General features: G+C 61.7%; 106 protein-coding genes and 1 other RNA gene (2 of these 107 cut by a window edge). 51 read left to right on the forward strand and 56 right to left on the reverse strand.

Annotated elements, in window-relative coordinates; genetic code table 11:
* On the reverse strand, positions 1 to 16 hold the start of the coding sequence (locus E4P32_RS19400; protein ID WP_116435920.1) for an HlyD family secretion protein. Its footprint begins 1,094 nt before the window's first position; 16 of the gene's 1,110 nt are visible here — the first part of the coding sequence; its start codon is at positions 14 to 16; the stop codon falls past the left edge of the window.
* 208 nt (positions 17 to 224) lie between these two features.
* On the opposite strand from E4P32_RS19400, the gene E4P32_RS19405 reads away from it, so the two are divergent.
* Positions 225 to 1,703, forward strand: coding sequence for an efflux transporter outer membrane subunit (locus E4P32_RS19405; protein ID WP_116436048.1), 1,479 nt, complete (start codon positions 225 to 227; stop codon positions 1,701 to 1,703).
* 54 nt (positions 1,704 to 1,757) lie between these two features.
* Here E4P32_RS19405 and panE read toward each other — a convergent pair whose 3' ends face one another.
* From panE to E4P32_RS19425, 4 genes are all read right to left on the reverse strand, one after another.
* The gene (gene panE / locus E4P32_RS19410) at positions 1,758 to 2,690 is read right to left on the reverse strand and encodes a 2-dehydropantoate 2-reductase (protein ID WP_116435921.1); all 933 of its coding nucleotides are present in this window, start codon (positions 2,688 to 2,690) and stop codon (positions 1,758 to 1,760) included.
* Positions 2,691 to 2,692: 2 nt separating this feature from the next.
* Positions 2,693 to 3,097: a helix-turn-helix domain-containing protein gene (locus E4P32_RS19415; RefSeq protein ID WP_116435922.1), complete on the reverse strand. Its 405-nt coding sequence runs from the start codon at positions 3,095 to 3,097 to the stop codon at positions 2,693 to 2,695.
* A gap of 12 nt (positions 3,098 to 3,109) precedes the next feature.
* The gene (locus E4P32_RS19420; protein WP_116435923.1) at positions 3,110 to 3,910 is read right to left on the reverse strand and encodes an SDR family oxidoreductase; all 801 of its coding nucleotides are present in this window, start codon (positions 3,908 to 3,910) and stop codon (positions 3,110 to 3,112) included.
* 202 nt (positions 3,911 to 4,112) lie between these two features.
* Positions 4,113 to 4,673, reverse strand: coding sequence for a TetR/AcrR family transcriptional regulator (locus E4P32_RS19425; protein ID WP_116435924.1), 561 nt, complete (start codon positions 4,671 to 4,673; stop codon positions 4,113 to 4,115).
* Between the two features lie 214 nt (positions 4,674 to 4,887).
* On the opposite strand from E4P32_RS19425, the gene E4P32_RS19430 reads away from it, so the two are divergent.
* Complete coding sequence (locus E4P32_RS19430) at positions 4,888 to 5,529, forward strand: glutathione S-transferase (RefSeq protein ID WP_116435925.1); 642 nt, start codon at positions 4,888 to 4,890, stop codon at positions 5,527 to 5,529.
* 86 nt (positions 5,530 to 5,615) lie between these two features.
* Here the strand turns inward: E4P32_RS19430 and E4P32_RS19435 are convergent, their stop codons facing one another.
* Complete coding sequence (locus tag E4P32_RS19435; protein ID WP_116435926.1) at positions 5,616 to 5,954, reverse strand: STAS domain-containing protein; 339 nt, start codon at positions 5,952 to 5,954, stop codon at positions 5,616 to 5,618.
* Between the two features lie 277 nt (positions 5,955 to 6,231).
* On the opposite strand from E4P32_RS19435, the gene E4P32_RS19440 reads away from it, so the two are divergent.
* Positions 6,232 to 7,971, forward strand: a complete 1,740-nt coding sequence (locus E4P32_RS19440) for a chloride channel protein (protein WP_116435927.1) — start codon at positions 6,232 to 6,234, stop codon at positions 7,969 to 7,971.
* A gap of 93 nt (positions 7,972 to 8,064) precedes the next feature.
* Here E4P32_RS19440 and E4P32_RS19445 read toward each other — a convergent pair whose 3' ends face one another.
* Positions 8,065 to 8,715 carry a CoA transferase subunit B gene (locus E4P32_RS19445; protein WP_116435928.1) on the reverse strand — a complete coding sequence of 217 codons (651 nt, stop codon included), beginning with the start codon at positions 8,713 to 8,715 and terminating at the stop codon, positions 8,065 to 8,067.
* Positions 8,716 to 8,729: 14 nt separating this feature from the next.
* On the reverse strand, positions 8,730 to 9,425 hold the full coding sequence (locus E4P32_RS19450; RefSeq protein ID WP_116435593.1) for a CoA transferase subunit A: 696 nt from the start codon (positions 9,423 to 9,425) through the stop codon (positions 8,730 to 8,732).
* Positions 9,426 to 9,584: 159 nt separating this feature from the next.
* Between E4P32_RS19450 and E4P32_RS19455 the strand changes: the two genes are divergently transcribed.
* A complete protein-coding gene (locus E4P32_RS19455; protein WP_116435929.1) occupies positions 9,585 to 10,145 on the forward strand; it encodes a PAS and helix-turn-helix domain-containing protein in 561 nt (186 codons plus the stop codon).
* A 22-nt stretch (positions 10,146 to 10,167) separates the two neighbouring features.
* On the opposite strand, the gene E4P32_RS19460 is transcribed toward E4P32_RS19455, so the two are convergent.
* Positions 10,168 to 11,067, reverse strand: coding sequence for a LysR family transcriptional regulator (locus E4P32_RS19460; RefSeq protein WP_116435930.1), 900 nt, complete (start codon positions 11,065 to 11,067; stop codon positions 10,168 to 10,170).
* A 143-nt stretch (positions 11,068 to 11,210) separates the two neighbouring features.
* Between E4P32_RS19460 and E4P32_RS19465 the strand changes: the two genes are divergently transcribed.
* Together E4P32_RS19465 and E4P32_RS19470 are read left to right on the forward strand one after the other, a co-directional pair.
* Entirely contained in the window at positions 11,211 to 12,134 is a 924-nt protein-coding gene (locus E4P32_RS19465) for an MBL fold metallo-hydrolase (protein WP_116435931.1), read from the forward strand.
* A 116-nt stretch (positions 12,135 to 12,250) separates the two neighbouring features.
* Positions 12,251 to 12,907 (forward strand): DsbA family protein, encoded by a 657-nt coding sequence (locus E4P32_RS19470; RefSeq protein WP_116435932.1) that lies wholly within the window; start codon positions 12,251 to 12,253, stop codon positions 12,905 to 12,907.
* A gap of 6 nt (positions 12,908 to 12,913) precedes the next feature.
* Here E4P32_RS19470 and E4P32_RS19475 read toward each other — a convergent pair whose 3' ends face one another.
* Positions 12,914 to 13,570, reverse strand: a complete 657-nt coding sequence (locus tag E4P32_RS19475; RefSeq protein ID WP_199525678.1) for an HAD family phosphatase — start codon at positions 13,568 to 13,570, stop codon at positions 12,914 to 12,916.
* Between the two features lie 41 nt (positions 13,571 to 13,611).
* The gene (locus E4P32_RS19480) at positions 13,612 to 15,054 is read right to left on the reverse strand and encodes a PLP-dependent aminotransferase family protein (protein WP_116435933.1); all 1,443 of its coding nucleotides are present in this window, start codon (positions 15,052 to 15,054) and stop codon (positions 13,612 to 13,614) included.
* Positions 15,055 to 15,235: 181 nt separating this feature from the next.
* Here E4P32_RS19480 and E4P32_RS19485 point away from each other — a divergent pair, with 181 nt between their 5' ends.
* The 10 genes from E4P32_RS19485 to E4P32_RS19530 all read left to right on the forward strand — a co-directional run bounded on the left by E4P32_RS19485 (position 15,236) and on the right by E4P32_RS19530 (position 27,090).
* Complete coding sequence (locus E4P32_RS19485; protein WP_116435934.1) at positions 15,236 to 16,558, forward strand: aspartate aminotransferase family protein; 1,323 nt, start codon at positions 15,236 to 15,238, stop codon at positions 16,556 to 16,558.
* A gap of 21 nt (positions 16,559 to 16,579) precedes the next feature.
* On the forward strand, positions 16,580 to 18,073 hold the full coding sequence (locus E4P32_RS19490; RefSeq protein WP_116435935.1) for a CoA-acylating methylmalonate-semialdehyde dehydrogenase: 1,494 nt from the start codon (positions 16,580 to 16,582) through the stop codon (positions 18,071 to 18,073).
* A gap of 596 nt (positions 18,074 to 18,669) precedes the next feature.
* Positions 18,670 to 19,863, forward strand: a complete 1,194-nt coding sequence (locus E4P32_RS19495) for an ABC transporter substrate-binding protein (RefSeq protein WP_116436050.1) — start codon at positions 18,670 to 18,672, stop codon at positions 19,861 to 19,863.
* A gap of 104 nt (positions 19,864 to 19,967) precedes the next feature.
* Positions 19,968 to 20,828, forward strand: coding sequence for a branched-chain amino acid ABC transporter permease (locus E4P32_RS19500; protein WP_016833812.1), 861 nt, complete (start codon positions 19,968 to 19,970; stop codon positions 20,826 to 20,828).
* Between the two features lie 10 nt (positions 20,829 to 20,838).
* Entirely contained in the window at positions 20,839 to 21,825 is a 987-nt protein-coding gene (locus E4P32_RS19505; protein ID WP_116436051.1) for a branched-chain amino acid ABC transporter permease, read from the forward strand.
* Complete coding sequence (locus E4P32_RS19510) at positions 21,825 to 22,604, forward strand: ABC transporter ATP-binding protein (protein WP_116435936.1); 780 nt, start codon at positions 21,825 to 21,827, stop codon at positions 22,602 to 22,604. The genes E4P32_RS19505 and E4P32_RS19510 overlap by 1 nt, the downstream gene beginning before the upstream one ends.
* On the forward strand, positions 22,601 to 23,305 hold the full coding sequence (locus E4P32_RS19515) for an ABC transporter ATP-binding protein (RefSeq protein ID WP_016833809.1): 705 nt from the start codon (positions 22,601 to 22,603) through the stop codon (positions 23,303 to 23,305). The genes E4P32_RS19510 and E4P32_RS19515 overlap by 4 nt, the downstream gene beginning before the upstream one ends.
* A gap of 60 nt (positions 23,306 to 23,365) precedes the next feature.
* A complete protein-coding gene (locus E4P32_RS19520; RefSeq protein WP_116435937.1) occupies positions 23,366 to 24,622 on the forward strand; it encodes a Zn-dependent hydrolase in 1,257 nt (418 codons plus the stop codon).
* Between the two features lie 25 nt (positions 24,623 to 24,647).
* The gene (locus E4P32_RS19525; protein WP_116435938.1) at positions 24,648 to 26,147 is read left to right on the forward strand and encodes a M81 family metallopeptidase; all 1,500 of its coding nucleotides are present in this window, start codon (positions 24,648 to 24,650) and stop codon (positions 26,145 to 26,147) included.
* Positions 26,148 to 26,166: 19 nt separating this feature from the next.
* Positions 26,167 to 27,090 carry an EamA family transporter gene (locus tag E4P32_RS19530; RefSeq protein WP_116435939.1) on the forward strand — a complete coding sequence of 308 codons (924 nt, stop codon included), beginning with the start codon at positions 26,167 to 26,169 and terminating at the stop codon, positions 27,088 to 27,090.
* On the opposite strand, the gene E4P32_RS19535 is transcribed toward E4P32_RS19530, so the two are convergent.
* Entirely contained in the window at positions 27,091 to 29,145 is a 2,055-nt protein-coding gene (locus tag E4P32_RS19535) for a GGDEF domain-containing protein (RefSeq protein WP_116435940.1), read from the reverse strand.
* A 299-nt stretch (positions 29,146 to 29,444) separates the two neighbouring features.
* Here E4P32_RS19535 and E4P32_RS19540 point away from each other — a divergent pair, with 299 nt between their 5' ends.
* Positions 29,445 to 31,151: a methyl-accepting chemotaxis protein gene (locus E4P32_RS19540; protein WP_116435941.1), complete on the forward strand. Its 1,707-nt coding sequence runs from the start codon at positions 29,445 to 29,447 to the stop codon at positions 31,149 to 31,151.
* A 93-nt stretch (positions 31,152 to 31,244) separates the two neighbouring features.
* Here E4P32_RS19540 and E4P32_RS19545 read toward each other — a convergent pair whose 3' ends face one another.
* The 5 genes from E4P32_RS19545 to E4P32_RS19565 form a co-directional block, all read right to left on the reverse strand.
* Positions 31,245 to 31,796, reverse strand: coding sequence for a TlpA disulfide reductase family protein (locus E4P32_RS19545; protein WP_199525679.1), 552 nt, complete (start codon positions 31,794 to 31,796; stop codon positions 31,245 to 31,247).
* A gap of 183 nt (positions 31,797 to 31,979) precedes the next feature.
* Positions 31,980 to 32,642 (reverse strand): BON domain-containing protein, encoded by a 663-nt coding sequence (locus E4P32_RS19550; protein WP_116435942.1) that lies wholly within the window; start codon positions 32,640 to 32,642, stop codon positions 31,980 to 31,982.
* Complete coding sequence (locus E4P32_RS19555; RefSeq protein ID WP_116435943.1) at positions 32,635 to 33,231, reverse strand: phosphoheptose isomerase; 597 nt, start codon at positions 33,229 to 33,231, stop codon at positions 32,635 to 32,637. The genes E4P32_RS19550 and E4P32_RS19555 overlap by 8 nt, the downstream gene beginning before the upstream one ends.
* Positions 33,232 to 33,394: 163 nt before the next feature.
* Positions 33,395 to 33,799 (reverse strand): YraN family protein, encoded by a 405-nt coding sequence (locus E4P32_RS19560; RefSeq protein ID WP_116435944.1) that lies wholly within the window; start codon positions 33,797 to 33,799, stop codon positions 33,395 to 33,397.
* A gap of 6 nt (positions 33,800 to 33,805) precedes the next feature.
* Positions 33,806 to 35,026 (reverse strand): penicillin-binding protein activator, encoded by a 1,221-nt coding sequence (locus E4P32_RS19565; protein WP_116435945.1) that lies wholly within the window; start codon positions 35,024 to 35,026, stop codon positions 33,806 to 33,808.
* 11 nt (positions 35,027 to 35,037) lie between these two features.
* On the opposite strand from E4P32_RS19565, the gene rsmI reads away from it, so the two are divergent.
* Positions 35,038 to 35,958: a 16S rRNA (cytidine(1402)-2'-O)-methyltransferase gene (rsmI, locus tag E4P32_RS19570; protein ID WP_116435946.1), complete on the forward strand. Its 921-nt coding sequence runs from the start codon at positions 35,038 to 35,040 to the stop codon at positions 35,956 to 35,958.
* A 31-nt stretch (positions 35,959 to 35,989) separates the two neighbouring features.
* Here the strand turns inward: rsmI and E4P32_RS19575 are convergent, their stop codons facing one another.
* The 7 genes from E4P32_RS19575 to E4P32_RS19605 all read right to left on the reverse strand — a co-directional run bounded on the left by E4P32_RS19575 (position 35,990) and on the right by E4P32_RS19605 (position 43,536).
* The gene (locus E4P32_RS19575) at positions 35,990 to 36,322 is read right to left on the reverse strand and encodes an SMR family transporter (RefSeq protein ID WP_016833797.1); all 333 of its coding nucleotides are present in this window, start codon (positions 36,320 to 36,322) and stop codon (positions 35,990 to 35,992) included.
* 30 nt (positions 36,323 to 36,352) lie between these two features.
* Positions 36,353 to 37,423 carry a septal ring lytic transglycosylase RlpA family protein gene (locus E4P32_RS19580; RefSeq protein WP_116435947.1) on the reverse strand — a complete coding sequence of 357 codons (1,071 nt, stop codon included), beginning with the start codon at positions 37,421 to 37,423 and terminating at the stop codon, positions 36,353 to 36,355.
* A gap of 128 nt (positions 37,424 to 37,551) precedes the next feature.
* Positions 37,552 to 38,661 carry a rod shape-determining protein RodA gene (rodA, locus tag E4P32_RS19585; RefSeq protein ID WP_116435948.1) on the reverse strand — a complete coding sequence of 370 codons (1,110 nt, stop codon included), beginning with the start codon at positions 38,659 to 38,661 and terminating at the stop codon, positions 37,552 to 37,554.
* An 8-nt stretch (positions 38,662 to 38,669) separates the two neighbouring features.
* A complete protein-coding gene (gene mrdA / locus E4P32_RS19590; RefSeq protein WP_116435949.1) occupies positions 38,670 to 40,610 on the reverse strand; it encodes a penicillin-binding protein 2 in 1,941 nt (646 codons plus the stop codon).
* Between the two features lie 23 nt (positions 40,611 to 40,633).
* Complete coding sequence (gene mreD / locus E4P32_RS19595) at positions 40,634 to 41,146, reverse strand: rod shape-determining protein MreD (RefSeq protein ID WP_016832004.1); 513 nt, start codon at positions 41,144 to 41,146, stop codon at positions 40,634 to 40,636.
* Positions 41,143 to 42,243, reverse strand: a complete 1,101-nt coding sequence (mreC, locus tag E4P32_RS19600) for a rod shape-determining protein MreC (protein ID WP_116435950.1) — start codon at positions 42,241 to 42,243, stop codon at positions 41,143 to 41,145. Before mreC ends, mreD begins: the two co-directional genes overlap by 4 nt.
* A 249-nt stretch (positions 42,244 to 42,492) precedes the next feature.
* Positions 42,493 to 43,536, reverse strand: coding sequence for a rod shape-determining protein (locus E4P32_RS19605; RefSeq protein ID WP_116435951.1), 1,044 nt, complete (start codon positions 43,534 to 43,536; stop codon positions 42,493 to 42,495).
* A gap of 272 nt (positions 43,537 to 43,808) precedes the next feature.
* Here E4P32_RS19605 and gatC point away from each other — a divergent pair, with 272 nt between their 5' ends.
* The 5 genes from gatC to E4P32_RS19630 all read left to right on the forward strand — a co-directional run bounded on the left by gatC (position 43,809) and on the right by E4P32_RS19630 (position 48,977).
* Complete coding sequence (gene gatC, locus E4P32_RS19610) at positions 43,809 to 44,111, forward strand: Asp-tRNA(Asn)/Glu-tRNA(Gln) amidotransferase subunit GatC (RefSeq protein ID WP_116435952.1); 303 nt, start codon at positions 43,809 to 43,811, stop codon at positions 44,109 to 44,111.
* A gap of 85 nt (positions 44,112 to 44,196) precedes the next feature.
* Positions 44,197 to 45,663, forward strand: a complete 1,467-nt coding sequence (gatA, locus tag E4P32_RS19615; protein ID WP_116435953.1) for an Asp-tRNA(Asn)/Glu-tRNA(Gln) amidotransferase subunit GatA — start codon at positions 44,197 to 44,199, stop codon at positions 45,661 to 45,663.
* Between the two features lie 50 nt (positions 45,664 to 45,713).
* Positions 45,714 to 47,174 carry an Asp-tRNA(Asn)/Glu-tRNA(Gln) amidotransferase subunit GatB gene (gene gatB / locus E4P32_RS19620; RefSeq protein ID WP_116435954.1) on the forward strand — a complete coding sequence of 487 codons (1,461 nt, stop codon included), beginning with the start codon at positions 45,714 to 45,716 and terminating at the stop codon, positions 47,172 to 47,174.
* 218 nt (positions 47,175 to 47,392) lie between these two features.
* Positions 47,393 to 48,289 (forward strand): TauD/TfdA family dioxygenase, encoded by an 897-nt coding sequence (locus E4P32_RS19625; RefSeq protein WP_116435955.1) that lies wholly within the window; start codon positions 47,393 to 47,395, stop codon positions 48,287 to 48,289.
* 175 nt (positions 48,290 to 48,464) lie between these two features.
* Positions 48,465 to 48,977 carry a LapA family protein gene (locus E4P32_RS19630; RefSeq protein ID WP_116435956.1) on the forward strand — a complete coding sequence of 171 codons (513 nt, stop codon included), beginning with the start codon at positions 48,465 to 48,467 and terminating at the stop codon, positions 48,975 to 48,977.
* Between the two features lie 96 nt (positions 48,978 to 49,073).
* Here E4P32_RS19630 and pyrE read toward each other — a convergent pair whose 3' ends face one another.
* The gene (gene pyrE, locus E4P32_RS19635; RefSeq protein WP_116435957.1) at positions 49,074 to 49,739 is read right to left on the reverse strand and encodes an orotate phosphoribosyltransferase; all 666 of its coding nucleotides are present in this window, start codon (positions 49,737 to 49,739) and stop codon (positions 49,074 to 49,076) included.
* 135 nt (positions 49,740 to 49,874) lie between these two features.
* Here pyrE and E4P32_RS19640 point away from each other — a divergent pair, with 135 nt between their 5' ends.
* A complete protein-coding gene (locus E4P32_RS19640; protein WP_116435958.1) occupies positions 49,875 to 50,648 on the forward strand; it encodes an exodeoxyribonuclease III in 774 nt (257 codons plus the stop codon).
* A 111-nt stretch (positions 50,649 to 50,759) separates the two neighbouring features.
* Here the strand turns inward: E4P32_RS19640 and E4P32_RS19645 are convergent, their stop codons facing one another.
* From E4P32_RS19645 to E4P32_RS19660, 4 genes are all read right to left on the reverse strand, one after another.
* Positions 50,760 to 53,414, reverse strand: a complete 2,655-nt coding sequence (locus E4P32_RS19645; protein WP_116435959.1) for a DNA topoisomerase III — start codon at positions 53,412 to 53,414, stop codon at positions 50,760 to 50,762.
* 379 nt (positions 53,415 to 53,793) lie between these two features.
* Positions 53,794 to 54,270, reverse strand: coding sequence for a DUF494 domain-containing protein (locus tag E4P32_RS19650; protein ID WP_053195505.1), 477 nt, complete (start codon positions 54,268 to 54,270; stop codon positions 53,794 to 53,796).
* A 159-nt stretch (positions 54,271 to 54,429) separates the two neighbouring features.
* The gene (gene dprA, locus E4P32_RS19655; protein ID WP_233526743.1) at positions 54,430 to 55,491 is read right to left on the reverse strand and encodes a DNA-processing protein DprA; all 1,062 of its coding nucleotides are present in this window, start codon (positions 55,489 to 55,491) and stop codon (positions 54,430 to 54,432) included.
* Positions 55,492 to 55,541: 50 nt separating this feature from the next.
* On the reverse strand, positions 55,542 to 56,477 hold the full coding sequence (locus E4P32_RS19660) for a hypothetical protein (RefSeq protein ID WP_135008770.1): 936 nt from the start codon (positions 56,475 to 56,477) through the stop codon (positions 55,542 to 55,544).
* A gap of 54 nt (positions 56,478 to 56,531) precedes the next feature.
* Here E4P32_RS19660 and def point away from each other — a divergent pair, with 54 nt between their 5' ends.
* Complete coding sequence (gene def / locus E4P32_RS19665) at positions 56,532 to 57,044, forward strand: peptide deformylase (RefSeq protein WP_116435962.1); 513 nt, start codon at positions 56,532 to 56,534, stop codon at positions 57,042 to 57,044.
* Positions 57,045 to 57,118: 74 nt separating this feature from the next.
* Here def and E4P32_RS19670 read toward each other — a convergent pair whose 3' ends face one another.
* Complete coding sequence (locus E4P32_RS19670) at positions 57,119 to 58,186, reverse strand: MBL fold metallo-hydrolase (protein ID WP_116435963.1); 1,068 nt, start codon at positions 58,184 to 58,186, stop codon at positions 57,119 to 57,121.
* 166 nt (positions 58,187 to 58,352) lie between these two features.
* Here E4P32_RS19670 and E4P32_RS19675 point away from each other — a divergent pair, with 166 nt between their 5' ends.
* The 11 genes from E4P32_RS19675 (at position 58,353) to E4P32_RS19725 (ending at position 70,279) form a co-directional block, all read left to right on the forward strand.
* Positions 58,353 to 58,793 (forward strand): MerR family DNA-binding transcriptional regulator, encoded by a 441-nt coding sequence (locus E4P32_RS19675; RefSeq protein ID WP_116435964.1) that lies wholly within the window; start codon positions 58,353 to 58,355, stop codon positions 58,791 to 58,793.
* 122 nt (positions 58,794 to 58,915) lie between these two features.
* A complete protein-coding gene (locus tag E4P32_RS19680; protein WP_116435965.1) occupies positions 58,916 to 60,100 on the forward strand; it encodes an isovaleryl-CoA dehydrogenase in 1,185 nt (394 codons plus the stop codon).
* Positions 60,101 to 60,137: 37 nt separating this feature from the next.
* Entirely contained in the window at positions 60,138 to 61,343 is a 1,206-nt protein-coding gene (locus tag E4P32_RS19685; protein ID WP_116435966.1) for an acetyl-CoA C-acetyltransferase, read from the forward strand.
* 18 nt (positions 61,344 to 61,361) lie between these two features.
* A complete protein-coding gene (locus tag E4P32_RS19690) occupies positions 61,362 to 61,973 on the forward strand; it encodes a 2-hydroxychromene-2-carboxylate isomerase (protein ID WP_116435967.1) in 612 nt (203 codons plus the stop codon).
* Entirely contained in the window at positions 61,973 to 62,389 is a 417-nt protein-coding gene (locus tag E4P32_RS19695; RefSeq protein WP_116435968.1) for a YchJ family metal-binding protein, read from the forward strand. The genes E4P32_RS19690 and E4P32_RS19695 overlap by 1 nt, the downstream gene beginning before the upstream one ends.
* Before the next feature lie 79 nt (positions 62,390 to 62,468).
* Positions 62,469 to 64,091, forward strand: a complete 1,623-nt coding sequence (locus E4P32_RS19700; protein WP_116435969.1) for a carboxyl transferase domain-containing protein — start codon at positions 62,469 to 62,471, stop codon at positions 64,089 to 64,091.
* A gap of 20 nt (positions 64,092 to 64,111) precedes the next feature.
* Positions 64,112 to 65,272: a CocE/NonD family hydrolase gene (locus E4P32_RS19705; RefSeq protein ID WP_116435970.1), complete on the forward strand. Its 1,161-nt coding sequence runs from the start codon at positions 64,112 to 64,114 to the stop codon at positions 65,270 to 65,272.
* A gap of 50 nt (positions 65,273 to 65,322) precedes the next feature.
* Positions 65,323 to 67,344 carry an acetyl/propionyl/methylcrotonyl-CoA carboxylase subunit alpha gene (locus E4P32_RS19710; protein ID WP_116435971.1) on the forward strand — a complete coding sequence of 674 codons (2,022 nt, stop codon included), beginning with the start codon at positions 65,323 to 65,325 and terminating at the stop codon, positions 67,342 to 67,344.
* A 17-nt stretch (positions 67,345 to 67,361) separates the two neighbouring features.
* Positions 67,362 to 68,297 carry an MBL fold metallo-hydrolase gene (locus tag E4P32_RS19715; RefSeq protein WP_116435972.1) on the forward strand — a complete coding sequence of 312 codons (936 nt, stop codon included), beginning with the start codon at positions 67,362 to 67,364 and terminating at the stop codon, positions 68,295 to 68,297.
* A 65-nt stretch (positions 68,298 to 68,362) separates the two neighbouring features.
* Entirely contained in the window at positions 68,363 to 69,292 is a 930-nt protein-coding gene (locus E4P32_RS19720; RefSeq protein WP_116435973.1) for a glyoxylate/hydroxypyruvate reductase A, read from the forward strand.
* A 78-nt stretch (positions 69,293 to 69,370) separates the two neighbouring features.
* Positions 69,371 to 70,279 (forward strand): hydroxymethylglutaryl-CoA lyase, encoded by a 909-nt coding sequence (locus tag E4P32_RS19725; protein WP_116435974.1) that lies wholly within the window; start codon positions 69,371 to 69,373, stop codon positions 70,277 to 70,279.
* A 92-nt stretch (positions 70,280 to 70,371) separates the two neighbouring features.
* Here the strand turns inward: E4P32_RS19725 and E4P32_RS24390 are convergent, their stop codons facing one another.
* Complete coding sequence (locus E4P32_RS24390) at positions 70,372 to 72,222, reverse strand: methyl-accepting chemotaxis protein (protein WP_116435975.1); 1,851 nt, start codon at positions 72,220 to 72,222, stop codon at positions 70,372 to 70,374.
* Between the two features lie 482 nt (positions 72,223 to 72,704).
* Between E4P32_RS24390 and E4P32_RS19735 the strand changes: the two genes are divergently transcribed.
* Entirely contained in the window at positions 72,705 to 73,676 is a 972-nt protein-coding gene (locus E4P32_RS19735; protein WP_116435976.1) for a nitronate monooxygenase family protein, read from the forward strand.
* Between the two features lie 152 nt (positions 73,677 to 73,828).
* Positions 73,829 to 74,095, forward strand: a complete 267-nt coding sequence (locus E4P32_RS19740; protein ID WP_116435977.1) for a hypothetical protein — start codon at positions 73,829 to 73,831, stop codon at positions 74,093 to 74,095.
* Positions 74,096 to 74,290: 195 nt separating this feature from the next.
* Here E4P32_RS19740 and E4P32_RS19745 read toward each other — a convergent pair whose 3' ends face one another.
* The 3 genes from E4P32_RS19745 to E4P32_RS19755 are packed head-to-tail and all read right to left on the reverse strand — an operon-like array spanning position 74,291 to position 76,667.
* Complete coding sequence (locus E4P32_RS19745; RefSeq protein ID WP_116435978.1) at positions 74,291 to 74,986, reverse strand: alpha/beta hydrolase; 696 nt, start codon at positions 74,984 to 74,986, stop codon at positions 74,291 to 74,293.
* A 27-nt stretch (positions 74,987 to 75,013) separates the two neighbouring features.
* Positions 75,014 to 75,466: an META domain-containing protein gene (locus tag E4P32_RS19750; RefSeq protein WP_233526732.1), complete on the reverse strand. Its 453-nt coding sequence runs from the start codon at positions 75,464 to 75,466 to the stop codon at positions 75,014 to 75,016.
* A 22-nt stretch (positions 75,467 to 75,488) separates the two neighbouring features.
* Positions 75,489 to 76,667, reverse strand: a complete 1,179-nt coding sequence (locus E4P32_RS19755) for an MFS transporter (RefSeq protein WP_116436053.1) — start codon at positions 76,665 to 76,667, stop codon at positions 75,489 to 75,491.
* 115 nt (positions 76,668 to 76,782) lie between these two features.
* On the opposite strand from E4P32_RS19755, the gene E4P32_RS19760 reads away from it, so the two are divergent.
* Positions 76,783 to 77,370, forward strand: a complete 588-nt coding sequence (locus E4P32_RS19760; protein ID WP_116435980.1) for an HD domain-containing phosphohydrolase — start codon at positions 76,783 to 76,785, stop codon at positions 77,368 to 77,370.
* Between the two features lie 106 nt (positions 77,371 to 77,476).
* Positions 77,477 to 78,697, forward strand: coding sequence for a YbfB/YjiJ family MFS transporter (locus tag E4P32_RS19765; protein WP_116435981.1), 1,221 nt, complete (start codon positions 77,477 to 77,479; stop codon positions 78,695 to 78,697).
* Here E4P32_RS19765 and E4P32_RS19770 read toward each other — a convergent pair.
* Positions 78,694 to 79,149, reverse strand: a complete 456-nt coding sequence (locus E4P32_RS19770) for a carboxymuconolactone decarboxylase family protein (RefSeq protein WP_116436054.1) — start codon at positions 79,147 to 79,149, stop codon at positions 78,694 to 78,696. The two genes, E4P32_RS19765 and E4P32_RS19770, sit on opposite strands and share 4 nt — an antisense overlap.
* A gap of 104 nt (positions 79,150 to 79,253) precedes the next feature.
* Here E4P32_RS19770 and E4P32_RS19775 point away from each other — a divergent pair, with 104 nt between their 5' ends.
* The 3 genes from E4P32_RS19775 (at position 79,254) to E4P32_RS19785 (ending at position 82,977) form a co-directional block, all read left to right on the forward strand.
* Positions 79,254 to 80,156, forward strand: coding sequence for a LysR family transcriptional regulator (locus E4P32_RS19775; RefSeq protein WP_116435982.1), 903 nt, complete (start codon positions 79,254 to 79,256; stop codon positions 80,154 to 80,156).
* Between the two features lie 117 nt (positions 80,157 to 80,273).
* Complete coding sequence (locus E4P32_RS19780) at positions 80,274 to 80,885, forward strand: glutathione S-transferase (protein ID WP_116435983.1); 612 nt, start codon at positions 80,274 to 80,276, stop codon at positions 80,883 to 80,885.
* Positions 80,886 to 80,910: 25 nt separating this feature from the next.
* Positions 80,911 to 82,977, forward strand: coding sequence for a pyridoxamine 5'-phosphate oxidase family protein (locus E4P32_RS19785; protein WP_116435984.1), 2,067 nt, complete (start codon positions 80,911 to 80,913; stop codon positions 82,975 to 82,977).
* Positions 82,978 to 83,026: 49 nt separating this feature from the next.
* Here the strand turns inward: E4P32_RS19785 and hisC are convergent, their stop codons facing one another.
* Positions 83,027 to 84,094, reverse strand: a complete 1,068-nt coding sequence (hisC, locus tag E4P32_RS19790) for a histidinol-phosphate transaminase (protein WP_116435985.1) — start codon at positions 84,092 to 84,094, stop codon at positions 83,027 to 83,029.
* Positions 84,095 to 84,317: 223 nt separating this feature from the next.
* Between hisC and E4P32_RS19795 the strand changes: the two genes are divergently transcribed.
* Entirely contained in the window at positions 84,318 to 84,896 is a 579-nt protein-coding gene (locus tag E4P32_RS19795) for a DUF4337 domain-containing protein (protein WP_116435986.1), read from the forward strand.
* Between the two features lie 21 nt (positions 84,897 to 84,917).
* Here the strand turns inward: E4P32_RS19795 and E4P32_RS19800 are convergent.
* A non-coding RNA gene (locus tag E4P32_RS19800) (sX9 sRNA) lies at positions 84,918 to 84,992 on the reverse strand.
* A 61-nt stretch (positions 84,993 to 85,053) separates the two neighbouring features.
* Positions 85,054 to 85,647, reverse strand: a complete 594-nt coding sequence (locus E4P32_RS19805; RefSeq protein ID WP_116435987.1) for a molybdopterin-dependent oxidoreductase — start codon at positions 85,645 to 85,647, stop codon at positions 85,054 to 85,056.
* Between the two features lie 36 nt (positions 85,648 to 85,683).
* Here E4P32_RS19805 and E4P32_RS19810 point away from each other — a divergent pair, with 36 nt between their 5' ends.
* Complete coding sequence (locus E4P32_RS19810; protein WP_135008771.1) at positions 85,684 to 86,319, forward strand: hypothetical protein; 636 nt, start codon at positions 85,684 to 85,686, stop codon at positions 86,317 to 86,319.
* A gap of 123 nt (positions 86,320 to 86,442) precedes the next feature.
* On the opposite strand, the gene E4P32_RS19815 is transcribed toward E4P32_RS19810, so the two are convergent.
* From E4P32_RS19815 to E4P32_RS19880, 14 genes are all read right to left on the reverse strand, one after another.
* Entirely contained in the window at positions 86,443 to 87,363 is a 921-nt protein-coding gene (locus E4P32_RS19815; protein WP_116435989.1) for a bile acid:sodium symporter family protein, read from the reverse strand.
* Between the two features lie 243 nt (positions 87,364 to 87,606).
* Positions 87,607 to 87,900: a hypothetical protein gene (locus tag E4P32_RS19820; protein WP_233526733.1), complete on the reverse strand. Its 294-nt coding sequence runs from the start codon at positions 87,898 to 87,900 to the stop codon at positions 87,607 to 87,609.
* Between the two features lie 133 nt (positions 87,901 to 88,033).
* Positions 88,034 to 89,191 (reverse strand): branched-chain amino acid ABC transporter substrate-binding protein, encoded by a 1,158-nt coding sequence (locus tag E4P32_RS19825; protein WP_116435990.1) that lies wholly within the window; start codon positions 89,189 to 89,191, stop codon positions 88,034 to 88,036.
* A gap of 233 nt (positions 89,192 to 89,424) precedes the next feature.
* Complete coding sequence (gene ettA, locus E4P32_RS19830) at positions 89,425 to 91,092, reverse strand: energy-dependent translational throttle protein EttA (protein ID WP_116435991.1); 1,668 nt, start codon at positions 91,090 to 91,092, stop codon at positions 89,425 to 89,427.
* Between the two features lie 59 nt (positions 91,093 to 91,151).
* Positions 91,152 to 92,030, reverse strand: a complete 879-nt coding sequence (gene rarD / locus E4P32_RS19835) for an EamA family transporter RarD (RefSeq protein WP_116435992.1) — start codon at positions 92,028 to 92,030, stop codon at positions 91,152 to 91,154.
* Between the two features lie 149 nt (positions 92,031 to 92,179).
* Positions 92,180 to 92,704 carry an ureidoglycolate lyase gene (locus E4P32_RS19840; protein WP_116435993.1) on the reverse strand — a complete coding sequence of 175 codons (525 nt, stop codon included), beginning with the start codon at positions 92,702 to 92,704 and terminating at the stop codon, positions 92,180 to 92,182.
* Positions 92,691 to 93,902 (reverse strand): amidase, encoded by a 1,212-nt coding sequence (locus E4P32_RS19845; RefSeq protein WP_116435994.1) that lies wholly within the window; start codon positions 93,900 to 93,902, stop codon positions 92,691 to 92,693. Before E4P32_RS19845 ends, E4P32_RS19840 begins: the two co-directional genes overlap by 14 nt.
* Before the next feature lie 61 nt (positions 93,903 to 93,963).
* A complete protein-coding gene (locus E4P32_RS19850; RefSeq protein ID WP_116435995.1) occupies positions 93,964 to 94,962 on the reverse strand; it encodes an ABC transporter ATP-binding protein in 999 nt (332 codons plus the stop codon).
* Positions 94,955 to 96,001, reverse strand: coding sequence for an ABC transporter ATP-binding protein (locus E4P32_RS19855; protein ID WP_116435996.1), 1,047 nt, complete (start codon positions 95,999 to 96,001; stop codon positions 94,955 to 94,957). Before E4P32_RS19855 ends, E4P32_RS19850 begins: the two co-directional genes overlap by 8 nt.
* Positions 95,998 to 96,903 carry an ABC transporter permease gene (locus tag E4P32_RS19860; protein ID WP_116436056.1) on the reverse strand — a complete coding sequence of 302 codons (906 nt, stop codon included), beginning with the start codon at positions 96,901 to 96,903 and terminating at the stop codon, positions 95,998 to 96,000. The genes E4P32_RS19855 and E4P32_RS19860 overlap by 4 nt, the downstream gene beginning before the upstream one ends.
* A gap of 2 nt (positions 96,904 to 96,905) precedes the next feature.
* Positions 96,906 to 97,859 (reverse strand): ABC transporter permease, encoded by a 954-nt coding sequence (locus tag E4P32_RS19865; protein ID WP_116435997.1) that lies wholly within the window; start codon positions 97,857 to 97,859, stop codon positions 96,906 to 96,908.
* 103 nt (positions 97,860 to 97,962) lie between these two features.
* Positions 97,963 to 99,615, reverse strand: a complete 1,653-nt coding sequence (locus E4P32_RS19870; RefSeq protein ID WP_116435998.1) for an ABC transporter substrate-binding protein — start codon at positions 99,613 to 99,615, stop codon at positions 97,963 to 97,965.
* An 84-nt stretch (positions 99,616 to 99,699) separates the two neighbouring features.
* Entirely contained in the window at positions 99,700 to 100,386 is a 687-nt protein-coding gene (locus E4P32_RS19875; protein WP_116435999.1) for an FCD domain-containing protein, read from the reverse strand.
* Positions 100,387 to 100,714: 328 nt separating this feature from the next.
* The gene (locus E4P32_RS19880) at positions 100,715 to 101,938 is read right to left on the reverse strand and encodes a Bcr/CflA family multidrug efflux MFS transporter (protein WP_116436000.1); all 1,224 of its coding nucleotides are present in this window, start codon (positions 101,936 to 101,938) and stop codon (positions 100,715 to 100,717) included.
* A 421-nt stretch (positions 101,939 to 102,359) separates the two neighbouring features.
* On the opposite strand from E4P32_RS19880, the gene E4P32_RS19885 reads away from it, so the two are divergent.
* The 3 genes from E4P32_RS19885 (at position 102,360) to E4P32_RS19895 (ending at position 107,432) form a co-directional block, all read left to right on the forward strand.
* A complete protein-coding gene (locus tag E4P32_RS19885; protein WP_116436001.1) occupies positions 102,360 to 103,685 on the forward strand; it encodes an extracellular solute-binding protein in 1,326 nt (441 codons plus the stop codon).
* A gap of 51 nt (positions 103,686 to 103,736) precedes the next feature.
* A complete protein-coding gene (locus E4P32_RS19890; RefSeq protein ID WP_116436002.1) occupies positions 103,737 to 105,473 on the forward strand; it encodes a sensor domain-containing diguanylate cyclase in 1,737 nt (578 codons plus the stop codon).
* Between the two features lie 234 nt (positions 105,474 to 105,707).
* Entirely contained in the window at positions 105,708 to 107,432 is a 1,725-nt protein-coding gene (locus E4P32_RS19895; RefSeq protein WP_116436003.1) for a methyl-accepting chemotaxis protein, read from the forward strand.
* 94 nt (positions 107,433 to 107,526) lie between these two features.
* Here the strand turns inward: E4P32_RS19895 and E4P32_RS19900 are convergent, their stop codons facing one another.
* From E4P32_RS19900 to E4P32_RS19915, 4 genes are all read right to left on the reverse strand, one after another.
* Positions 107,527 to 109,071: a methyl-accepting chemotaxis protein gene (locus E4P32_RS19900; protein ID WP_116436004.1), complete on the reverse strand. Its 1,545-nt coding sequence runs from the start codon at positions 109,069 to 109,071 to the stop codon at positions 107,527 to 107,529.
* Between the two features lie 156 nt (positions 109,072 to 109,227).
* Positions 109,228 to 109,773, reverse strand: a complete 546-nt coding sequence (locus E4P32_RS19905; RefSeq protein ID WP_116436005.1) for a chlorite dismutase family protein — start codon at positions 109,771 to 109,773, stop codon at positions 109,228 to 109,230.
* Positions 109,774 to 109,849: 76 nt separating this feature from the next.
* On the reverse strand, positions 109,850 to 110,905 hold the full coding sequence (locus E4P32_RS19910) for an oxidoreductase (protein ID WP_116436006.1): 1,056 nt from the start codon (positions 110,903 to 110,905) through the stop codon (positions 109,850 to 109,852).
* Positions 110,906 to 110,930: 25 nt separating this feature from the next.
* Positions 110,931 to 111,272, reverse strand: coding sequence for a zinc ribbon domain-containing protein YjdM (locus E4P32_RS19915; RefSeq protein ID WP_116436057.1), 342 nt, complete (start codon positions 111,270 to 111,272; stop codon positions 110,931 to 110,933).
* Between the two features lie 142 nt (positions 111,273 to 111,414).
* Here E4P32_RS19915 and E4P32_RS19920 point away from each other — a divergent pair, with 142 nt between their 5' ends.
* The 3 genes from E4P32_RS19920 to E4P32_RS19930 form a co-directional block, all read left to right on the forward strand.
* Complete coding sequence (locus E4P32_RS19920; protein WP_116436007.1) at positions 111,415 to 111,846, forward strand: hypothetical protein; 432 nt, start codon at positions 111,415 to 111,417, stop codon at positions 111,844 to 111,846.
* A 122-nt stretch (positions 111,847 to 111,968) separates the two neighbouring features.
* Complete coding sequence (locus tag E4P32_RS19925) at positions 111,969 to 112,952, forward strand: sulfonate ABC transporter substrate-binding protein (RefSeq protein ID WP_116436008.1); 984 nt, start codon at positions 111,969 to 111,971, stop codon at positions 112,950 to 112,952.
* Between the two features lie 9 nt (positions 112,953 to 112,961).
* Positions 112,962 to 113,812, forward strand: partial view of an LLM class flavin-dependent oxidoreductase gene (locus E4P32_RS19930; RefSeq protein ID WP_116436009.1) — the 5' portion only. The gene runs 454 nt beyond the window's last position; only the first 851 of its 1,305 coding nucleotides appear in the window; the start codon lies at positions 112,962 to 112,964; its stop codon lies beyond the right edge, outside the window.

Genomic DNA, 113,812 nt, shown 5'->3' on the forward strand with positions numbered 1-113,812 from the left:
TTGCTTGCGTTGTCATCTTGTTACCCCAGTCCTTCTCTAGTGTCTGTCTTGCGCCCGATGGATGTCGCCTTGCGGCATTTTTTTACTGCAAAAATTTTTGAAACTGCTAGTTGCTTTCATTTTGATAGTTAGATTAAACTAGACACTATCATTTTGCAAGTAACTTTTTAAAACACGACATCCGACACTTGTTTAGGGGAAGCGACATGGGCAACAGCACATATATGGATATCACTGCAGGCATCACCGCACTGCGCACGACACGCGTGACGGCGGTGGCGCTGGCGGCGGGAATCTTTCTGGCGGCCTGCGCCAGCGGCCCGGATTACCAGGCGCCGGCGGTGACGACCGGCGCCTTCCACAACGCGTCGTTGCTGGAACAACGCCCGGCAACATCGGCAACGTACGCACCTTCGGCATCAATGCCGCAACTCGAACAGTGGTGGACCGGCTTCAACGATCCGGTATTGAGCAGCATCGTGCAGCGCGCGATGGAGCAGAACCTCGACCTGGCCGCCTCGCTGGCGCGCGTGGAGCAGGCACAGGCAGTGGCGCGTCACGCCGGCGCCGAGCGGCTGCCGCAGGTCGGCCTGGATACGCAAGCGGGACGCCAGCGTCAATCGCTCAACAGTCCGCTGGGCAAGATCGCGTCCAGCTTCCCCGGCTATCAGCGCACCCAGACCTTGTATGACGTCGGCGTCGGCGCCAGTTGGGAAACCGACCTGGCCGGCTCGCTCAAGCGCGGCGTAGAAGCGGCCGATGCCGAGCGCGACGCCGCTGAGGCGGATCATCTCGGCGTGCGCATCTCGATCGCGGCCGAAGCTGCGGATGCCTACTTCCGCATTCGCAGCGCACAGTCACGCATCCGCATTGCCGAAGATCAGGTGCAGACCAGCGACAAGTTGCTGGAGCTGGTGAAGTTGCGTTTGCGCGACGGCTTATCCAACCAGCGTGAAGATGCTTTGGCGCAGGCGCAGTTGTCGCAGGCGCGCGCCGGCATCCCGCCGCTGCGCACCGAACTCGAACGCCAGCTCAATCGCCTCGACGTATTGATGGGCGCGGTGCCCGGCACCTATGCGCGCGAATTGGATGCAGGCGCGGACAACACTATTGCGGTGCCGGCCATCAGCGTTGCCGACGGCAGTGCAGGATTGCTGCGCCGCCGTCCCGATGTGCTGGCGGCAGAACGCAAGCTGGCGGCGTCAAATGCACGCATCGGCGTGGCCATGGCCGAGTACTACCCGAAACTGTCGCTGTCGGCCTTGCTCGGTTTTGAAAGCCTGGGGGCAGCCGGCCTGTTCAGCGCCGACAGCTTCCAGCCGCAGGCGGCGCTGGGATTGCGCTGGCGCCTGTTCGACTTCGGCCGCATCGACGCTGAAGTCGCGCGCGCCAAAGGCGTCAATCAGGAAGCGTTGGCGCGCTATCGCCAGTCCATCCTGCGCGCCACCGAGGACGTCGAGAACGCCATCGTCACACTGGTGCAACTGGAGAAGCAAAGCGCCGAACTGGCCGATGAAGTGGCAGCGCGGCAGCGTGCGCGCAGCGCGGCGCAGGATGCGTATCAGGGCGGCGTGCTCAGTCTTACGGAAGTACTGGAGGAAGACCGCCTGCTGCTGCATGCGCGCGACCAACTGGCGCAGGTGCGCGCCGACGATGCGCGTGCGGCGGTGTCGACGTTCCGTTCGTTGGGCGGGGGATGGTAGAAGAAATTGCATGCGCCTCATAAGAAGGCGCATGCATGTTGTGACGATGAAGGATCAGGCCGGCTGGTTCAGCAGGCGCGCTTCGTAGGTCTTGAGATGGGTGTAGACGACTTGCAGCAAGTCGATTTTGACTTTCGCTTCACGACCGCGACGCAGCAGGTCGCCTATGATGTGGTCGGCTTCGATGCGCGCGCCGTTACCGATGTCGCGGAACATGGACGCGGTCAACGTCGAGCCGGCTTCGGTCAGCATCTTGCGTGTGCGTTCGAAGAACGGCCCGCCCGGCGCATGGCCGTTGGCGGCTGCGACGCCGCTGGCTTCGTCAAGCAGGCCACTGACGAATTCCAGACCGCCGCTGGCCTGCATGATGTCGCCGATGTTGGAACGCATCAGGCTGGTGCTGCCGGCCAGCGACGCCAGCATGATCCATTTTTCCCACATCGATTGCAGGATTGTTGTGCTGACGTTGACGTCGAAGCCGGCGCCGGCGAGTTGTTGTTCGATCGCCTGCACACGTGACGATGCCGTACCGTCGCGCTCGCCGAAAGTCATGCCGTGGAAGGTATTCAGATGACGGATGGCGCCGTCGGCGTCGACGGTGCTGGCGATGACGCATTGCCCGCCGAGTATTTTCTCTGCACCGAAGCGTGTCGCCAGTACGTCGAGATGTTGCAGGCCGTTGAGCAGCGGCAGGACGGTGGTGTGCGGTCCGACTGCAGGGGCAAAGGATTCGATGGCGTCGGCCAGGTCATAGGCCTTGCAGCTCAGGATGACCAGGTCATAGGCTTGCTGCAGGTTTTGCTTTTGCACCGTGGGCGGATTGGCCAAGCTCAGGTCGCCGACCGGACTCTTGATTTGCAGGCCGTTCTGCGCCAACAGTTGGGCGCGTTTCTCGCGTACCAGGAAGGTCACGTCGCGTCCCGCCGCCAGCAAGCGGCCGCCAAAATATCCACCGACTGCGCCGGCTCCCACTACCAGAATTCGCATTGCTAGATCTCCTCGTTTTTTCCCTGCAAATAGCGTTCGGCATCCTCGCCCGGCAGCGATGAAGGTCGCGGCGAATCCGCCTGTCCTTCAATCGGCAGGTTGCGGCTGCCCCAGTCGTACATCGCCGCGATCACGATGCGAAAATCGCGACCGCGTTCGGTCAGGATGTATTCGTGGCGTGGCGGATGTTCGCAATATTGACGCCGCTCCAGCAGGCCGGCGTCGACCAGCGTCTGCAGACGGCGCGTCAGCATGTTGGGGGATATTGCCAGATTTTTCTGAAACTGGTCGAAGCGGGTCAATCCGCGCAGGCAATCGCGCAGAATCAGGATGCTCCACCACTCGCCCACCATCTGCAGTGTGCAAGCGACGGGGCATTCTTCATCAGCTATGCATTTGTGACGCATGCGCGGATCGGCTTATTTGAGGTAGCGTGCGGCGGGCTTGCTGAGCGACAGGTTCGGACCCATGGCGTGGCGTGCGGCGGTCAGCGTTTCCCATTGGCCGACGTCAGGCAGCGATGGAATCGTGACTTGTTCGCCCAGGTCGAGACCCGACAGCGCTGCATCAACCAGATCGTCCACTTCCATCAGCATTTCGGCCGGCAGGTTGGCGATGTCGGTGCCGGAACGTTCCCAGATTTCGGTGCGGGTAGCGCCCGGCAACACGGCCTGCACGCGCACGCCGTGGTTGCCCAGTTCCTTTTGCAGCGATTGGCTGAAGTTGAGGACGAAGGCCTTGGTGCCGCTGTAGGCGCCATTGAACAGTTCAGGCGCCAGCGCCAGCACCGAGGCGACGTTGATCAGCGTACCGCCCTTGCGCGCGACGAAGCCGGGCGCAACTGCTGCGGCCAGACGCAGTACGGCGGTGATGTTGAGCTGGATCATGGCGTCGTATTGCTCGATGTTGCCGTCGGCCAGTTCACCCGAGATCGACATGCCGGCGTTGTTGACCAGCATCGTCACCGAGGCGTCGCTGCGCAGGCGTTGTTCGACTTTCAGCAGGTCGGCCTTGTTGACCAGATCGGCGGGCAGGATGTCGACCTTGACGGAAGTTTCCTTGCGCAGGCGCTCGGCCAGGGTTTCCAGGCGCTTGACGTCGCGCGCCACCAGGATCAGGTCGTAACCGCGGCGCGCCAGGCGGTCTGCGTAAGTGGCGCCGATGCCGGTCGAGGCGCCGGTGATGAGGGCGGTGCCGGGCTTGTTGTTTGCGTTGCTCATGATGTTCTCCAGAAAGGGTGAGGGGTAATGCCCGACGATTCGGCCAGTTACTTTCATCATAATAGTTACTAGGCGAATGTCAAGCAAGTTCATCATTTCAATCGGAACGATAGGGAATGCCTAATGATGCCCGGCATCCGATATTCGATACCCGGCGGCCGCCTTCAGTGCCGCTAGGTAAGTTGAAGAGGGTGCGTGCGGATTACTGTCCGAGCAGGACCGCAGGGAAATTGCGCATGGTGCGCGTGAACGGCGCGGTGCTGCCCAACGCGCGCGAGACGACCAGCGCACCGTGTAGCGTGATCATGGCGTCTTCGGCGCGGCGGGTCGCCTCTTCCGCGCTGATGCCGGTTTCGGTGACGACGGCTGCCAGCGCCTTGATCAGATTGCCGAGGCGCTGCTTCAGGTATTGCTGATAGAGCTCGCCGGCTTCGCCGATGGTGAACAAGTCGGTAAGGCAGGGCCTGGAACCCTTGGCGTAGAACTCGCTGAGGCCGGCGCTGAATTTCTTCAGGCGCTTTTCCGGCGAGCCGGATTCGCTCAACGCCGGCAGGACGTTTTCACCAATCCACACGCCCACGGCTTGCAACGCTGCTTCGCCCATATCGGCCTTGCCGTTGGGGAAGTAGTGATAGAGACTGGACTTGCCCAGGCCGGTAGCTTCCGACAGGCTCGACAGGGTCGCGCCCTGATAACCCGAGCGACGGAATTCGGCGAGGATGCGTTGGACGACTTCGTCTCGGGACAGGGTGGGCGCGGGCATAGTGGTGTGGTTTCGGTAAGACGCCGTCGACGGCTTCGCAAAGCAGGTACCGGCGTCGTTTTGGCGTTGCAGGGATTATAAATTTATTTGACAGTTTTCTTTTGATTGCTTATTGTACCGAACGCTCGGTACACTTTATCACATAAAGAAAATCGTCCGTCTTTCCGATTTCATTGTTCATTTCCTTCAACGCCCTCGCCTTCAGGAGTTTCCCATGTCCGCCACACCAGCCAAGCAACCCGCCCAACCCATCCGCCTGTATGGCTTTCCGCTGTCGGGTCACAGCCATCGCGTCCAACTGTTCCTGACGCTGCTGGATCTGCCTCATGAATTCATCTACGTCGATCTGCCGAGCAAGGCGCAGAAGGATGCTGCCTTCCTGGCCAGAAATCCGCGCGGGCAGGTGCCGGTGATCGAGGACGGCGACATCACGCTGTACGATTCCACTGCCATTCTGGTGTATCTGGCGAAGCAATACGGCGAAGCCGGCTGGTTGCCGTCAGATCCCGCCGACGCAGCACGCGTGCAGCAGTTCCTGTCGCTGGCTTCTGGCGAAGTGCTGGAAGGTCCGGGCAAGGCGCGTATGGTGAAGTTGTTCGGTGCGCCGCACGACTACGCGCTGGCGGCGCAGAAGGCGGCGGCGCTGCTGAAGTTGCTGGATGCCCACCTGACCGGCCGCAGCTTCCTGGTCGGCACGCGTCCGACGATTGCCGACATTGCCTGCTACAGCTATGTTGCGCATGCGCCGGAAGGCGGCGTCAGTCTTGAGGCCTACGCCCATGTGCGCGGCTGGATCGCACGCGTCGAGAGCCTGCCGAAGTTCGTGCCGATGCCGGCGACGCCGCTGGCGGCATAAGTTTTTTTGCGCTGAAATTGTTTGGGGGCAAAAGCCTTGTCCCGATGTGAGAGACGCCGGACATCAGGAAGACAGGTGCCGGCGCCTTATGCGTGACTGGCGTGCAGACATTCTTCGACGGTATCGACAACTTTGTAGAGCGCGACAAAGCCGGTATCGTCAAAGACGTCGCGCACGCATGGGCGCATGCCGGCCACCAGCAGGCAATCGCGTGCGCCTTTGGTTTTTTTGCTAAGCAGATACAGCACGCGCAAGCCGGCCGATCCGAGTTCGGTCAGGCCGCTGAAATCGAGAATCAGCTTTTTCGCCGTGCCGTCACATTGCTCGCGCAACTGAACCACAAATTCGCCTGCGCCGTTGGCATCGAGACGGCCGCTGGCGCGTACGATCATCACGCCGTCATTTTGGCTGGTTTCCAGCTTCATGGTGTCTTCCATCGGTGGTGAGGGCTTTGTATTATGACCGTGCCCCATGTAACTGGATGCCGCGAATGGTTACCAATCGTTACGGATACACCGCCTCTTTCACCAACTCGATTTGATCGCGATTGAACGGCGAAAGATTTCCATGCGAAGCCGCGAAAATTATCGATAAAAGATCACACTTTTTTCTCTGACTCTATAAATACATCACATTGTGATATATTTATAGAGTCCGGTCTTTGCCGGGTATCGCCTCCTCCCATTTTTCCTGAATTCCGCCATGCGCCGCCACCAACGTGACTTCGGCCTCGACCGCCGCGTACTTTTCCTTGCCGGCATTGCCGTCGTGATCGGCGGCATCAGCACCGTCGCCGCCTTCGTGCTGCTGAACCTGATTCATTTTTTTACCAATCTTTTTTTCTTCCAGACGCTGTCGTTTGCGGATCGCTCGCCTGCCACCCACACATTGGGAATGGCGGTGGTGATCGTGCCGGTCATCGGCGGCCTGATCGTCGGATTGATGGCGCGCTTCGGCTCGGACAAGATCCGCGGCCACGGCATTCCGGAAGCGATCGAAGCCATCCTGTTCGGCAAGAGCAAAATGTCCGCCAAGGTCGCGGTGCTCAAACCGCTGGCGTCGGGCATCGTGATCGGCAGCGGCGGACCGTTCGGCGCCGAAGGACCGATCATCATGACCGGCGGCGCCATCGGCTCGTTGATCGCGCAGCACTTTCACGTTAGCGCGGCGGAGCGCAAAACCCTGCTGGTTGCGGGCGCTACTGCAGGCATGACGGCAGTATTCGGCACACCCGTTGCGGCAGTGCTGCTGGCGGTGGAACTGCTCCTGTTCGAATGGCGGCCGCGCAGTTTGCTGCCGGTGATCCTGGCGTGCGCGGTGGCTGGTTTCGCGCGGCCGCTGCTGCTGGAACCGGGACCGCTGTTTCCGCTGCACACCGATCCGGTCGGCCTGTCGGCGCTGCTGGTGTGCGTCGTCGCCGGCCTGCTGAGCGGCGCGCTGTCGGCGGCGATGTCGGTGGCCTTGTACTGGATCGAAGACCGCTTCCACGCCTTGCCGCTGCACTGGATGTGGTGGCCGGCCTTGGGGGGAGTGGCGGTCGGCATCGGCGGCTATTTCGAGCCGCGCGCGCTGGGTGTGGGCTACGACGTCATCGCCGACCTGCTCAACCATCACCTCGCGATGTCAGCGGTGCTGGCCTTGCTGGCGGTCAAGGCGATCATCTGGGTGATCGCGCTGGGTTCGGGCACCTCCGGCGGCGTGCTGGCGCCCTTGCTGATGCTGGGCGCCGGACTCGGCACCGCGATTGCCTACGTCGTGCCGGGCAGCGATCCGACCCTGTGGCCGCTGGTATGCATGGCGGCGGTGCTGGCGGGCGTACTGGGTGCGCCGCTGACGGCGGCAGTGTTTGCGCTGGGACTGACGGGCGACTTCAACGCTTTCCTGCCGCTGCTGCTGGCAACCGGGATTTCCTACGGCTTCACGGTGCTGGTCATGCGCCGCTCCATCATGACCGAGAAGATCGCGCGGCGCGGTCTGCACATTTATCGCGAGTACAGCGTCGATCCGCAAGAACGCATGTTCGTGGAAGAAGTGATGACGCGCGACGCGGTGACGATCCCCGCCTCGCTCAGCCTGGACGACATCGCTGCAGCCTACTTCGGTGCGACGCAACAGCACCGGGCGTTTCCGGTCTGCGACACCAATGGGAAATTGGTCGGCATGCTGGATCGCGGCGCCTTGCTCGCGCATCTCGATAGACATGAAGGCACGACGCCGATCGGCGAACTGCTGGCGCCGTCCACATCCCTGCTCGCCTTCTCCACCGAAACCTGCCAGTCGATTGCGCGGCGCATGGCGGCGCATCACGTAGAACGCCTGCCGGTCGTGGCCGACGCCTCGTCGCTCCAACTGATCGGCATCGTCAGCCGCAGCGACCTGGTCAAGCCGGCCCACACGGTGTTCCACGAAGAGCACGTGCGCGAGCGACTGGCGCGACGCTGAACATTACAAACTACACGCGCATAAAAAAACGGCACAGGCTTCGCCCCCTGTACCGTCCGCTCTCCGAAGAGAACGCAGAACAAACTCTGTGAATTACACCGCGCTGACGTCGAGCTCGGCCTCAGTATTGGCGATCACGTCTTCCTTGGTCACGCCCGTGGCCAGCTCGATCAGCTTCAGACCACTCGGCGTCACATCGATCACACCGAGATCGGTGATGATGCGATTGACCACGCCCACGCCGGTCAGCGGCAGGTTGCATTGCTTGAGGATTTTTTGCGAGATGCTGCCGTCCTTGCCCTTGGCCACGTGCTCCATGAGCACCACCACGCGGCCGACACCAGCCACCAGGTCCATCGCGCCGCCCATGCCCTTGACCATCTTGCCGGGGATCATCCAGTTGGCCAGGTCGCCCTGTTGCGACACCTGCATCGCACCCAGGATCGCGATGTTGATCTTGCCGCCGCGGATCATGCCGAAGGAATCGGCCGAGGCGAAGAAGGACGAGCCGGGAATGGTCGTCACGGTTTGCTTGCCGGCGTTGATCAGGTCGGCGTCGACCTTGTCTTCGGTCGGGAACGGGCCGATGCCGAGCAGGCCGTTTTCTGATTGCAGCCAGACTTCAATATCCTTGGGAACGTGATTCGCCACCAGGGTCGGCAAGCCGATGCCGAGGTTGACGTAAAAACCGTCCTGCAATTCCTTGGCTGCGCGCGCAGCCATTTCGTCTCTGGTCCATGCCATGTTCTAGTCTCCTCTTACTTCGACACAGTGCGTTGTTCGATACGCTTTTCCGGCGTGGCGTTGACCACGATGCGGTGCACGAAAATGCCGGCCGTATGAATCTGGTCCGGGTCGAGCTCGCCGACTTCGACCAGTTCTTCGACTTCGACGATGGTGATCTTGCCGGCCATGGCGACGTTGGGGTTGAAGTTACGCGCGGTCTTGTTGAAGACCAGGTTGCCGGCCTTGTCGGCCTTCTGCGCCTTGACCAGCGAAATGTCGGCCACCAGCGAGCGTTCCATGACGTACTTGGCGCCGTCGAACTCGCGGATTTCCTTGCCTTCGGCCACCAGCGTGCCGACACCGGTCTTGGTGAAGAACGCCGGAATGCCGGCGCCGCCTGCGCGCAGCTTTTCTGCCAGCGTGCCTTGCGGGGTGAATTCGAGCTCGAGTTCGCCGGCCAGGTATTGGCGTTCGAACTCTTTGTTTTCGCCGACGTAGGAGGCGATCATTTTCTTGATCTGGCGCGTGGTCAGCAGTTGGCCGAGGCCGAAACCGTCGACGCCGGCGTTGTTGGAGATGGCGGTCAGATTCTGTACGCCGGAGTCGCGCAACGCCGCGATCAACGCTTCAGGAATGCCGCACAGGCCGAAGCCGCCGACGGCAATCGTCTGGCCGTCCTTGACGATGCCGGATAACGCGCTGGACGCGTCGGGATAGACTTTATTCACGTGTCTCCTTTCGATTCTTATAGGTTCTAAATGTCAGCAGGCATCATAGGACGCGGGTATGGCGCGAACAATACGGTAAAAATACCTAGAACTCCCGCCAGGCCTTATTATTGAGGATTCCCAACAGTATTTTTACGATACAGCGCTTAGCAGCACATCATGAGCAACTCGCATTCCGTCGACTTCGAACAAGTATTCATGCATGCCCCGATCGGCATGTGTGTTTCGCACAATCGCGTGATCCAGCAAAGCAACCTGGCGCTGGCGAAAATGTTCGGCTATGCGCCGGGTGAACTATCGGGCAAGTCCTTCATGGTGCTGTATCCGACCGCGGACGAATTCGAGCGTACCGGCGTGCGCCTGGTGCCCATCCTCAACGAAAAGGGCTTCTACTCCGACGAGCGCATCATGAAGCGCGCCAGCGATGAGATGTTCTGGTGCCACGTGACCGGCGCCTCGCTGGTGCAGGGCGATCCGCATGCGGCCGGTATCTGGACCTTCGAGGACGTCAGCGCCAAGCGTCCGCTGGCGCCGGGACTGACGCCGCGCGAACGCGAGATCGCGGCACTGCTGGTGGAAGGAAAAACCAGCAAGCTGATCGCGCGCCAGGTCGAACTGAGCCCGCGCACGGTGGAAATGCATCGCGCCCGGCTGATGCGCAAATTCGGCGCGGCGACGTCTTCCGAACTCGTGCACAAGCTGCTCAGCATTACTCCCTGAAGCCCTGAATCCCTGAACCCGGCTAGCCCTCTCCCCACTCCGGCTCGTCGGTAAACCGCTCCGCCAAAAAATCCAGCATGGTGCGCAAGGTCGCAGGCATGTGTTTGCGCGACGCATACACGCCGTAGATGTCGAGCACGGTCGGCTCATGTTGCGGCAGCAGCGCCACCAGCTTGCCGGACGCCACATACGGCGCGGCCGCATAGGACGGCAGATGCGCGATGCCGGCGCCGGCCAGCGCCGCGGACAGCAGGACCATCGCCTCGTTGGCGCTGATGTTGCCGCTGACCGCGACCGAGCTGTGCTTGCCCTTGTGATCGAACTCCCACAAGCTCTTGCCGACGTAGGAATGCGTCAGGCAGTTGTGCAACGCCAGGTCCGCGACCTTTTTTGGCGTGCCGTGTTCGCGCAGATAGGCGGGCGACGCGCAAATCGTCGAACGACATACCGACAGCCTGCGTGCGATCAGGTTGGGATCGAGGCGCGTGGTCATGCGGATCGCCAGGTCGATGCGTTCTTCCACCAGGTTGACGGTGCGATCCAGCATCATCAGATCGACCGCCACAGCGGGATAGCGCTTGCAGTATTGCGCCACGGCGCGCACGAGCTGAGGACCGAATGAAGTCGTCGTGGTGATGCGCAATAAACCCTTGGGTGCTTGTTGCGGCTGATTGACGGCGTTCTGCAAATCGCTCGCAGCCGTCAGCATCTGGCGGCAACGCTCCAGGACATCGTTGCCTGCCGGCGTCAGGCTGAGGCGCCGCGTGGTCCGGTGCAACAAGCGCGCCCCCACCCATTCTTCCAGCTCCGCCAGATAGCGCGACACCACCGGACGCGACATGTCCAGCTGCAGCGCCGCCGCCGACTGGCTGCCGCTGTCGACGACACTCACAAATACCTGCATTGCGGTCAATCTATCCATGTTGCGCTCTTCGTCCTCGATCTCATATGCCCGATTTCAGAAACAAACTATGTTTCATTATGCTGTTTTTCCAAAACAAATAAATCATTAATCTTCGTTTGTCGCACTTTTCCCTGTGTTTAAACCGTTTTGGAGAGATCAACATGCATACGCGCTTCCACACCCGCTTCCACACCCGACTCCACGTCATTTCCCGCCCTCTGCTGGCGCTGGCTGCTGCCTTCGGCATCCTTGCCGGCAGCACCGCTATCGCCGCTCCCGCCGAGCCCCTCAAGCTTGAGGTCTATAACCCCGGCGACAAAGCGCTGTTCCCGGTCAGCTCGGTGCTGGTCACCGGCAAACAGGACGCGATCCTGGTCGACGCCCAATTCGGCCGCGCACAGGCGGAGCAGGTCGTGGAGAAAATCCGCGCCAGCGGCAAGAAGCTGGTCGCGGTCTACGTCAGCCACGGCGACCCGGACTACTACTTCGGCCTCGACACCATCAAGGCCGCCTACCCCGACGTAAAGATTTTGGCGACGCCGCAGACCGTGGCCCACATCAAGGAAACCGTCGCGCACAAGCTGGCCTTCTGGGGACCAAAGCTCGGCGCAGATGCGCCCAAGCAAACCATTGTTCCCGATGTCCTCGAAGGCAATTCGCTGACGCTGGAAGGCAAGAAGCTGCAAGTGATCGGCCTCGACGGCCCGCAACCTGAGCGCAGCTTCGTCTGGATTCCGTCGATCAAGGCAGTCGTCGGCGGCGTAGTGGTGGACGGCAACGAACACGTCTGGATGGCCGATACCCAAGGCGAAAAATCGCACAAGGATTGGCTCGGCACATTGGCCCGTATCGAAAAGCTGAAACCGAAAACCGTCATCCCCGGCCACTACGCCGCCGGTGCGCCGATGACCATCGCCTCGGTGAAATACACCCGCGACTACATCAAGGCCTTCGATGCGGAAACTGTCAAAGCTGCCGACTCCGCCGCTCTGATCGCAGCAATGAAAGCGCGCTATCCCGGCGCCACCAATCTTTCGGTGCTGGAACTCTGTGCCAAGGTCGCCAAGGGCGAGATGAAGTGGTAAGGCGGGTCAACACCCGGGTCAACACACATTGATCAACGAGGACCTGTCGTGAATCGCCGGCGCGCATGCGTCGGCGTTTCACGTTAGGCTACCGATCTCTCTTCAAGGAACGCATCATGAGCACTCACAACACCAGCAGCACTACTGCGCTGCATTACATCTACGACCCGCTGTGCGGCTGGTGCTACGGCGCCGCGCCGCTGGCTGCAGTTGCACGCGAGATCATGCCGGTGATCGGCCATGGCGGCGGCATGATGATGGGCGCCAACCGCCAGCAGGTCAGCCCGGCCCTGCGTGATTACGTCATGCCATACGATCATCGGATCGCGGAATTGACCGGCCAGCCATTCGGCGACGACTACTTCAACGGCTTGCTGCTGGATGAGACCGCCGTCTTCGATTCGGCGCCGCCGATCAAGGCGATTCTGGCGACGCAGAAGGTCGCCGAACGCGGCCTCGATATGCTGTCGCGTTTGCAAGTTGCGCATTACGTCGAAGGCAAGCGTGTTGCCGATACAGAGGTGCTGCAAACCTTGGCGATCGAACTGGGATTGGATGCCGACGAATTCGCGCAAGCATACGAATGCATCGGTGAAGAAGAATTGCAGCAGCATATCGCCGCCAGCCGCCGCTTGCTGGCGCAGGTCGGCGGTCACGGCTTTCCGACTTTTGTACTGGAGCAGGACGGGCGTCTCGAAATGTTTGATGCCGGTCGCTGGTTGGGCGAACCTGACGCGTGGCGCGAGCATCTTGCCGCGTACACGCGTCGCTGATTCGATTCAGACAGGCAAGCCAAGTTCGCGCAGCTGCTTCACCGTCTCGGCGCAATCGACATGATGAATTGCATGCCAGCCGAGGCGGCGCGCCGCTTCCACGTTCTTGGCCGAGTCGTCGAGGAAGACCAGTTCCGACGGCTTCAGGTTCGGTAGATGCTTGCCGTAGCGCGTCAGCGCGATCTGGTAAATCACATCGTCCGGCTTGATGCATTGCTCCGTTCCCGACACCACGATGTCACGGAATATCTGCAGGAAATCATAGTTCGCCAATGCGTACGGAAAGGTCTCCGAAGACCAGTTGGTCAAGCCGAATAGCGGCACATCCTTGTCGTGCAAGGTGCGCAGCAGTTCCACGCCGTCATGCAGCGGCCCGCGCAGCATTTCCGTCCAGCGATCGTAAAACGCGCGAATCATCGGCTCATGTTGCGGATGTTCGGCCAGCAGCAACTCGGTGCCGTCTTTCAGCGTGCGGCCGCCGTCCTGGCGTATGTTCCAGTCGGGCGAACAGACATTGTTGAGGAAATGTTCGCGCTCGGCGGCGTCTGGAATCAGTTCTTGATACAGGTGCAGCGGATTCCAGTCGAACAGCACGCCGCCGAAATCGAACACCACGGCGCGGATGCCGGCCGAACTTGCATAGTCAGGGTTGAATTTTTGCATCAGGCGACCATCAGTTGAATGTTGAAGGAATGTTCTAGACATCAAAGCGTGCGGAAAAATTCATACAACTCGGGCGCATCCGCATACGCCACGTTGAAACGGAACCACGGCTGATCCGGCGGCGTGAGGTGGAAGAATTCCCCCGGCGCCAGCCAGATGCCTTTTTGCCGCGCCCGGTCGGCGATCTCGCGTGCGCTCAGGTCGCAGCCGTCCAGCCGCGCCCAGGAGAACATGCCGCCGCGCGGCGTGGTAAACGGCGTCAGGCCGGTCTCGCTGAGCTTGCCGTTGACGCGCGATTGCGCATTGAGCAGCGACGCCGCCAGGTTTTCGACGTGGCGGCGATGGTGGCCTTCGGTCAGCACGCTGTGCACCAGGCGTTCGTTGATTTCGGAATTGGTCAGGCTCAGCACCATCTTGGTATGCACCAGCTGGCGCGCCAGATCGCGCTGGCAGGCGATGAAGCCGAGGCGCAGCGAGGGCGCGATGGTCTTCGAATAACTGCCGACGTAAATCACGCGCTGCAAACCGTCCAGCGCCGCCAGCATCGGATCGGTCGGCTGGCCCAGCTCGCGGAAGATGTCATCCTCCACCACCCAGAAACCATGACGCTCGGCCGCCTGCAAAACACGCATCGCGCAGGCCGGCGTGTATGACGTTCCGGTCGGGTTGTGCAGCACGCTGGTGGTGAAAAACAATTTCGGCTTGTGCGTGCGCGCCAGCGTCTCCAGCATTTCGGTGTCGACACCGGTGGGCGTGCGCGGAATGCCGATCACGTTGAGGTCGGCCATCCTGAGCATGGCGATCAGATTGCAATAACCGGGGTCGTCGACGAACACCGTATCGCCGCGCTTGACCATGGTGCGGATGATCAGATCCAGGCCCTGCGTGGCGCCATGCGAGGTGAGCACCTGGTCGAGCGAGACTTCCAGCGACCAATTGGCCAGGAACTGGCAGATGATCTGGCGCAGCGGCGCGTAGCCGTAAGGATGGCCGTAGCCGACCTGCTGCGCGCCGGGCGAGCGGATGATGCGGCGCTCGGCCTGGTGCAGTCCTTCGTCGTCCAGCCATTTGCCGGGCAGCCAGCCGCAGCCGGCCTTGATCGGCACGCGCTCGTCGGCGAACATCTCCGACAATAGCCAGGCTGAATCGATGACCGGATCGGGCGGCGTGAAGGCCATTGCCGGCGGCGGGTTGGCGCCCTTGGGCGCGATGAAGAAGCCGGCCCCGCGCCGCACGATCAGCAGGCCGCGCGCGACCAGTTGCTCATAGGCTTCCACCACAGTCGAGGCGCCGATGGCGTGCGACTCGGCGAACTGCCGCACCGACGGCAGGCGCTCGCCCGACCGCAGCGCGCCCTGTTCGATCAATTGCGCCAATCCGTTCACCACTTGCTCGACCAGGCGGTTGCTCCCACTTCTGGAGCCGCCCTTTGCACCGTTGCGCTCCAATGTCAGGTAAACCGCTTCACGCTGGGCTTTCGCCATCTTTTCCTCGCTGCCGCCCGCAGGCCGACGCGCTTCAGAGCTTGTCAGGCGGGCAAGTGTCATCAATACAGATTGTTGAAATAAACAATACAGTTCTTCGGTTAATTCCAAAGTGTATCTAACAATCCTGGCCGCGTCTCGCAATAATCGAGCATCGTCAACCGCCCGAGGTGCGCCTGAAATGAACAAACCACTGTCTTCTTCCGACCTGTCCGCCTATTGGATGCCCTATACCGCCAACCGCAACTTCAAAGCCAGCCCGCGCATGCTGGTCTCGGCGGAAGGCATGTATTACCGCGACGACGCCGGCAACGCCATCCTCGACGGCACTGCCGGCCTGTGGTGTGTACCGCTGGGCCACGCCCAGCCGAAGATCGTCTCGGCCGTGCAAAAGGCCGTGGCGACCCTGGACTACGCACCGTCGTTCCAGCTCGGCCATCCGATGGCGTTTGAACTGGCCGAGCGCCTCAAGCAATACACCGGCGGACGCTTCTCGCAAGTGTTCTATACCGGCTCCGGCTCGGAAGCAGTCGACACCGCCCTGAAAATCGCCCTGGCCTATCACCGCGTGCGCGGCGACGCCACCCGCACCCGCCTAATCGGCCGTGAGCGCGGCTACCACGGTGTCGGCTTCGGCGGCATGTCGGTCGGCGGCATCGGCGGCAATCGCAAGACCTTCAACTCGGCGCTGCTGCAAGGCGTCGATCACCTGCCGCACACCCATAACCTCGAAAAGAACGCCTTCACCAAGGGCGAGCCGGAATACGGCACCCACCTGGCTGATGAACTGGAGCGTCTGGTCACGCTGCACGACGCCTCCAACATCGCCGCCGTGATCGTCGAGCCGGTGGCCGGTTCGACCGGCGTGCTGATCCCGCCCAAGGGCTATCTCAAGCGTCTGCGCGAGCTGTGCACCAAGCACGGCATCCTGCTGATTTTCGATGAAGTGATCACCGGCTTCGGCCGCCTCGGCACGCCGTTCGCATCGGACTACTTTGGCGTTGAACCGGACATCTTCACCACCGCCAAGGGCCTCACCAACGGCGTGGTGCCGATGGGCGCCGTGTTCGTCAAGCCGCACATCCATGAAGCCTTCATGAACGGCCCCGACGGCATCGAACTGTTCCACGGCTATACCTATTCCGGCCATCCGCTGGCCTGCGCCGCCGGCCTGGCGTCGCTGGATATCTTCGAACAGGACGGCATCCTCGAACACGCCAACAGCGTCGCCGATTACTTCCAGGAAGCCGCGCATTCTCTGCGCGGACTGCCGAACGTGATCGATATCCGCACCATCGGCATGATCGTCGGCATCGAGCTGGCGTCGATCCCGGGCAAGGTCGGCGCACGCGCTTACGACGCCTTCCGCCGCGCCTTCAACGACGGCATCCTGATCCGCGTGACCGGCGACATCATCGCCTTGTCGCCGCCGCTGATCATCGAGAAGAAACACATCGACGAACTGTTCGGCAAGCTCGCCGCCATTTTGAAAACATTAGATTAAGAACCAAGGAAACAAGTCAGCATGGAAAAGATTACCCACTTCATCGGCGGCCGCCGCGTCGACACCAACAGCGACCGCTACGCCGATGTCTTCAACCCTGCCTTGGGCGTACCAGTCGCACGCGTTGCGCTGGGCACGGCGGAAGAAGTCAATGATGCCGTCACCGCAGCCGCAGCAGCTTTTCCGGCATGGTCCAACACGCCGCCGCTGACGCGTGCACGCGTGCTGTTCAAATTCCTCAACCTGATCCAGCAGCACGCCGACGATTTCGCCGCGATTCTCACCCGCGAACACGGCAAGACCTTCTCCGACGCACAAGGCGAAGTCGCGCGCGGCATCGAAGTGGTCGAGTACGCAGTCGGCATTCCGCAGATGCTCAAGGGCGAATACACCGACCAGATCGCCCGCGGCATCGACGCCTGGTCGATGCGCCAGGCGCTGGGCGTGGTGGCCGGCATCACGCCGTTCAACTTCCCGGCGATGGTGCCGATGTGGATGTTCCCGATCGCGCTGGCCTGTGGCAACTGCTTCATCCTCAAGCCTTCCGAACGCGACCCGTCGGCCTCGCTGCTGATCGCCGAATTGCTGCAGCAAGCCGGTTTGCCGGACGGCGTGTTCAGCGTCATCCAGGGCGACAAGGTCACCGTCGATGCATTGCTCGATCATCCGAAAGTCAAAGCCATCAGCTTCGTCGGCTCGACGCCGATCGCCGAATACATCTACGCGCGCGGCAGCGCCAAGGGCAAGCGCGTCCAAGCCTTGGGCGGCGCCAAGAATCACATGGTCGTCATGCCCGACGCCGACATGCAAGTTGCGGTCGATGCGCTGATCGGCGCAGCATACGGTTCGGCCGGTGAGCGCTGCATGGCGATCTCGGTCGCGGTCGCGGTCGGCGACGCCGGCGACAAGCTGGTCACGGCTTTGGCCGAACGCACCCGCAATCTGAAGATCAACGACGGCATGGAAAAAGATGCCGAGATGGGCCCGGTCGTCACCGCTGCAGCAAAAGCGCGTATCGAAGGCCTGATCGGCAAGGGCGTCGAAGAAGGCGCGACGCTGGTGGTCGACGGTCGCGGCTTCAAGGTGCCGGGTCGTGAAAACGGTTTCTTCGTCGGCGGCACGCTGTTCGATCACGTAACTCCTGAAATGACCATCTACAAGGAAGAAATTTTCGGACCCGTGCTGTGCGTGGTGCGCGCACCCGATGTCGCTACCGCGGTCGAGCTCATCAATAATCATGAATACGGCAACGGTGTCGCCGTCTTCACACGCGACGGTGGCGTGGCGCGCGAGTTCGTGCGTCAGATCGAAGTCGGCATGGTCGGCGTCAACGTGCCGCTGCCGGTGCCGATGGCGTTCAGCAGTTTCGGCGGATGGAAGCGCAGTCTGTTCGGCGACCATCATGTCTACGGTCCGGAAGGCGTGCGTTTTTACACCCGCGCGAAAGCCGTGATGCAGCGTTGGCCGAACACCGCCAGCGCCGGCGCCGAGTTCGCTTTCCCGCAGATGAAGTGAGCTTGAAAAAAAGATGAAACCGGCGATTTCTTCATAGACAAAAACGGCATGAGCGAACCTCATGCCGTCGCCGTTTTCAGAACCGGTTTTACCATGTGAAGTATTGGTGCGAAAGACGAATTTGGTGGTGCAGAACGATACTGAAAATGCACCGTCATCTGCTGAAAGGAATAATTAAATTCATCAAAAGAAAAATCCCTCCGGGAAGTAATTCACGTAGCATGCAGTAACGCGAAAAAACAAAATGCAGACGTGCAAAAAGGCACGATCATGCAAGCATTCGCGGCAGTAAAAATATAAAAACGAACAGAGACATTAATCCAGGAGGAGCAAACATGATCCATCGTCATCATGCATTGCGACGTTCGCACATTCGCGTGCGCACAAGGTCGCAAAACCGTCATCTTCACACTGCTTTTACCGAGGTAAACGCGGTGCATTTCCTCATATCCCTGCAATAGCTTTCCCCGTATTTTTGCCTCTGGCGACGCCATGATTTTTCATCGTCACGGGCATGGAACTTGCGTCACAATACCCCGACTCAATTGCTGATCAACCCTTTCAATGCGCAGTCATTTTTTGGAGATGTGAATATGATGAAACGTCGTGATTTTCTCAAGCTGTCCGCCCTCGCCGCACCTGGCGCGCTGTCCTATACCGATGTCTTCGCGCAAGCCGATGCGATCCAGTTCGGTTGCCCTGTTCCAATGTCGGGTCCGTTCGCCGCCAACGGCAAGTACGCCGACATGGGCATGAAGCTGGTGCTGCAAAAATACGGCAAGGTGCTCGGCAAGAACCTGACTTACACCACGCTCGACACCGAAGGAAAACCGGCGACCGCCGTGCGCAAGGTGCAGGAAACGATGGAAAAGGGCACGCGCTTTTTCGCCGGCGGCATCCTCTCCGGCGAAGCGCTGGCGATGGGCAAGGAAGCGGAAAAAGGCGGCAGCATCTTCATCACCACCGCAGGCGCTGATGAAATCACCGGCAGCGATTGCAACCGCGCTACCTTCCGCTGGTCGGTGCCGACCTTCGGCGCGATCGAACAAACCGTGCGTCCACTGCTGGAAAAGATGCCCAACGCCAAACGCTGGTACACCATCACGCCGCAATATGTGTTCGGCGACGGCTTGCTGAGCGCGGCCAAGGCGATCTTCAAGGAAAAAGGCATTGAGCACGTCGGCAACAGCTACCACTCGCTGGCCGAGAAGGAATTCAGTGGCTACCTCACCAACGCCATGGCTGCCAAGCCGGACGTCCTGCTGTTGCTGAATTTCGGCTCGCAATCGTCGGACACGCTGCGTCAAGCCGTGAGCTTCGGCATGAAGAACAACTGCACCATCCTGATGGCCTGGGCTTCGGGCCTGGAACAATTCGAAACCCTGGGCGCGGACATTTGCGACGGCGTGTACTTCGGCGCGCAATACTGGCACGCCATCGATGCGCCGTTCAACAAGGAGTTCGTCAAGATCGTCAACGACTCGCTGAAGATCGACCCGAACTACAGCCTGGCCGGTTCCTACATCTGTACCAAGATCGTGCTCGACGCCATCATCAAGGCCAACAGCACCGATCCGAAAGCGGTCATTGCGGCGATGGAAGGCATGAAGTATGAAGGCCTGACCGGCACCGAAGAAATCCGCAAGGGCGATCACCAGGTCATCAAGAACTACTACCTGCTCAAGGGCAAGGCGAAGTCGAAGATGCGCAACAAGAACGACTATGCGGACATCATCTCGTCCGGCAAGTCCTTCCTCGCGCTCGACAAAACCATGTGTAAATTGGGCTAAACCTGTTGGCGTAGTTTGTTTCTGCACGGCGCGGTACAGACATCCTGTATCGCGCCAACTCCGCACATTACTGCAAGCTGCTTGCACAAGCGTTTCGAGGTTTCATGAATATCTATCTGCTGCAAATTGCCAACGGCATCGGCATCGGCATGCTGTATTTCCTGCTCGCGGTGGGCCTTTCCATCGTGTTCGGGCTGCTGCGTTTCGTCAATTTTTCGCATGGCGCGTTTTTCCTGCTGGGTGCGTATTTCTGCTTCCAGCTTGGTGAAATGGGCGTCAATTTCTGGTGGTCCTTGTTGATCGCTCCCGTCGTGGTCGGCTTGTTTGCATTCCTGGTTGAGCGCTTCGTCCTGCGCCACATTTATGCATTGCCGCATCACTTCCATATTCTCTTCACGGTCGGCCTGGCGCTGGTGTTGCAGGAGGCCGTGATCTCTTATTGGGGTCCGTTGGGCAACAATATTTCACCGCCGGATATCTTGCAGGGCGTGGTCATGGCCGGTGGTTTCGTGTATCCGAAATACCGTCTGTTCGTGATCGCTTTCACCGCCGTGATGGCGCTGCTGTTGTGGTGGATCCTCGAAGGAACACGCCTCGGTTCCATCGTGCGCGCCGGCAGCGAATCGACTGAAATGGTGTCGCTGCTGGGCCTCAATATCGATCGCATTTTCAGCCTGGTGTTTGCACTGGGCGCGTTCACCGCCGGCCTGGCGGGCGCCCTGGCGGCGCCTATCCGCGGCGTCGAACCGTTCATGGGCGTCGAGGCCCTGGGCATCGCGTTCGTGGTGGTGGTGATCGGCGGCCTCGGCAGTTTCTCCGGCGCGCTGGTGGGCGGCATCCTGGTAGGCATCGTGCAAAGCGTGATGAGCACGGTGTGGTCGGAAGGCGCGCATCTGATGATTTATGTGGCGATGGCGGCGGTCATGCTGCTGCGTCCGAACGGCCTGCTCGGCCGCGCCAGCTGAGGAGATGATCATGAAACATATCGCTCATTTCCGCTTTACGCTGCTGGTCATCGCCGTGGTGTTGCTGCTGCCGCTGTGCGTCGGCTCCGGCACGCTGGCGACTGAAGTATTGATCTATGCGCTGGCCGCACTCGGTTGCAACCTGCTGCTCGGGTATACCGGGCTGATGTCGTTCGGCCAGGGGATTTTCTTCGGCATCGGCAGTTACGCCACTGGTCTGGCGTTGTTGCACCTGAAGGCGCCGCTGCTGATTTCGCTATTGATCGCCGCACTCATCGGCGGGCTGATTGCGCTGCTGGTCGGCTGGTTCTCGATTCGCCAGCGCGGCACTTATTTCGTCATGCTGACGCTGGCGTTTGCGCAGATGTTCTACTTCCTCGCCTACACGATGAAAGACATCACCGGCGGCGACAACGGCCTGCTCGACATCCCGCGTCCGAACCTGTCCGTGTTGGGCCACACGCTGTTGCCGACGACCACGTCGTGGCAGTACTACAGCTTCGTCGCGATCCTGTTCGTGGTGGTGTTCTGGCTGTTGCAGCGCGTGGTGGACTCTGTGCTGGGACGCACGCTGCTGGCGGTGCGCGACAACGAGGCGCGCGCGTCTGCTGTCGGCTATGACATCACCCTGCTGAAGCTGGCCGCGTTCGTCATCTCCGGTGCCGTGACCGGTCTCGCGGGTGGTTTGCACGCGATGATGACCGGCGTCGCGCCGCTGTCGAACATCGAATACCACACCAGCGAATCGATCCTGATCATGACCGTGATCGGCGGCACCGGCAACCTGTTCGCGTCGGTGCTGGGCGCGTCGTTCTACGTGATTGTCGGCAACTGGCTGTCGACGCTGTGGCCACGCTGGCTGATGCTGCTGGGCTTCCTGCTGATCGGCGTGAGCCTGTACATGCACAAGGGCTTGTACGGCCTGGCGCAATCGCTGTTGCAACGTTTCCGTCCCGGCGCAAAACCGAGCGCGGACGTCGCCAAGGAGATCCACTGATGAGCACGCCTATCCTCAAAGCGGTGAACGTCACCAAACGCTACGGCAAGTTCACCGCAGTCAACAACATCACGCTGGACATCCTGCCGGGCACCGTGCATTCGGTGATCGGTCCCAACGGCGCCGGCAAGACTACGCTGTTCCATACGCTGACCGGCACCACGCCGATCACCGAAGGCAGCATCCTGGTCGAGGGCGAAGAAGTCTCGCACCTGCCCGGCTACAAACGCGTGCGCAAAGGCCTGGCGCGTTCGTTCCAGGTGACCAGCCTGTTCCCCAACCTGAGCGTGCGCGAAAACCTGCGGCTGGCGGCGCAAGGCACGCGTCCGGCGCAGGCGCTCAATCCATGGAAGCGGCCCGAGTTGCTGCGCCAGGCCTGCGACCTCGCCGAACAATTGGTGGCGCGCCTGAACCTGCAAGGCGTCGCCGATCGCCTGTCGTCGGAACTCTCGCACGGCCAGCAACGCCGCCTCGAAGTCGGCATGGCGATGGCAGGTCAGCCGAAGGTGATCTTCCTCGATGAGCCGACTTCCGGCATGGGCATCGACGACATCGCCGAGATGAAAAAACTGATCCACAGCTTGCGCGACAATTACACCGTGGTGCTGATCGAACACAACATGGATATCGTGATGGACATCTCCGACAGCATCACCGTGATGCAACAGGGACAGATCCTGGCGCAAGGCAAGCCGAATGAAATCCGCAATGACGAACGCGTGCGCCGCGCTTATCTGGGCAGCATGATCACCGGTGGAAAGAACGGAGGAAAAGCATGATCCTCAACGTACAGGACATTCACGGCTATTACGGCAAGAGCCATGTGCTGCAAGGCGTGTCGCTGCAGGTCGCGGCCGGCGAAGTGGTAACGCTGCTGGGCCGCAACGGCGCCGGCAAGAGCACCACCTTGAAAAGTATCGTCGGCGTGGTGCAGCCGCGCCAGGGTAAGGTCATGTTCGAAGGCAACAACGTTGCCGGCCTGCCGGCTTACAAGATCGCTGCGCGCGGTGTGTGCCTGGTGCCGGAACATCGCGGCATCTTCAAGCTGCTGACGGTGGAAGAAAACCTGACCATGGCGGCGCGCAAGGATTCGGCCTGGGGTCTGGAAGACGTGTACAAGATATTCCCGCGCCTGAAGGAGCGCCGCAAGAACGGCGGCGGCCAGTTGTCGGGCGGCGAGCAGCAGATGCTGGCGATCGCACGCGCGCTGATGACGCATCCCAAGGTGCTGATGCTGGATGAGCCGGTCGAGGGACTGGCGCCGGTGATCGTCGACGAGATCGTCGCGCAGATCAAACTGATCAAGGCCACCGGCATGTCGATCATCCTGGTCGAGCAGAACCTGGAGGTCTGCACGCAACTGGCGGATCGCCATTACATTGTGGAACAGGGGCGCATCGCCTATACCGCGACCAACGCGGAATTCCTCGCCGACGACAGCGCGAAAGATCGCTATCTTGGCGTGAATTTAGCTGCATGAGTTGAAGCCTGATTTTCAGCCTGCCTGACTACGAACACCATTGAATCTGACGGAATCATCATGAACACAAAAACCAGCATCACCAATTTGCGCATCGACGGCAAACGCCTGTGGAACTCGCTGATGGATCTCGGCGCGATCGGTGCGACACAGAAGGGCGGCGTCTGCCGCCTCGCGCTGACCGATCTCGACAAGCAGGGCCGCGATCTCGTCAGCAGCTGGGCCAAACAGGAAGGCATGAGCGTCGTCGTCGACCAGATCGGCAACATCTTCATGCGCCGCGCCGGCCGCAATAACGACCTGCCGCCGGTAGTCACCGGCTCGCACATCGACACACAGCCGACCGGCGGCAAGTTCGACGGCAACTACGGCGTGCTGGCCGGCATGGAAGTGATCCGCACGCTCAACCAGCACAACATCCAGACCGAAGCGCCGATCGAAGTCGCGGTGTGGACCAACGAAGAAGGTTCGCGCTTCGTGCCGGTGATGATGGGTTCGGGCGTGTTCTGCGGCGCGTTCACGCTGGAGCATGCTTACAGCGCGACCGACACTGACGGCAAGAACGTCAAGGATGAACTGACGCGCATCGGCTACATCGGTGAACAGAAGTGCGGCGATCATCCGATCGGTGCGTACTACGAAGCGCACATCGAGCAAGGCCCGGTGCTGGAAAACGCCGACACCGTGATCGGCGTGGTGCCTGCCGTGCTGGGTCTGTCGTGGTACGACTGCACGGTCACCGGCTTCGAATCGCACGCCGGTCCGACGCCGATGGAAATCCGCAAGGACGCGCTGCAAGTGTCGACGTACATCATGCAGGAAGTCGTGGCCATCGCGAATCGTTATCCGCCCTACGGCCGCGGCACCGTCGGCCAGGTGCAGGTGATGCCGAACAGCCGCAACGTGATTCCGGGCCAGGTGAAATTCTCCATCGACCTGCGCAACGTCAGCGATGAAACGCTCAATCAGATGCACGAAGATCTGCTGGCGTATCTGGAACAAACCCGCCAGAAGACCGGACTGAAGATCGAGCTGGAACGCGTGTCCTACTTCCCGCCCTGCCCTTTCCATCCCGACTGCGTCGGCGAAGTGCGCAATGCATCGGCGATGCTTGGCTACGCCACCATGGATGTGGTTTCGGGTGCAGGTCACGATGCGATCTACGCCGCGCGCCTGGCCCCGGCCGGGATGATTTTCGTACCGTGCAAGGATGGTGTCAGCCATAACGAAATCGAGGACGCCAAACCCGAACATCTGGAAGCCGGCGCCAACGTGCTGTTGCATGCAATGCTGGCCAGCGCAAAAGTCGTCGCCTGAATAACGAACCCCGCAAGGAATAGTCATGCCGTTAAAGATAGTCGTCGCCCGTCTCAACCACGAGACCAACACCTTCTCGCCGATCCCGACGCCGCTGGAAGCGTTCCTGCCGCAATGGGACGCCGCTGCCTACAAGGATCAGAAAGGCGCACGCACTGCGATGGGTGCCTTCCTCGATATCGCTGACGGCCTGTCGGCCACCATCGTGACGCCGTTGTCCGCCACGGCCAATCCGAGTGCAACGGTGGCCGCCGATGCGTACACGCTGATGACCGACGCCATCGTGCGGGCAATCGAAGGCGGTTGCGACGCCATCATGCTCGACCTGCATGGCGCCATGGTGGCGGAGAACGCCGACGATGGCGAAGGCGCGCTGCTCGAACGCATCCGCAAGATCGCGCCGCATGTACCGCTGTGCGTGGCGCTCGATCTGCACGGTAACGTCACGCAAAAGATGGTCGACAACGCCGACATCATCGTCAGCTTCAAGACTTATCCGCACATCGACATGTATGAAACCGGCGAACACGCCGGACGCCTGCTGGTGGAGCTGCTTCAAGAGAAGTCGCGCCCGGTCACCGGTTGGCGCCAAGTACCGTTGCTGTCGGCGACGCTAACCAGCAATACCTCGGCCTCGGCAATGTTGCGCGCGGTTGAACAGGCCAAGCTGGCGGAGAAGCAGACCGGCGTATTGGCGGTGTCGGTGCTGGCCGGATTTCCGCTGTCCGACTTCCGCGATGCCGGCATGTCGGTGGTGGTAGTGACCGACAACGATGCGGCGCTCGCGCAAAACGTCGCCGACACGATTGCGAAACAGATCTGGGCCGAGCGTGACGATTTCGTCTACGACAGCCAGCCGCTGCGCGAGTCGCTGGCGCATGCGCGTGAAATGGCTGCGGGTTCGGGCAAGGGCCCGGTGCTGTTGCTGGACCATAGCGACAACGTCATGTCGGGCGGCACCTGCAACACCATGGACGTATTGGAAGCGGCGCTGGCCGGAGGCATGCGCGGCATCGCCGCCGGTCCGATCAGCGATCCGGAAGCGGTCGCGCAATTATTGAAAGCGGGCGTGGGCGGCACAGTCACGCTGGCGGTCGGCAACAAGGTGGCGCTGACGCAGCAGGGCATCGTCAAGACGCCACTGCAACTGACCGGCAAGGTGCTGGCGATCACCGACGGCGTGTTCCGCGTATCGGGTCCGATCTATACCGGCTCGACCATCAATATGGGCAACAGCGTGCTGTTCGACACCGGCGCAGCAAAAATCGTCATCACCGAGGAACGCGTCGAGCCGTATGACCTGGGCGTGTTCACCAGCCTCGGCCTGGACCCGGCGACGATGGATTACGTGATCCTGAAGTCGCGCATGTATTGCCGCCCGGTGTTCGTGCCGATCAGCAAAGGGCTGGTGGAATGCGACTCCGACAGCGGCGGCCCGACCAGTTCCAACTTCGACCTGTTCCCGATCCGCAAGGTGCGGCGTCCGGTCTATCCGCTCGACGCTGCAACACCCTCGCCCGTCTGACGATCTGAGTAATACGACCATGCCATCGACGAGCGCGCAGAGCCGCAAGGACAGCGGCAAGGCGAAGTTGCTGCTGCTCATCCTCGGTGTGCTCTGGGGACTCAACTGGCCTGCGGTGAAGATATCGTTGAGCGGGATCTCGCCGTGGACCTTGCGCAGCATCGGTCTCGGCGCTGCCGCGTGCACGCTGTTCGCGCTGGCGTTCGCACGCGGGCGCAGCCTGCATATCAGCCGGCGCGATCGTCCGCACATCGTCATGACGGGGCTGCTCAACATCGCGCTGTTCAACATCTTGCTGACCTTCGCCCAGCTCGGTGCGGCGACCTCGCGCGTGGCGATCATCACTTATTCGATGCCGCTGTGGGCGACGCTGTTTGCGCGCATCGCGCTCGGTGAAAAACTCGACCGCATGCGCGCCATTGGTCTGGCGTTCGGAGCCGGCGGCCTGGCGGTGCTGATTGCGCCGTTGATCGGCGGCGGCCTGCTGAACCTGCCGCATGGCATCCTCTACGCATTGGCGGCAGCGCTGACCTGGGCTGCCGGAACCGTCTACATGAAGTGGGCCAAAATCAACGCCGAACCGCTGGCGATCGCCGCCTGGCAATTGCTGATCGGCGCGCTGGTGGCGCTGGCCGGCTTGCTGTCGTTCGAGGGATGGCCACATCCGGGTGCGCTGCATCTGCCGGTCATGATCGCGCTGGCGTATCACATCTTTTTCGGCATGGCCGCGGCCTACATCTTGTGGTTCGAGATCATTGCCAGATTGCCGGCCGGCGTTGCCGCATTGGGCACCTTGCTGGTGCCGGTGGTCGGCGTCAGCAGTGCGATGTTGCTGCTCGGCGAACGTCCCAGCGTGCCCGACCTGCTGGGCTTCGCGCTGATTTTCGGCGCCGCCGTCTGTGTGCTGCTGCCGGCAGGATCCCTGCGCCTGAGCAGGGCCTGATCAGTTCTGCGCTGTCTGCAGTGAATTGACGAAAGCAGTCTTGAGCACGTGGTGCGGCACGTAGAGCAAGTCCGTCACCGTCTCCGGCGCCAGCGCGCGCGAAAAGAAAAATCCCTGCCCGAAATCGCAACCGATGTTGCGCAGGTGGTCGACCTGCATCTCGGTCTCGGTACCTTCCGCCACCACCTCGATACCCAGATTGCGCGCCAGCGTCATGATGGTCTGCACGATCTGCAAGCGCTCGTGATCCTCGTTCATGCGCATGACGAAGGAGCGGTCGATCTTCAACACGTCCAGCGGGAAACGGTGCAGGTAACTCAGCGATGAATAACCGGTGCCGAAATCGTCGACGCTGAAGCGCACGCCGATCTCGCGCAGCTGCGACAGGATGCGGATGGTGCGCTCGACATCGCCCATGGTCACGCTTTCGGTGATTTCCAGACGCAGGGTGTTGGGATCGATGCCGGTCTCGGCGACGATCTGCTTGATCTGATCCACCAGGTTGGGCTGCACGAACTGGCGCGGCGAAATGTTCACGCTGATGGTGAGCGGCTTGGCGCGCGGGAATTGCCGGTGCCACTGGTGCATCTGGCGGCAGGCTTCGCGCAGCACCCACATGCCGATGTGGAGGATCAGGCCGGTGTCTTCGGCGACGTCGATGAAGTCGCCCGGATAGACCAGCTCATCCGGTCCGCGCTGCCAGCGCACCAGCGCTTCGACGCCGACGATGGTGCCGGCCTGCAGTTCGATGATGGGCTGGTAGTGCAAGACGAATTCGTTGTTCTTCAGTGCGTGGCGCAACGCGGTCTCAACGGCGAGGCGACTGACCGCGCCCTTGCGCATGCTGCGGTCGAACACTTCGTAGCGGCTCTCGCCCATCGACTTGGCGCGGTACAGCGCCAGATCGGCGTCGCGCAGGACTTCGTCGGCGAGCGTATGGCCGACGTCGCCGAATACGATGCCGGTGCTGGCGCCGGCGTAAATCTCCTGGTCACGGATCAGGAACGGCAAGGCCATCGCCGCCTGGATGCGCTCGGCGATGCGTACCGCTTCGCCGACGTCATCGATATCGCTCAGCAGCACCGTGAATTCATCGCCGCCCATGCGCGCCAGCGTGTAGCTCGGGCTGACGCCGTCAACGCGCAAGGTGTCGGCGGAGGAAGGCGCGGCGGGGTGATCCGGACGCAGGGCATTCCTGAGACGCGCCGCCACCTGGATGATCATGCGGTCGCCGGCGAGGTGGCCGAGGCTGTCGTTGACGATCTTGAAGCGGTCGAGATCGATGAACAATACGGCAAAGTGCGCGTTCTCGTCATCCCATTGGCGTTGCAGCGCCAGGTCCAGTTGTTGCAGGAACAGGTTGCGATTGGGCAGGCCGGTCAGCGCATCGTGCGAGGCATCATGCGCCAGCCGTCGCAGCGCCTGCGCGCGCTCGGCAACGCGACCGAGACGCGTGCCGATCTGGCGCATCAGGCTCATCAGGCGCAGCAGGTGATCGTCGAGCGACAGGATGCGCACCGAGAAAAATTCCAGCACCGCCACCACATCGCCGCCGCTCATCACCGGGAACGCAATCGCTGCGCGGATGCCGACTGAACGTGCAATGTCGGCGCGCAATGCATCACGGTCGGCGCCGAGGTTGACGATCCAGACCGGCGCGGCTTCCTTGAGCACGCGGCCGGGCAAGTCTTGTTCCGCCAGGAATTGCGGATCGCCGGACATGCAGCGGAAGGCGGAAAATTCGGGCCGGTTGGCGCCGTGCCAGATGCCGCTGGACACCAGGACCGACGGCTTGGCGCCCTTGCGCACGTGGAAGCAGTGGCCGAGCGGCCAGCCGGTGTAGCGGCAGATCTCATCGATGGCGAATTGCAGGGCCTGGTCGAGCGTGTCGGCGTCGTTGGCGGCCGTAGTGACGGCTTCGAGCACTTGCAGCTGGCGCAGGCGGCCTTCGGTGGCGGCGTCGGACTGCAGGCGGGCGTCGCGTTCACGCACCAGCGACTGCGTCAGTTTTTCTAATTCCGCAGCCTGCGCAGCCGCGTCCGGTTTTATTGTCATGGGACCGTAGGTTTGATCGTGAAGTAATCGTGAGGTGGGCGGCCATGCGCATTGCCGTGGTGCACTTCCGAAGCAGAGGATTATAGCGGCACGTTGTCACTATTGCATGGGGGCATTTCGGCGATGCCGCCCCGGTTTCCTTCCAATCCTGACGCAGAGTTGACAAAAGACCCTACAAAGCGCCGCTCACCTTCGATTTGAAGCCATTTCGCTGTGATACGCTGGACCGATAACAATAATTCAACGCCCGCGCACACCGGCGCGGAAATGAAAATGCAGCACGGGAAAAGGAGACGGCCATGAAGAACTACAGGATAGGTGTGCGGCTCGGGATCGGTTTTTTGGCGATGCTGATGTTGATGGCGGTCATGGTAGGCATCGGCGTCTGGCGCCTGCAGGGTATCGGCGACGCCACCGACGACATGGTCAAGAATGCCTTGCAGAAAGAACGCGACGCCTCGCGATGGCATGCCGCCATCAAGGAAAACGGCGTGCGCACCTTTGCCGTGATGCGCAGCGATGATGCCGAATTCCAGAAATACTTCCAGACCCAGATCGATGCGGAATCGAAGAAGGTCAGCGATACCCAGAAACGGGTGGAAGCGGCGATTTCTTCACCGGAAGAGAAACAACTGTTTGACGAAGTCGGCAAGCTGCGCGCCGTCTACCGCACCGCGCGCGAAGATATTTTCAAGATGAAGGCGGCCGGCAATGCCGAGGAAGCCAAGCAGCTGACCAACACCAAACTGGTCAAGATGATGGACGACTACTCCGGCAGCGTGCTGAAGTACGCCAACTACCAGACCGAGATCATCAATCAGGCCGCACAGCATATCAACGACAGCTATCAATCGGGACGCACCTTGCTGCTGAGCCTGGGCGTGATTGAACTGATCCTCGGCGGCCTGCTCGGCTGGCTGCTGACGCTGAGCATCACGCGTCCGCTCAACCAGGCGGTGAGCATTGCAGAGACAGTCGCCTCGGGCGACCTGACCTCGCACATCGACGGCAGCGGCAAGGATGAAACCAGCAAGCTGCTGCAAGCGCTCAAGACCATGAACGACAACCTGCTCAATATCGTCGGCGAAGTGCGCAGCGGCACCGACACCATAGCCACCGCTTCAAGCGAAATCGCCAGCGGCAACCTCGACCTGTCGGCGCGCACCGAAAGCCAGGCCGGCGCGCTGGAAGAAACCGCATCGGCCATGGAAGAACTGACCTCGACCGTGAAGCAGAACGCCGACAACGCGCGCCAGGCCAATCAGCTCGCCGTCTCGGCATCCGCGGTCGCGGTGGAGGGCGGCAGTGTAGTCGGCCGTGTAGTCGACACCATGGGCGCAATCAATGAATCATCCAGGAAGATTGTCGACATCATCAGCGTGATCGACGGGATCGCCTTCCAGACCAACATCCTGGCGCTGAATGCCGCCGTGGAAGCCGCGCGGGCCGGTGAACAGGGCCGCGGCTTCGCGGTGGTTGCCTCCGAAGTACGCAGCCTGGCGCAACGCTCGGCGGCGGCGGCCAAGGAAATCAAGGCGCTGATTGACGATTCGGTGGAGAAAGTGGGCTCCGGCAGCAAGCTGGTCGAACAGGCCGGCGCCACCATGACCGAAGTGGTCGCCAGCGTCAAACGCGTAACCGACATCGTCGGCGAAATCAGTTCGGCCAGCCAGGAACAGAGCGACGGCATCGAGCAGGTCAATCGCGCCATCACCCAGATGGATGAGACCACGCAGCAGAACGCCGCGCTGGTGGAGCAGGCAGCCGCCGCCGCGCAATCGCTGCAGGATCAGGCAAGTACGCTGACCCAGGTGGTGAGCGTGTTCAAGCTGGACAACACGGCGGTGGCGGTCAAACCGGCGCTGCGCACGCTCGACATCACGCCGCAGCGCAAGCCGGCTGCAACGATGCGGGCGCGCGTGGCCAAAGCGGATGCGCCCAAGCTGAAGCAGGCGTCGACAACGGTTCCCGCCAAAGCATCCGAAGGGGACTGGGAACAGTTCTGATGGTGATGTTCAGCACGGGATCTTGATCAGGAAGTCCCATGAAAAACGCCGGCATGCAGCCGGCGTTTTTCATTGCTGAACCAGATACCTGCTTCAGGCGGCCAGCGCCTTTTCCAGCAGCTGATGCAGTTCGGCAAACTGCGGCTCGCCGACGTAGCGCTTGAGGATGCTCCCGTCCTTGCCGATGACGAAGGTGGTCGGGGTCAGCTTGACGTCGCCGAAGGCCTTGGCCAGCGTGTCTTGGGGATCAAGTGCAACCTTGAAGGGCAGCTTGCGGGTTTCGGTGTAGTTGAGGACGTAGTTCGGCGGATCGTAGCTCATCGCAACGGCGACGAAGTCCAGGCCCTGGTCCTTGTACTTGTTGTAGGTCGAGATCATCTGCGGCATTTCACCGACGCAGGTGGTGCAGCTGGTGGCCCAGAAGTTGACCATCACGACCTTGCCGCGCAAGTCCTTGAGCGCGACCTTCTCGCCGTCCAGCTTGACGAAGGTGACGTCCGGAGCGGTATTGCGCGCCGACAGCGAGCTGTAGCCGAACAAGGCGACGGCTGCGACGACGGCCAATCCGCCCAGCTTGAGGCCGAGGCGACGACGGGGCGCGGCAGCGGCTGCGGGCGTTGCTGAGGTGGCGTTTTTGGCTTCCATGATCTTTCCGTAGCAGTATTGCCGGATGACAAAGCGACAACATCGAACCGTGTCGGACCATCCGGAAACATCAGTCGATTGACGCATTATAGACGCGCCATGAAAAAGCCGCCGGGCCATGAACAATCATGAACGCGGCGGCTCCGCCCTGCTGCAGTGACTTCCTCTGCTGCAGGATTCAGCTTATTTTGCCGGATCCGGCGGCGCCTGGCGGGAATACTGCTTGAGTTCTTCTTCCGAAATATATTCGTACAGCGTCACAACCTTTTGCACGCCGCTCACGCCGGCGGCGATATCCGCCGCACGCTTGCCTTCGCGTTCCGTCACGCGTCCCATGATGTAGACGATGCCGCGTTCGGTGGTGACCTTGAACGCGCTGGAATACAGATCCTTGGCATCAACCAGGCTGGCCAGCACCTTGCTGGTCACGAGCGCGTCGCCGGAACGCGACGAGAAGTTGGACGAGCCGGAAATGGCCAGTTCATTGAACACGCCTTCGACGCCCGGCAGGCTCTTGATCTCGCGTTCGGCGGCAGCCTTGGATGCCTCGTCAGGCACTTCCCCGCTCAGCAGAACCTTGCGGTTGAAGCTGGTGACGTTGACGTGCGAACCCTGCGGCACCACGCCAGGGATGTTGGCTTCGCCCTTGACCACGATGGACTTGTCCTCGGTTTGCGCGCCCAGCGTGCGGCGATCGGTGGCAGCAAAAGTGCCGGCCAGCAAACCGCCGGCCAGTACGCCGAAGCAGCCCTGCAAGCCGATCGCCAGCATGCCGCATACGGCGGCAGCCGCCAGTGGACGGCGCAACTTCAACAACGTGGTCCAGCCAGCCTTGACATCATTCATACACATCACCTCCAAAGAGCGCGACATCGATACCGTCGCAAATACAATGTAAAGTCAGCAGATGCACTTCCTGGATGCGCGCGGTACGGTCATGCGGCACACAAATATGCACATCGGCATCGGTCAGTTTCTTGCCAATGGCGCCGCCGCCCTTGCCGGTCAGCGCCACCACACGCATGTCGCGTTCCTGGGCAATCTCGATGGCGGCCAGCACGTTGCCGGAATTTCCCGAGGTCGAGAATGCCAGCAACACGTCGCCGGCCTGGCCGAAGGCCTGGACCTGCTTCGAGAAAATTTCCAGGTAGCTGTAGTCGTTGCCGACTGCGGTCAGGATCGAGGTGTCCGTTGTCAACGCCAGCGCCGGCAGCGGCAGGCGCTCGCGTTCAAAACGACCGACCAGTTCAGCGGCAAAATGCTGGCAGTCCGCTGCCGAACCGCCATTGCCACAGGCAAGAATCTTGTTGCCATTCGACAGCGCCGTGAACATAAGTTCAATCGCCTGCTCGATCGGCTGCGCCAGCACGGCACCGGCGTGGATCTTGAGTTCGGCACTTTCCTGGAAATGCGAAAGGATACGTTGATTGGTCATGGTGCGAGTAAATTTAACGATGCATGAAGAACGACATTGTCTGGTGTGTCCGCCCGGGTTGCCGGCGTGGAACTGGCAAGCGGCGGCAGACAGTGCCAATAAGCCCGGCAATTATAGTGTAGTTGGCTGGCGGCTCCGCTTGTGCAAGCGGCAAAGAAGCGTATCAATATGCTTCAGGACTTGCTTCCACGGCATTCTTCAGCCAGTTCATGCGGTCGCCGTCATAGCCGATGACGTCAAAGCGGCAGGCCGGCGGCATGCGGTAGCGCTGCAGGAAAATCTGGGCCGCAACGATCAGGCGGCGCTGCTTGGCGCGTGTGACGCTGGCCAGTGCGCCGCCGTAGCTGTCCTTGCTGCGCTTGCGCACCTCGACGAACACCAGCGTGTCGCCGTCCTGCATGATGAGATCGATTTCGCCGCCCTTGCAGCGGAAGTTGCGCTCGACCGGGCGCAGTCCCTCGCCGCACAGGAAGGCCAGCGCCGCATCCTCGGCGGCGTCTCCACTGACTTGCTTGCTGGTGCGCGGACCGGTGTCGGCCTTGCCGCGCAGCCGGTCGAACAAGGCCATGCGCGCTCAGCGCTGGTTGGCCACCGGAACCGCGATGCCGTCCTGGTAGACGGCCTGGGTTTCCTTGCGCTGGAAATACGTGGCGCCGGCGCCCATGTTGGCGTTGATCTGGCCGGTCACGCCGTCGATGTCGAAGCCGGAACGCTGCGCGGCGATTTCACTGGCGACCCGGAAGGCGTCGATGCCGAGCGCGTACAGACGCTCAAGGTCGGCATTGGGCTTGCCGTCCGTATTGGCGACCGAGCGCGGATAAGCCGTCACGGCGGGGTGGTCGGCCTGCAATTGCCACGGCATGTCGACCAGGTGCACGCCGTCAAGTTCGGGCAAACGGCTGTCGTTGGCCGGCGGTGCGGTGTTGGTGGCGGCCGCTTTCGCTGCCGCATTGATTGCTGCCGTCGCCGTCGCCAGCGTCAGGGGATTGAGCTGGGAGGTGCCATAAAGTGGAATCTCGTTGCCGATGGCGCTGCGCAGCTGGATGGTCTGGGCGGCATCGAGCGCGACGAACAGCAGCGCCGGCCTTTCGGCCTGGATGCGCTGACTGAGTTGCGCCAGGCCGCTGGCGCTGAGTGCGTTGTTGGGCACGCTCAGTTCGAGATTGTCGACCGTCAGGCCGATCTGCCGGGCTTGCTGGGTGAAGGCCTTGGCGGCGCGACGCTGCCAGGCGACATTGGTGGCGACCGCAAAGATCTTGCCGGGGGTCTTGACGCGCTCGGCCCAGGCGGCTACCTGGCGCGCTTCGTCTTCGATCGACAAACCCACCAGCAAAAGTTGGCGCGGCAGGCGCTGTTCCGCGCCGTCGGGAAGGTCCGGCTGCGCCAGCGCGATGGTCGGCTTGACGATATTGTTGGATTGCGCCAGCGCGGTCACGGCGCTGCGCGCCAACGGGCCGACGATGATGTCGTATTTGGCGGCGGCGTCGTTGTACGCGCTCAGCACATCCTGCACGGAGTCGCCGGTTTCGATGATGGTGATGACGAGATTGTCGCGCGTGCGTTCGGAGGCCGTGAGGAAACCGGTACGCACCGCATCGGCAGCGGCGCCGAACACGCTGGAGCGCAGCGGCAGCAGCAGCGCAACGCGTTTGGGCGGCGGCGCGTTGTCGCTTTGCGCGAGCGGCGCCGGTTCAGCCGGGGCATTCTCCGCAACGGTTGTATTTGCCTGCACGGAAGCGCACAATCCGCTCAGCATGACAGTCTGCAAGATGACTTTCGCCCATTTTCCCAACATTATCTTCTCCAATGAGTCACCCCAACTCCAGCGCGGCAGCCGCGTCGTCAGTCCTGAGCGAGGCCGCGCAGCAGACGTATCCTGAGTCGGCATTATATGTGCTGGCCACGCCCATCGGAAATGTTTGCGACGTAACGTTGCGCGCTTTGCACGTCCTGACCATCGCCGACGCCGTCGCCTGCGAAGACACCCGCAACACCAGCCACCTGCTCACGCGCTACGGCATCAGCCAGACGCTGATCGCGGCGCATGAACATAACGAACGCGAAGCCGCAGACAAGATCATTGCGCGCCTGCAGCAGGGCCAGCGCATCGCCCTGGTGTCGGACGCCGGCACACCGGCGGTGTCGGATCCGGGCGCGCGCATCGTCGAGGCCGTGCGCGCCGCGGGACTGCGGGTGGTGCCGCTGCCGGGCGCATCGGCGGCGGTGACGGCGCTGTCGGCGAGCGGACTGGTCAACGATGCATTCCGCTTCATCGGCTTCCTGCCGAACAAGTCAAAACAGCGCGAACATGCTCTGCAAAAGCTGGCGGGCGATACCGCCACGCTGGTGTTCTACGAAGCGCCGCACCGCATCGTCGAAACGATCGACGCGCTGCTGCTGGCCTTCGGTCCCGAGCGCCATGTCGTGCTCGGGCGCGAACTGACCAAGCTGTTTGAAACCGTGCATCGTTGCCCGCTGGCCGAAGCGCCGGCCTGGCTGGCCGAAGACGCCAACCGCCAGCGCGGCGAGTTCGTGGTGCTGGTGGAAGGCGCCACGGCCGCCGGCGACGACAACGACGCCGAAGCCGAACGCGTGCTGCGCATCCTGCTGGAAGAATTGCCGCTCAAGCAGGCCGCGGGACTGGCCGCGCAAATCACCGGCCAAAAGAAAAACGCGCTCTATGAGCGCGCTTTGCAGATCAAGGATGCGAACGAAGCGTCGAACTGAAACGTCTGCGTGACGCCTCCGTGCACTGATATCAGTGCACGGTCGATTTTGAAAACAGGTTGAGCACGACGACGCCGACCAGGATCAATGCCATGCCGATGATGGCGGGCAGGTCCAGCGACTGGCCGTACAAGAAATACGCCACCACCGAAATCAGCACGATCCCCAGCCCCGACCAGATTGCGTACACGATGCCGACCGGGATCGATTTCAAGGTCAACGACAGACACAAAAAAGCCACCGCATAGCCGATCACCACCATGATCGACGGCAGCAGGCGCGTAAAGCCTTCAGCCGCGCGCAGGGCGGAGGTGGCAATGACTTCGGCCACGATGGCGATGCCCAGCAATAAATAGGGATGCATGTGTCTGTCCTGTAAAGTGAGTTGAGCGAATCAGCGTTCGACCACGAACGGCGTCACGCTGCTGCGTTGACGCACCACCTGGGCGGCGTCCATGGCCGCCGGGCGAGTGGCGTAAGGGCCGGCGTACAACCGATACAGACCGTTGACGACCACCGCTTCCATTTTTTCAACAGCGCCGCCGAGGCCTTGCATCAGCTTGTCGCGCGCGGCCAGGGCGTTGGCTTCCTGCGCATAGGCGCCGAACTGCAGGTAGAAACCGCTGGCCAGCGCTGTGCCTGCGGAAGCTGAGGCTGGTGAAGAGGAAGATGTCGCGACCGCCGGCGCAGTCGTCATCGCCACCGGCATGATCTGTCCGGGTGGCGTCACACTGCCGACCGACACAACTTCTGCCGCAGGCGCGGCGGTGGCAGTATCCGGAATGCCGTTGCGCTTGTTCTCGGCCATGCGCGCGATTTCATCAGGCAGCAGGCGCTCGACTTCCAGTTCGCTGCTGCCGGACGACAGGTAGCCGAGCTTGAGCGCTGCGGTATAGGACAAGTCGATGATGCGCGTGGAATGGAACGGTCCGCGGTCGTTGATGCGCACGATCACCTGCGCGCCGGTCTTCAGGTTGGTGACTCGCGCATAGGAAGGAATCGGCAATGTCGGATGCGCGGCCGACATCTTGTACATGTCGTAGAGCTCGCCCGATGACGTCTTCTGGCCGTGGAATTTCTTGCCGTACCAGCTGCCGATGCCGCGTTGCTTGAATGGACGGTTGTCGCTGATGGGCGTATAGGTCTTGCCGAAGACGGTATAAGGACGCAGCGCCGATTTCGAATACGGCTCGACGCGCGGTTCAGCGTCAGGCGTGTCGAGCAGGCCTTCCGGCGGCTGATCGCCCGGACCGTCGTCCTTGTAGTAGCCGCCGCGGCCGGAGCCCGCAGCAGGCAGCGCCGGCAAGGGCTTGCCGTTGGCGCTGCGCGCTACCGGCGTCGGCGCAGATGGCGCCGACGGCGATGGATTGAGCGGTGGCGCGCTGCTGCACGCCGCCAGCGCCAGCGGCGCCAATAAGGACAACCAGCGCATCACGCGCGGCGTCGAGACAAGAAAATCCCGCATTTGCAATGTTCCCTGAACTTGTATTGTTGTGTGACTTCGAGCGCAACGATACCAGAGTATCCACGATGCAACGCGGAAATGCCCGCTGCCCCGCCGGTCGTTACAAAATCAGGATGTCGCCCGCGTTGTCACGTTTGCACCAGTTTGCGATGGCGCTGGATACTCATCAGGATGCCAGCTCCAAGCCCCAGCGTCACCAGCGCGGTACCGCCGTAGCTCATGAACGGCAACGGCACGCCGACCACCGGCAGGATGCCGCTGACCATGCCCATGTTGACGAAGGCGTAGGTGAAGAAAATCATCGTGATGGAGCCACCCAGCAAACGCGTGAACAGCGTCGGCGCATTGGCGGTGATCATCAGGCCGCGGCCGATCAGCAGCAGATAGAGCACCACCAGGATGGTGTTGCCGATCAGGCCGAACTCTTCCGAGAAGACCGAGAAGATGAAGTCGGTGGTGCGCTCGGGGATGAATTCCAAATGGGTCTGCGTGCCCATCAGCCAGCCCTTGCCGGTGACGCCGCCGGAACCGATGGCGATGGTCGACTGGATGATGTGGAAGCCCTTGCCCAGAGGATCCGAGGTCGGATCGATCAGCATCATCACGCGCTGGCGCTGGTAGTCGTGCAGCACCGACCAGATCACCGGCAGGCTGGCGGCGCCGGCGATGGCCAGGCCGGTCAGCACTTTCCACGACAGGCCGGCGAAAAAGATCACGTAGAAGCCCGCCGCCAGCACCAGCACGCCGGTACCGAGATCGGGCTGACGAATGATCAGGCCGACCGGCACCGCCAGCAGCAAGCCTGCAATCAGGAACACCGGCCAGCGGATCATGCCTTCGCGCTTCTGGAAGTACCAGGCCAGCATCAGCGGCATGGCGATTTTCATGACTTCCGACGGCTGCACCACCATGCCGATGTTGAGCCAGCGCCGCGAGCCTTTCTTGACGATGCCGAACACCGCCACGGCAATCAGCAGCGCCACGCCGATGGTATAAATCGGCACCGCAAACCGCAACAGCGTCTGCGGCGAGACATTGGCCGCAATCCACATCACGATGAAGGCAACCAGGATGTTACGCAGCTGGTCTTCGACGCGTCCCGGGAAATTCATACCGGCCGAATACAGCGTGACGATGCCGACTGACATGATCAGGAAGATGATCAGCGACAGCGCGCCGTCGAACACCGCCAGATGCGGTTTGATGCGTTGCCACAAAGGTGGTCGATGGAGACTCATAGTATTGTTCAGTCCCTGAGATCGTTGCCGACCGCGTCCGTTGCGGGTTGTGAGGCGGCTTCGCTATCCTTGGCGGCCGCAGCCTTGGCCTTGTCGCCGGGACGTTTGCCGAGCAGGTAGAAGTCGATCGCCTTGCGCGCCAGCGGCGCCGCAGCTTCCGCGCCCCAGCCGCCGTTTTCGACGATGACCGACAACGCGATGCGCGGCTTGTCGGCCGGGGCAAACGCCGTGAACAAGGCATTGTCCAGCAGATGCGTGGCCAGGCGCTTGGCGTCGTACTTCTCGTTCTTCTTGATCGACACCACCTGCGCGGTGCCGCTCTTGCCGGCCGAGGTGTATTCGGCGCCGGCGAACACCCGTGCACCGGTGCCTTCCTTGTTGACGCCGACCATGGCCTGCTTGATGACGTCGATATTTTCCTGCTTCAGCGGAATGCGATAGCTTTCCTTCGGCACGGTGACGGTGCGGACATGCGTGACGCCGTCCTCGATCATCTTGACCAGATGCGGCTTCATCACGATGCCGTTGTTGGCCAGCGTCGCAGTCGCGTGCGCCATCTGGATCGGCGTGAAGGCGTTGTAGCCCTGGCCGATGCCCAGCGAAATGGTTTCGCCGGCGTACCACTTGCGCTGCTCCGGCTTGCGGTAGGCATTGCGCTTCCAGGTGGTGGACGGCAGCAGGCCCTTGCGCTCGTGTTCGAGATCGATGCCGGTGACCTGGCCGAAGCCGAACGGCTTCATGAAATCGTGGATGGCGTCGACGCCAAGGTCGTTGGCCAGCATGTAGTAATAGGTGTCGCAAGAGACCACGATCGAGCGATACATGTCGACCACGCCGTGCCCGCCTTCCTTGTCGTCGCGGAACTTGTGGTTGCCGAGCCAGAAGAACCCGGGGTCGCGGATGGTGTCGCTCGGCTTGCGCTTGCCCAGTTCCAACGCGGCCAGCGCCATGAACGGCTTGTAAGTCGAGCCGGGTGGATAGGTGCCCGACAGCGGACGATTGATGAGCGGACGATCAGGCGAATTGTTGAGCTCGTCCCAGGTTTGCTGGTCGATGCCTTCGACGAACACGTTGGGATCGAAGGACGGCTGCGAGACGTAGGCAAGAATGTCGCCGGTGGCCGGGTCGATCGCCACCAACGCGCCCTTGCGGTCGCCGAAGGCTTCTTCGATCACTTTTTGCAGCTCGATGTCGATCGACAGGATCAGGTTCTGGCCGGGACTCGCAGGCGTGCGCGAGAGCGTGCGCACGGCGCGGCCGCCGGCGGAGATCTCGACTTCTTCGTAACCGGTAGTGCCGTGCAGCTGGGTCTCGTAGCTCTTCTCGAGGCCTTCCTTGCCGATGTAGTCGGTGCCGTTGTAATTGGCTTCGTCGTCGGAGTCGGAGATGCGGTCGGCGTCACGCTGGCTGATGCGGCCGATGTAGCCGATCACGTGCGCGGCGGTTTTGCCGTACGGGTATTGACGGAACAGGCGCGCCTGGATGTCGACGCCGGGAAAGCGGTAACGCTGGGCGGTGAACTTGGCGACTTCCTCGTCGGTCAGGCGCGTGCGGATCGGCAGACTTTCGAAATTCTTGGATTCTTCCAGCAGCTTGCGGAAACGGCGCCGGTCTTTCGGCTGAATGTCGACCAGCAAGCTCAACTGATCGACCAGGTCATCAAGGCTGCCGGCGATTTTGGACGGCGTGATTTCCAGCGTATAGGCGGAGTAATTGCGCGCCAGCACGACGCCGTTGCGGTCCAGGATCAGGCCGCGGTTGGGCACGATGGGCACCACCGAGATGCGGTTTTCTTCGGCCTGCGCGGCGTAGGCATCATGGCGCACGATCTGCAGCCAGACAAAGCGCGCCATCAGCAGGCTGAAACACACCAGCACCAGCACCGCGACTGCGAACAGGCGCAGCCGGAAGAGCTTCAGTTCATGCTCGGTGTTTTTGAACTCTGTCATGTTGGAGCGTCTGGTGACCGGGTCTAGATCGGACGATTATCGTCACGATTGATCGCACGTCGTTGCGGCGCCAGCAGCAGCCATGCCACCACCGGCCACAGCAGGGCGCAGACGAAACTTTCGCTGAAGTAGTACCAATGCGGGAATTTGCCGCTGACGATCAGGCGCACAAGCAGTTGCACCGCCTGCGTCAACAACAGCAGCGGCAGGATGTGCAGCGCCTGGGTGCCGACCGGGAACCACAGCACGCGGCGGTGGATCATGATCGAGAAGTAGGACAGCAGCGTGTAGGCCAGCGCATTTTCGCCGAGCAGCGTGGCTTCGTTGACGTCCATCAGCAGGCCCATCATGAAGGCGATGCTGATGCCGATCTTGCGCGGTTCGTGGATGGCCCAGAACACCAGCACCAGCGCTACGAAATCGGGCACCCCGACCCATTGCCCCCACGGCAGCAGGTTGAGCAGGAAGGCCGCCACCAGGCTCAGCGCGATGAACAGCGGATTGGCCGGCAGCAGGATGTAGTGCGGATCGTTCATCGGGCGCTCTTGGCGGGTTGCGCCGGCGTTGCCGCCGACGGTGTGGCTGGTTTGGCCGGTGTAGCCGTTTTGGCGGCCGGCGCTGCAGCGGCGGAGGCAGCCGGAGTTGCCGCAGCGGCCCCGGCTGCAGGCGCGACGCCCTTGCGTTCTTCGTTAGGCGCATCCTTCGGCGCCACGGCGTCGCTTTCCTTGGCGCTGTCGCGCAGGCGGCGCTTGAGCAGCTTGTCGACCTTCTCGCCGGCGCCTTCAGGATCCGGACGCGGCGCGATAGTTTGTTCAACCAGCAGGATCAGCAATTGCTTGTGGCGGTCGACGCCGGCAGCCGGCAGGCAGACGATGTGGGCGAAGGCGTCGGTCGACTTGGTTTCGACCTGTTGCACCGTCGCCACCGACAAGCCCGGCGGATAGATGCCGTCGATGCCCGAAGTGACCAGCGCGTCGCCCTTCTGGATGTCGGCGTTGGCCGCCATGAAGCGCAGGTCCAGCACGCCCGACTGGCCGCGACCGTAGGCCACGCTGCGCAGGCCGTTGCGCAGGACCTGCACCGGGATCGCCTGGTCCTTGTCGGTCAGCAGCGTGACTTCGGCCGTGAACGGAAATACGCGTGTGACCTGGCCGACGATGCCGACGTCGTCAATCACCGGCTGGCCGGGCGCGACGCCCTGCTGCGAACCGCGATTGAGGATGATCTTGCGGGTGAACGGATCGCGCGCATCGTAGAGAATTTCACCGACCACCGATTTGTTGGTCATGCGTTGCTGCATGCTCAGCAGCTTGCGCAGCTGGCTGTTTTCGGCGGCCATCTGGCGCTCCTGCTGCATCAGCTGGGCGTTCAGGGCCTGCTGGCGGCGCAGCCCGTCGTTTTCCTTTTGCAGCGCCGTCAGGGAATTGAAGTAGTCATCGACCTTGTAGGCGGCATCGCGCGGCACCATCGCGACCACCTGGAACGGATACAGCACCGTGCCGACCGCCTGGCGCACCATCGACAGCGCATGCATGCGCGAATCGACCACCAGCATGATGATCGCAATCAGCGCGAAAAAGCCGGCGCGGGCGCGGGCCGAGGCGCCTTGCTTGAAGAGTGGTGGGATATCCATGTGTCGTCAGGCCGAGACCGATGCCGGGTAAGCCGAAAACCGCAACAGCCCGCACACGGCGGGCTGAAGGGAGAACAGCGAGCGGATACCGGGAAGATTCCGGCCAATGTCAGGAAGGCAACGCGCTGCAGCAGTCGAGATTTGGCCGTTGTGCGAACGTTTGGTTCGCAGCACCGACCCAATCTGCTTGTGCTCAGTCATAGGCGCGTTTCGGTTCCTCGAGGTTGGCCGGACTCCTGTGGCGGAGAATTATTCGTTGGAGAAGATCGAACCCAGTTTGTCCATGCGATCGAGCGCCATGCCGGAACCGCGCACCACGCAAGTCAGCGGGTCTTCCGCCACGATCACCGGCAGGCCGGTTTCTTCCATCAGCAAACGGTCCAGATCGCGCAGCAGCGCACCGCCACCGGTCAGCATCATGCCCTTTTCGGCGATGTCGGCGCCCAGTTCCGGCGGCGTCTGTTCCAGCGCGTTCTTGACGGCGGACACGATGTTGTTGAGCGGATCGGTCAGCGCTTCCAGGATTTCGTTGCTGGAGATGGTGAACGAGCGTGGAATGCCTTCGGACAGGTTGCGGCCCTTGACTTCCATTTCCTTGACTTCGGAGCCCGGGAAAGCGGAGCCGATGGCCTTCTTGATCGCTTCGGCGGTTTGCTCGCCGATCAGCATGCCGTAGTTGCGGCGGATGTAGTTGACGATGGCTTCATCGAATTTGTCGCCGCCGACACGCACCGAACCCTTGTACACCATGCCGCCCAGCGAAATGATGCCGACTTCCGTGGTGCCGCCGCCGATGTCGACCACCATCGAGCCGGTGGCGTCCGAGACCGGCAGGCCGGAGCCGATTGCCGCAGCCATCGGTTCTTCGATCAGGTAGACCTGCGAAGCGCCGGCGCCCAGCGCCGATTCGCGGATCGCACGACGTTCGACCTGGGTCGAGCCGCACGGCACGCAGATGATGATGCGCGGGGACGGACGGAACAGCTTGGAGTCATGCACCATGCGGATGAATTGCTTGAGCATCTGCTCGGTGACGGTGAAATCGGCAATCACGCCGTCTTTCATCGGGCGGATCGCCTCGATGTTGCCGGGAACCTTGCCCAGCATCTGTTTCGCTTCTCTGCCGACCGCCTGGATGGTCTTCTTGCCGTTGGGACCGCCTTGCTGACGGATGGCGACCACGGACGGTTCGTCGAGGACGATGCCCTGACCGCGTACGTAAATCAGTGTGTTTGCCGTTCCAAGGTCAATTGCGAGGTCGTTAGAGAAATAACTGCGTAAAAATCCAAACATGAATTGTCCTGATGCGCCAGAGTCGCGCGCGTTGCATTTGGTAAGTGGGGGTGTCTTTTTAAGCCGCGGCGACACAAATACGGCGCCCGCAAGGCATTAGTCCTACATTCTACCTTATAATTTGGCAGAAACCAGCAGGCAAAATAGCCAGCCATCCTTGCCTGATAAGAGATTTTTCTGCGTTTTTGCAGGCTTTTACCTGCGCATTTGCCATCATGGCGATCCGATTTTTCAACACATTAGTTTTTGCGCCCGGCGCGCACCTTCCTATCATGACTCTTGCCCTTTCCGATGTGAAACGCATTGCCAACCTGTCCCGTCTCGAGTTGACGGATGAACAAGCCGGCCAAACCCTGGAAAAACTCAACAGCATCTTTTCGCTGGTGGAACAGATGCGCGCCGTGGATACGACCGGCATCGAGCCGCTGAGCCATCCGATTGCGGCGCTGACCGCCGACCTGTCGCTGCGCCTGCGCGACGACAAGGTGACCGAAACCAACCAGCGCGAGGCCTACCAGCAACCGGCGCCGGCGACCCAGGACGGCCTGTACCTGGTGCCCAAGGTCATCGAATAAATCACGCCGCTGCGCAGAAAAACTGCGCACAAAAAAAAGACGCTTCGGCGCCTCAGCCTCACCGAACCTGAAACGACATTTTTTCATGCATACCAAGACCATCAAAGAGCTGTCGACGCTCTTGCAGACCAAGAAAATTTCCGCGGCCGAACTGGCCACGCTGTTCCTCGACCGCATCGGACAGAGCGACCTCAACGCCTTCCTGCACGTCGACCGTGAACTGACTTTGCAGCAGGCCGCGCAAGCTGATCAGCGCATCGCCGCAGGCGACGTCACGCCGTTGACCGGCATCCCGATCGCGCACAAGGACTTGTTCGTGACGCGCGGATGGCGCACCACGGCCGGTTCGAAGATGCTGGAAAATTATGTAAGCCCGTTTGATGCAACCGTGGTGGAACAGTTCAACGCTGCCGGCACTGTTACATTGGGCAAACTCAACTGCGATGAATTCGCTATGGGTTCGGGTAACGAAAATTCTTATTTCGGCGCCGTGAAAAACCCGTGGGACAAGCGCGCCGTGCCCGGCGGTTCGTCCGGCGGTTCGGCCGCCGCGATTGCCGCGCGCCTGGCGCCGGCCGCCACCGGTACCGACACCGGCGGCTCGATCCGCCAGCCGTCGTCGCTGTGCGGCGTGACCGGCATCAAGCCGACTTACGGCAGCGTCTCGCGCTACGGCATGATCGCGTTTGCGTCGTCGCTCGACCAGGGTGGCCCGATCGCCAAGACCGCCGAAGACTGCGGCCTGCTGCTCAACGCCATGAGCGGTTTCGATCAGCGCGATTCGACCAGCATCGAACGCCCGAAGGAAGATTTCACTCGTTCACTGAACGACAGCGTCAAGGGTCTGCGCATCGGCGTGCCGAAGGAATTCTTCGGCGCCGGCCTGGCCGCCGATGTCGAACAGGCGGTACGCGCCGCACTCGCGGAATACGAAAAACTCGGCGCCACACTGGTCGATATTTCGCTGCCGAAAACCGAACTGTCGATCCCGGTGTATTACGTGATTGCACCGGCTGAAGCATCGTCGAACCTGTCGCGTTTCGACGGCGTGCGCTACGGCCATCGCGCCGCCGATTACAAGGACCTCGCCGACATGTACAAGAAGTCGCGCGCGGAAGGTTTCGGCGATGAAGTGAAGCGCCGCATCCTGGTCGGCGCCTATGTGCTGTCGCACGGCTACTACGATGCCTACTACCTGCAGGCGCAAAAAATCCGCCGCCTGATCGCGCAGGATTTCCAGAACGCGCTGACCGGCCCGGACCGCAAGTGCGACGTCATCATGGGACCGGTCTCGCCGACCGTGGCATGGGACCTGGGCGACAAGACCGACGATCCTGTGGCCAATTACCTGGCCGACATCTTCACGCTGTCGACCAGCCTGGCGGGTCTGCCGGGCATGTCGATCCCCTGCGGATTTGGTCAGGGCGAAAAGAACGGCAAGCGTCCGGTCGGCCTGCAAATCATCGGCAGCTACTACGATGAAGCGCGCTTGCTCAACGTCGCCCACCAATATCAGCAAGTCACCGACTGGCATCTGCGTGCACCGGCTTGATCGCCCGTCCGCAACGCCACGAAACGAATACAGAATCAGCGAGGAATACTATGCAGTGGGAAGTCGTCATCGGTCTGGAAACGCACACGCAGCTTTCGACCGAATCCAAAATTTTCAGCGGCTCGTCGACACAGTTCGGCTCCGCCCCCAACACCCAGGCCAGCCCGGTCGACCTGGCCTTGCCGGGCGTCTTGCCGGTGCTGAACAAGGGCGCGGTCGAACGCGCCATCCAGTTCGGCCTGGCGATCGGCGCGACGATTGCGCCGCGCTCGGTGTTCGCGCGCAAAAACTATTTTTATCCCGATCTGCCCAAGGGTTACCAGATCAGCCAGTTTGAAATCCCGGTGGTCCAGGGCGGCAAGATTTCCTTCGTGCTCGAGAAGGACGGCAAGGCCGAGATCAAGACGCTGCAGCTGACTCGCGCGCATCTGGAAGAAGACGCCGGCAAGTCGCTGCATGAAGACTACCAGGGCATGACCGGCATCGACCTCAACCGCGCCGGCACGCCGCTGCTGGAAATCGTCACCGAACCCGACATGCGCAGCGCCGCCGAAGCCGTGGCCTACGCCAAGGCGCTGCACTCGCTGGTGATGTGGCTCGGCATCTGCGACGGCAACATGCAGGAAGGCTCGTTCCGCTGCGACGCCAACGTCTCGGTGCGCCCGGTCGGCCAGAAGGAATACGGCACCCGCTGCGAGATCAAGAACCTCAACTCGTTCCGCTTCATGGAAGACGCGATCAACTACGAAGTGCGGCGCCAGGTCGAACTGATCGAAGACGGCGGCACCGTGGTGCAGGAAACCCGCCTGTACGATCCGGACAAGAAGGAAACGCGCTCGATGCGCAGCAAGGAAGACGCGCAGGATTACCGTTACTTCCCCGACCCTGATCTGCCGCCGCTGGTCATCGCGCAAGAATGGATAGAGCGCGTCAAAGCCACCATGCCGGAATTGCCGGGCGCGATGCGCGAGCGTTTCGTCGGCGATTACGCGCTGACCGAATACGACGCCGCCGTACTGACGCAATCGAAGGCAATGGCGTCCTACTTCGAAGCGGTGGTCACCGCCGCCGGCAAGGAACAGGCCAAACCCGCCGCCAACTGGCTCATGGGCGACGTCGCCTCGACGCTCAACCGCGAAGACACCGACATCGCCGCCGCGCCGGTCAGCGCCGTGCAGTTTGCGCTGCTGTTGAAGCGCATCGCCGACGGCACCATCTCCAACAAGATCGCCAAGGAAGTCTTCGCCGGCATGTGGGAAGCCAAGTCCGACAAGGACACGCTGGCCGACGACATCATCGACGCCAAGGGCCTGAAGCAGATTTCCGACAGCGGCGCGCTGGAAGCCATCGTCGACCAAGTGCTGGCGGCCAATGAAAAATCGGTCGCGGAGTTCCGCTCCGGCAAGGAACAGGCCATCAATGCACTGATCGGCCAAGCCATGAAAGCCACCAAGGGCAAGGCCAATCCGGCGCAACTGACCGAGTTGCTGCGCAAAAAACTGGCCGGCTGACCACTGTTTTTGTCGGTCATGACGATCAAAGCCGCTGCTGTTGCAGCGGCTTTTTCGTTTCTACGCGACACAATGCGCAAAAAACGCATATGGTTATGAAAACTTATTACTTGCTGGCCCGGCTGGCGAGGCGTGTAATCCTTGTTTTACCCATATTCGGAGCGAGGTCGCCAGCCCCAAGCTGAGCGGCATCGTCCGGCAACGGAGCCAGACTCATCATGTCCAGCGCAAGCGCACTGCAAACCCGGACCGCCGCGGCGGAACAAGACTTCACCATCCGCGCCTTCGGCGGCCCGCTGGGCGCCGAAATCACCGGTCTCGACCTCAACCTGCCGGTGTCCGACCGCGAACTGGCCGAGATTCGTGCAGCACTGGTCAAACACAACGTGGTGGTGTTCCGCGACCAGCGCATCACACCGGACCAGCACGTCGCCTTCAGCCGCCGCTTCGGCCCGCTACAGGTGCATGTGCTGAACCGCTTCCACCTGAAGAATTATCCGGAAATCCTGATCGTCTCGAACGTGCTCGAAGACGGCAAACCGATCGGCCTGGTCGACGCCGGCGCCGACTGGCATTCTGATCTCTCGTACATGCCCAAGCCCAGCCTGGGCGCGCTGCTGCATTCGCAGGAGCTGCCTGCCGAACAGGGCGACACGCTGTTCGCCAACACCGCCGACGCCTACGACACGCTGCCGGCCGAGATCAAGAAGCTGCTGGAAGGCAAGCGCGCCGTGCACTCCTACGTCTACCGCTACGAACGGCTGCGCAAGCTGTCGCCGTGGCGTCAGGAGCTGACGCAAAAGCAGATCGACGACGTGCCGCCGGTGGAGCATCCGGTCATCACCACGCATCCGGAAAGCGGCCGCAAGATCCTGTTCGTCAGCGAGGGCTTCACCTCGCACATCATCGGCATCCCGCGCGATGAAAGCGATGAACTGCTCAAGACCCTGCATGCGCACATCACGCGTCCGGAGAACGTCTACCGCCATCAATGGCAACCGCACGACATCGTATTCTGGGACAACCGCAGCACCCAGCATTACGCCGCCATCACGCCACAGCACCTGCGCCGTACGCTGTACCGTACTACGGTGGAAGGCGACGTACCGGTCTGAAGCTTGCCTATCCGACAAGTCTCAACGGAAAAAGCCCTCGCAAGAGGGCTTTTTTATTGCCTGCAAGGCATTGTTTCCGATCGCTAAGGAACGGCGGTGCACGCCGCTGGTCCAAAGTTCGGATGGCCCTGCCTTGCGCCTGCGGCCTTATTCGAACAACAACAGGAGAATGCACATGAAATTCCGTACAACTTTTATGATCGTGGTGCTGGCGCTGGTCGCCATCTTCGCCGCCGTCAACTGGGAAGCCTTCCTCGCACCGACGCCGTTGACGCTGGTGTTCACCGACTTCCAGGCGCCGCTGGGACTGGTGATGCTGGGCGTGGTGGTGATTCTCACAGCGGTTTTCCTGATGTACGTGATGGCGCTGCAAACCAGCGCGCTGTTCGAAGCGCGCCGGCTGACCAAGCAGCTCGATACGCAGCGCGAGCTGGCAGACCAGGCCGAGAAATCACGCTTCATCGAATTGCGCGGTTACCTGCAAAGCGAATTGCAGCAGCTGCAGCAACGCCAGAACGCGCACCTGAGCGCGCTGACCAACAAGATCGAATCGGTGCAGCAGGACATCCAGCAACGCGGCCAGCTGACGGAGAACGCGGTCGCTGCGCAGATCGGCGAGCTGGATGATCGCCTGCAACGCCTCGGCGTCGGTACGACCGGAGTAGCAGGCGTCAGAGCCACCGTCTGAAGCTTGCTGTAAAAGCACAAGAAGCAGCAGGTCAAAAAAAGCCCCGGGTCGCGATGACCAGGGGCTTTTTTAATGCCTGCAGATGACGGATTTGCCTTATTGCACGCCGTAACGCGTGCGGTAAGCCGCCACGGCATCCTTGTACTGCGACAGTTGCGCATCGGCGCCGGCCTGCGCCAGATATTGCAGCAGGTCGTTGAGGTTGCCGATCGAGATCACCGGCATGTCGTAGGCCTTGCCCACTTCCTGCACCGCGGACAGCGCCGACAAGGCGTCATCCTTACCCGAGCGCTCCATGCGGTCCAGCGCGATCAGGACCGCGCATGGGGTAGCGCCCGCAGCACGGATCATGTCCACCGATTCGCGCACCGAGGTGCCGGCCGAAATCACGTCGTCGATGATCACCACGCGACCCTGCAGCTTGGCGCCGACGATGGTGCCGCCTTCGCCGTGGTCCTTGGCTTCCTTGCGGTTGTAGGCGAACGGCACGTTGCGGCCCTGGCCGGCCAGCGCGACGGCGGTGGCCGAGGCCAGCGTGATGCCCTTGTAGGCGGGGCCGAACAGCATGTCGTATTGCAGGCCGGACTCCTGCAAGGTCTGGGCGTAGAACTGCGCCACCTTGGCCAGCGCCGCACCTTCGTTGAACAGCCCGGCGTTGAAGAAGTAAGGAGAAGTGCGGCCGGCCTTAGTGACGAACTCGCCGAAGCGCAACACGCCTGCGGACACGGCAAACTCAATGAATTCTTGTCGTAAGTTGCTCAAAATACATTCCTGGAAAATGACATGCAGACCGGCACTGCGATGAAGAAGCGCTGCGAATACATACAGCGGCCTGCAAAACCCACATTTTAAATGAATCAGGTATGCTACGCGCCTGACTTTTACGTGAGTTTCCCCATGCCAAAAATCGTCTCCGCCAATCTCAACGGCATCCGCTCCGCCGCCAAAAAGGGTTTCTTCGAATGGATGGCCAAGGAATCCGCCGACTTCATCTGCGTGCAGGAACTGAAGGCCCAGGAAGCCGACATGTCGCCGGAGTTCCTCGCGCCGGAAGGCTATGTCGGTCATTTCCACTACGCCCAGAAGAAGGGCTATTCGGGCGTCGGCGTCTACAGCAAGCGCACCCCGGACGCGGTGCGCATCGGCTTCGGTACGCAGGAGTTTGACGACGAAGGCCGCTACGTCGAATGCGACTTTGGCGACCTCACCGTGATCTCGCTGTACTGCCCGTCGGGCTCGTCAAGCGAAGAGCGCCAGCAAGCCAAGTTCCGCTTCATGGAAGTGTTCCTGCCGCACTTGCAGGAATTGAAGAACAGCGGTCGCGAGATCGTCATCTGCGGCGACTGGAACATCGCGCACAAGGAAATCGATCTGAAGAACTGGAAGAGCAACCAGAAGAATTCCGGCTTCCTGCCTGAAGAACGCGCCTGGCTGACGCGCGTGTTCGACGAACTGGGCCTGGTCGACGTCTACCGCACCATCCATCCGGAAACCACCGGCGATGCCTACACCTGGTGGAGCAACCGCGGCCAGGCCTGGGCCAACAATGTCGGCTGGCGCATCGATTATCACATCGCGACTGCCGGCATCGCCAAGAAGGCCAAGACGGCGGCGATCTACAAGACCGCACGCTTCTCGGATCATTCGCCGCTGACGATCGATTACAAGTAAATCCACCCGATGCCTGGCGCCTCAGCGTCGACATCGGCATCTGTGCCAACATCTGCACCGGCCATGAAAAAGCCCTCGCTAGCGAGGGCTTTTTTGTGCGCCGATGATTACTTAAGCAGCGGCGGCTTTCTTCGGTGCAGCCTTTTTCGCAGCCGGCTTTTTAGCCGCAGGTTTCTTGGCGGCCGGCTTCTTGGCTGCTGCTGCAGCCGGCTTGGCCTTCGCCTTGGTCGCGGTTGCAGTGGCTGCTTCGTCGCCCTCTGCAGCGGCTGCTGCAGCCTTGCCCTTGGCCGGCGCCTTGGCCTTGCGTTCCTCGAACTCGAAGCTGATCTTGCCGTCCTTGCCGCGTGACAGGAAAGCCTTGAACGGACGGCGCGTGCGTTGCGAGATGAAGCCCGGCAGCAAATCGGTCTTGCCCTCATTGAGCAGCTTGACCATCTGTTCCGGCAGGATTTCCTGCTGCAGGATGATGCGGCCGCTGCGGAAGTCGCAGGCCTTCGGCTTCGCGACCTGCTTTTCGCAGACGTAGGCCAGACCCATTTCGTAGACGCCGCTGCCGCATTTCGGGCAAGGGCCGAGTGGGGTCTGCTCGCTGAAATCGACCGGTTCACCGCTGTCGTCGTCGTTCTGGCCGAAGTCGAATTCCAGCTTGAAGTTCTTGATTTCTTCGTCGCGTGAAATCTTCAGGATCGCCGCAAACGGACGGCCCATCTTGGAGCGGAAACCTTGCAGCGGACCGATGGTGCGATTGGCCAGCAATTCTTCCACTTCCGGGATTTCAAACTGGCGGCCGGCCGGCGTCTTGCTCATCGAGAATTCGCACTTGGTGCAGGCGAAACGGCGATAGTTTTCCTTCACCACGCTGCCGCAATTCGGGCACGGCGTCTTCAGCGTCGCGTAGTCGCCGGGAATCGTGTCGTTGTTGTATTCCTTGGCGCGCTTGACGATGATTTGCGTCATCTGCGCGATCTCGCGCATGAACTCTTCACGGCTGATCTTGCCGCGTTCCATCTGCGCCAGCTTCTGCTCCCACTCGCCGGTCAATTCAGGTTCGGTCAGTTCATCCACGCCGAGGCCGTGCAGCAGCGTCATGAGCTGGAACGCCTTGGCGGTCGGCATCATTTCGCGGCCTTCGCGCAGCAGGTATTTTTCGTTGATCAGGCCTTCGATGATGGCCGCACGCGTCGCCGGCGTGCCGAGGCCCTTGCCGGCCATCGCTTCTCGCAGCTCGTCGGAGTCGATCAGCTTGCCGGCGCCTTCCATGGCCGACAGCAGCGTCGCTTCGGTGTAACGCGCAGGCGGTTTGGTGACCAGGCCGTTGGCAGTAATCTTGTCGGTCTGGACCTTTTCGTCCTTGGCGACGGCGACCAGCGTGCCGCTGTTTTCGTCTTTCTCGTCGACCACGTCCTTGCCGTAGATCGCCAGCCAGCCCGGGTTGGTCATGACCTTGCCCTCAGTCTTGAACTGATGGCCGGAGACTTCGGTGAAGCGCGTGGTGACCTGGAATTCCGCGGCCGGGAAGAACACCGCCATGAAGCGGCGCGTCACCAGGTCGTACAGCTTCTGTTCCGGTTCGGACAGATTCTTCGGTGCTTGCGTGGTCGGGATGATCGCAAAGTGATCACTGATCTTGGTGTTGTCGAAGATGCGCTTGTTCGGCTTGACCCAGCCCTGCTTGAGGATCTGCTTCGAGAACTGATGGTAATTGTTGCTCTCGGACAGGGTGTCCAGCGTGTCCTTGACGGTCTGCACGTAATCTTCCGGCAGATGACGCGAGTCGGTACGCGGATAGGTCAGCACCTTGTGCTTTTCATACAGCGCCTGGGCCAGGCCGAGCGTGTTCTTGGCGGAGAAACCGAAGCGCGAGTTGGCTTCGCGTTGCAGGCTGGTCAGGTCGAACAGGCCGGGCGCCATTTGCGTGGTCGGCTTGGATTCTTCGGTGACGTTGCCGATCTTGCCGCGGCAGGCGGCCACGATCGATTCGGCGGCGGCCTTGCTCCACAGGCGCTCAGGGCGCTTCTCGGGATCGTTCTCGTCCTTCTTGTGCTGCTTGTCGAGCCAGCGGCCTTCATAGATGCCGGCGGCGCAGACGAAGTCGGCGCGTACTTCCCAGAAATCGCGGGAGACGAACTTCTTGATCTTCTCTTCGCGCTCGACCACGATCGACAGGGTCGGCGTCTGCACGCGACCGACGGTGGTCAGGTAGAAGCCGCCTTCCTTCGAATTGAACGCGGTCATGGCGCGCGTGCCGTTGATGCCGATCAGCCAGTCCGCTTCGCTGCGGCAGCGGGCGGCGTCGGCCAGCGGCAGCATGTCTTCGTCCTTGCGCAGGTTGGCGAAACCGTCACGGATCGCGCCCGGCGTCATCGATTGCAGCCAGAGGCGCTGCACCGGCTGCTTGGCCTTGGTGTATTGCGCGATCAGGCGGAAAATCAGTTCACCTTCCCGCCCGGCGTCACATGCGTTGATCAGGCCGGTGACGTCCTTGCGCTTGATCAGCTTGTTGAGCGCCTTGAGGCGCGACTCGGTCTTGGCGATCGGGTTGAGCGCAAAGTGCGGCGGAATCATCGGCAAATGGGTGAAGGTCCACTTGCCGCGCTTGACGTCGTATTCCTCGGGCACCGCGATTTCCAGCAGATGGCCCACGGCCGAGGACAGGACGTATTCGTCGGATTCGAAATACTCATCGTGCTTGGTAAAGCCGCCGAGCGTCTTCGCGATGTCGTTCGCGACAGAGGGCTTCTCGGCAATGATGAGGGTCTTGCTCATAAATGTGTTCTCAAAAGAGGATGCAAAGGGGTCGTAGGCTGATGCCCGGCCGCGCCAAAATGTGGCGCTGAGGCGCAATTTCTATTGCGTATTGGCAATATGCTTTTTATATAGTAGCTAATATTTGAGCAGTGCGGGGGAATGATAAGCGCGTTGCAGAACAAACGGCAAGCACCGCGGTGCGGCCGTGGCTCCCCGGTGACTTGGCCGTTTTGGACAATCTGCAGGCGAATCAGGATAAAACAAGCGCTGATCGCAGCGCCCTCCCCGTGGTCGTGCAAAGCGCCGGCCACATGAAAAACGGCGTCGCAATGGACGCCGTCTTTTCGTTGCACTCGATGCAAGTTCGATGCAAGTTCAGTGCAGATTCAGTGCAAATTCAGTGCAACAACCGCGGTTCGGCGTCGTCTTCGTCGAGGAACAGTTCGTCGAACATCAGGCCGTCCGGTTCCTTGCCCTGGCTCCACAAGACCATCAGCACGATGACCTTGAGCTTTTCCAGCGATACCGGCGCGTCACCGACAGCAAGGGCGCGTTCGATGACGATTTCGCGCTGCACGGCGTTGAGCATCTTGGCGGATTCGAGGAACTGGATGAAGCCGACGGCTTCGGTGCCGAGCACATCCATCTCTTGCTGGGCGTAAATGCGGATACCGAAGGAGAAGGCGGTTTGCTGGGGATACTGATCAGCGAACTCGTGATTGGCTTCTTCCAGATCGGTGAGCCAACCGAGCGCCCTGGTGATTTCCTCGTCCTCAAAACCAATGGCGGTCAATTTCTTGACCAAGGCCGCTGGTTCAGGGCAGGCATCGGGGCGGTAATAGGTTTCGTACAGATAAACAAGGACGTCAAACATGGCTCTACTCTATCGCGAAGGTTGACACAACACAAGTCTACGAATCCAGTATGGCAGGATTTTGAGATTTGCGCAGAATATCTTGCGAGTTGTTGTCTGACCATTATCTGATTATTCACGTCTTGTTTGACGTCCGTTTTTCAACGCAATTCGTCTGCGTCAATTCACGCGCCGATAGCGTCCTCCGGGCAGACATTCCACTGCGCCGTCGAGCTCCAGCGCGAGCAGACGTTCGCTCAACGCGGCGGCGCCGAGACCGCTGCGCATGCTGAGCGCATCGGCATCGACCGGATCGAAACCCATCGCGCCGAGCAGCGCGTCGGCGGCACTATCTGCAGGCGCAATGACGGGCATTTGCTCACGCCGCGCCGGCAATGGCAGCTTGCCGAGTTCTTCAAGAATGTCCTGTTCCGACTCGACCAGTTTGGCGCCCTGCTTGATCAGTTGATGACAGCCCTTCGACAACGGCGAATGAATCGAACCGGGAATCGCGAAAACATCGCGGCCCTGCTCGGCCGCGGTACGCGCCGTGATCAGCGAGCCCGATTGCGCCGCCGCTTCGACGACCAGCACCGCGCGCGCCAGGCCGGAAATGATGCGATTGCGGCGGGGAAAATTGGCGGCCACCGGCGGCATGCCGAGCGGGTATTCGCTGACGATGCAGCCCTCTTCCTCCAGGCGTTGCGCCAACCCCCGATTGCGCATCGGGTAGACGATGTCGATGCCGGTGCCGATCACGGCGACGCTGGAGCCGCTGCCGCGCAGGCCGCCGTGATGCGCCGCCGCGTCGATGCCCAGCGCCAGCCCCGACACGATGGTCAGCGCCGAGCGGCTGGCGGCTTCGGAAAATCGCTCGGCGTTCTGTATCCCCTGCACCGTCGCGTTGCGACTGCCGACGACCGCCAGCGAGGTGGCCGACAGCAATGCACTGCGTCCTTTTATATAGAGCAGGATCGGCGGATCGGCAATGTTGAGCAGCGCTTGCGGATAATCGGCATCAGCCAGCGTGAGGATGCGATGGCCGGGTTGTGCCGCCCAGTCCAGCGTCAGCCCGAGCCGGTTCTGCATCATCGCGGTCGGCGGTTGCAGCAAGGCGCGCGCAATGCGTTCCGGCGCAACGGCGCGCAGGTCGTCGAAGGCGGCGCTGAAGATGTCGCCCGGCAGACCGAAGGTTGACAGCAATCTGCGCGCCATTTCGACGCCGACACCATCGGTTTGCATGAAACGGATCCAGTCACGCAGCTCGGCTGCGTCGTTGAGGTTGGCAATGGTCAATGTGGTGTGTATTCCATGAATGGCGCGAACGCCTTGTCCCCCACCTGCAGCGCTTCGACTGACTCCGTGATGAGCCCGTACGACACGCTGTCGTAGACGCGAAATATCAACAGGCGACCGCTCTCGCTTACCGGCGATCTTGTTGCCTGCTGCTGCGTATTTTTTGCGATCAGCCCCAGCGACATGCCTGCGGCAATGTGGTCGCGAGCGCCTTTGTTGATGCCGACCGCTTGGTGCTGCGCCGCATGTGCGGCCCCGCCGACGATGGAGATGATCTGTGCGTCCACGGCTGCGCCGGGTCGGGTGGCGGTGGAATCTTTGGTCGGCGCGACATCGGGAATCAGCAAGTCGCCCTGCATGATTTCCTGTGTCGACGACGTGACGAAGAAACTGTGCGCACTGTCGGCGCCCTCACGCTGCAGCACTGCTTTGCCAAGCACAACAGCTTCGTCGCCGAGATGTTCTCCGCTCAATGGATCGTGCAGTTTCAACGATGGCCGCACAACACGGAATTCAGCCACGCCGTGCAAATTGCCTTCCCCCACGATGCGATCACCCTTGCCCGCCAACGTGCGCCGGTCGGGCATTGCGACGATGCGCAGGGCCTGCGCCAGTTGCGCGGCGTTGATCAGCAGCGGCGCGATCGCAATCGCCTGTCGCGTCCGTTGCACGTGCTGCGGCAACACGCCCGGACGCATCGCCGGCGCCAGCCGTACGCCTGCGTCATCGTCCTCCGAAACCGCGACCTGGACCGCACAGGACAGGCCTGACAAGAGGAGAAGCACGGCGGCTATGATAAAATTTTTCAAAAATCTCGCCCAAAAAGCGACAAATCGCGGCAATTGACCGAATCGGCATGTTGAAACATGCTTAATTTTGTTGACATAAAGACAACAAACGTCGATTCTGCCGACAATTCCTTGAACTGGCAAGAACAACCCTCAGCTATCGCTGTAGAGCGCAGATAGCGCAGTGAGCAAAAAAGCATGTCCTTATTGAATATCCTCCGTTACCCGGACCCCCGCCTGCACAAGGTCGCCAAGCCCGTCACCGTGTTCGACGAGCGCCTGAAGAAACTCGTCGCCGACATGGCTGAAACCATGTACGACGCGCCTGGCGTCGGCCTGGCGGCAACCCAGATCGATGTGCACGAGCAGGTGCTTGTCATTGACGTGTCCGACACCAACAACGAACTGCGCGTGTTCATCAATCCGGAAATCACCTGGTCCAGCGACGAGAAGCAGGTCTACGACGAAGGCTGCCTGTCGGTGCCGGGCATTTACGACGGCGTCGAACGTCCGGCACGCGTGAAGGCCCGCGCCTTCGATGCCGACGGCAAGCAGTTCGAAGTGGAAGCCGACGGCCTGCTGGCGGTCTGCATCCAGCATGAGATGGACCACCTCAAGGGCAAGGTCTTCGTGGAATATCTGTCGCCGCTCAAGCGCAATCGCATCAAGACCAAGATGCTCAAGGAAGAACGCGAACTGAAGCGCGGATAAGTAGTCAGGTATTCACCTGAGCTTCAACGCATAAGGAAAAACGGCCTGCAATCTGCAGGCCGTTTTTCATTGCATCAGGAGGCGACCGTGAAGCGGAAAATCCCGTCCTCGCCGAGCCGCCTTTGCAGCACGCCGTCGAACCACAGCTTGTGCAAATGCGCCACCGCTTCGCCCAGCGCGAAGCTCAGCTGATGCGTGTCGAGCGGACGCTTGAACATCACCGGCAAGATCTCCACCGCCGTCTTCGGCGTCGCGCAAGCCTCCAATACTTCCGCCAGGCGCGCGCGATGATGATCGTTGAGTTGCGTAATGCGCGTATGCAAGCCGCGGAACGGCTTGCCGTGCGACGGCAGCACCAGCGTGTCGTCGGACAGCCCGGTATATTTTTTCAGCGAGTCGAGATATTGCTGCACCGGATTGGCTTCCGGTTCGATGGCGAACACCGACACATTGGTCGAGATGCGCGGCAACACCATGTCGCCGGAAATCAGCAGGCGCGCCTCGTCGGCATACAAGGAAACGTGTTCCGGTGAATGGCCGAAGCCGGTGATCACGCGCCAGTCGCGCGCGCCGATGCGCACCGTGTGCTGGTCCTGCATGCGCGTGTACGCCAGCGGCACGCTCGGCACCAGATCCTTGTAATAGTTGTTGCGCCCGGACAGCTTGGTGATCAGCTCTTCATCGACCAGTCCATGGCGGCGGAAATGCGGCGCCGCCGACGTGCCGTCCGCACCCGGCAGACCGGCCGACATCAGCCGCGCAAAACCATATTCACCGGTGCTCATCCACAGCGGCGCATTCCAGCGCCCGCACAGCCAGTCTGCCAGCCCGATGTGGTCGGGATGGCAATGCGTGACCAGCACGCGGATGATCGGCCGGCCGCGCAGTTGCGTGACGAAAATACTTTCCCAGCTCTCCTTCGTGGCGTCGGTGGCGATGCCGCAATCGACCGCAGTCCAGCCGCGCACGCGTCCGGTCGGCGTCTCGATCTCGTCTTCCAGCAGCCACAGGTTGATGTGGTCCAGCGCGAACGGCAGGCCCATGCGCAGCCACAATATGCCGGGAGCGACTTCCAAGGTGGTGCCCACGGCGGGCAAGGTGTCGCCGAAGGCGTATTCGAGCTGGGATTCAAGAGCGTTCATGAGTACCTGACTGGCCGACGCATTCCGGCGCATTGGAAAATTGACAAACTGGCAAAATCAAAGAAGGGGTTTTCATTTTTTTGCAGACAAGCCTACAATATACTTTACGTTAACGTAAAGTGCCACGACCACTCCAGAAACCGCAGCGCGTCATCCCGAAGAGATCATGCCGACCTACACCATTACCGAGCTGGCCAAGGAATTCGACATCACGCCGCGCGCGATCCGGTTCTATGAAGACCAGGGCTTGCTGAGCCCGAAGCGCGAAGGCAGCGGTGGCCGCAACCGGGTCTATGCCGCTCGTGAACGCACCCGCCTCAAGCTCACCCTGCGCGGCAAGCGCCTCGGCCTGACCCTCTCTGAAATCAAGAACCTGGTTGACATGTACGAGTCGCCCAAGGATACCGAATCGCAGTTGCAGCGCTTCCTCGGCGTACTTGCAGAGCATCGCGAAAAGCTCGAACGCCAGCGCGAAGATCTCGAAGTGACGCTGGAGGAAATCGCCGCGCACGAAGCCGAATGCCTGCACTTGCTGGAAACCGACCTGCCGCTCAAAGCGCCCGCAAAACGCAACGCCCGCCCTGCCGCCGCAAGAAAATCCGCCTGACCCCATGAATACGCGCTGCCCATTATTTAGGCATAATTCGCAATTGAATTGACGTTAACGTAAAGCACCACGCCAACACATAAACCAAGACCAATTACATTATCCAAACGAGGAGACACAACATGATCCATCTGCCAGGTTTGACCTTCGATCACGGCGAAGACATCGCCGCACTGCGCGAGAGCGTGGCCGCATTCGCCCAGGCTGAAATCGCGCCGCGTGCGGCGGAAATCGACCGCAGCGACCAGTTCCCGATGGACTTGTGGAAAAAGATGGGCGACCTCGGCGTACTCGGCATCACCGCCGACGAAGAATACGGCGGCGCCGCCATGGGCTATCTCGCGCACATCGTCGCGCTGGAAGAAATCTCGCGCGCCTCGGCCTCTGTCGGCCTGTCCTACGGCGCCCACTCCAACCTGTGCGTGAACCAGATCAAGCGCAACGGCACTACCGAACAAAAGAACAAGTACCTGCCCAAGCTGATCTCGGGCGACTTCATCGGCGCGCTCGCCATGTCCGAACCCAACGCCGGCTCCGACGTCGTCAGCATGAAACTGCGCGCCGACAAGAAGGGCGACCGCTACGTCTTGAACGGCAGCAAGATGTGGATTACCAACGGCCCCGACGCCGACGTGCTGGTGGTGTACGCCAAGACTGACCTGGAAGCCGGCGCGCGCGGCATGACGGCCTTCCTCGTGGAGAAAGGTTTCAAGGGATTCTCGGTCGCGCAAAAACTCGACAAGCTCGGCATGCGCGGTTCGCACACCGGCGAGCTGGTGTTCCAGGATTGCGAAGTGCCGGAAGAGAACGTGCTCGGCGGCATCGGTCGCGGCGTCAACGTGCTGATGTCCGGCCTCGACTTCGAACGCGCGGTGCTGTCCGGCGGCCCGCTCGGCATCATGCAGGCCTGTATGGATGTCGTCGTCCCCTACGTGCATGACCGCAAACAGTTCGGCCAGTCGATTGGCGAATTCCAGCTGATGCAGGGCAAGATCGCCGACATGTATTCGACCATGATGGCCTGCAAGGCCTACGTCTATGCCGTCGGCCAGGCCTGCGACCGCGCGAAGACGCCGGACGCGGCGCGCGCGCTGCGCAAGGACGCCGCCGGCGCTATCCTCTACTCTGCAGAAAAAGCCACCTGGATGGCCGGCGAGGCGATCCAGACGCTGGGCGGCAACGGCTACATCAACGAATATCCGGTCGGCCGCCTGTGGCGCGACGCCAAGCTCTACGAAATCGGCGCCGGCACCAGTGAAATCCGCCGCATGCTGATCGGCCGCGAACTGTTTGCCGAGACCATGTAAGCATTTTTTGAATCATTCATCCGAGCAGGAGAAGAACATGCAAGACCGTATTGAAGACCGCGTTGAAGACCCTATCGTTATCGTCGGCGCCGCGCGCACTCCGATGGGCGCCTTCCAGGGCGAATTGTCGGCGCTGACCGCCAGCGATCTCGGCGCCGCCGCCATCAAGGCCGCGTTGGAGCGCGCCGGCGTCGCGCCCGAGCAAGTGCAGGACGTCTTGTTCGGCAACTGTCTGATGGCGGGCCAAGGCCAGGCGCCCGCGCGCCAGGCGGCGATCAAGGCCGGCATCCCGGTCTCGGCCGGCGCCGTCACCTTGTCGAAGATGTGCGGATCGGCCATGCAGGCCGCCATGTTCGGCTACGATTCCATCCTCGCCGGTACCAATGAAATCGTCGTTGCCGGCGGCATGGAGTCGATGACCAATGCGCCTTACCTGATTCCGAAAGCGCGCGGCGGCTATCGCATCGGCCATGGCATGATCTACGACCACATGATGCTCGACGGCCTCGAAGACGCTTACGACAAGGGCCGCGCGATGGGTACCTTCGGCGAAGACTGCGCGGCGAAATACCACTTCACGCGCGAAGACCAGGACGCCTTCGCAATCGCCTCGGTCAAGCGCGCACAACAAGCCACCGCCGACGGTTCCTTCAAATGGGAAATTGCACCGGTCACCGTGGCCACCCGCGCCGGCGACGTCGTGGTCGACACCGACGAAGGTCCGCGCAAGGCCAAGGTCGAAAAGATCCCGACGCTCAAAGCCGCCTTCAAGAAAGACGGCACCATCACCGCCGCCTCGTCTTCTTCCATCAATGACGGCGCCGCCGCACTGGTGCTGATGCGCGAATCGACCGCGAAGAAACTCGGCAGCACGCCGATCGCCCGCATCGTCGGCCATGCGCGCCACTCGCAGGAACCGAACTGGTTCACCACAGCCCCGATCGGCGCCATCAACAACCTGTACAAGAAGATCGGCTGGAGCACCGCCGACGTCGACCTGTTTGAAATCAACGAAGCCTTTGCCGCCGTGCCGATGGCCGCGATGAAGGAACTCGGCATCACCCACGACAAGGTCAACATCCACGGCGGCGCCTGTGCGCTGGGCCATCCTATCGGCGCATCCGGCGCGCGCATCATCGTCACGCTGATCGGCGCACTGAAAAAGACCGGTGGCAAACGCGGTGTGGCTTCCCTGTGCATCGGCGGCGGCGAAGGCACGGCGCTGGCGATTGAATTGCTGTAACTCACTCCGGGACCAACCATGAGCGACCAAAAAACACCTGTCGATTTCTACTTCGATTTCAGTTCGCCGTACGGTTACTTCGCCTCCCTGGAGATCGAGAAACTGGCGGCAAAATACGGCCGCACGGTCAACTGGCGCGCCATCCTCCTCGGCCCGGTGTTCAAGACCATGAACATTGCGCCGATTGCCAACGTACCGTTGAAAGGCGACTATGCCCGCCACGACATGGAACGCAGCGCGCGCTTCCACAACATCCTGTTCAGCCATCCCGACGTCATGCCGATCGCCACGCAACATGCGGCGCGCGCGGTGTTGTGGGTGCAACAGAACGAGGCGGCCAAAGCGATCAATCTGATCCATGCCTTCTACAGCGCCTACTTCACCGAAAACATCGACATCAGCAAACTCGAGACGGTGGTGCGCATCGCCGGCGATAACGGCATCGACGTCGGTAAGCTGACGGCGGCGCTCAACGACGACGCCGTCAAGGACGCGCTGAAAACGGAGGTCGCCGCCTCCATCGAACGCGGTGTGTTCGGCTCGCCGTTCGTGATCGTCGACGGCGAATCGTTCTGGGGCTTCGACCGCTTCGACCAGCTTGAAGCTTTCCTGAAGAACGGAAAGATCTGATGGCAGGCAAGGCAGACAAACAGGCCTGTCCCTGCGGCAAAGGCGTCTACGGCGCCTGCTGCGGCCGCTTCATTGCAGGTGAAGCCGTGCCGGCGACGGCGGAACAATTGATGCGCTCGCGCTATACGGCGTTCTCGTTGCGCGAGGAAGAATATTTGCGCGCGACCTGGCATCCCGACACGCTGCCGGACGAGCCGATCACCGCCGAGAGCGACGTCAAATGGATCGCACTCGACGTGATCAAGCACAAGCATGTGAAGGATGCCGATGAAGCCACGGTGGAATTCGTCGCCCGCTTCAAGGTCGGCGGCCGCGGACATCGCCTGCATGAAGTCAGCAGCTTCGTACGCCAGCCGGACGCCGCCGGCGTGGCGCGCTGGTACTACGTCGACGGCGCTTTTCCGGACGACGAGTAAGCGGACAAACAGCAATGAACGAACAGCAGCAGCGAACACGCCGCACTTAATAAGAACCGAAATCCGGAGACAATGAATCATGCCGCAACTCGACAGCAAACTGAACACGCGCAGCGACGACTTCCAGGGCAACACGGCGGCGATGCAAATCATCGTCGACGATCTGAAGGAAAAGATCGCGGTCATCGCGCAAGGCGGCGGCGAAGCCGCGCGCAACAAGCATCTGGCGCGCGGCAAACTGCTGCCGCGCGATCGTGTGCAGATGCTGCTCGATCCGGGCACGCCTTTCCTCGAGTTCTCGCAACTGGCCGCGTACGCCATGTACCAGGAAAAGGAAGGCAAGGATGCAGCGCCCTCCGCCGGCATCATCACCGGCATCGGCCGCGTCGCGGGGCAGGAATGCGTGATCGTCTGCAACGACGCGACGGTCAAGGGCGGCACCTACTATCCGATGACCGCCAAGAAGCATCTACGCGCGCAGGAGATCGCCGAGTTCAACCACCTGCCCTGCATCTATCTGGTCGACAGCGGCGGTGCCAACCTGCCGAATCAGGATGAAGTGTTCCCCGACCGCGATCACTTCGGCCGCATCTTCTTCAACCAGGCCAACCTGTCGGCCAAGGGCATCCCGCAAATCGCGGTGGTGATGGGTTCCTGCACAGCCGGCGGCGCGTATGTGCCGGCCATGAGCGACGAGTCCATCATCGTCAAGGACCAGGGCACCATCTTCCTGGCCGGGCCGCCGCTGGTGAAGGCCGCCACCGGCGAAGTCGTCACGGCCGAAGAGCTGGGCGGCGGCGACGTCCATACGCGCCTGTCGGGCGTGGTCGACCATCTGGCGCAAAACGATCTGCACGCGCTGTCGATTGCGCGCAGCATCGTCGGCAACCTCAACCGCACCAAGCCGCAGCAGCTGGCCATGCGCGAAGTGCGCGAGCCGAAGTATCCGGCGCGCGAACTGTACGGCATCATCCCGGCCGACACGCGCAAACCTTTCGACGTGCGCGAAGTAATCGCACGCGTGGTCGACGGCAGCGAGTTCGACGAATTCAAGGCGCGTTACGGCACCACGCTGGTATGCGGCTTCGCGCACCTGTACGGCATGCCGGTCGGCATCATCGCCAACAACGGCATCCTGTTCTCGGAGTCGGCGCTCAAGGGCGCGCACTTCATCGAACTGTGCTGCCAGCGCAAGATCCCGCTGATCTTCTTGCAGAACATCACCGGCTTCATGGTCGGCAAGAAATACGAGAACGAAGGCATCGCGCGCAACGGCGCCAAGATGGTGACCGCCGTGTCGACCGCCGCCGTACCGAAACTGACGATGATCATCGGCGGCAGTTTCGGTGCCGGCAACTACGGCATGTGCGGCCGCGCATTTTCGCCGCGCTTCCTGTGGATGTGGCCGAACGCGCGCATCTCGGTGATGGGCGGCGAACAAGCTGCGAGCGTGCTGGCCACCGTCAAGCGCGACGGCATCGAGTCCAAGGGCGGCAGCTGGACGGCGGAAGAAGAAGCCGCCTTCAAGACGCCGATCCGCGAGCAATACGAACATCAGGGCCATCCCTACTACGCCTCGGCGCGCCTGTGGGATGACGGCGTGATCGATCCTGCCGATACCCGCACCGTGCTTGGACTGGGACTGAGCGCGGCGTTGAATGCGCCGATTGAAGAGACGAAGTTCGGCGTATTCCGCATGTAAATCTTTCGTACGCGATAAAAATGAAAAAGAAAATCTCCATCGCCTTGTTGGTTGCGTTCTGTATGTGCCAGGTTCCGGCTTTTAGCGCCGAACTGCCGTGGAACAAAGGATTGCGCGAGGAAGTCGTCATGATTCCCTCCGGCACGGGCATGTTTTCCGTGAAACTGGAAACCACAATCTACAAGCCTCCCGGCGATGGACCTTTTCCACTACTCATCATGAATCACGGGAAAGCTCCCGGGATACCGGCGTTCCAACTCCGCTATCGCGGAATATCCATCAGCAATGAATTTGTGCGGCGCGGTTATGCGGTCATCATTCCCATGCGCAAAGGTTTCTCCAAATCCGGCGGGCTCTATGTCGATGGCGGCTGCAATATCGGCGGCAACGGAGATGCACAGGCGGACGATGTGCAAGCTGCGCTGGACTATGCAATCCGGCAACCCTGGGTCGACAAGGAGAATGTCATCATCATGGGGCAATCGCATGGAGGTCTGACGACCATGGCTTTCGGCGCGCGCAATCCGCCGCACGTCAAGGCATTGCTCAATTTTGCCGGCGGGCTGCGCTATGACATGCTGGGCTGCGGCTGGAAACCGGCGTTGATTGATGCTTTCGAACGCTACGGCAAGGCCACGCATATCCCCAGTCTCTGGTTCTATGGCGAAAACGACAGTTACTTCAATCCGGAGTTGGCCCGCAAGATGCATGAGGCTTACATCCGATCCGGCGCCGATGCCAGGCTGATTGCCTACGGCCCGTTCAAGAATGATTCGCACGGCATGAGTGGCAGCCGCGATGGCGTTGCCATCTGGTGGCCGGAGACCGAAGCGCTGCTCAAGCGTCTGGGATTGCCGACCGAGAAGACGGTTGTGCTGGCGGATGAATTGCCGAAGACCGATTTTGCCAAATTGGAAGACAGCGCTGCAGTTCCTTATCTGGATCAAAAAAAACGAGAGCACTACGAAGGCTTTCTCAAACTCGCCTTGCCTCGGGCATTTGCCATTTCATCGTCCGGCGCAACCGGCTGGTCCTCGACCGGAGAAAATACAACTGAGCGGGCCCTGCTGCAATGCCAGAAATATTCCAAGGACGCTTGCCGTCTCTACGCCATCGACCAGAACGTGGTCTGGATCGACGACAAACAAAATAACAGTGACAAGAGCGCCGCCTTGCACTGACGTATCTACATATCGGCACACAACAAACCGGTCACATTGAAGGAGACAAGATGTTCAGCAAAATTCTGATCGCCAATCGCGGCGAGATCGCCTGTCGGGTAGCCGAGACCGCGCGCAAGCTCGGCATCAAGACGGTTGCCGTGTATTCCGAAGCCGATACGCATGCCAAACATGTCGCCGCCTGCGACGAGGCGGTGTTGATCGGCCCGGCGCCGGCCAAGGAGAGCTACCTGCTCGGCGACAAGATCATCGCCGTGGCGCTGGCGACCGGCGCGCAGGCGATCCATCCCGGTTATGGCTTCCTGTCCGAGAACGCCGGTTTCGCCGAGGCCTGCGCCAAGGCCGGCCTGGTCTTCATCGGCCCGCCGGCGTCGGCGATCCATGCGATGGGTTCGAAGTCAGCGGCCAAGGCCCTGATGGAAAAAGCCAATGTGCCGCTGGTGCCCGGCTATCACGGCGACAACCAGGATGCCGATTTCCTGCAGAAGGAAGCCGACCGCATCAGCTATCCGGTGCTACTCAAGGCCAGTGCCGGCGGCGGCGGCAAGGGCATGCGCATCGTCGAGAAATCGGAAGACTTCAAGGCCGCGCTGGCGTCCTGCAAGCGCGAAGCCATCAACAGCTTCGGCGACGACAAGGTGCTGGTGGAACGCTACCTGACGCGTCCGCGCCATATCGAAATCCAGGTCTTCGCCGACGGTCACGGTGAATGCGTTTATCTGTTCGAACGGGATTGCTCGGTGCAGCGCCGTCACCAGAAAGTACTGGAAGAAGCGCCGGCGCCAGGCATGAGCGAAGAACGCCGTCGCGCCATGGGCGACGCGGCCGTGGCGGCGGCGAAGGCGGTTGGTTACGTCGGTGCGGGTACGGTGGAATTCATCGCAAACCAAGATGGCTCGTTCTACTTCATGGAGATGAACACCCGCTTGCAGGTCGAGCATCCGGTCACCGAAATGATCACCGGCCTCGATCTGGTCGAGTGGCAATTGCGCGTGGCCTTCGGTGAACACCTGCCGTTGCGCCAGGAACAATTGCAGCTCAACGGCCATGCCCTCGAGGCGCGCATTTACGCGGAAAATCCGGAGAAGGGTTTCCTGCCGTCCATCGGCACGCTGCGCTATCTGCATACGCCGCCGGCAGTCCACTTCCGCGTTGATAGCCTTGGCAGTCACGTGCAGACACCGGCTGCCGTGCGCATTGATTCCGGCGTGCGCGAAGGCGATGCGATTTCGCCGTTCTACGATCCGATGATCGCCAAGCTCATCGTCTGGGGCAAAGATCGCGACGCTGCGCTGGCGAACATGGCAGCGGCGCTGGCGCAGTATCGCATCGTCGGACTCGCCACCAACATCGGGTTCCTGCAACGACTGATTGCAGGGAAAGCATTTTCCACTGCCGATCTGGACACCGGCCTGATCGAGCGCAATCACGATGCACTCTTCCCTGCACCACAACCCGCGTCGACCGCAGCGCTGGCGTTGGCCACGTCCTTGTTGCTGTCGCAAGAAGCCGGTCGCGTCGATGATGTAAGCGACTTGTGGGCACAGACCAGCGGCTGGCGCATGAATGGCAATTTGCTACGCGCATTGCAGTTTGCCGACGAAGCGGGAGACTATCGCATCGAACTCGAATATCGTGGCGAGCAGAAATGGATCCTGCATCGCGACGGCGTCCAGCATCGCTTGCATTTTGAACGCCAGGGCGACACCGAACTGCGCGTCACACTGGACGACCAGGTCATCGCCGGCAACGTGGTGCGCGATGGCGATATTTTCCATGCCTTCCATCAGGGTCGGCATGCGGTGTTGACCTGGGACGATCCGCTCGCGCATGCCGGCCACGTCGAAAGCGAAGGCGGCCGCCTCACCGCGCCGATGCCGGGCAAGATCGTTGCAGTACTCGTCGAAAAAGGTCATAGCGTGACCAAGGGCGCGCCGCTGCTGATCATGGAAGCGATGAAGATGGAACACACCATTGCCGCACCGGCCGACGGCGTGATTGACGAACTGCTGTACGCAGTCGGCGACCAGGTGACGGAAGGCGCGCAACTGCTGGCGTTCACGCCGGGCTGAACGGTCACTGATTACTGATGAGAGCCCATCCTTACGGCTTGCCGTCCAGCGTGTACGTGCTGGAACGCGGCTGGCTGTCGTCCAACAACGTGCTGTTTCTGGGTACGCACGAGACCGCGCTGGTCGACACCGGCTACGTCACTCACGCCGCGCAAACCCTGGCGCTGGTCGATCATGTTCTCAACGAACAAGGCCGCGCACCGCGACTCGACCGCATCATCAACACGCATCTGCATTCAGATCATTGCGGCGGCAATGCCGCCTTGCAGGCGCGCCATGCCTGCCGCACCAGCATTCCGCACGCCGAGGCAGACAAGGTCAGGCGCTGGGATGAGGAGGCGCTGAGCTATCGCGCCACCGGCCAGCAATGTCCGCGCTTCGGGTTCGACGACACCTTGCAGGACGGCGACAGGCTGGTGCTGGGCGATCTGGAGTGGACCGCACTCGCCGCTCCGGGACACGATCCGCATTCGCTGATCCTGCATTGTGCGCAGGAGGGCATCCTGATTTCGGCCGATGCGCTCTGGCAGAACGGCTTCGGCGTGATCTTCCCGGAACTGGAGGGCGAATCCGGATTTGCCGAGGAACGCGCCACGCTGGATCTGATCGCGGGACTTGATGTGCGCGTCGTGATTCCCGGGCATGGAGCACCGTTCACGGACGTGAAGCAGGCGCTGGCGACGGCGTATTCGCGCCTCGATTATCTGCAGGCCGAGCCGATGCGCAATGCGCAGAACTGCGTCAAGGTGATGCTCAAGTTCCTGCTGCTGGAACGGCAGGCGATCCCCCTGCCCGAGGTGGCGGCGCTGATGGCTGCGGTTCCTTTGCTGGCGCTGTGCAACCGTCGTTATTTCCACCTGTCGGACCAGGCCCTGGCCGACTGGGCGAGCGCGCAACTGATCAAGGCCGGCGCCGCGAGCAGCGACGGCGTCTCCCTGCTGAACGCCGGCTGACGACGACCGCCATGCGTTGCAGGTAAAATCACCGGCTTACTCCACTCACTCCTCAGCCCGCTCCGATGCGCATCCTTTTCCAGACCGCCGATCCCGTCAACCAGGACGCCTGGCTGCACGACCTTCGCTCCGCCCTGCCGCATGCCGAGATTCGCGTCTGGCAATCCGGCGACACCGCGCCGGCCGATTATGCCATCGTGTGGAAACCGCCGTTCGAGATGCTGCAAGGCCGTCCGGATCTGAAGGCGGTGTTCAACCTCGGCGCCGGCGTCGATGCGATCCTGAAACTGAACGTGGTGCCGGACCATCTGCCCCTGGTCCGCATCGACGACGGCGGCATGGCGGTGCAGATGGCGGAGTTCGCCACGCATGCGGTGCTGCGCTATTACCGTCGCCTGGATCAATACGAGCGGCAGGCGCGCCTTGGGCAGTGGAAGCCGCTGCCGCCGTTCGAGCGCGCCGATTTCGGCATCGGCGTACTGGGTCTGGGCGTGCTTGGACAATGCATCTGCGAGAGCCTGCAGCATTTCGGGTTTCAAGTCAGCGGCTGGAGCCGCAGTCCGAAAGCGCTGCCCGGTGTGGAGGCCTACGCCGGCAGTGAGCAGCTCGACGAATTCCTGCGCGGCGCGCGTGTGCTGATCTGCATGTTGCCGCTGACACCGGACACCGCCGGCATCCTCAATCGCGAAACGTTGTCGCTCCTGCCGCATGGCGCGTATCTGGTCAACCTCGCGCGCGGCGGCCATCTGGTGGAGGCGGACCTGCCGCCCTTGCTGGACAGCGGCCAGATCGCCGGCGCCACGCTGGACGTGTTCCAGGAAGAGCCGTTGCCGCCACAGCATCCGTTCTGGAAAGATCCGCGCATCGCCATCACGCCGCATATTTCGGCATTGACCGTGCGCAGCGAAGCCGCGCGCCAGATCGCCGAAAAGATCGTCGCCCTGCAGCGCGGCGAGCCGGTGGTGGGATTGGTCGATCGTAGCAAAGGGTATTGAACGGCGCCGCCCGACGCGAAAAACTCAAACTGATATCATCAAAAAAACTGCCAGGCAGATAAGTCGAGGAGACAACCCATGAGCTTGCCCAAGAAAGTCAAAATCGTTGAAGTCGGTCCGCGCGACGGCTTGCAGAATGAGAAGGAAACCATCTCCGCCGAGGTAAAGATCGAGCTGGTCAATCGCCTGACCTCGGCCGGCTTCGTCAACGTTGAAGCCGCTTCATTCGTATCGCCGAAATGGGTGCCGCAGATGGCCACCTCGGGCGAAGTCATGCGCGGCATCGCGCGCAAACCCGGAGTCATCTATTCGGCGCTGACGCCCAACATGAAGGGTTTCGAGGCGGCGCTGGAAGCGGGCGCGGACGAGGTGGTTATTTTCGGTGCGGCGTCCGAAGCGTTTTCGCAAAAGAACATCAACTGCTCCATCGCCGAATCGATCGAACGTTTCCGTGAAGTCGCATTGGCGGCCAAGCAGCACAAGATTCGTCTGCGCGCGGCAGTCAGCTGCGCCTTCGGCTGTCCTTACCAGGGTGAGGTGCCGCTGGCGTCTGTGTCGGACGTGGTGGGCCGCTTCCGCGATCTGGGCTGTGACGAGATCGACATCGCCGACACCATCGGCGTAGCCACGCCGAACAAGGTGGCGCCGGTGATGCAGGCGGCGATCCGCGAATTCAACATCGACGGCCTGTCGGGACATTTCCATGACACCTACGGCCAGGCGCTGGCGAACATTTACGCCAGCCTGGAAGTCGGCATCACGATTTACCACTCGTCCGTGGCCGGCCTGGGCGGCTGCCCTTACGCCAAGGGTGCGACCGGCAACGTCGCCTCCGAAGACGTGCTGTACATGATGCAGGGCCTCGGCATCGAGACCGGGGTCGACCTCGACGTCGTGGTGGATGCCGGCCAGTTCATTTCGCAGCATCTCGGCCGCAAGGCGGTCAGCCGCGCCGGCAACGCCATTGCGGCGAAGCGCCTGGGGTAGCCGGCGCGACCGAGAGCCCATCGTTGCTGGTCGTAAAAAAAAGCGGCATGGTCGACAGACGACCATGCCGCTTTTTCATGTCGTTGCGGAAGTCAGAATTCTTCCCACGAATTGCCATCGTCAGCGCCTGCCAGGGCCGGCTTGAGCTTGCCTGACGACGCCGGCGCCGCTGCAGACACCGCTGTCTTGTTTTGCGTCAGTTTCGGCACAGCTTTGGGCGTTGTGGCCGCTGCAGCCGGCGTGAATTTTCGCGCGGCAGGCGAAGCTGCTGCCGTTACTGGCGCAACATGTCTTACCGGCTGCGGATGCGCGTGCGGTTGTACGCGCGCATGATCGCTGCCTGACAATTTGAAGACGCTGACGGCCTGCGCCAGCAGGTCGGCCTGCTCCTGCAGACTCTCGGCAGCCGCCGCGGCCTGTTCGACCAGCGCGGCATTCTGCTGCGTGATTTCATCCATCTGCGTGATGGCGCGATTGACTTCTTCGATGCCGGTGCTTTGCTCCTGACTGGCGGCGGTGATCTCGCCCATGATGTCGGCAACATGTTTGACCGAGGTGACGATTTCACCCATGGTGGCGCCCGCTTCGTCGACCAGCTTGCCACCCGCTTCGACCTTGCCGACCGAGTCGCTGATCAATTGCTTGATCTCTTTCGCCGCCGATGCCGACCGCTGCGCCAGGCTGCGCACTTCCGATGCGACCACGGCGAATCCGCGACCCTGTTCGCCGGCGCGCGCTGCTTCGACTGCGGCGTTCAAGGCGAGGATATTGGTCTGGAAGGCGATGCCGTCGATCACGCTGATGATGTCGACGATCTTGCTTGAACTCTCTTTTATGGAGCCCATGGTGTGCACCACGTCGCCGACCACCTTGCCGCCCTTGACGGCCAATTCCGAGGCCGAGGTCACCAGTGAGTTGGCCTGACGCGCATTGTCTGCGTTCTGGCGCACGGTGGAGGTGAGCTCTTCCATTGAGCTGGCAGTTTCCTCCAGGCTGGAAGCTTGCGACTCGGTCCGGTTGGACAGGTCGGCGTTGCCGACGGCGATTTCGCGCGAGGCGACGTTAATGGTTTCAGTGCCGGTGCGCACGTTGCCAACCACGCCGGCGAGTCCCTGACCGATGCCGTTGATGGCGCCCATGAGTCGGCCGAGCTCGTCGTCACGCTCGACCACCAGCTCAGCGGTGAGGTCGCCGGTGGCGAGTCGCTCGGCGACCGCGAGGCTCTGGTCGAGCTGCTTCTTGATCAATACATACAGCGCGTACAACACCGTGACCGAGACCACCACCGTCAGGCACAGCATCGCCAGTCCAACCATGTAGGCAATACCGCCGTCCCTGCGTGCCTTGTCCAGTTCGCCGGTGGTGCGCAGGTCCATCAGTTTTTCAAATTCGTTGATGGGACGCATGATGGCAGCAGCGTTCTTTTCATAGACGTCGTCGTGCACCAGCTTGCGTGCCTTCTCCAGATCGGGGGTGTCCTTTTTGCTGAACTTTCCCGAGCCGTCGTCGTATTCCCCTTTGACGGCGTGCATGGCGACTTCCTCGGTCTTGATCAGCGCAGTAGAGAGCGACTGCGCTTCAGTGAGCTTGGCGAATTCCTGGTCGGTGAAGCCGGCTTGTTTCATCAGATCGGTCATCGACACGGTGCGGCCGTCGGCACGCGCTTTCTTGCCGCTGCTGATGGCGACGATGTCCCAGTAGATCGCTTCGTAACGCGCATCGCCGGTGACGACGTAACTGCGCACGGCTTGGGTCAGGTGTTCGGAATTGCTGCGCACTTCGTTGGCCAGTTTGTAGGATTCATAGCGCGAGTCACCGGCTCTTTCGATTTCGTGTTGCGCTCGCAAGATCATTTGCAGTGCACCGAACATCAGCAACGACAGCGTCGCCAAGATGATGAAGAAGAAGAAAAAACTCCGCTTGAGCGTGAACAATTTACGCATTGCCGTTCCCCTATTTCCGTGAGAAATCGCGTCCTCATCGACGGATAGGGACGTGTGAAGACACCGCGGCACCGTGCGAAACGGTGCTGCGTGTCAGATGGCGATCAGATGTAAAACGTCAGTGTATGTAGCGACTGCGCGTACGCACGTGTCGGAGGCGTGCGTGCAGGTGGCGACTGTGGATGGTCGCAGCAAGAATGAGTCCGCCGGCAACGGCGGCCACGATCAGAAAGGCATCCATATATCCCCCTCGGAAAGATTACCTTTTATAGGCCAGAACGGCACTGCTACGCACCTGTGGATAGGTGTGGCATACGGATGCGTAGAACTGTCTTCGACTGGCTTGTAGAAAACATAACATGTTTACAAAACAATATGTCTTGGCGAAAGCAAAAAATATTCTAAGCAACAACATAAAAAGCACGGTCGTAATATTTTATGTCCTATAATCTTTCGATTACCGACAACAATGAGACGCCGCCATGCCTACTTCCGCCCTTCCAGCCGTGCTGCAGAACCTGCGCCTGCCCGTGATCGCTTCGCCGATGTTCATCGCCAGCAGTCCGGCGCTGGTGGCGGCGCAGTGCAAGGCGGGGATTGTCGGCTCTTTCCCGGCCCTCAACGCGCGCCCGGCCGAGCAGCTCGACGTCTGGCTGGCCCAGTTGCAGACCGAACTGGCGGCGTACAAGACGGCCCATCCCGAGGCCATCATCGGCCCGATTGCGGTCAATCAGATCGTGCATCAGTCCAACGACCGCCTTGCCCACGATGTGGAAGTCTGCGTGAAGCATCGCGTGCCGATCATCATTTCCAGCCTGCGCGCGCCACCGAAGGAAATGCTCGACGCCATCCACAGCTACGGCGGCATCGTGCTGCATGACGTGATCTCGATCCGTCATGCGCAGAAGGCGCTGGAAGCCGGCGTCGACGGTCTGATCCTGGTGGCGGCCGGGGCCGGCGGCCATGCCGGCGCCCTGTCGCCGTTCGCGCTGGTGGGTGAAGTACGCAAGTTCTTCAAGGGTCCGCTGATCCTGTCGGGCGCCATCGCCACCGGCGATGCCATCCTGTCGGCACAGGCCATGGGCGCCGACCTGGCCTACATCGGCTCGCGCTGGCTGGCGACCCAGGAAGCCAACGTCACCGACGAATACCGCCAGGCCATCGTCGACTCCAGTGCCGCCGATGTGGTCTACACCAACCTGTTCACCGGCGTGCACGGCAACTACCTGAAGAAGTCCATCGTCAACGCCGGGCTCGATCCGGACAACCTGCCGGAAGCGGACAAGACCAAGATGAATTTCGGCACCGGCGGCGACACCAAGGCCAAGGCCTGGCGCGACATCTGGGGCGCCGGACAGGCAGTCGGCCTGATGGATGACGTGCCGACCGTGGCGCAGATGGTCGATCGTCTGGAAGCGGAGTATGCAGCGGCGCGACAACGCCTGGCGCTGTAGTTCAACCGTAGTTCAACGACGGTTTCGAAGCCGCTCCGACAGACAGGTTCTGTCGGACAACGCCGCTATTTGCAAATGACTTTGTAACTAACGGCACTTCTCGCGCACTTGTATGTCGTACGGTCTCAGACACCATACAACGTGAGGACTTTATGACCAGCTTTCTGCGCACCAGAAAAGATCGCCATCCAAAACCGGAAAACAAGGCGCGTCTGCCCCATGAGCACGACCAGTCCGGTGACAGCCAGCGCAGCGATGTCGACCAGAAGGAAATGCGACGCGCCTATCAAGACATCCGCGAAGGCCAGGTGGACACCGATCTGCGCGGCAGCGGCGGTCTCGACGAGATGAACAAGGGACCCGGCAAACGCGCCAGCGAAGCACCGCGCAAGGATGACCCGTTCGACAAGTCACATTGAACCTTGCGTATGCAACGGACGTACTCAGCAGCGCGGAACAGCAAGCATTGACAGAAAATCAAGAGACGAAATTTGCCGGCAAATTGGCCTGAACAGGCTGCCATGCCGCCAAACGATACGCCGCTGATCAGCGGCGTATTGCATTTGGGCGATCCGCTTTGTGCCCCACCCGGCGCGGTAACGCTGCGGCCTCGGTCAAAGCCCGGAAGCGGCAATCCAGTCGCGGATGATGGTGAATAATTCCTGCGGCTTTTCCATTGGCGTCATGTGGCCGCAATCGCGGACGATTTCAAAATGCGCGGCCGGAATGCGCTGCGCCATTTCTTCCGACTCTTCCACCGTACGCAAACGGTCGGCATCGCTGGCCACGATCAGCGCCGGGCAATCGATGCGGTGCAGGTCGGCATAGCTGCCGTCGCGCAGCGTCGACAACTGGCGCAGGAACACTTCCTTGCCGTTGTTCAGCGCCATCGCTTGCAGGCGTTGCAACAGCGCAGCGTCGCCGGCACGGTCGGGATGCAGCGACGACGCCAGCGCGCGCGAAGTCAGCCCCTTGAACGGCGCCTTTTCCGCCAACGCGATCTGCGCCAGCGTAGCGGCCGATTCCTGCTCGCTTTGCGGACGCGACGAAGTATTCAGCAAGCCCAGGCCGAGCACGCGCTCCGGTGCTTTCAGTGCAATCGCCTGGGCCACGAAGCCGCCCATGGAAAAACCGAACAGCACGAACTTGTCCGGCGCATTGGCCAGCACCCGATCGGCCATGGCGTCCAGTGAATTGTCCTGGCCGAGGTCGCCGAAATGCAGCGTGCCGAGCGTGGCCAGATCGCTGCGCATGTCGTCCCACAAGGATGCGTTGAGCATGAAGCCCGGTAAAAAAACCAGATCGCGCATGTTGTTGTTCTCTTCCCAATCAGCTGATTATTTTGGCGTCGCCGGTTTCTCGCGCGCCTGCAAGGTCATGACGTCTCCATCCGCGGCAAACAGCTCCAGCGTACGGCCGGTGATGCGGTAACGTTCCAGCGCTTGCAGCCAGTCGAGGAAAACCGCTTCGAACTCCATGGCCTTGCCCGGGCAGGCCATGCGTGTTGCTGCAGCATGCCCGATGGTCAGACGGCCGCCGTCGCGCAGCACATACGGCGCGTTGAATGGATTGCACCAGGCGCGGCCGCTGACGCTGGCCTGGGCGCCGTCGTCCTGGAAGCTCAGGATCACCGGCGCGCTGCCCTCGCCGCCGCGCGGGATCTCATGCCCCGGCCAGCTGGTCAGTTCCCAGCGCACGCTGGTCAGCGCGGCGCCGTCGGCACCGCTCGGTTGCGAAGCGCAGCCTGCCAGTCCAAGCAGCGCCGCCAGCATTGCAATATATCGTTTCATGATGCCCTCTCCATGGTGAAAATCATTCCAGCCATTTGGCCCGGCTGGCCGCCAGCGCCACCGCGATGCACAGCGTGCCGATGAATGCCAGGCCCGCCTGCAGGCCGAAGCCATGCGCCAGGAAACCGACTACCGGCGGCCCGATCAGGCCGCCGCTGTAACTGAGCGTGGCGACGCCGGCCAGCGCGATCGCGCCATGCCGCCCGGCCGCGCTGAACACGAACGGAAACACCATCGCCACGCCGGTGCCGGCGATCGCGAAACCGATGATGACCAACGGAATATTGATCGCCGCGACCGCAATGAACACGCCCACCGCTGCCAGCAGCGAACCGAAGCCGACCACCTTGCGCGCGCCCCAGCGCTCCTTGAGGCGGTCGCCCACCAAGCGCGCCAGCAGCATCATGCCGGCAAACCCGGCATAAGCCAGCGGCGCACCGCCGTCGCCGGCGTGCATGTGGTCCTTCATGTACAGACCGCTCCAGTCGGCAATCGATCCCTCGACAATCGCGCCGCAGAATCCGATCAGACCGAGCGCCACCAGATGGCCGTGCGGAATGGCGAAGATCTTCTTGTCGGCGCTGGGTTCCGGCCGGTCGTTCGGCATCGCCTTGTACCCCAATCGCAGCGGCAGCAGGAACACCACGGCAAGCGCCGCGAAATGCCAGAACGGCGTGACCTCAAGCGCCGCCACCGCGCTACCCAGCAAGGCGCCGCTGAAGGTGCCGACGCAGAACCACGCATGCAGCAGCGACATGATGGAGCGCCCGGCCTGTTTTTCCGCCACTGCGCCCAGCGCATTGATGGCGACGTCGAAGCAGCTCGAGGCGGCGCCGTAGATCGCGCTGAACAACATCAGCAGCGCCAGGTTGGGGGCAATGCCCAGCGCCGGCAAGGTCAGCAGCAGCACCAATCCGGCATACCAGGTGGTACGACGCGGACCGTAGTGCGCGTTGAGCCACGCCGCCAGCGGAAACGAGCCGACCGCACCGATGCCGCCGCACAGCAGCACCATGCTCAGCGTGGCGGCATCGAGCTGCAGGTTGTCGCGGATCGACGGAATGCGCGCCGCCCAGCTGGCGTACAGCAGGCCCAGCATGAAAAAGAAAAACGGAATCGCGCTGCGGCGCCAGCGGGCGCGCCATGTGGTCGCGTCGGTCGGCGCATCCGCAGTCGAATTCAAAGTCAGGTCGGTTGTCATGCAATCCAGAGAGGAATAAACTTCGTCGGCTGCCATTATCCCGCATCCTGCCTGCGCCGATGATGTTCCTTCCATTCACCGCTGTACCCGTTTCATTTTCCGTTTCATTTTTTGCATGTCCGATCTCTCCGACCCGCTACACCAACTTCAGACCCAGGCCCTCGACGCACTGCTCGCACTGCAAGACCTGATCGACAACTACACGCCATTGCACGAAGACCGCGTCGCCACGCTGGCGCTGCAGATCGGTCGCCGCATGAAACTTGATGCGCCACGCCTGCAAGCGCTGCACATGGCCGCACGCGTGCACGACATCGGCAAGGTCGACATCCCGCTGGACATCCTCAACAAACCCGGCAAGCTCAACGATGCTGAATTTGCCTTGATCAAGACGCATGCGCAGACCAGCTACGATGTGCTCAAGCGCATTTCCTTCACGCTGCCGGTGGCCGACATCGTCCACGCACATCACGAATACCTGGACGGTTCCGGCTATCCGCGCGGCCTGCGCGGCGACGACATCCTGCCGGAGGCACGCATCCTCACCGTCGCCGACATCGTCGAATCGATGTCCGAAGACCGGCCCTATCGCAAGAGCCTCGGCATGCCCGCTGCGCTGGAAGAAATCAGCCGCCTGCGCGGCATCCGGCTCGACCCGGACGCGGTCGACGCCTGCCTGCAGGTCTGCGGCAACGCGCCCTGACAAGTTCCGCTACACTCTTGGCATTGCCGCGTTAGTACGGACGCGCGGCGCCATAACAATCAGGCAGCGCCTCACCGGTAGCCGCCGATATCCAAGAGACAATCTCATGCCAGAACCGATCGCCGCCACGCAGCGGGATTTCATCGTGCGCCATCCGTTGCTGACCGCCCTCGCCCTGTCGCTGGGCACCGCGATTGCGCTCGGCGTGGCGCGCTTTTCGTATGCGCTGCTGCTGTCGCCGATGCGCACCGACCTCGGCTGGCCCTACCTGATCGCCGGCGGCATGAACACCGGCAACGCACTCGGCTACCTGCTCGGCGCGCTCGTCTCACCGCCGCTGATGCGCCGCTTCGGTACACACAAGTTGCTGATCGGCGGCGCGCTGGCGACCGCTTTCCTGATCATCCTCTCGGGATTGTTCACCGATACCGCGACGCTGCTGGCGCTGCGCATCGTGACCGGTACAGTGAGCGCCTTCATCTTCATCTCCGGCGGCATCCTGATCAGCCGTCTGGCGGCGCTGCATCCGCAACGCGCGGGATTTTTGCTGGGCCTGTTCTACGGCGGCAGCGGCATCGGCATTGTCGCCTCGGCCTGGCTGGTGCCGGCGACCATGGCCGCCGCTACGGCCCACGGCGTCGCCCATAGCTGGCAATGGGCATGGATCGCGATGGGCTTGCTGAGCCTGGTGGCGACCGCCTTCATGGCGCCGCCGGCGCTGCGCATCCCGGCCTTGCCGCCGCAGGCGCAGGGCGCCGGACGATTCCGCATGCGCACGCTGAGCTTCGGGCTGAGCGGTTATTTCATGTTCGGACTCGGCTATATCGGCTACATGACCTTCGTGATTGCGCTGCTCAAGGAGCAAGGCATGTCGGCGTCGATGATCACGCTGTTCTACACGCTGCTGGGTCTCGCCGTGATGGCGTCGTCGCGGCTGTGGGCCGGCATGCTGGACAAGTTCAAGGGCGGCGAATCGCTGGCCATCCTCAACGCGCTGCTGAGCGTGGCGACGCTGTTGCCGGCGGTGACGGCGGCGCCGGTGGCGGTGTTCATCTCGGGATTATTGTTCGGCGGCGTGTTCCTGTCGGCGGTGGCCTCGACCACCGCACTGGTGCGCCACAACCTGCCGCCGGCCAGCTGGTCGCTCGGCATCAGCGCCTTCACGATCGTGTTCGCGGCGGGCCAGATCGTCGGTCCGAGCATCGTCGGCTGGATCGCCGACCGCAGCGGCGGCCTGCAGCAGGGCCTGCTGTTTTCAGCGCTGTCGCTGCTGGTCGGCGCGCTGCTGGCATGGCGTCAGCGACCGCTGCAGTTGCTTAAGAACTAAGCACCGAGTTTCACACTAAGATCAGGGAAAACAATCTCCACCTGACTTGCCTTGCCGAGCATGTCGGTGAGGAAGTTCAGACCGACGTGGGTGATTATTTCCACAATCTCGGCGTCACTGTAGCCGGCGCTGCGCACCTCAACCAGATCGAGCGCGCCAATCTTGCCGTTCTTCTCCAGCAGGCTGCGTGCGAACTTCACGGCGGCCGCGACTTGCGGATCTTCGCGCGCAATTGTTCTTTGCGCCGACGCAATGCGTGCCCGCACCGGCACAGCCAGCGTGCCGCCGTCGGCGATGCCGTGCAAGCCGAGGTAGGCGCGCAAGGCCGCCGGAGAATTGGCGAAGACCTTCAGGAAATCCGGCACCAGGCCGAGCTGCTCCTGAATGGCGGCGAACAAGGCGGCCTGTTCCGGAGTGGCGTCAGTAGTGTCGACGAGTTTGATGCGTGCCATGAAGACGGCCCTGACGATGGTGGAGATGCAGGGAGTGTCACCGATCTCGGGCATAATCCAAATACCCTGAAATCACAATTAGTCATTACAAAAACAGGAACAATATGGACCGACTCGAGTCGATGGCGATTTTCCTGGCGGTGGTCGATGAAGGCGGATTCGCCGCCGCCGCGCGCAAGATGAAGATCTCGCCGCCCGTCGTCACGCGCGCCGTGAGCGACCTGGAAGCGGCCATCGGCGTGCGCCTGCTGACGCGTACCACGCGCATCGTGCGCGTCACCGACGTCGGCGCACGCTACGCCGAGGATTGCCGCCGCGTGCTGGCCGACGTCACCGAAATGGAAGACCTGGCCGCCGGCGCCCACGGCGCGGTGCGCGGCCGCCTGGTGGTGACGGCGTCGGCCACGTTCGGCCGCATGTATGTCACGCCGATCGTGATGGAATACCTGCGGCGCTATCCCGAAGCCGAAGTCGAATGCCGTTTCGCCGACCGCATCATCAACCTGATGGACGAAGGCATCGACGTGGCGATCCGCATCGGCCAGCTGGCCGATTCCAGCTATCAGGCAATCCCCGTGGGCACGGTGCGGCGCGTGGTGTGCGCCTCGCCTTCCTATCTCGCCGAACACGGCGCGCCGCAGACCCCGGACGATCTGAGGCAACACGTGATCGTGTCCTCCAACGGCGTCTCGACCTCGCCGGACTGGCGCTTCACCAAGGGCGATGCGACCACCATCGTGCGCGTGCAGCCGCGCATGACGGTGATGTCGAACGATGAAGCCATCATCGCCGCGCTGGACGGCTTCGGCATCACGCGCGTGCTGTCCTACATGGTGGCGGCGCCGCTCTCGGACGGCCGGCTGGTGGAAGTCTTGCGCGGCCATGAGACGCCGACGCTGCCGGTACACGTGGTGCATCACGAAGGCCGCCATGCTGCGCGCAAGGTGCGCGCCTTCCTCGACCTTGCTGTCGGGGAACTGCGCGGCGGGCAGCCGGGCGTGGAGTAGGACCGTCCACCGGATTATTCTCGAACCGGGAATAGTCCATTGTCCGTGGCGGCGATTCTCATCATCCGCGTTATCAGCAACACTGGCGACTCCTACAACACACCACCTGGAGCTGCCATGAAACTCTACTACCACCCTCTGTCCGGCCATTCGCACCGTGCCCGCCTGTTCCTCTCGCTGCTGGGCGCACAACATGAACTGGTCCTGGTCGATCTGAAAAAGGGCGAGCAAAAATCCCCTGAAATCCTGAAGCTCAACCGCTTCGGCCAAGTCCCCGTATTGCAAGACGGCGACACCGTCGTCAGCGATTCCAACGCCATCCTGATTTACCTCGCCAAGTCGCTGGGCCGCACAGACTGGCTGCCGGAAAATCCGGCTACCGCCGCCGCCGTGCAACGCTGGTTGTCGGTCGCCGCCGGCGAAATCGCCCGCGGTCCGGCTGCCGCCCGCCTGGTCACCGTATTCGGTGCGCCCATTGATGCCGACGACGCGATCCGCCGCGCCCACGCCATCCTGACATTGGTCGAACAGGAACTGGCTACCCGCACCTGGCTGGCGGCTGAGCAAGCCACCATCGCCGACATCGCGTTGTACTCGTATATCTCCAGCGCACCCGAAGGCAACGTCGACCTGAGCGCCTATCCGCACACCCGCCAATGGCTGGCGCGGATCGAAGCGCTGCCCGGCTTCGTCGCATTCCAGAAAACTGCTGTCGGCCTGGCCGCTTAACCCATAAGGCATAAGGAGCGCCATCATGACTTCGACACAGCCGACACCGCCGCCAGCAAACTCCGTGACCTCTTCCGCCTCTCCCTGGCATGAAGGCGAGCTGACCATGCAGCGCAGCGTCGGCGTCGGCGTCGTCGAACGCATGGCCGGCCCCGGCCGCAGCCAGATGGGACGCACCTGGATGCCTGACCAGCATCGCCAGTTTTACGCCCAGTTGCCGTTCGTGATCCTGGGCGCCGTCGATACCGAGGGTGAAGTGTGGGCCACGCTGCGTGCCGGCCGGCCCGGTTTCATGCACGCCGACGTTGCCGAGAAACTCACGCTCGAACTGGCGCGCGATCCGCTCGATCCCGCCGACGCCGGCATGGAAGATGGCGACGGCATCGGCATGCTCGGCATCGAGCTGCACACACGCCGCCGCAATCGCATGAACGGCCTGGTCAGCCGGCAGTCGGACCAACGTTTCCACATCGACGTGACGCAGGCCTACGGCAACTGCCCGCAATACATCCAGTTGCGCCAATATGAATTCACCGATGCACCGGCCGGTCCCGTGAGCAAACTATCGGTGCTGGATGCCGACGCCGCCGCCATGATTCGCGCGTCCGATTCGTTCTACGTCGCCTCGTATGTGGTGCGCGACGGCAAGAAGCAGGTCGATGCCTCGCATCGTGGCGGCAAGCCAGGCTTCGTGCGCATCGACGACGACGGCGTGCTGACGATTCCGGATTTCTCCGGCAATCTGTTCTTCAACACGCTGGGGAATTTCTTGCTGAATCCGCGCGCCGGTCTGGTGTTTGTCGATTTTCGCAACGGCGATTTGCTGCAACTGAGCGGACGCGCCGAAGTCATCCTCAACGCCCCCGAAGTGGCCGCCTTCATGGGTGCGGAACGCATGTGGCGCTTCACGCCGCAACAGATCGTGCGCCGCCCCGCCGCGCTGCCGCTGCGTTGGATCGACGTTGCTGCCGGAGCGTCGCCTAACGCACTGATCACCGGGAGCTGGGAAGACGCCGCCGCACGATTGAAGGCAGCCGAACTCGCCACGCAATGGCGGCCGTTCCGCGTCAGCAAGATCGTCGACGAGACTGCGGCCATCCGCTCGTTTCATCTGCAGCCAAACGACGGCGCCGGCATGCCGGGCGTCCTGGCGGGACAGCATGTCTCAGTGCGGCTACCACTTCCGGAAGGCGGTACCCAGATCCGTCAATACACCTTGTCGAGCGCGCCTTCGGATGCCTTCCTGCGCATCAGTGTCAAGCGCCAGGGATTGTTTTCCGATCATCTGCACACCACGATCAAGGTCGGCGACATCATCGAGGCCCGGGCACCGGCCGGCAATTTCGTCATCGATGCGTCGGTGCGCCGTCCCGCTGTATTGCTGGCGGCAGGCGTCGGCGTCACGCCGATGCTGGCGATGCTGCGCCATCTGATCCACGAAGGCATGCGCAAGCGTTACCAGCGGCCGGTATGGCTGTTCCAGTCGGCGCGCAGCAAGGCCGAACTGGCTTTCGGTGAAGAGATCGCGGCGCTGGTCAATGCCGGCAAGGGCGGCGCGCGTCACGTGCGTGTGGTGAGTCAGGCCGATGATGGGATCGAGGCCTCGGGGCGTATCGATATCGCCTTGCTCAAGCAGACGCTGCCTTTTGACGACTACGATTTTTATCTGTGCGGACCCGCGTCATTCATGCAGCAAATGTATGACGGCTTGCGCACCATGAACGTGACCGATGCGCGCATCCATGCGGAAGCCTTCGGTCCTTCCGGCCTGCAACGTCAGGTCGACGAACAAGCAATACAAGTCCCGTTGAAACCAGCTGCGACCGACGCGGTGCCGGTGCTGTTCATGCGTTCCGCCAAGGAGGCGCGTTGGACCACCGAGAGCGGTTCGCTGCTGGAGCTGGCCGAGCAACGCGGCCTGAATCCTGAATCAAGCTGCCGCGACGGCCGTTGCGGCACCTGCCGTACTCGCGTGCTGCAAGGGGAAGTGACTTATGCGAAAACGCCGGAGTTCGCAGTCGCGGAAGATGAAGCGTTGATCTGCTGCGCCATGCCGGCGCAGGGTTGCACGACGCTGCATCTGGAGCTGTAATCAGCCCTCGTTGCAGCCTCGATGCCTGGTCAATGCCTGGGTCAGTGCATCAGGCCAGATGCTTGCGCAGCGAAGCGGTCAGCGCACCGCAGGATTCATCGGTGCCGACCGTGATGCGCAGGAACTGATTGATGCGCGCGCTGGTGAAGTGGCGCACGATGATGCCGTCGCCGCGCAGCTTGGCGGCGAGGCCGGCGGCGTCATGTTGCGGATGGCGCGCGAAGACGAAGTTGGCGGCCGACGGCAGCACCTCGAAACCGAGCGCCGTCAGTTCACCGACCAGCTTGCCGCGGCTGGCGATGACGGCGTTGCGGGTGCTGTCGAAATGCGCGTCGTCTTCCATCGCGGCAGTCGCGCCGGCGATGGCGATGCGATCCAGCGGATAGGAGTTGAAGCTGTTCTTGACGCGTTCCAGCGCACTGATCAGATCTGCATGGCCGACCGCAAAACCGACCCGCAAGCCGGCCAGCGAACGCGACTTCGACAGTGTCTGCACCACCAGCAGATTCGGATGCTGCGCCACCAGGTCGATGGCGCTGTCGCCGCCGAAATCGATATACGCCTCATCGACAATCACCACGCGATCCGGATTGCCGGCCAGCAGGCGTGCGACTTCGTCCAGCGCCAGCAGGCAACCGGTCGGCGCGTTCGGATTCGGGAAGATGATGCCGCCGATAGCCTCGCCCTGGCCGAGATAGTCGTCGACGCGGATGCTGAAATCCTCAGCCAGCGGCACCGCACGGTATTCCACCTCGTACAAACTGGCGTAGGTCGGATAAAAACTGTAGGTGATGTCCGGGAACAGGATCGGCGCGCCATGCTTGAGCAGCGCCTGGAAGGCATGCGCCAGCACTTCGTCGGAACCGTTGCCGACGAACACCTGCGCCGGCGACAGGCCGTGGCGTTTTGAGATCGCCAGCTTGAGCGGCTCGGCGTCCGGGTTCGGATACAGGCGCAGGTTGTCGCCGATTTCCTCGGCCATGGCGGCGATCGCCTTGGGCGACGGACCGTAGGGATTTTCGTTGGTATTGAGCTTGACCAGCTTGCTGATCTTGGGCTGCTCGCCGGGGGTGTAAGGCGTCAGGCGGCTGACGATGGGGCTCCAGAATTTGCTCATGGGAATGGTTTTCGCGCTGGCTCTGCAATAAAACAGCAATGGTAACAAACCCGGACGCGGCGCGCGTCAACTGGGGAGGCTGCTGGCGCATTAAGGGCATGCGCAAGGAGGGTTGCGCGACGTGCCCGCAAGCAACTTCGAGCAACTGCAAGAAACAAAAGCGATGCCGGGCACGCCATGACAATTCGAACAATTCGATAACGACAACGAAGGAAGCATCCGCATGGCCACAGAATACGAAGTCCCAAGCCCGCACGAACATCACCTGGAACACGTCGCCGAACACAATCACGGCAGCGGCGACAATTTCGCCGGCAAGATCGCCGTCATGACGGCGATCATGGCGACTGTCGGCGCCCTGTTCAGCTTCCAGGCCGGCTCCACCGAAAGCGCGGCGGCGATGAACAAGAACAACGCCGCCATCAAGAAGACCGAGGCCGCCAACCAGTGGAATTATTACCAGGCAAAATCCAGCCGCCAGAACCTGGCCGAGCTGGCGGCAACGATTCCCGGCGTCGATTCGGCCAAGTACAACGCCGCAGCGGAACGCTACAAGTCGGAGAAGGAAGACATCCGCAAGGCCGCCGAAAAGCTGGAGGCGGAATCAAAGGCATGGGACGAATTGTCCGAAGTCAAACTGCACCAGCATCACCGCTGGGCGCAGGCCATGACGGCGATCCAGATCGCCATCTCGCTGGCAGCGATCACACTGCTCACGCGCAAGGACTGGCTCAAGAAGATTTCCTACACCGCAGCAGGCGCCAGCGTGATCCTGGGCTCGCTGGCGGCGATGCATATCTGAGCTGAATCAACAGAGCAAACCTGTTCTCGCTCCGTAGCGAGAGGCCATCAGCCGGTGGCGGCCGGAACGGAGGAACCGGAATGTACTTAAGTACATGAGGATTCCGAGTACCGCCCGACGCCGGATCATGGCCTCGCAGTAGGAGCGAGAGCAGGTTTCAGGCTTTTGCTTCGATGTGATACATGCCCCACGGGCACAGCGCGAAGCGCGCGCTGATCGGCTTGTCCATGATCTCCGGAAAACTGTCGGCGTCATACACCGCCCACAAGGGGCCGAGGCCGCCCAAGGGGATGGCCTTGCCGTCCAGATGCGTGGCGACGATGAAGCGATATTTGCGGATGTCGGCGGTCGCCACCTGCACGGCGTAACCATCAACGGCGCGCAGCAGCACATCGCTTGCCGCACCGGCGCCGGCGGCTGCCAACACCTCGCTCAACAAGGGGCCGCTCAACACATGCTGCTTGTTGTCGTATTCCAGCGTCGGCTTGATGGAGGTTTGCGGCAAAGCGTTCAAGGCTGCAAAGTCGAAGGTATGGGCGCGGTTGAACTGCAGCTTCTGCTTGGCCATCATCTGATCCAGCGCGGGATCGAGCGCGCCGCGATTGCCTGCGCCGATGGCGCCGGTCAGTGTCAGCAGCACCGGCCCGGTGTCTTTGGGAGCGATGCAGGCGGCGGGGTTCTTCTTGCTGGCCGCCATCGCGGCAGTGCTCATGCTCAATAGACCGGCGGCGAGGAATTGTCTTTTCTTCATTGTTGATTCTCCTTTTTTGCACAGGCGATACGCAGCATGATGCCCTATAAAGGGCGGCGCATCCAATGCGACCGGACACGAAGATTTCGCAGCAGATCTTCGCTGCATAGAGCGACTTCCCTTTCCTGCATCGACATTCATCTTTTGGTCTCCGCGCTTCGCCGGAATCCATCGCAATATTTTCAATCTATGTACAAAACATTCCGTGAGAGATGGCGCTTATTGCTTGGCCACCGTCTGGTGCGGCCTGCTTTGAACCTAAAATCAACTGCCCCAATTTTTGAGAAAGTGAAAATGAAAAAAGCGTTTGTGATTCTGCTTCTTCCGGCATTGCTGTCGGCGTGTGCAATGGATGAGTTTGATCAGATGCCCAGCGAGGCTGATGCCCGCGAAGGAAAAGCCATCATGGCAGATCCCGCCCGAGCGCTCATTGTCAAACCCGGTACAACAAAAAAAGAGATACAGGCAATGCTGGGAAATCCACTCAATCAGGTAAGCACTCTGAGTGGCAGCGGTGTATGCAATAACTACAAAAGACGGCTGGACAACAAGGACATACCGCTGTTTGTCAGCTTCAGAAACAGTGATGACCGTGTTGTCGGATTTCAATACAACACGACCTGCGAAGCTGCCAAGCGTGCAGGACTGTTGAACAATACCAAGCCCCATTGATACCGATAAAAATTCCCGCCGGTACACGGCAATAAAAAACGCTGCGCGAAGCAATTCGGCGCAGCGTTTTTCTTGGGTGAACAGCGATTCAACGCTCTCCCTGCTTTGCTGGAGAAAGACCGGTCAGGCCGTGTCTTTAGGTGGACGACCACGCCAGAAACCGGCCAGCATCGAACCCGACAGGTTGTGCCAGACCGAGAACAGCGCGCCCGGTAAGGCCGCCAGCGGCGTGAAGTACAACTTGCCCAGCGCAGCCGCAAGGCCGGAGTTCTGCATGCCGACTTCGATGGCCAGCGTGCGGCAGATCGATTCGTCGAAGCCGAGCAGACGACCACCCCAGTAACCGCCCAGCAGGCCGATGGCGTTGTGCAGGATCACGCCCACCAGCACCACCAGGCCGACCGAAGCAATGCTGGCCTGGCTGCCGCCGACCACTGCCGCGATGATAAGCAGAATCGCCACCATCGACACCAGCGACAGGTACGGTTCGACGCGACGGATCAGTTTGCCCGCGAACAGGTTCAGCACCAGGCCGACCACGATCGGCACCACCACGATTTGCACAATGCTCATCAGCATCGCGTGCGCGTCGAAATGAATCGACGCATCGACATACAACTCGGTCAGCAGCGGCGTGGCAAACACGCTCACCAGCGCCGACAGCGTCGAGATCGTCACCGACAGCGCGACGTCGCCGCGCGACAGATAGATCATCACGTTCGACGCCGTGCCGCTGGCGACGCTACCGACCAGCACCATGCCCGCGGTCAGGTCAGGCGGCATGCGCAACAGCTTGGCGATGACCCAGGCTGCCAGCGGCATGACCAGGTAGTGCAGGATGATGCCGGCGGCGACCGGCGCCGGGCGTTTGACGATGCGTTTGAAATCGTCCAGCGTCAGCGTGACGCCCATGGTCAGCATGATCAGCGTCAGCAACAGCGTGACATGCGGTCCGATCGGCGTGAACGTGGCGGGGGAAAAATAGGCGGCGGCGGACAGCAGCAGCGCCCAGAGAGGAAACAGGCGGGTAAGACTGGCAAGCATGATTGAGATCGATTCGGCGGAGTAAGAGATTGTTATTGGAAGTAGCTCCGCGGATGGCGCGCGAGGGAAATGGGAGGCGGCGATGAATGCGCGGAGGAATAATCCGATGATGCGTTCGCGCCGACCCGGCCGTGCGTCTTGTGGAAACACGAGGACGTCATTTTACCCGTGCCCGCAAATCCTTGCCGGCAGCGGCTTTGCAGCATGCAACACTGACATTTCTCTGACACCGCCACGACGATCTCAGGCCACGCACTTGAACATCACGACGCTCTTCGACGGCCATACGCCGATGACGCCGTCGGAGGTGTCGGCGCCGGTCATCTGCATGCGCTTGCCGCGCTCCTTGCAATAGGCGTCGGCCTGGCGCACGCCTGCGGCGGCGCCCGCAGAGTTTCCCAGACGGGATTGCGCGGTGACCATGTAGGTGTCGCGATCGAGTTGCGTAATCTCGCCGCTGCCGGCGCAGGCGCTCAGCAATGCGCACAGCATTGGCGCCGGCAGCAGACGATGGATTCGATTCGGAAGATTGAACATCGGGACGCTCTCCGTGGCGAATGAGGTTCGCCAGACTAGCGTGGAAACTCGCGTCGCGCGCAGACGTAAAGACCGAATTTACCTTCCTTGGCACTTCCTTTACAAGACCTGAAGCAAAGCTTCGGCAATCGTCTCAACGCATCGTGCTGGTCTTCATCGCCGTCCATTTCTGATTCTGCGCTTCATAGATGGTATAGGACGGCGAACGCGGATTGCCGACGGCGTCAAAGGCGATGACGCCGGTGAGGCCCTTGAAACTGATCTCGTGCAGGGCGTTGGTAACCTTGCGCGGATTGAGCGAATTGGCCTGGCGCACCGCGGCCATCAACACATGCGCGGCATCGTAGGCGTACGGCGTCATGCTGGAAATCTGGAAATCGAAACGCTGATTGAAATCGGCTTCGAACTTCTTCCAGCCCGGCATCTTGGTGAACGGGATGCCAGTCTCCTGGGCCACCGTACCGTTGGCGGCGATGCCGCTGGCGATCAGGAATGAAGAGCCCACGATGCCGTTCATCGAGGTCACCAGGCGCGCCTTGACCTCCTGGCGCAACATGCTTTGCGCCAGCATGCTGGTCTGCTCCGAATAGCCGCCGAAGAAAACCGCATCGATTTCCTGCGCCTTGACGCGTCGCAGGATTTCGCCGAAGTTCATCAGCACATCGCTGATCGAATCACGGCTGACAATGGCGGCGCCATGTTCCCGCACCACTTCGCCGAAGCGTGTGCCGACGTTGACGCCGAAGGCGGTGCCGTTGTCGATGATCGCGATGCGCTGGGCATGCAATTCCTTGACGACATATTCGCCCAGATAGATGCAGGCATCGTCGTCGATGCCGAGCATGCGGAAAGTGGTGCGATAGCCCTGTTCGGTATATCTGCGCAGACTGGACGTCGGTGAGATCTGCGGCACCCCGGCGTCGGAAAATATCTTCGAGGCGGCGATGCTGGTGTTGCTGTTGGTGCCGCCGATGACGCCGATCACCTCGGCCTGCACCAGCGCCGTCGCCACACGTTGCGTGCGTTCGGCATCGTTGCGGTCATCCATGCGCAGCAGCCGGAATTGCACGCGCTTGCCGTCGATCTTGAAGGGATTGCGGTTGACTTCAGAGATCGCCAGCTCGGCAGCATTGGCCAGACTCTTGCCGAAACTTTCCGACACCCCACTCAATGCACCGACGAAACCTATCGTCACGGTCTGGATGTCATCACCGGCCATCGCCCCCGAGGTATGCAGCGCCAGCGACACTACGCAGAGCATCAGCGCGCGTCGATATTTGAGGAATTGCATGTCACCTCCGTATGAACTTCGTCTTAGCAAACGCTTGTTCTTATACCTCACGCAGAGTTAGGACACGATCAAAAAAATACGAAAAAAGGCCAGCATTTCATTGTGACTCCACAAAACGAAATGCCCCGCAGAGCGGGGCATTATCGTGCAGAGCGAATGTGCAAGCCGGAAGCGGCGAGATCAGCGAGACAAATGCGGCATCTCGCCATTTCCGGACAGCAAGAGTTACTGCATCAACGCGTGACCGGCTTGTAGCGGATACGCTTGGGCTTGGCGCCTTCTTCGCCGAGACGCTTCTTCTTGTCAGCCTCATATTCCTGATAGTTGCCGTCGAAGAAGCTGACCTGCGAATCGCCTTCGAACGAAATGATGTGCGTGGCGATACGATCCAGGAACCAGCGATCATGGCTGATCACCAGCACGGTGCCGGCGAACTCCAGCAAGGCGTCTTCCAGCGCGCGCAGGGTTTCCACGTCGAGGTCATTGGACGGTTCATCGAGCAGCAGGACGTTGCCGCCTTGCAGCAGCGTCTTGGCCAGATGCAAACGACCGCGTTCACCGCCGGACAGGTTGCCGACGATCTTCTGCTGGTCGCCGCCCTTGAAGTTGAAGCGGCCCAGATAGGCGCGCGACGGCATTTCGAAACGGCCGACCGTCAGGATGTCGGCGCCGGCGGCGACGTCTTCGAACACGGTCTTCTTGTTTTCCAGGTCTTCGCGCGACTGATCGACCAGCGAGATGCGCACGGTAGGTCCGAGCACCAGTTCGCCGCTGTCCGGCTGTTCGCGGCCTGCCAGCATGCGGAACAAGGTCGACTTACCGGCGCCGTTGGGGCCGATGATGCCGACGATGGCGCCGGCCGGAATCTTGAAGTTGAGGTTGTCGATCAGCAGACGATCGCCGTAGCCCTTGCTGACGCCCTTGAACTCGATGACTTCATTGCCCAGGCGCTCGGCCACGGGGATGAAGATTTCCGAGGTCTCGTTGCGCTTCTGGTATTCGTGTTCGCTCAGCTCATTGAAGCGTGACAGACGCGCCTTGCTCTTGGCCTGACGGCCCTTCGGATTCTGGCGCACCCATTCCAGTTCCTTGGCGATGGTTTTTTGGCGCGCAGATTCAGTCGCTTCTTCCTGCTTCAGACGGGCTTCTTTTTGCTCCAGCCAGGAAGAGTAATTACCCTTCCATGGAATGCCGTGGCCGCGGTCCAGTTCGAGGATCCATTCGGCGGCGTTGTCGAGGAAGTAGCGATCATGGGTGATAGCCACGACGGTGCCCGGGAAGCGCAGCAGGAACTGTTCCAGCCAGTCCACCGATTCGGCGTCCAAGTGATTGGTCGGTTCGTCGAGCAGCAGCATGTCGGGCTTGGACAGCAGCAGCTTGCACAAGGCGACGCGGCGCTTTTCACCACCGGACAGCACGGCGATCTTGGCGTCCCACGGCGGCAGGCGCAGCGCATCGGCGGCCATTTCCAACTGCTGGTTCAGGCTGTTGCCGTCGGAGGCGGAGATGATCGCTTCCAGGCGCGCCTGCTCGGTGGCGAGTGCGTCGAAGTCGGCGTCTTCCTCGGCATAGGCGGCGTAGACGGCGTCGAGCTTGCCTTGCGCTTCGAACACTTCACCGAGGGCGCTTTCGACTTCCTGGCGCACGTTCTTTTCCGGATCGAGCTGCGGCTCCTGCGGCAGGTAGCCGATGTTCAGGTTCGGCGCCGGCGTTGCTTCGCCTTCGATTTCCTTGTCGATGCCGGCCATGATTTTCAGCAGCGTCGATTTGCCGGAACCGTTCAGGCCGAGCACGCCGATCTTGGCGCCGGGGAAGAAGGACAGCGAAATGTCTTTCAGGATCTGACGCTTCGGCGGCACGATCTTGCCGACGCGGTTCATAGTGAATACGTATTGAGCCATGTTTGGATGCCAATAATGAAGGTAAAAATGAGGGTAAAACTACTAGCTGGATTCCTTGATCAGGCGCTGAGCGCGCGGCCCTTGGCGGACCACAGGCGCCACAATCCTTCCACGGAGTATACAGCCAGCGCGGTCCAAATCACCACGAAACCTGTCAGGCGCGGCCCGTCGAACGGTTCGTCATAGATGAAAACCCCGGTCAGCAGCTGCATCGTGGGCGAAATGTATTGCAGCAATCCCAACAAGGACAAGGGAATCCGCCGTGCCGCACGGGCGAACAGCAGCAGCGGAATCGCCGTCACCGGCCCTGACAGCGCCATCAGGATCTGCGAGGTCGGCGAGGCTTGCAGGAAGCCGTTGTTGCCGTGCGCCGCAGTAACCGCCAGGATCGTCAGCACCAGCGGCGCCAGCAGGATGGTTTCCAGCGCCAGGCCCTCCAGCGCGCCGAGGTGGGCGATCTTGCGCAGCAGGCCGTAGATGCCGAAGGTGGCGGCGATGACCAGCCCGATCCACGGCAGCGCGCCGTTGACCCAGGTCAGCCACAACACCGCGCCGAGCGCCATGAAGACCGACAACCATTGCAAGGGACGCAATCTTTCCTTGAGGATCACATAGCCCAGCAGCACGCTGATCAGCGGACTCATGAAATAACCGAGACTGGAATCGACGATGCGGCCGCTGTTGACCGCCCACACATACAGCACCCAGTTGCCCGACAACAGCAGCGCGCTGACCAGGAAGCCGAGCAACACGCGCGGCTTGCGCACCACGTCGCCGAGCCAGGCCCATTGCCGCTTCCAGGTCAGCACCACGATCAGGAACAACAGCGACCAGAAGATGCGCTGCACCACGATGTCGAACGACGAGACGTCCTGCAGCAGCTTAAAGTAGAGCGGGAACAAACCCCACAGGAGGAAACAGCTTATCGCGTAAAACATGGCGACCTAAAGGATGGAAAAGTGGAATCGCAAAAATGGAAGCGCCGCGAAAACTCTGGAAAGTTTCGCGGCAGCAGGGGCATTATTGCAGGATTTTTCTTTTCCGGCTGGCGACGCCGGCGTTGCGAAGTTGGCGCACTGCAGGTGGATTACAGCGTAACGACGAAGCGGCCGCTGATCCGCGCAATCTCGCAATCGACTTCCGCCGCGCGACGTTCGATCACGAACACGTCGGCGCCGCCGATGGTGATCATCGGGTGATGCCAGACGCCGCGCCGCAGCGTGACGCCCTGGCCCGGTTCGACGATGAAGGCCTGGATGGCCTCTTCATCGGGCGCGTCGCCGCCCTGCGTCACCACCACCAGCACGCGTCCCTGCGCCATTGGTACGAAGCTCTGGCTGCCAAGGAGATGCCGTTCGAACATGGTCAGCGCATACGGTGCCGCATGCGTGCCGTCCTGCGTGCGGAAGATCGCCACGCAGGCTTCGCCGCCCTGCTCGTTCACATCCAGCTGCGTCAGGTCGTCGAAGCGTTGTGCGGTGCCTTCGTTGATCGGCGAGCTGTTTCCGTTCCGCGCGGGCACGATGACGTCGCCGAAAGGCGCGAACGCCACCGGCGTCAACGCCTGTGCAACCAGGACCCGGCTGGGCGATGACGACTCAGGCGAGTTCATCGATGAGCTTTCTCGACAGGCGGATCAGCGCCTGGTCGCTGCCCTGCGGACCGATGATGGAGAAGCCGAAGGGCGCGCCATCGAGCGTCATCAACGGCAGCGAAATCTGCGGGCAGCCCGACAGGCCTGCCAGGCACAACATGCGTACGGCCTGGTTGCGATAATTTTCCAGCACCTCTTCCGAGTCGTTCAGCAGCGGCGCGATATCCGGCATGCTCGGCAGCACGATCACGCGGTCGTTGCCGAGCAGGCGCAGGAAATCTTCGGTGAAGCGCTGGCGCACGTTGCTGTGTTCTTCCATCTGCTGCGGCGTGATCTTGCTCGACCAGGCAAAGCGATCAGCGACGCCGGGACCGAGTTGCAGGCCATGCCGGGTAATGGTCTCGCCGTGGTTCTGCCAGGCTTCATATCCCTGGATGTGGCGGAACGCCCAGTACAAGGCATCGAACGACGGCGTCGCGGTCTTGACCGGCAACGGCGTGCCGATGAGACCGGACAGACGCTCCAGCGTCTGCATGAACACATCCTGCACACGCGGCTCGAGCAAGGCCAGCACGTCGGCGGCCACCAGCACTTGCGGCATTGCCGGCATGCCGTCGGGCAGCAAACAAGTGTCTTCCCGCAGCAGCACTTCTCCCACGCGCGCGAAGCTGTCGATGTCGCGCGCGAACCAGCCGCAGGTGTCGAACGACGGCGCCAGGTCCATGCAGCCCTTGAGGCTGACGCGCGCATGCGTGGGACGCAGGCCGATCAGCCCGCAGTGGCTGGCGGGAGCACGTACGGAACCGCCGGTATCGGTGCCGAGTGCAACATCCGCCAGCCCGTTGGACACCGCAGAGGCCGACCCCGAACTGGAGCCGCCTGGAATCCGGTCGGGCGCGCCGCCGTTGCGCGGCGTGCCGAAGTGAGCGTTCTTGCCGTTCATCGAAAACGCCAATTCGTCGGTATAGGTCTTGCCGACGAAGGTGGCGCCTGCCTGCGCCAGCGCCACCACCGACGGCGCCGATGCGGTCTTGATGCCCGACAGCGCCAGCATGTGAGGATTGCCGCAGCCGGTCGGATAGCCGGCGACGTCGAAGATGTCTTTCACCGCAAGGCGCAGGCCCGACAACGGGCCCGACGAAATCGCCGTCAACGTCGGCGCGGGATAAGGAACGAAACAATGTGCTGCAGAGCTTGCTGACGCATCGACTGGCATGGATGATTCTTTCGGATGGGAAGAAGAGATAGGGATCTGATTGCGCATGACGCCGAACGGTTCAATTCGCTGCCGCAGCGACGATATCGTTGATCTGATGCACGCGCAGGCAACTGACGACATGCCCCGGCGAAAGCGTCTCGTCACGCGGCTGCACGCTGCTGCATTCGGCAACGGCGTATTTGCAGCGCTCGGCAAAGGCGCAGCCGGCCGGCAGGTTGCTCAGGTCCGGCGGCGCGCCGCCGATGGTTTCCAGGCGCTGGCCTTTTTGCATGGCGCCATGGCTGCGGCTCTTGAGCAGCGACAAGGTGTAGGGATGGCGCGGACGTGTCAGCAATTCGGCCGCCGGGCCTTGCTCGATGATCTTGCCAGCGTACATGACGGCGATGCGATCGGCCACTTCCGCCGCCGCGCCGATGTCGTGCGTGACGAAGACGATGGACAGGCCGAATTCCTTTTGCAGATCGCGCAGCAACAACAGGATCTGAATTTGTACGGTAGCGTCGAGCGCGGTGGTCGGCTCGTCGGCCAGCAAGACCTTCGGCGAGCACGACAAGGCCAGCGCAATCATGGCGCGCTGGCGCATGCCGCCGGACATCTCGTGCGGATAAGCATCGAGACGACGCTCCGGGCTCGGGATGCGGACTTTCTCGAACAGGCTCAGCGCCTGCTTGTGCGCCTCGGCTTTCGAAACCTTCTTGTGACGGCGGATCGCTTCGATGATCTGCGCGCCGACGGTGTAAACCGGATCGAGCGCCAGCAGCGGCTCCTGGAAAATCATCGCGACCGTGTCGCCGCGCAGCGCCGCCAGTTCGCGCTGCGACATCTTCAGGACGTCCTTGCCGTCGACTTCGAGGCCGCCACTGATGCGTGTCGATCGTTCCGAATGCAGTCGCATGATGGAACGCAAGGTGACGCTCTTGCCCGAGCCGGACTCGCCGATCAGGGCCACCACTTCACCCTGGCCGACGGTGAGGTTGACGCCGTTGACGGCGCGGATCAGTTTCTTCGGCGCGAAGAATTGCACCTGCAAATCGCGCAACGTAATCATGTCATGCATGGCTCACCTCGCCGGCAGTGGAAAACAGGGATGCCGTGTCGGCTTCATAGCGCAGGCAGGCGACGCCGTGGCCGCTGTCGTCGCTGGCGAACGTTGGCGCGCGCTGGCTGCACACCGGCTGGGCATAGGCGCAGCGCGTATGGAAACGGCAACCGCTCGGCGGGTTGATCGGATTGGGCGGATCGCCGGCCAGCGGCGCTTCCATCGTGCGTTGCAGCGGATCCATGCTCGGCATCGACTTCAGCAAGGCACGCGTGTAAGGATGCTTGGGCTGGTCGAACACCTGGTCCGATGAGCCGATTTCCACCACCTGTCCGAGATACATCACCAGCACGCGGTCGGAGATGAAGCGCACCACATTGAGGTCGTGGCTGATGAACAAATACGTCAAGCCGAACTCCTGCTTGAGATCGAGCAGCAGATTGAGCACCTGCGCCTCGACCGATTTGTCGAGCGCCGACACCGCCTCATCGAGAATCACCAGGCGCGGCTCCAATGCCAGTGCGCGCGCGATATTGACGCGCTGGCGCTGGCCGCCGGACAGCTCGTGCGGATAACGGCCGGCGAAACGTTCGGGCTGCAAACCCACACGCGCCAGCAAGTCGCGTGCACGGGTGATCGCCTCACGTGACGGCAAGCCGTGCACAGTGGGAGCAAAAGCGATGGAATCCTCGATGGTCATGCGCGGGTTGAGCGAGGAGTAACTGTCCTGGAACACCATCTGCGTCTGCCGGCGGAACTGCCGCAGCGGCAAGGCGCGCGAACCGACGGTTTCACCATCGAACACCAGCTCGCCGCTGTCCTGGTTGATCAGCTGCATCAGCACGCGCGCGGTGGTCGACTTGCCGCAGCCGGATTCACCAACCACGCCCAGCGTCTCGCCCTTGAGGATGTCGAAGTTGACGCCATCCACTGCACGCACCGCGCTGCGCGGCGAAGTAAATGGCAAGCCCTTGCCCTTCAATGGAAAATGCTTGAGCAGATCGCGCACCTGCAGCAGGGGCTGGCGCGGTCCGCCGATATCGCGTTCGTCTGTCATTGCTTGACCTCCATCGCCGAACGCAAACCGTCGGACAACATGTTGAACGAAATCGATGTGATGAAAATGAAGGCGCCCGGCAACGCCGCCACCCACGGCTGCGTGTAGATCGCCGTGCGCAGCGTGTTGAGCATCAGGCCCCATTCCGGCTCCGGCGGTTTGACGCCGAGGCCGAGGAAGGACAAACCCGAAGCCAGGATCATCGACACCGAAATCAGGCTGGTCGAGTACACGAAAATCGGCCCGAGTACATTGCCCAATACGTGGGCGCGCACGATGGTGAACGCACTCGCACCAGACGCCCGCGCGGCGTCGACGTAATCACTGCGGCGCACCTGTGTGGTCACGCTTTCGGCGATGCGGGCGATCTGCGGAATGAAGACGATGGTCAGCGAGGTCAGCGCATTGACGATACCGGCGCCAAGCGCGCCCGACAGCGCAATCGCCAGCAGTACCGACGGGAACGCATACAGCACGTCGATGGTGCGCATGATGGCGGTGTTGATGAAGCCGCCGGCATATCCGGCGAGGATGCCGATGCCGCTGCCGATGACGAATGCCGTCAGCACCGGCGTGATGCCCATGAACAGCGACAGGCGTCCGCCCAGCATCAGGCGCGACAACAGATCGCGGCCGAGCTCGTCGGTGCCGAACAAATGATCCGGCGTACCGATCGGTTTGAGCCGCGTGAACATCGACGTGGCGAAGGGATCGGCCGGCATGATCCACGGCGCGAACACGGCGATACCGATCAGTGCCAGCAGGATGACGGCGGCGGTCATCGCCAGCGGATTGCGCACGATGCGCGCGGCGACGTTGGCCCAGTGGCCGCGCGAGCGTTTGAACGCAGGTAAAGGTAAGGCGGAGACGGGAGTTGCAGCAGTCGCTTGCAGGGTCGACATGATCATGCCCTTTCTATGCGTGGATCGAACATGGTTTGCAAAATGTCGACCAGCAGGTTCAGCGACACGAAGAACAAGGCCAGCACCAGGATCGTGCCTTGCAGCAGCGGCAGGTCGCGCTGGAAGATCGCCTGGTTCAGCAGGAAGCCGGTGCCGGGCCAGGAGAACACGGTTTCAATCAGGATCGAGCCGCCCAGCAGGTAGCCGAGCTGCAGGCCCATCACCGCCATGGCAGTCGGCGCGCAGTTCTTGACCACGTGGCGGAACACGCCGAACTCGCCGAGGCCGCGCGCCTTGAGGCCGATCACGAATTCCTGCGACAGGATGTCGGCTACCAGCGCGCGCACCGTGCGCGCGATGATGCCCATCGGGATGAAGGACATCGTCACGGCCGGCATGATCAGGTATTTGACGTGCTCGAAGTCCCAGATCCAGGCCGCCGATCCATCCGGTCCGGCGCCGGTGGCGGGCAGCCACATCAGCTGCGACGAGAAGATGATGACCAGCACCATGCCCAGCCAGTAATGCGGCACGCTGACGCCGACCACGGAAATGAAGGAGGCGATCTTGTCGACCCAGGAGTTGCGGAAATAGCCGGCGACAAAGCCGAACAGCGAGCCGAAGAAAAAACCGATCAGTGTCGCCAGGGCGGCGATCATGAAGGTGTTGCCGACCGCCTTGAAGACTTCTTGCGCGACCGGTCGTCCGGTGGCGATGGAGCTGCCGAGGTCGCCGTGCATGGCGCGCCAGACCCAGCTGAAAAATTGTTCGGGATAACTGCGATTGAAACCGTAGAGCTCCATCAGCTGCTTCTGCAGATCGACGGACGCATCCGGCGGCAGGATCGCCACCAGCGGATCGCCCGGTGCGATGTGGACCAGCATGAAGCACAGGAATGCGACGCCCAGCATGATGGGCATGGCATAGAGTACGCGGCGGATCAGATAGGAAATCATGGGCGGTCTTCAGTAAGTCTTGGGTTGCTTCTCTTGCTTGCTGCCGGCATTACCCTCGCAATGCCGGCAGCAATGTTCACAACATCAATGCATCAACGCAGCGTCAATCCATCGTCATCGTGGCGATGTCGATGAACCAGCTTTGCGGCTGCACTACACCCTTGACCTTGGCCGAGATGGCGCGCGGACCGGTGTCGTGCGCCACCCAGACGAACGGCGCTTCATCGACGATCTTGGCATGCAGCTGGGCCAGCAGAGCGTCGCGCTGCTTGGCGTCGAAGGTGGTGCGCGCCTTGGCGATGATGGCGTCGACTTCAGGGTTGCTGTAGAAACCCCAGTTGTTCGACACCGGCGGCGCCGCCTTGCTGCTGACGAAGCGCACCATCGCGAAGAACGGATCCATCGCCGCGAAGCTGATGTTGACCGCGTCCGAGCCGTGCGCGCTCGGATCCTTGGCGCCGATGCGCCAGTTGGTGTACAGCGTGTTCCACTCGATCACGTCGAACTGCACGTCGATGAAGCAGGCTTTCAGGTTCTGCTGCATGAATTCATTCATCGGCAGCGGCTGCATCTGGCCGGAACCGGATGCCGAAATCTGTACCTTCACCTTGAGCGGCTTGGCGGCCGAATAGCCTGCCTCGGTCATCAGCTTGCGCGCGCCGTCCGGGTCGTACTTGATGTGGAAGCTCGGGTTGCCGCGCCATGGATGGCCCGGCTCGACGGTGCCGGTGGCTTCACCCATCAGGCCGCCCAGCAATTGCTTCATCGCAGGACGATTCACGCACAGGTTGGCGGCGTAGCGCACGCGCTTGTCCAGCCACGGCGAACCGGGCACGAAGGACAACTGCCACGGCCACACGTGCGGCTGCGGATTGGAATAGATCTTGAAGCCGCGCGCCTTGATGGTGTCGAGCGCGTCAGGCGCCGGTGCTTCGATCCAGTCAACCTGGCCGGACAGCAAGGCGGCAGTGCGCGAGTTGGCTTCCGGCAGCGGCAGCATCACCACCTTGTCGATTTGTGGACGGCGCTTGGCGTCCCAGTACTCGGGATTCTTGGCCAGTTCCAGACGCTCACGCGGCACGAACTTGATCATCTTGAACGGACCGGTGCCGGAGGCATCGGCGGCGAACGCGGCCCAGGCTTGCTTGGCGCGCTCGGCCTTGTCACTCACCGAACCCGGTACGGCGGCCAGCTTCTTGGCCCATTGCAGCGGCGAGGCCATGAACAGGTTGGTCAGGTTGATCGGCAGGAAGGAATCCGGCTCGGAAGTGGTCAGCTCGACGGTGAGGTCGTCGATCTTCTTGGCGGTGCGCAGTGTGGGCATGCGCGACGCGGTCACGCCGACCTGGCTCGGGTCGAAGTTGGGCGCGTCCTTGTCGAGCACCTTGTTGACGTTCCACACCACGGCGTCGGCGTTGAAGGCGGAACCGTCATGGAACTTGACGCCGGGACGCAGCTTGAAGATCCACTTGGTCTTGTCCTTGGCGTCGACCGCCCACGATACGGCGAGGTCGGGAATCACTTCGCTGGCCTTGTCGGCCTTGGACAGATCCCATTGCGTCAGGCTGTCGTACATCGGGATGCCTGTGAAGCGATTGCCTTCGAAGCCCTGGTCGGGCTGGCCCAGCGTGCGCGGAATGTCGCCTGCGGTCATGGCGATGCGCAGCACTTTTTCTGCGTGCGCGCCGACGGATGTCAGCAAGCCAAAGGCCAACGTACAGGCCAGAGTAATTGCGCTTGGTTTGGTCAGTTTCATGTCGATGCTTCCTTTTGTTGTTGAGGACGGCGGGGGTGATGGGTGATGCTTACTGGCTTGAGGTCGGTGCAGAAAATCGGTTGATCAAGGCTGGAGAAACTCGATGCCGGCGCGCGCGGCGGTCTGCAGCAAATGACGTTGCATGGCGGCACGGGCGCCCTCGGCATCGCCCGCTGAAATGGCGGCGGCGATGGCGCGATGTTCTTCGGCGGTTTCCCAGATGCGTGAATGGTCGGCAAACGGCAGGCGCTGGCTGTGGCAGATGCGCGTCTCAAAATCGCGCACTACCTGCATCAGCCCACCGTTGCCGGACAACTCTGCGAGCAGTTGATGGAATTCGAGATCGGCTTGCGAGGCGGTGACCAGGTCGACGTTTTTCAGCGCCTCTTCAAAACGCGCTTGCACGCCCCACAAGCGCGGCGTGGTGTGGGCGTTGATGACGCGCGCAGCCAGTGCGGCGGCGGCCGGCTCGAACACGTAACGCAGTTGGAAAGTGGATTGCAGTTCAGCCGACGACGGCAGCGCCGCGCCGGTGCGCGCAGGGGTGGTCGCTGCGCTGCTGCGACCGGAGGTCACCAGCGTGCCCTTGCCGGGCATGGCGCGGATGAAGCCCAGCGCTTCCAGCATCGACAGCGCTTCGCGCAGCGAGGCACGGCTGATGCCGAGCGACTCGGCGAGGTCGCGCTGGCCCGGCAGCATCTGTCCGGTCTTGTACGTCCCGGACAGGATCTGGCGCTGCAAAGTCTGTGCCGCAATATTGGGCATGCTCATCGGTTTCCCCTTTTTGGTCTGACTGGTCAGACCGCAAGAGGCGATATAGCAATTGACATGCCACCTGTTCGCCAAAACGGCGATTACGCAGCGGCGGCGGTGATTGCGGAGGGGATGGCGGGGATGTTTTCAGGCGCGGACGATGGCCTGAATAATGCGCTGAAACACACCGCTGCACGAATTTCATGCAGGCGCGTGCGGTGAAAATGTGCGTTAAGCGTGCACATCTCTGAAACCGAAATGGCAGCATGCCTCTGCTCAACCGGGCGCAGTTTTCAGCGCCCAGTGACGATCAGTCAACTTGCATCGTCACCGGCGAAGAAGAGAATCAGGCGGGAGTCGGCACCTGCGTCGTGTGGCGTGCAACGTAGCGGTACAACAGCAGCGCAGCGATGCCGCACACCGCCATCAGCGTCGTCAGCGGCAAGGCGGTACCGTCGTGCCACACGCCCATGATCACGCCCGACAGCATGCCGATGCCGAACTGCAGCGTGCCCATCAACGCCGCCGCCGTGCCGGCTTGCTTGCCTTGCTGGGCGAGCGCGATGGCCGACGCGTTCGGGCCGACAAAGCCGTGGCACGACAGGAAGCCGAAGAAGCCGATCAGCAACAGCGGCAGGCTTTCATACCCACAGGCCACCAGCACCGCGACGATGGTGGTCAGGATGGCCGGGATCCAGATGATCTTGCCGAGCACGCGGTCGGCGCTGCGCTTGATCACCAGGCGCGCATTGATCTGCGAACAGGCGATCAGGCCGATGGCGTTGGCGCCGAACACGAAACCGAAATTCTGCGGCTTGATGCCGTGCAGCTCGATCAGCACGAACGGACCGCCGGAAATATAGGCGAACAAGCCGGCCTGGATCAGGCCGCCGCACAAGACGTACGCCATGAACTGGCGATGGCGCAGCAGGTCGAGGTACTGGCGCAGCACACGCCCCAGATGCAGCGGCACCACGTGCGCCTGGTCGCGCGTCTCTTCCATCACGCGGTGGGTGCAGATCAGGCAGATCGCGCCGAACACGGTCAGCGTCGCGAAGATCGCGCGCCAGGTCGAAAACGTCAGCAGCAGGCCGCCGATGAAAGGCGCCAGGATCGGCGCCAGACCAAATACCAGCATCAGCATCGAGAACGCGCGCGCGGCGCCGTCGGCGCCCATCTTGTCGCGCACCACGGCGCGCGGGATCACCATGCCGGAACTGCCGCCCAGGCCCTGGAAGAAACGCAGCACCAGCAGCGTTTCAATATTGGGCGCGAAGGTACAGCCGATCGAGGACACCACATACAGGCAGATGCCGAAGTACAACGGCGGCTTGCGGCCGAAGCGATCGCTGATCGGTCCGTAGAACATCTGTCCGAGCGCCAGTCCGATCAGGAACGTCGACAGCGTCAGCTGAATGGTGTTGCTGGCCACGCCGAGGTCTTTGGCGATGAAGGAAAAACTGGGCAGGTACATGTCGATCGACAAGGCGCCCATCGCCGTCAGCGCAGCCATGAGGATCAGCCAACCGGGAAGGCGTTTGCCCTGAAAAGGCGAAGAATCTGTTTGCATGAGGAAGGTACAAAAAACCGGGTCCGGCTGATGCCTTATGGTGTCCATAAGACAAGGCGGGAAACGATCGGAGCGTGAGAAGGGGAAGCGTGGCGCGCAGGAAAACGCGCATGGCGCATTATACCGGCTGGCCGAAATTCCTTCAGGCCTCCGGTTGCGGTACGGCAACGCTACCGCAACAAACACGGAACGTATGAGGACTGTTGTACGGCCGCCTTGTCATCGTCGGCGGTTACTACGTCCGCAATCTTTTTTTTGATGATCGCTCAACATTCGTTCAGCAATTTATGAAAAAGATGTCACACTCATTGCAAACAATAATTCGATGAAATGCCGTCAAGAAATGGCAAATTTGGCCGACATTTTCATACTACTTAGAATGTTTAAGTTGTCAATTTCGGGGAAGCGTTCAGGAAGATTCATGGGTGAGGGAAGAATAAAAAGAATCGCAGCGTGGGCTGTTTCCCCTGCCTCCCGGTTGCTTGCCGCTTTCCTGTTGTGCCTGCTGGCGGCGTGCGGACAGGATGCCGACAACGATGCTGCCGACCAGACTTCATTTGCGCAAACGCAAATCACCGCGCTGGTCTGGGCGCCCGACTGGCCCGATGAAATGCACCGCATCGCCGACGCGTTCCATCACGCGCATCCGGACATCAGTGTCGACGTGCAATTCATGATCGGCAATTCGGTCGAAGAAAATCTCAAACCCAAAGTCGCCACCCATAACCTGCCCGACCTGGTGTCGGTCAATCCCAACGCCTACAGCGCCGAGCTGGCTGAACAGGGCGTATTGGCCGAGCTCGGAGAGACCGCAGCGTGGGACAACATGCTGGAGTCGCTCAAGCCCGACTGGACCAGCCGGCATGGCAAGCGCTTCGGCATTTCCGGCGGCGTCGCGGCGACGCTGATCTATTACAACAAGGAGATGTTCAAGCGCGCCGGCATCGCTGCGCCGCCGACCAACTTCGAGGAATTCCTGGCGGCCTGCGCCGCGCTCAAGAAAGCCGGCTTCACGCCGATGGTCTGGACCGGCGCCTTCCCCAATACGCTGGCCAACGGGCCGTTCAGTTTCGGCTTCGCCAACAACGTGGCGGCGCGCCACCCACACGACTGGAAGCAGCGCATCGCCGACGGCAGCCTCGACCTCCGCAACGGCGACGCCGTCGACATCTTTTCCAAAATCAAGCTGATCGCCGACAAGGGTTACCTGCAGCGCGGCTACATGAACACCAGTTACGACGAAGGCATACAGCTGTTCGCCGACGGCAAGGCGGCGATGGCGTTCCAGGGGACATGGTCGTCGGGCGCGCTGATGCATGGCAAGGATTTCAGCGCCGGCGTGTTCGTGCCGCCCTGGAATGCGCGCGGCAAAACCGTGGTGCCGGTAGTCGGCAGCGAGACCGGCTTCGCCGTCTGCGACACGCGCAACAAGAAGGCGGCGCTGCAGTTTCTCGAATTCATCTACGGCGAGGGCTTTGCGATCCAGCAGAACAAGCGCCAGAATATCCCGCCGCTCAAGCAGGTCAGCGGCAAGGTGGTGAGCGACCCGCAGATCGTCGACTACATCCGGCAGGTGACGCAGGCGCCGCTGACGGCGCCGCTCTATTACTCCTACCTGCCGACCAACACCATCGACTTGCTGCATCCACTGCTGCAAGAAGTCTTGTTCGGCCAGATCTCGCCGCGCCAGGCCGCCCTGACACTCGACAGATCGGTCCGCCATGAAGCGCGCACGGAGAACAAATAAAGTCATGATCCACGCGCCCGCTCCCGACCAACGCAGCAAGGACATCGCCGCATGAAGAAGATGCTCGACCTGCTGTCGCTCAAGCTGTTGCGCCGGATCGAGATCCGCTACCGGTTGATCAATTCCTTTTTGCTGGTGTCGATGCTGCCGCTGCTGATCGCCGGTATCGTCGCGTATCGCGAATCGAGCAACGCCTCGCAGGAAAAGGTCCGCATCTTCGCCGGCGAAGTGGTCAAGCAGGTGGCGCAGAACATGCTCCAGCAGATCGAGAAGATCGAATCCTCGAGCGAAGAACTGGCGATGTCCGAACGCATGCAGCATGCGCTGGCCGCCTACTACAGCAAGAACCCTTCCGAACGCGCCGCCGGCCACGCCGACATCATTCGCCTGCTGCTGGAGAACTACGGCTCCTTCGAATACGTCAACCAGAAATACGTACTCGACCGCCGTCATCGCATCATGGATCCGCAGGTATTCGCCCAGCTCGGCGACGGCGTGGCGCGTTTCGCCGAAGATGCGCCCGACATGAAGGGCCGTCCCTACTGGGACGTCTACAGCACCGCCACCGGACAGAAGAGCGTGGTGATGCTGCGCGACATCCTGTTCAAGGGAAACAATCGCGTCGCCGGCACGCTGTTCGTCGGCCTGCGGCCGCTGCACTTCTCGCGCATCTTCGAATCGGTCAACCTCGGCTACGGCTCGCGCATGCTGGTGATCGACGCCCGCGACGGCCACGTCATCGTGAGCGCCAACGCTGCCAACGCGGCCTACGCCGCCGGCGACAATGCGCCGGAGTCGGGCCTGGTCGCCGCGATCGCGCGCAGCGTGGCGGAACAGCGCGACAATTTCGTGTCTTACCGCGACGGTGACAACAAGAAGCAGCTCGCCGCTTTTGCCCCGGTGCCGCACACCAACTGGATGGTGGTCAACATCACGCCGCTCAATGCGCTCAATACCGAAGTGCGCTCGATCCGCAACAAGATCATCGTCATCGGCGTGCTGTGTTTCATCCTGGCGCTGGTGCTGTCGTTCATCATCGCGCGCAGCATTTCGCTGCCGCTCAAGCAGCTGGTCGGTGTGATGAAGGCCACCCGCACCGGCAACTATCTGATCCGCATGGATTACGAAGGCAAGGATGAAATCGCGGAGTTGTCGCAGCGCTTCAACGACATGGCCAGCAAGGTGCATCAGCACAATGAACGGCTGGAAGAACTGGTGGCCGAACGCACGCGCGAACTGGAGCAGGCCAACCATCAGCTGGAAGCCCTCAGCGCCACCGACAGCCTGACCGGCATCGCCAACCGGCGCCGGTTCGACGAAGCACTCAGCGCCGAGTTGCGGCGCGCGGTGCGCTCGCAGAAACCGCTGGCGCTGATGATGCTCGACGTCGATTATTTCAAGAATTACAACGATCGCTACGGCCACCTGGCCGGCGATGATTGCCTGCGCACCATCGCGCGCGTGCTGCGCACCAGCTCGCGCCGCGCCACCGATCTGGCGGCGCGTTACGGCGGTGAAGAGTTCGCGGTGATCGTGGCTGAAAGCGACAGCGCCAATGCGCTGCTGCTCGCAGAAAATATTCGCAATGCGGTTGCCGCATTGCAGATCCCGCATGAGGACTCTCCCTTCGGCAGCGTCACCTGCAGCATCGGCGTTACTGCCGTGCAGGTCGACGAGAACATGAGCACCGATACGCTGCTGCGGCTGGCCGATGTCGCGCTCTATCAGGCCAAGGCGCTCGGCCGCAATCGCGTGACGCTGAGCGATCAGCCAGGTGCGGCCGGATGATCTGCGGCCGCGTCGTGGCGTGACTTGATCGAGCCTGATCCGGCGTGATCAAGCAGACAACTTTGCTGCAATGCGACGCTGTCGGACCATGTGTAAAGGTCCGTAACTGACGACCATTTCCCGGCCTTTTCCCCGGATCGCTGAGTGCCTCGGCGGACTACCATGCAGGGCTGGTCCTGCCCTCTCCCATGCGCAGGTTGCACAAAAAACAATATTGAGACGAAAGAAGATCAAATGAAAAATATGCGCATCGGCTCGCGCCTGGGCCTGGGTTTTGCATTGGTGTTGTCACTGCTGGTGCTGATGACGATCATCGGTGTATGGCGACTGCAGGACATCGGCGGCCGCACCGCCACCATGATCGCGCTGGACCTGCAGAAAGAACGGCTGGCATCCGAATGGGCTGCCAACATCGACGCCAACGGCGTACGCACGATTGCGGTCATCAAGAGCAACAACGCCGATCACCAGAAGTTCTTCAAGGACCAGATGGCCGGCACGGTCGATCGCACCAGCTCCGTTCAGAAGCAACTCGACGAACTGATCAAGTCGGATGAAGGACGCAAGCTGTTCGACGCACTGCTGGCGCAACGCAAGGTCTACAACGACCTGCGCAACAAGGTCATCAAGATCAAGGAGAGCGGCGACGAAGCGGCGGCGCTGAGCGCACTCGAGGGCGAACTGATCCCCGCGATGAAGGAATACTCTGCGCGCGTAAATGCCGTGGCGACGCATCAGCGCGACGTCATCAACCGCAACGCGGCGATCGTCGACGAGCAATACCGTTCGGGCCGCACGATCCTGATTGCGGTGGGCGTACTGGCGCTGCTGGTCGGCATCATTGCCTCGTGGCGTCTGTCCGACGGCATCACGCGACCGCTGCGCCGCGCGGTGCAGGCTACGTCTGCGGTCGCCGCCGGTGACCTCAGCACGCACGTCGTGGTTGATCGCAAGGATGAAATCGGACAGTTGCTGCAGGGCTTGCACGACATGTCGCAGAACTTGCTCAAGACCGTGCGCGAAGTTCGCAGCGGCGCCGACACCATCGCCACAGCGTCCGCCGAAATCGCCACCGGCAATCTCGACCTGTCGTCGCGCACCGAACAGCAGGCCGGCTCGCTGGAAGAAACCGCCTCGGCCATCGAACAACTGGCGTCGACCGTGAAGCAGAACGCCGACAATGCGCGGGAGGCGAATCAACTGGCGCTGACCGCCTCCAACGTCGCCATCGAAGGCGGTGCCGTGGTCGGCCAGGTGGTCGACACCATGGGCGCCATCAACGAATCGTCGCGCCGCATCGTCGACATCATCAGCGTGATCGACGGCATCGCGTTCCAGACCAACATCCTCGCATTGAATGCGGCGGTGGAAGCGGCGCGTGCCGGCGAACAGGGCCGCGGCTTTGCGGTGGTGGCAAGCGAAGTACGCAGTCTGGCGCAACGCTCGGCCTCGGCCGCCAAGGAAATCAAATCGCTCATCGACGACTCGGTCGACAAGGTCGGCTCGGGCACGCGGCTGGTGGAACAAGCCGGCAAGACCATGACCGAGGTGGTCAGCAGCGTCAAGCGCGTGAGCGACATCGTCGCCGAGATCAGCGCCGCCACACAGGAACAAAGCACTGGCATCGGCGAAGTCAACCACGCCATCACGCAGATGGATCAGGTCACGCAACAGAATGCGGCGCTGGTGGAAGAAGCGGCTGCGGCAGCCGGTTCGCTGCAGGAACAAGCGGCAAAGCTGGCGCAGGTGGTGAGCGTATTCAAGCTCGACGACAACCAGGTAATGGCTGCGCCGAAGCCGGCGGCGGCGATGCGTAACATCACGCCACAGCGGCCGGTCATCGCCACCGCGAAACCGGCGCCGGCAGGCAGCAATGCGCCAAAGACCCGCGCCATCGCCGCGCCGCAGCCGCGGCAGGCGCCGGCCAAGGAAAACGCCGACGACTGGGAAACATTCTGATACGCGGCGAGCGCGTGCGGTCATGACGCCGCGCTAAACAAAAAAGGGCGCCCGACTTGCATCGGGCGCCCTTTTTTTTATTTCTTGCAGTCGCTTACAGTTTGAAGTGCCGCCCAGCTTCCGCCAGCTTGCCGGCCTGCGTCTGCAACAGTTCCGACGTCGCCGAGGCTTGCTCCACCAGCGCGGCGTTCTGCTGCGTGGTGTTGTCCATTTCGGTGACGGCCTGGTTGATCTGTTCGATGCCCTGGCTTTGTTCCTGGCTGGCGGTGGCGATCTCGCTCATGATGGCGGTCACGCGCTTGACGCTTTCGACCATCTCGCTCATGGTCGCGCCGGCCTGCTCCACCAGCTTGCTGCCGGAACCGACTTTTTCCACGGAATCACCGATCAGTTCCTTGATCTCCTTGGCGGCGGCCGCCGAGCGTTGCGCCAGGCTGCGCACTTCCGAGGCGACCACCGCGAAGCCGCGGCCCTGTTCGCCGGCACGCGCCGCTTCCACCGCCGCATTCAAAGCGAGGATGTTGGTCTGGAAGGCGATACCGTCGATCACGCTGATGATGTCGACGATCTTGTTCGAGGACTCGTTGATGGCGCCCATGGTGTCCACGACTTGCGACACCACGCCGCTGCCCTTGACCGCGACGTCGGAAGCGTTCTGCGCCAGTTGGTTGGCCTGGCGCGCGTTCTCGGCGTTCTGCTTGACGGTGGAGGTGAGCTGTTCGATCGAGGCAGCGGTTTCTTCCAGCGAGCCGGCCTGCTGTTCGGTGCGCGACGACAGGTCGAAGTTGCCGGAAGCGATTTCGTTGGCTGCAGTGGAAATCGAATCGGTGCCGATCTGCACTTCCGAGACGATCTTGCGCAGCCCGGTATTCATGTCGTCGAGCGCCTGCATCAGTTCGGCGATTTCGTCCTTGCCCTGCGTCTGGATGTTGGCGGTCAGGTCGCCGGCGGCCACCATCTTGGCGACCTCCAGAGCACGCTTCAACGGCGTCGTGATGCTGCGCGAAATGATCAGCACCGCGACCACGCTGATGAGCACCAGCAGCACACCCAGCGCCATCATCAGTTGCATGCCGCGCGTGCTGGAGCGGTTGATGTCGACGGCCATCTGGTCGATGGCTTTGCGCTGCGTCGCCAACAGCGCATTGACCTTGTCCGCATAGGCCTTGGACGCCGGCTCGAACACCTCCTTGTAGGCTTTCTCGGCGGCGGCGCCGTCACCGGTCTTGCGCGTATTCATCACCAGTTCCTTGGCGGCCTGGTATTTGTTGCGGGCGGCGATGATTTCCTTGAACAGGGCCTTCTCGTCCTCCGAACTCAGGAGCGGTTCGATCTTCTTGATGATGCCGCTGCCGGACACGACGCTGGCGGCGATCGCTTCCTTGAAGGTATCTGCCAGATTGGCGTCAGAACTGCGCGCGATCATCGAAGTACGCACGATCGCCGAATACGTCAGCACGAACCAGTCCGCGACCAGCCTTTCCTTGGCCAGCGGCAATTCCATCATGGCGCTGGTGGCTTCTGCATTGCGCCTGGCATTGATCAATCCCATCGAAGTGGAAATGGTCGCCAGGATGAGAACGATGGCAAAACCGAAAATCAGGCGGCTGGAAATCCGCATGTTGGAAAGTTGTTTCATGATGGTTGCGTCCCCGCGTACTGTCGTTGTGTTTATATTTCCCTGGCGCCGGTTCTGGTCCGGGCTCTGATGCAGGTTACCGCGTTTTTTCGCGATGGCAAACACAAGTTTGGGCGAAAGCAACACTGCTGCGCAGCAGCATGCAAGACGGTCCGTTCAGCGCTCCACGCGCACCTCGACTTCGCGCTCGACATAGTCCCATTCGGGCGTGGCGCGCAGCGCCGCCAGCAGCTCGTCAAAGGCGGCCGCATCGGCCGGCGTAAACTCGAACCAGGTGAGGAAATCGAAGGGCTGCGCCTCGGCCAAGTCGCGGCAATGGTGCAGGCGGCGTGCAATCGGCGGCAGGTAGCGCAGGCCGATCTCGATGTGGCGCGAGCGAGTTTCAAGGATGTCGCGCCGCTCCTGTTGGGTCAGGGCCCACCAGGCGGCGCTCTTGCGGATGGGAATCAAGGCGGCGCAAGTCGAGCCGGGACGATTCAGGCCTTGCTGAACGGCAAGCAGGCGCTGCTTTTCGGCGTGTTCGGTATAGCGCTCATTGCTGGTGACGCCTTGCAAGGTCCAAATGCCTGCTGCGGCCGGCTCGCCGTTGGCGATGGCCAGGTGCGTCGCCGACGGTAGCGTCGCGCCCTTGACGGCGTGTATTGCGGTGATGTGCCATACACCCTGCACACCGCCCGAGAACGTCCACAGGCGTTCGTTCATTTCCGGCTCCCTTGTTGCGTTGTTATATGCAGCTTGGTCGCGCGGCGACGGCGTTTCTTACAAGGGAAGCAAATCGCTATGTCAGGCGCGTGAAAGGCACACGCACTCCTTCGGCATCGCTGCGCAGCGCCATGTCGATGATGGTCATGACGTCGACCGCGTCCTGCGCCGGCACCGGGAAGGCCTTGCCGTCCAGCAGCGTGTCGGCCAGCGCGCGGTAGAAGCCGGCGTAGTCGCCGTCCAGCGTGGCGTGCTCACCTTGCCTGTCCTGATCGCCGTCGACTTGCCTCAACCATCCCGGAGGATTCTTGCCGAAGCCGGCGTCGCCGGGACGCAAGCCTGCCTTCAGTTGATCTTCCTGCACGTCGAGGCCGTTGATCAGGTAACTGCCGCGCGTGCCGTGCACGGTAAAGCGCGGCGGCGGCAAGGCGCTCAGCGCGCTGGCGTGCAGCACCACTTCCTTGTCGGCGTATTGCAATTGCAGATGGACGTAGTCCGGCACCTGCGCGTTGTCGCGCTGCTGTCGCACGGTGGCTGACAACGACTGCGGCGCACCGAACAAGGCCAACGCCTGGTCGATCAGATGCGGGCCGAGGTCGAACAGCAGGCCGCCGCCGTGCGCCGCTTCTTCGCGCCAGCGTTTCGGAATGACCGGACGGAAGCGATCGAAGTGCGATTCGAAATGCGTCACGCGGCCGAGCCCGCCGTCGGCGATCAGCGCGCGCAGCGTCATGAAGTCGCCATCCCAGCGACGATTGTGGAACGGTGCAAATAGCAGGCCACGCTGCACCGCCAGCCGCGCCAGTGCGTGCGCGTCGGCGGCGGACAAGGTGACCGGCTTGTCGACCACGACATGCTTGCCCGCTTCCAGCGCACGGTGCGCCAACGCGAAATGGGTGTCGTTGGGCGTGGCGATGACGATGCAGGCGATGTCGTCACGCGCGATCAAGGCGTCGAAATCCGGCACGATGTCGACACTCTCCGCATCGGGATAATCGGCGCGGGCGCGCCCGGCCTGCGACGTGGCGATCACGGCGAGTTCGGTGCGCCCGCTGCGGGCGATCACCGGCGCGTGGAAGGTGGCGCCGGCAAAGCCGTAGCCCAGCAAACCCAGTTTCAATTTCCCTGACATGGAATCGCTCCTCGTGCTGTGCGCTTCAGACTTTTTTGACGAACTCGGTCTTCAGACCCATCTGGCCGAAACCGTCGATCTTGCAATCGATGTCGTGGTCGCCGTCGACCAGGCGGATGTTCTTGACCTTGGTGCCGATCTTGACCACACCGCCGCCGCCCTTGAGCTTGAGATCCTTGATCACGGTCACGGTGTCGCCGTCCTGCAGGATGTTGCCGGCGGCATCGCGCCAGACCTTGCTGCTGTCTTCCGCGGCTTCGGCCGGCTTGATGGACCATTCATGGGCGCATTCGGGACAGACGTACAAGGCGCCGTCTTCGTAGGTGAATTCGGACTGGCATTGGGGACAAGGTGGCAAGGTGCTCATGATGACTTTCGTGACGATGCGGCGGACACGCCGGATGCGTGTCGCCAGGTGCGCAGTATACCGCCCGCACATCGACGCCAACCATGTCCTCCAACCGCTATACTAGCCATTGTCGTTGAATGACTTTCTAGCAGGAGTTGGCATGCTGCAGTCGCTTTCCGGTATTCCCGTCCATACCTTGCGCAAGGAGTGTCCTCCGGGCGCCTGTGTGTGCGATCGCGAGAGCCTGCTCGACAGTGCCGCAGCAAACCCCGACACCGACGTGCGCGTGCTGATGCTGACGCAGGAACAGGAGCGCAGACTGCTCGAACGCATCGAGCAGATTTCCAGCTACGACGATTTGCAGCACGTGACCGGACTGCTTTACAAACAGCTCGGCGTGGTCTTGCGCATTGCGCCGAGTCCGCGCGAGGTGCGCACCGTGCGCGGTTTCCTGATCCTGCTGGAAGAACGTCCGGGCCTGTGCAAGAAAACCCGCCAGGCGGTGCCGGCGGCAATCCGCAAGTGCCTGGAAAGCAATCCCGACATCGCCTTCGCCATCCTCAATGCCCACGATCTGCTGGGCGGCGCCTGATCCTGGTACTTCCATCGCGCCGATATATTCAGAAATCGCGTAAGCATCATCGAAAGCATTCGTTCTGCTAAAACGTCGCTTTGTTTAGTCTTGATCCCTTGATAATTTTTCCGGGGCCGGACATGACAACAACATCCACCACATCCACAACGTCGAACAAACGCCGCCTGGTATTGCAGGGCGCCGCGGCTGCCGCACTGGTCGGCGCGGCCGGCTGGAGCAATGCCGCCGAAGAACGCACGCTGCGCATCGGCTATCAAAAATTCAACACACTCAATATCCTCAAGGGCACCGGCAACCTGGAAAAAGCGCTGGCGCCGCTGGGCTGGAAGGTGAAGTGGTTCGAGTTCGCGGCCGGGCCGCAGTTGACCGAAGCGCTCAACGCCGACGCCATCGACTTCGGCCACGCGGCCGACACGCCGTCGGTGTTCGCCAATGCTTCCGGCGTGAACGCGGTGTATCTGGCCGCCGAACAACCGTATCCGAAAGGCATCGGCATCTTTGTCGCGCAGGATTCGCCTATCCGTTCGATCAAGGAACTGAAGGGCAAGAAGGTCGCGCTGGGTCGCGGCTGGAACGTGCAATATCTGCTGGTGCGCGCGCTCGAAGAAGTTGGTCTCAGCTACAACGACATCGTGCCGGTGTATCTGTCCAACGCCGCCGACGTGCGGGCGACTTTCCAGTCGGGCAACGTCGACGCGGCCGGCTTGTGGGATCCGTTCCTGGCCGGCCAGGAAATCTCGACGCGCCCGCGCATCCTGCGCGACGGCGCCGGCTTGTCGAACAACCGCACCTTCCACCTGGCCACGCCGAAGTTCGTCGACCAGAACAAGAACATCATCCGCATCCTGTTCGCCGAACTGAAGAAAACCAACAACTGGACCCAGGCCCATCCGCAGGAAACCGCCGACCTGCTGGCGCCGCAACTGGGCGTCGATCCCAAGGTGCTGCGCCTGGCGACCGAGCGCCGCAACTACACCACGGTGCCGATCGACGCCGGCATCATCCAGGAACAACAGCAAATCGTCGAAGCCTTCTACAAGCTCGGCCTGATCAAGAATCAGGTGCAGGTCAAGGACAAGGTCTACGGCGAAGCCTTGCTGTAAGAACGCGTCATGACGATACATCTCGCGGCCTTCCTGATCGCCGGTAATGCGGCCCACAGCCAGGTGCTGTGGCGCCATCCGCGCAGCACACCGGGTGGATTCCTGACGCTGGACTACTACAAGCGCATTGCGCAGACGCTGGAACGCGGCAAGTTCGACCTGCTGTTTTTCGCCGACCGGCTGGCGGTGTCGACGCGCTTCGGTGGCAGCCATCGCTACGGCGTGGCGCATGGCGACCAGGATGCGACGCGCATGGATCCGCTGCCGGTGCTGGGTGCGATTGCCGCAGTCACCTCGCACATCGGGCTCGGCGCGACGCGCTCGACCACTTACTCGCAACCGTACAGCCTGGCGCGGGAATTCTCCACGCTGGACCATCTGTCGGCGGGACGCGCGGCGTGGAATGTGGTGACCTCGGTCAACCAGGGCGAGGCCGACAACTTCGGCCTGCGTGAAACCCTGGGCCATGACGAACGCTACGACCGCGCCGATGAATTCCTCGAGGTCACGCACAAGTTATGGAGCAGCTGGGATGCAGAGGCGCTGCTGCTGGAAGCCGGCAGCGGCCGCTACGCCGACCCGGATCATGTGCATGCGATCGATCATCACGGCACGCATTTCAACGTGCGCGGCCCGCTCAACATTCCGGCATCGCCACAAGGCGGACCGGTGATCATCCAGGCCGGTTCATCACATCGCGGCCAGGACTTCGCGGCGCGCTGGGCCGAGGTGGTGTTCGGCATCCAGCCCGATCTCGCACGCATGCAGCGCTTCTACCAGGACCTGAAAAGCCGCACTGAAAAATTCGGCCGCAAACCCGCCGACATCAAGGTGCTGACCGCGCTCATGCCCTTCGTCGG

The sequence above is a fragment of the Herbaspirillum sp. 3R11 genome (genome assembly GCF_004563925.1).
Classification (GTDB): Bacteria; Pseudomonadota; Gammaproteobacteria; order Burkholderiales; family Burkholderiaceae_D; genus Herbaspirillum.

Coding starts and splice junctions, on each gene's coding strand:
- E4P32_RS19740 (WP_116435977.1), top strand. CDS start 73,829: ATGACCAGCTTTCTGCGCACCAGAAAAGATCGCCATCCAAAACCGGAA.
- gatC (WP_116435952.1), top strand. CDS start 43,809: ATGACTCTTGCCCTTTCCGATGTGAAACGCATTGCCAACCTGTCCCGT.
- E4P32_RS19525 (WP_116435938.1), top strand. CDS start 24,648: ATGCCGTTAAAGATAGTCGTCGCCCGTCTCAACCACGAGACCAACACC.
- dprA (WP_233526743.1), bottom strand. CDS start 55,491: ATGCAAACCGATGGTGTCGGCGTCGAAATGGCGCGCAGATTGCTGTCA.
- E4P32_RS19780 (WP_116435983.1), top strand. CDS start 80,274: ATGAAACTCTACTACCACCCTCTGTCCGGCCATTCGCACCGTGCCCGC.
- hisC (WP_116435985.1), bottom strand. CDS start 84,094: ATGAGCAAATTCTGGAGCCCCATCGTCAGCCGCCTGACGCCTTACACC.
- mreD (WP_016832004.1), bottom strand. CDS start 41,146: ATGAACGATCCGCACTACATCCTGCTGCCGGCCAATCCGCTGTTCATC.
- E4P32_RS19465 (WP_116435931.1), top strand. CDS start 11,211: ATGCATACGCGCTTCCACACCCGCTTCCACACCCGACTCCACGTCATT.
- rsmI (WP_116435946.1), top strand. CDS start 35,038: ATGAGTCACCCCAACTCCAGCGCGGCAGCCGCGTCGTCAGTCCTGAGC.
- E4P32_RS19875 (WP_116435999.1), bottom strand. CDS start 100,386: ATGAGCATGCCCAATATTGCGGCACAGACTTTGCAGCGCCAGATCCTG.
- E4P32_RS19685 (WP_116435966.1), top strand. CDS start 60,138: ATGCAAGACCGTATTGAAGACCGCGTTGAAGACCCTATCGTTATCGTC.
- E4P32_RS19540 (WP_116435941.1), top strand. CDS start 29,445: ATGAAGAACTACAGGATAGGTGTGCGGCTCGGGATCGGTTTTTTGGCG.
- E4P32_RS19725 (WP_116435974.1), top strand. CDS start 69,371: ATGAGCTTGCCCAAGAAAGTCAAAATCGTTGAAGTCGGTCCGCGCGAC.
- E4P32_RS19690 (WP_116435967.1), top strand. CDS start 61,362: ATGAGCGACCAAAAAACACCTGTCGATTTCTACTTCGATTTCAGTTCG.
- E4P32_RS19460 (WP_116435930.1), bottom strand. CDS start 11,067: ATGGATAGATTGACCGCAATGCAGGTATTTGTGAGTGTCGTCGACAGC.
- E4P32_RS19580 (WP_116435947.1), bottom strand. CDS start 37,423: ATGCGGGATTTTCTTGTCTCGACGCCGCGCGTGATGCGCTGGTTGTCC.
- E4P32_RS19680 (WP_116435965.1), top strand. CDS start 58,916: ATGATCCATCTGCCAGGTTTGACCTTCGATCACGGCGAAGACATCGCC.
- E4P32_RS19605 (WP_116435951.1), bottom strand. CDS start 43,536: ATGTTTGGATTTTTACGCAGTTATTTCTCTAACGACCTCGCAATTGAC.
- E4P32_RS19545 (WP_199525679.1), bottom strand. CDS start 31,796: ATGGAAGCCAAAAACGCCACCTCAGCAACGCCCGCAGCCGCTGCCGCG.
- E4P32_RS19555 (WP_116435943.1), bottom strand. CDS start 33,231: ATGACCAATCAACGTATCCTTTCGCATTTCCAGGAAAGTGCCGAACTC.
- E4P32_RS19675 (WP_116435964.1), top strand. CDS start 58,353: ATGCCGACCTACACCATTACCGAGCTGGCCAAGGAATTCGACATCACG.
- E4P32_RS19420 (WP_116435923.1), bottom strand. CDS start 3,910: ATGAGCAACGCAAACAACAAGCCCGGCACCGCCCTCATCACCGGCGCC.
- E4P32_RS19485 (WP_116435934.1), top strand. CDS start 15,236: ATGAACAAACCACTGTCTTCTTCCGACCTGTCCGCCTATTGGATGCCC.
- E4P32_RS19575 (WP_016833797.1), bottom strand. CDS start 36,322: ATGCATCCCTATTTATTGCTGGGCATCGCCATCGTGGCCGAAGTCATT.
- E4P32_RS19760 (WP_116435980.1), top strand. CDS start 76,783: ATGTCCGATCTCTCCGACCCGCTACACCAACTTCAGACCCAGGCCCTC.
- E4P32_RS19630 (WP_116435956.1), top strand. CDS start 48,465: ATGAAATTCCGTACAACTTTTATGATCGTGGTGCTGGCGCTGGTCGCC.
- E4P32_RS19535 (WP_116435940.1), bottom strand. CDS start 29,145: ATGACAATAAAACCGGACGCGGCTGCGCAGGCTGCGGAATTAGAAAAA.
- E4P32_RS19920 (WP_116436007.1), top strand. CDS start 111,415: ATGCTGCAGTCGCTTTCCGGTATTCCCGTCCATACCTTGCGCAAGGAG.
- E4P32_RS19795 (WP_116435986.1), top strand. CDS start 84,318: ATGGCCACAGAATACGAAGTCCCAAGCCCGCACGAACATCACCTGGAA.
- E4P32_RS19565 (WP_116435945.1), bottom strand. CDS start 35,026: ATGTTGGGAAAATGGGCGAAAGTCATCTTGCAGACTGTCATGCTGAGC.
- E4P32_RS19770 (WP_116436054.1), bottom strand. CDS start 79,149: ATGGCACGCATCAAACTCGTCGACACTACTGACGCCACTCCGGAACAG.
- mrdA (WP_116435949.1), bottom strand. CDS start 40,610: ATGACAGAGTTCAAAAACACCGAGCATGAACTGAAGCTCTTCCGGCTG.
- E4P32_RS19640 (WP_116435958.1), top strand. CDS start 49,875: ATGCCAAAAATCGTCTCCGCCAATCTCAACGGCATCCGCTCCGCCGCC.
- E4P32_RS19425 (WP_116435924.1), bottom strand. CDS start 4,673: ATGCCCGCGCCCACCCTGTCCCGAGACGAAGTCGTCCAACGCATCCTC.
- E4P32_RS19500 (WP_016833812.1), top strand. CDS start 19,968: ATGAATATCTATCTGCTGCAAATTGCCAACGGCATCGGCATCGGCATG.
- E4P32_RS19405 (WP_116436048.1), top strand. CDS start 225: ATGGATATCACTGCAGGCATCACCGCACTGCGCACGACACGCGTGACG.
- E4P32_RS19750 (WP_233526732.1), bottom strand. CDS start 75,466: ATGAAACGATATATTGCAATGCTGGCGGCGCTGCTTGGACTGGCAGGC.
- E4P32_RS19560 (WP_116435944.1), bottom strand. CDS start 33,799: ATGGCCTTGTTCGACCGGCTGCGCGGCAAGGCCGACACCGGTCCGCGC.
- E4P32_RS19915 (WP_116436057.1), bottom strand. CDS start 111,272: ATGAGCACCTTGCCACCTTGTCCCCAATGCCAGTCCGAATTCACCTAC.
- E4P32_RS19625 (WP_116435955.1), top strand. CDS start 47,393: ATGTCCAGCGCAAGCGCACTGCAAACCCGGACCGCCGCGGCGGAACAA.
- E4P32_RS19825 (WP_116435990.1), bottom strand. CDS start 89,191: ATGCAATTCCTCAAATATCGACGCGCGCTGATGCTCTGCGTAGTGTCG.
- E4P32_RS19430 (WP_116435925.1), top strand. CDS start 4,888: ATGTCCGCCACACCAGCCAAGCAACCCGCCCAACCCATCCGCCTGTAT.
- E4P32_RS19550 (WP_116435942.1), bottom strand. CDS start 32,642: ATGAATGATGTCAAGGCTGGCTGGACCACGTTGTTGAAGTTGCGCCGT.
- E4P32_RS19755 (WP_116436053.1), bottom strand. CDS start 76,667: ATGACAACCGACCTGACTTTGAATTCGACTGCGGATGCGCCGACCGAC.
- E4P32_RS19470 (WP_116435932.1), top strand. CDS start 12,251: ATGAGCACTCACAACACCAGCAGCACTACTGCGCTGCATTACATCTAC.
- E4P32_RS19650 (WP_053195505.1), bottom strand. CDS start 54,270: ATGTTTGACGTCCTTGTTTATCTGTACGAAACCTATTACCGCCCCGAT.
- E4P32_RS19895 (WP_116436003.1), top strand. CDS start 105,708: ATGAAAAATATGCGCATCGGCTCGCGCCTGGGCCTGGGTTTTGCATTG.
- rarD (WP_116435992.1), bottom strand. CDS start 92,030: ATGTTTTACGCGATAAGCTGTTTCCTCCTGTGGGGTTTGTTCCCGCTC.
- E4P32_RS19840 (WP_116435993.1), bottom strand. CDS start 92,704: ATGAACTCGCCTGAGTCGTCATCGCCCAGCCGGGTCCTGGTTGCACAG.
- E4P32_RS19745 (WP_116435978.1), bottom strand. CDS start 74,986: ATGCGCGATCTGGTTTTTTTACCGGGCTTCATGCTCAACGCATCCTTG.
- E4P32_RS19925 (WP_116436008.1), top strand. CDS start 111,969: ATGACAACAACATCCACCACATCCACAACGTCGAACAAACGCCGCCTG.
- E4P32_RS19820 (WP_233526733.1), bottom strand. CDS start 87,900: ATGTTCAATCTTCCGAATCGAATCCATCGTCTGCTGCCGGCGCCAATG.
- E4P32_RS19885 (WP_116436001.1), top strand. CDS start 102,360: ATGGGTGAGGGAAGAATAAAAAGAATCGCAGCGTGGGCTGTTTCCCCT.
- E4P32_RS19785 (WP_116435984.1), top strand. CDS start 80,911: ATGACTTCGACACAGCCGACACCGCCGCCAGCAAACTCCGTGACCTCT.
- E4P32_RS19765 (WP_116435981.1), top strand. CDS start 77,477: ATGCCAGAACCGATCGCCGCCACGCAGCGGGATTTCATCGTGCGCCAT.
- panE (WP_116435921.1), bottom strand. CDS start 2,690: ATGCGAATTCTGGTAGTGGGAGCCGGCGCAGTCGGTGGATATTTTGGC.
- E4P32_RS19480 (WP_116435933.1), bottom strand. CDS start 15,054: ATGGCGAAAGCCCAGCGTGAAGCGGTTTACCTGACATTGGAGCGCAAC.
- E4P32_RS19710 (WP_116435971.1), top strand. CDS start 65,323: ATGTTCAGCAAAATTCTGATCGCCAATCGCGGCGAGATCGCCTGTCGG.
- E4P32_RS19815 (WP_116435989.1), bottom strand. CDS start 87,363: ATGCTTGCCAGTCTTACCCGCCTGTTTCCTCTCTGGGCGCTGCTGCTG.
- E4P32_RS19905 (WP_116436005.1), bottom strand. CDS start 109,773: ATGAACGAACGCCTGTGGACGTTCTCGGGCGGTGTGCAGGGTGTATGG.
- E4P32_RS19515 (WP_016833809.1), top strand. CDS start 22,601: ATGATCCTCAACGTACAGGACATTCACGGCTATTACGGCAAGAGCCAT.
- rodA (WP_116435948.1), bottom strand. CDS start 38,661: ATGAGTCTCCATCGACCACCTTTGTGGCAACGCATCAAACCGCATCTG.
- E4P32_RS19870 (WP_116435998.1), bottom strand. CDS start 99,615: ATGAAACTGACCAAACCAAGCGCAATTACTCTGGCCTGTACGTTGGCC.
- E4P32_RS19415 (WP_116435922.1), bottom strand. CDS start 3,097: ATGCGTCACAAATGCATAGCTGATGAAGAATGCCCCGTCGCTTGCACA.
- E4P32_RS19440 (WP_116435927.1), top strand. CDS start 6,232: ATGCGCCGCCACCAACGTGACTTCGGCCTCGACCGCCGCGTACTTTTC.
- E4P32_RS19910 (WP_116436006.1), bottom strand. CDS start 110,905: ATGTCAGGGAAATTGAAACTGGGTTTGCTGGGCTACGGCTTTGCCGGC.
- E4P32_RS19510 (WP_116435936.1), top strand. CDS start 21,825: ATGAGCACGCCTATCCTCAAAGCGGTGAACGTCACCAAACGCTACGGC.
- E4P32_RS19810 (WP_135008771.1), top strand. CDS start 85,684: ATGATGCCCTATAAAGGGCGGCGCATCCAATGCGACCGGACACGAAGA.
- def (WP_116435962.1), top strand. CDS start 56,532: ATGTCCTTATTGAATATCCTCCGTTACCCGGACCCCCGCCTGCACAAG.
- E4P32_RS19900 (WP_116436004.1), bottom strand. CDS start 109,071: ATGAAACAACTTTCCAACATGCGGATTTCCAGCCGCCTGATTTTCGGT.
- E4P32_RS19855 (WP_116435996.1), bottom strand. CDS start 96,001: ATGACAGACGAACGCGATATCGGCGGACCGCGCCAGCCCCTGCTGCAG.
- E4P32_RS19775 (WP_116435982.1), top strand. CDS start 79,254: ATGGACCGACTCGAGTCGATGGCGATTTTCCTGGCGGTGGTCGATGAA.
- E4P32_RS19505 (WP_116436051.1), top strand. CDS start 20,839: ATGAAACATATCGCTCATTTCCGCTTTACGCTGCTGGTCATCGCCGTG.
- E4P32_RS19720 (WP_116435973.1), top strand. CDS start 68,363: ATGCGCATCCTTTTCCAGACCGCCGATCCCGTCAACCAGGACGCCTGG.
- E4P32_RS19435 (WP_116435926.1), bottom strand. CDS start 5,954: ATGAAGCTGGAAACCAGCCAAAATGACGGCGTGATGATCGTACGCGCC.
- E4P32_RS19475 (WP_199525678.1), bottom strand. CDS start 13,570: ATGCAAAAATTCAACCCTGACTATGCAAGTTCGGCCGGCATCCGCGCC.
- E4P32_RS19645 (WP_116435959.1), bottom strand. CDS start 53,414: ATGAGCAAGACCCTCATCATTGCCGAGAAGCCCTCTGTCGCGAACGAC.
- E4P32_RS19700 (WP_116435969.1), top strand. CDS start 62,469: ATGCCGCAACTCGACAGCAAACTGAACACGCGCAGCGACGACTTCCAG.
- E4P32_RS24390 (WP_116435975.1), bottom strand. CDS start 72,222: ATGCGTAAATTGTTCACGCTCAAGCGGAGTTTTTTCTTCTTCTTCATC.
- E4P32_RS19890 (WP_116436002.1), top strand. CDS start 103,737: ATGAAGAAGATGCTCGACCTGCTGTCGCTCAAGCTGTTGCGCCGGATC.
- E4P32_RS19670 (WP_116435963.1), bottom strand. CDS start 58,186: ATGAACGCTCTTGAATCCCAGCTCGAATACGCCTTCGGCGACACCTTG.
- E4P32_RS19445 (WP_116435928.1), bottom strand. CDS start 8,715: ATGGCATGGACCAGAGACGAAATGGCTGCGCGCGCAGCCAAGGAATTG.
- E4P32_RS19865 (WP_116435997.1), bottom strand. CDS start 97,859: ATGATTTCCTATCTGATCCGCCGCGTACTCTATGCCATGCCCATCATG.
- E4P32_RS19520 (WP_116435937.1), top strand. CDS start 23,366: ATGAACACAAAAACCAGCATCACCAATTTGCGCATCGACGGCAAACGC.
- E4P32_RS19705 (WP_116435970.1), top strand. CDS start 64,112: ATGAAAAAGAAAATCTCCATCGCCTTGTTGGTTGCGTTCTGTATGTGC.
- mreC (WP_116435950.1), bottom strand. CDS start 42,243: ATGGATATCCCACCACTCTTCAAGCAAGGCGCCTCGGCCCGCGCCCGC.
- gatB (WP_116435954.1), top strand. CDS start 45,714: ATGCAGTGGGAAGTCGTCATCGGTCTGGAAACGCACACGCAGCTTTCG.
- ettA (WP_116435991.1), bottom strand. CDS start 91,092: ATGGCTCAATACGTATTCACTATGAACCGCGTCGGCAAGATCGTGCCG.
- E4P32_RS19880 (WP_116436000.1), bottom strand. CDS start 101,938: ATGCAAACAGATTCTTCGCCTTTTCAGGGCAAACGCCTTCCCGGTTGG.
- E4P32_RS19530 (WP_116435939.1), top strand. CDS start 26,167: ATGCCATCGACGAGCGCGCAGAGCCGCAAGGACAGCGGCAAGGCGAAG.
- E4P32_RS19735 (WP_116435976.1), top strand. CDS start 72,705: ATGCCTACTTCCGCCCTTCCAGCCGTGCTGCAGAACCTGCGCCTGCCC.
- E4P32_RS19805 (WP_116435987.1), bottom strand. CDS start 85,647: ATGAAGAAAAGACAATTCCTCGCCGCCGGTCTATTGAGCATGAGCACT.
- gatA (WP_116435953.1), top strand. CDS start 44,197: ATGCATACCAAGACCATCAAAGAGCTGTCGACGCTCTTGCAGACCAAG.
- E4P32_RS19455 (WP_116435929.1), top strand. CDS start 9,585: ATGAGCAACTCGCATTCCGTCGACTTCGAACAAGTATTCATGCATGCC.
- E4P32_RS19860 (WP_116436056.1), bottom strand. CDS start 96,903: ATGTCGACCCTGCAAGCGACTGCTGCAACTCCCGTCTCCGCCTTACCT.
- E4P32_RS19845 (WP_116435994.1), bottom strand. CDS start 93,902: ATGCCAGTCGATGCGTCAGCAAGCTCTGCAGCACATTGTTTCGTTCCT.
- E4P32_RS19850 (WP_116435995.1), bottom strand. CDS start 94,962: ATGCATGACATGATTACGTTGCGCGATTTGCAGGTGCAATTCTTCGCG.
- E4P32_RS19715 (WP_116435972.1), top strand. CDS start 67,362: ATGAGAGCCCATCCTTACGGCTTGCCGTCCAGCGTGTACGTGCTGGAA.
- E4P32_RS19495 (WP_116436050.1), top strand. CDS start 18,670: ATGAAACGTCGTGATTTTCTCAAGCTGTCCGCCCTCGCCGCACCTGGC.
- E4P32_RS19695 (WP_116435968.1), top strand. CDS start 61,973: ATGGCAGGCAAGGCAGACAAACAGGCCTGTCCCTGCGGCAAAGGCGTC.
- E4P32_RS19490 (WP_116435935.1), top strand. CDS start 16,580: ATGGAAAAGATTACCCACTTCATCGGCGGCCGCCGCGTCGACACCAAC.